The 115,343-nt window shown below is 35.8% G+C and carries 108 protein-coding genes and 1 tRNA gene (2 of these 109 only partly in view); 55 read left to right on the top strand and 54 right to left on the bottom strand.

Going from position 1 to position 115,343, the window contains the following annotated elements:
* A protein-coding gene (locus FNJ88_RS01385; protein WP_143851379.1) for a GNAT family N-acetyltransferase crosses the window boundary here: on the top strand, positions 1-32 show its end. Its footprint begins 523 nt before the window's first position; 32 of the gene's 555 nt are visible here — the last part of the coding sequence; its start codon lies off the left edge, out of view; it ends in the stop codon at positions 30-32.
* Positions 33-213: 181 nt separating this feature from the next.
* On the opposite strand, the gene FNJ88_RS01390 is transcribed toward FNJ88_RS01385, so the two are convergent.
* Positions 214-2,541, bottom strand: a complete 2,328-nt coding sequence (locus FNJ88_RS01390) for an ATP-dependent helicase (protein ID WP_143853848.1) — start codon at positions 2,539-2,541, stop codon at positions 214-216.
* A 306-nt stretch (positions 2,542-2,847) separates the two neighbouring features.
* On the opposite strand from FNJ88_RS01390, the gene FNJ88_RS01395 reads away from it, so the two are divergent.
* On the top strand, positions 2,848-3,291 hold the full coding sequence (locus FNJ88_RS01395) for a ferritin-like domain-containing protein (protein ID WP_143851380.1): 444 nt from the start codon (positions 2,848-2,850) through the stop codon (positions 3,289-3,291).
* 164 nt (positions 3,292-3,455) lie between these two features.
* Here FNJ88_RS01395 and FNJ88_RS01400 read toward each other — a convergent pair whose 3' ends face one another.
* The 3 genes from FNJ88_RS01400 to FNJ88_RS01410 all read right to left on the bottom strand — a co-directional run bounded on the left by FNJ88_RS01400 (position 3,456) and on the right by FNJ88_RS01410 (position 5,922).
* A complete protein-coding gene (locus FNJ88_RS01400) occupies positions 3,456-4,004 on the bottom strand; it encodes an alpha/beta hydrolase (RefSeq protein WP_143851381.1) in 549 nt (182 codons plus the stop codon).
* A gap of 40 nt (positions 4,005-4,044) precedes the next feature.
* The gene (gene rlmF / locus FNJ88_RS01405; protein WP_143851382.1) at positions 4,045-5,022 is read right to left on the bottom strand and encodes a 23S rRNA (adenine(1618)-N(6))-methyltransferase RlmF; all 978 of its coding nucleotides are present in this window, start codon (positions 5,020-5,022) and stop codon (positions 4,045-4,047) included.
* A 135-nt stretch (positions 5,023-5,157) separates the two neighbouring features.
* The gene (locus FNJ88_RS01410) at positions 5,158-5,922 is read right to left on the bottom strand and encodes a hypothetical protein (protein ID WP_228414547.1); all 765 of its coding nucleotides are present in this window, start codon (positions 5,920-5,922) and stop codon (positions 5,158-5,160) included.
* Positions 5,923-6,568: 646 nt separating this feature from the next.
* On the opposite strand from FNJ88_RS01410, the gene FNJ88_RS01415 reads away from it, so the two are divergent.
* Positions 6,569-8,092: a hypothetical protein gene (locus FNJ88_RS01415; protein ID WP_143851383.1), complete on the top strand. Its 1,524-nt coding sequence runs from the start codon at positions 6,569-6,571 to the stop codon at positions 8,090-8,092.
* A gap of 116 nt (positions 8,093-8,208) precedes the next feature.
* On the opposite strand, the gene FNJ88_RS01420 is transcribed toward FNJ88_RS01415, so the two are convergent.
* The 15 genes from FNJ88_RS01420 to tpx all read right to left on the bottom strand — a co-directional run bounded on the left by FNJ88_RS01420 (position 8,209) and on the right by tpx (position 22,583).
* Entirely contained in the window at positions 8,209-8,676 is a 468-nt protein-coding gene (locus tag FNJ88_RS01420; RefSeq protein WP_143851384.1) for a DUF6428 family protein, read from the bottom strand.
* Between the two features lie 48 nt (positions 8,677-8,724).
* Entirely contained in the window at positions 8,725-9,057 is a 333-nt protein-coding gene (locus FNJ88_RS01425; protein WP_143851385.1) for an ArsR/SmtB family transcription factor, read from the bottom strand.
* 143 nt (positions 9,058-9,200) lie between these two features.
* Positions 9,201-9,653, bottom strand: a complete 453-nt coding sequence (locus tag FNJ88_RS01430; RefSeq protein ID WP_143851386.1) for a hypothetical protein — start codon at positions 9,651-9,653, stop codon at positions 9,201-9,203.
* A 177-nt stretch (positions 9,654-9,830) separates the two neighbouring features.
* Complete coding sequence (locus FNJ88_RS01435; protein WP_143851387.1) at positions 9,831-10,355, bottom strand: hypothetical protein; 525 nt, start codon at positions 10,353-10,355, stop codon at positions 9,831-9,833.
* A gap of 55 nt (positions 10,356-10,410) precedes the next feature.
* Positions 10,411-11,250 carry a hypothetical protein gene (locus tag FNJ88_RS01440; RefSeq protein WP_143851388.1) on the bottom strand — a complete coding sequence of 280 codons (840 nt, stop codon included), beginning with the start codon at positions 11,248-11,250 and terminating at the stop codon, positions 10,411-10,413.
* A 283-nt stretch (positions 11,251-11,533) separates the two neighbouring features.
* Complete coding sequence (locus tag FNJ88_RS01445) at positions 11,534-12,430, bottom strand: SPFH domain-containing protein (RefSeq protein WP_143851389.1); 897 nt, start codon at positions 12,428-12,430, stop codon at positions 11,534-11,536.
* 70 nt (positions 12,431-12,500) lie between these two features.
* The gene (dgt, locus tag FNJ88_RS01450; protein ID WP_143851390.1) at positions 12,501-13,856 is read right to left on the bottom strand and encodes a dGTP triphosphohydrolase; all 1,356 of its coding nucleotides are present in this window, start codon (positions 13,854-13,856) and stop codon (positions 12,501-12,503) included.
* 325 nt (positions 13,857-14,181) lie between these two features.
* Positions 14,182-17,040 carry an aminomethyl-transferring glycine dehydrogenase gene (gene gcvP / locus FNJ88_RS01455; RefSeq protein WP_143851391.1) on the bottom strand — a complete coding sequence of 953 codons (2,859 nt, stop codon included), beginning with the start codon at positions 17,038-17,040 and terminating at the stop codon, positions 14,182-14,184.
* 393 nt (positions 17,041-17,433) lie between these two features.
* Positions 17,434-18,084, bottom strand: coding sequence for a J domain-containing protein (locus FNJ88_RS01460; protein ID WP_143851392.1), 651 nt, complete (start codon positions 18,082-18,084; stop codon positions 17,434-17,436).
* Positions 18,085-18,179: 95 nt separating this feature from the next.
* Complete coding sequence (locus FNJ88_RS01465) at positions 18,180-18,620, bottom strand: SRPBCC family protein (protein WP_143851393.1); 441 nt, start codon at positions 18,618-18,620, stop codon at positions 18,180-18,182.
* A 134-nt stretch (positions 18,621-18,754) separates the two neighbouring features.
* Positions 18,755-19,621 (bottom strand): VOC family protein, encoded by an 867-nt coding sequence (locus FNJ88_RS01470; protein WP_143851394.1) that lies wholly within the window; start codon positions 19,619-19,621, stop codon positions 18,755-18,757.
* 47 nt (positions 19,622-19,668) lie between these two features.
* Positions 19,669-20,082 carry an SRPBCC domain-containing protein gene (locus FNJ88_RS01475; protein WP_143851395.1) on the bottom strand — a complete coding sequence of 138 codons (414 nt, stop codon included), beginning with the start codon at positions 20,080-20,082 and terminating at the stop codon, positions 19,669-19,671.
* Positions 20,083-20,148: 66 nt separating this feature from the next.
* On the bottom strand, positions 20,149-20,475 hold the full coding sequence (locus FNJ88_RS01480) for an SRPBCC domain-containing protein (RefSeq protein ID WP_317132175.1): 327 nt from the start codon (positions 20,473-20,475) through the stop codon (positions 20,149-20,151).
* A 304-nt stretch (positions 20,476-20,779) separates the two neighbouring features.
* A complete protein-coding gene (locus tag FNJ88_RS01485) occupies positions 20,780-21,991 on the bottom strand; it encodes a DUF763 domain-containing protein (RefSeq protein ID WP_143851396.1) in 1,212 nt (403 codons plus the stop codon).
* Positions 21,992-22,085: 94 nt separating this feature from the next.
* Entirely contained in the window at positions 22,086-22,583 is a 498-nt protein-coding gene (tpx, locus tag FNJ88_RS01490) for a thiol peroxidase (protein WP_143851397.1), read from the bottom strand.
* 271 nt (positions 22,584-22,854) lie between these two features.
* On the opposite strand from tpx, the gene FNJ88_RS01495 reads away from it, so the two are divergent.
* Positions 22,855-23,559: an adenine nucleotide alpha hydrolase gene (locus FNJ88_RS01495; RefSeq protein ID WP_143851398.1), complete on the top strand. Its 705-nt coding sequence runs from the start codon at positions 22,855-22,857 to the stop codon at positions 23,557-23,559.
* Between the two features lie 554 nt (positions 23,560-24,113).
* Here the strand turns inward: FNJ88_RS01495 and FNJ88_RS01500 are convergent.
* The 5 genes from FNJ88_RS01500 to glgP all read right to left on the bottom strand — a co-directional run bounded on the left by FNJ88_RS01500 (position 24,114) and on the right by glgP (position 29,413).
* Positions 24,114-24,947, bottom strand: coding sequence for an arsenite methyltransferase (locus FNJ88_RS01500; RefSeq protein WP_143851399.1), 834 nt, complete (start codon positions 24,945-24,947; stop codon positions 24,114-24,116).
* Positions 24,948-24,996: 49 nt separating this feature from the next.
* A complete protein-coding gene (locus FNJ88_RS01505; protein WP_143851400.1) occupies positions 24,997-25,326 on the bottom strand; it encodes an ArsR/SmtB family transcription factor in 330 nt (109 codons plus the stop codon).
* A gap of 394 nt (positions 25,327-25,720) precedes the next feature.
* A complete protein-coding gene (locus FNJ88_RS01510; RefSeq protein ID WP_143851401.1) occupies positions 25,721-26,416 on the bottom strand; it encodes a DedA family protein in 696 nt (231 codons plus the stop codon).
* A gap of 64 nt (positions 26,417-26,480) precedes the next feature.
* Positions 26,481-27,593, bottom strand: coding sequence for a peptide chain release factor 2 (prfB, locus tag FNJ88_RS01515; RefSeq protein WP_143851402.1), 1,113 nt, complete (start codon positions 27,591-27,593; stop codon positions 26,481-26,483).
* Between the two features lie 161 nt (positions 27,594-27,754).
* Complete coding sequence (gene glgP / locus FNJ88_RS01520; protein WP_143851403.1) at positions 27,755-29,413, bottom strand: alpha-glucan family phosphorylase; 1,659 nt, start codon at positions 29,411-29,413, stop codon at positions 27,755-27,757.
* Positions 29,414-29,691: 278 nt separating this feature from the next.
* On the opposite strand from glgP, the gene FNJ88_RS01525 reads away from it, so the two are divergent.
* From FNJ88_RS01525 to mtaB, 3 genes are all read left to right on the top strand, one after another.
* Positions 29,692-30,282 carry a DUF1572 family protein gene (locus FNJ88_RS01525; protein ID WP_143851404.1) on the top strand — a complete coding sequence of 197 codons (591 nt, stop codon included), beginning with the start codon at positions 29,692-29,694 and terminating at the stop codon, positions 30,280-30,282.
* A gap of 93 nt (positions 30,283-30,375) precedes the next feature.
* The gene (locus FNJ88_RS01530; protein WP_143851405.1) at positions 30,376-30,954 is read left to right on the top strand and encodes a hypothetical protein; all 579 of its coding nucleotides are present in this window, start codon (positions 30,376-30,378) and stop codon (positions 30,952-30,954) included.
* Positions 30,955-31,082: 128 nt separating this feature from the next.
* Positions 31,083-32,432, top strand: a complete 1,350-nt coding sequence (gene mtaB, locus FNJ88_RS01535; RefSeq protein WP_143851406.1) for a tRNA (N(6)-L-threonylcarbamoyladenosine(37)-C(2))-methylthiotransferase MtaB — start codon at positions 31,083-31,085, stop codon at positions 32,430-32,432.
* Here the strand turns inward: mtaB and FNJ88_RS14255 are convergent.
* The 9 genes from FNJ88_RS14255 to FNJ88_RS01575 form a co-directional block, all read right to left on the bottom strand.
* A complete protein-coding gene (locus tag FNJ88_RS14255; protein ID WP_185145843.1) occupies positions 32,429-32,584 on the bottom strand; it encodes a hypothetical protein in 156 nt (51 codons plus the stop codon). The genes mtaB and FNJ88_RS14255 overlap by 4 nt on opposite strands.
* A gap of 23 nt (positions 32,585-32,607) precedes the next feature.
* The gene (locus FNJ88_RS01540; protein ID WP_143851407.1) at positions 32,608-35,283 is read right to left on the bottom strand and encodes an MGH1-like glycoside hydrolase domain-containing protein; all 2,676 of its coding nucleotides are present in this window, start codon (positions 35,281-35,283) and stop codon (positions 32,608-32,610) included.
* Positions 35,284-35,376: 93 nt separating this feature from the next.
* A complete protein-coding gene (locus tag FNJ88_RS01545; protein ID WP_143851408.1) occupies positions 35,377-36,186 on the bottom strand; it encodes a glucose 1-dehydrogenase in 810 nt (269 codons plus the stop codon).
* A gap of 82 nt (positions 36,187-36,268) precedes the next feature.
* Positions 36,269-36,883: a DUF1684 domain-containing protein gene (locus FNJ88_RS01550; protein ID WP_143851409.1), complete on the bottom strand. Its 615-nt coding sequence runs from the start codon at positions 36,881-36,883 to the stop codon at positions 36,269-36,271.
* Positions 36,884-37,143: 260 nt separating this feature from the next.
* Positions 37,144-37,359 carry a hypothetical protein gene (locus tag FNJ88_RS01555; RefSeq protein ID WP_143851410.1) on the bottom strand — a complete coding sequence of 72 codons (216 nt, stop codon included), beginning with the start codon at positions 37,357-37,359 and terminating at the stop codon, positions 37,144-37,146.
* A gap of 1 nt (position 37,360) precedes the next feature.
* On the bottom strand, positions 37,361-37,750 hold the full coding sequence (locus FNJ88_RS01560) for a hypothetical protein (protein WP_143851411.1): 390 nt from the start codon (positions 37,748-37,750) through the stop codon (positions 37,361-37,363).
* Positions 37,751-37,851: 101 nt separating this feature from the next.
* The gene (mqo, locus tag FNJ88_RS01565; RefSeq protein ID WP_143851412.1) at positions 37,852-39,366 is read right to left on the bottom strand and encodes a malate dehydrogenase (quinone); all 1,515 of its coding nucleotides are present in this window, start codon (positions 39,364-39,366) and stop codon (positions 37,852-37,854) included.
* Positions 39,367-39,606: 240 nt separating this feature from the next.
* Complete coding sequence (gene trhA, locus FNJ88_RS01570) at positions 39,607-40,278, bottom strand: PAQR family membrane homeostasis protein TrhA (RefSeq protein ID WP_143851413.1); 672 nt, start codon at positions 40,276-40,278, stop codon at positions 39,607-39,609.
* Positions 40,279-41,307 (bottom strand): NAD(P)H-dependent glycerol-3-phosphate dehydrogenase, encoded by a 1,029-nt coding sequence (locus FNJ88_RS01575; protein ID WP_143851414.1) that lies wholly within the window; start codon positions 41,305-41,307, stop codon positions 40,279-40,281.
* A gap of 235 nt (positions 41,308-41,542) precedes the next feature.
* On the opposite strand from FNJ88_RS01575, the gene FNJ88_RS01580 reads away from it, so the two are divergent.
* The 4 genes from FNJ88_RS01580 to FNJ88_RS01595 all read left to right on the top strand — a co-directional run bounded on the left by FNJ88_RS01580 (position 41,543) and on the right by FNJ88_RS01595 (position 46,712).
* Complete coding sequence (locus FNJ88_RS01580) at positions 41,543-42,448, top strand: M23 family metallopeptidase (RefSeq protein ID WP_143851415.1); 906 nt, start codon at positions 41,543-41,545, stop codon at positions 42,446-42,448.
* 242 nt (positions 42,449-42,690) lie between these two features.
* Positions 42,691-44,811, top strand: a complete 2,121-nt coding sequence (locus tag FNJ88_RS01585) for a type IA DNA topoisomerase (protein WP_143851416.1) — start codon at positions 42,691-42,693, stop codon at positions 44,809-44,811.
* A gap of 219 nt (positions 44,812-45,030) precedes the next feature.
* Positions 45,031-45,531, top strand: coding sequence for a peptidylprolyl isomerase (locus FNJ88_RS01590; RefSeq protein ID WP_143851417.1), 501 nt, complete (start codon positions 45,031-45,033; stop codon positions 45,529-45,531).
* A gap of 356 nt (positions 45,532-45,887) precedes the next feature.
* A complete protein-coding gene (locus FNJ88_RS01595) occupies positions 45,888-46,712 on the top strand; it encodes an alpha/beta hydrolase (protein WP_143851418.1) in 825 nt (274 codons plus the stop codon).
* Positions 46,713-46,853: 141 nt separating this feature from the next.
* Here FNJ88_RS01595 and FNJ88_RS01600 read toward each other — a convergent pair whose 3' ends face one another.
* Genes FNJ88_RS01600 through FNJ88_RS01615 form a run of 4 tightly spaced genes read right to left on the bottom strand, consistent with a single transcriptional unit; the run spans position 46,854 to position 49,736 of the window.
* On the bottom strand, positions 46,854-47,534 hold the full coding sequence (locus tag FNJ88_RS01600) for a type 1 glutamine amidotransferase domain-containing protein (RefSeq protein WP_143851419.1): 681 nt from the start codon (positions 47,532-47,534) through the stop codon (positions 46,854-46,856).
* 38 nt (positions 47,535-47,572) lie between these two features.
* On the bottom strand, positions 47,573-48,733 hold the full coding sequence (locus tag FNJ88_RS01605; RefSeq protein WP_143851420.1) for an iron-containing alcohol dehydrogenase: 1,161 nt from the start codon (positions 48,731-48,733) through the stop codon (positions 47,573-47,575).
* Between the two features lie 27 nt (positions 48,734-48,760).
* A complete protein-coding gene (locus FNJ88_RS01610) occupies positions 48,761-49,345 on the bottom strand; it encodes a TetR/AcrR family transcriptional regulator (protein ID WP_143851421.1) in 585 nt (194 codons plus the stop codon).
* A complete protein-coding gene (locus FNJ88_RS01615) occupies positions 49,338-49,736 on the bottom strand; it encodes a hypothetical protein (RefSeq protein WP_228414548.1) in 399 nt (132 codons plus the stop codon). The genes FNJ88_RS01610 and FNJ88_RS01615 overlap by 8 nt, the downstream gene beginning before the upstream one ends.
* 196 nt (positions 49,737-49,932) lie before the next feature.
* On the opposite strand from FNJ88_RS01615, the gene FNJ88_RS01620 reads away from it, so the two are divergent.
* Complete coding sequence (locus FNJ88_RS01620) at positions 49,933-52,056, top strand: Tex family protein (protein WP_143851422.1); 2,124 nt, start codon at positions 49,933-49,935, stop codon at positions 52,054-52,056.
* A 262-nt stretch (positions 52,057-52,318) separates the two neighbouring features.
* On the opposite strand, the gene FNJ88_RS01625 is transcribed toward FNJ88_RS01620, so the two are convergent.
* The 11 genes from FNJ88_RS01625 to mce all read right to left on the bottom strand — a co-directional run bounded on the left by FNJ88_RS01625 (position 52,319) and on the right by mce (position 67,157).
* On the bottom strand, positions 52,319-55,507 hold the full coding sequence (locus FNJ88_RS01625; RefSeq protein WP_143851423.1) for an efflux RND transporter permease subunit: 3,189 nt from the start codon (positions 55,505-55,507) through the stop codon (positions 52,319-52,321).
* A gap of 4 nt (positions 55,508-55,511) precedes the next feature.
* Positions 55,512-56,573: an efflux RND transporter periplasmic adaptor subunit gene (locus FNJ88_RS01630; RefSeq protein ID WP_143851424.1), complete on the bottom strand. Its 1,062-nt coding sequence runs from the start codon at positions 56,571-56,573 to the stop codon at positions 55,512-55,514.
* A 60-nt stretch (positions 56,574-56,633) separates the two neighbouring features.
* Positions 56,634-57,980 carry a TolC family protein gene (locus FNJ88_RS01635; protein ID WP_143851425.1) on the bottom strand — a complete coding sequence of 449 codons (1,347 nt, stop codon included), beginning with the start codon at positions 57,978-57,980 and terminating at the stop codon, positions 56,634-56,636.
* A gap of 98 nt (positions 57,981-58,078) precedes the next feature.
* On the bottom strand, positions 58,079-58,681 hold the full coding sequence (locus FNJ88_RS01640; RefSeq protein ID WP_143851426.1) for a TetR/AcrR family transcriptional regulator: 603 nt from the start codon (positions 58,679-58,681) through the stop codon (positions 58,079-58,081).
* A 236-nt stretch (positions 58,682-58,917) separates the two neighbouring features.
* Positions 58,918-60,201: an alginate export family protein gene (locus tag FNJ88_RS01645; RefSeq protein ID WP_143851427.1), complete on the bottom strand. Its 1,284-nt coding sequence runs from the start codon at positions 60,199-60,201 to the stop codon at positions 58,918-58,920.
* A 401-nt stretch (positions 60,202-60,602) separates the two neighbouring features.
* Positions 60,603-61,511, bottom strand: a complete 909-nt coding sequence (locus FNJ88_RS01650; RefSeq protein ID WP_143851428.1) for a hypothetical protein — start codon at positions 61,509-61,511, stop codon at positions 60,603-60,605.
* A 99-nt stretch (positions 61,512-61,610) separates the two neighbouring features.
* Positions 61,611-64,760 carry a DEAD/DEAH box helicase gene (locus FNJ88_RS01655; RefSeq protein WP_143851429.1) on the bottom strand — a complete coding sequence of 1,050 codons (3,150 nt, stop codon included), beginning with the start codon at positions 64,758-64,760 and terminating at the stop codon, positions 61,611-61,613.
* A gap of 528 nt (positions 64,761-65,288) precedes the next feature.
* On the bottom strand, positions 65,289-65,747 hold the full coding sequence (locus FNJ88_RS01660) for a PA2169 family four-helix-bundle protein (protein WP_143851430.1): 459 nt from the start codon (positions 65,745-65,747) through the stop codon (positions 65,289-65,291).
* Between the two features lie 517 nt (positions 65,748-66,264).
* Positions 66,265-66,558, bottom strand: a complete 294-nt coding sequence (locus FNJ88_RS01665; RefSeq protein ID WP_143851431.1) for a GIY-YIG nuclease family protein — start codon at positions 66,556-66,558, stop codon at positions 66,265-66,267.
* Positions 66,559-66,607: 49 nt separating this feature from the next.
* Positions 66,608-66,681, bottom strand: a tRNA-Ile gene (locus tag FNJ88_RS01670).
* 77 nt (positions 66,682-66,758) lie between these two features.
* Positions 66,759-67,157, bottom strand: a complete 399-nt coding sequence (gene mce, locus FNJ88_RS01675) for a methylmalonyl-CoA epimerase (protein WP_143851432.1) — start codon at positions 67,155-67,157, stop codon at positions 66,759-66,761.
* Between the two features lie 300 nt (positions 67,158-67,457).
* Between mce and rbfA the strand changes: the two genes are divergently transcribed.
* From rbfA to FNJ88_RS01710, 7 genes are all read left to right on the top strand, one after another.
* A complete protein-coding gene (rbfA, locus tag FNJ88_RS01680; protein WP_143851433.1) occupies positions 67,458-67,820 on the top strand; it encodes a 30S ribosome-binding factor RbfA in 363 nt (120 codons plus the stop codon).
* Between the two features lie 20 nt (positions 67,821-67,840).
* On the top strand, positions 67,841-69,052 hold the full coding sequence (locus FNJ88_RS01685; protein WP_143851434.1) for an ABC transporter permease: 1,212 nt from the start codon (positions 67,841-67,843) through the stop codon (positions 69,050-69,052).
* A 166-nt stretch (positions 69,053-69,218) separates the two neighbouring features.
* Complete coding sequence (locus FNJ88_RS01690) at positions 69,219-69,956, top strand: shikimate dehydrogenase family protein (protein ID WP_143851435.1); 738 nt, start codon at positions 69,219-69,221, stop codon at positions 69,954-69,956.
* 55 nt (positions 69,957-70,011) lie between these two features.
* The gene (locus FNJ88_RS01695; protein ID WP_143851436.1) at positions 70,012-72,018 is read left to right on the top strand and encodes a DUF349 domain-containing protein; all 2,007 of its coding nucleotides are present in this window, start codon (positions 70,012-70,014) and stop codon (positions 72,016-72,018) included.
* A 10-nt stretch (positions 72,019-72,028) separates the two neighbouring features.
* Complete coding sequence (locus tag FNJ88_RS01700; protein ID WP_143851437.1) at positions 72,029-72,619, top strand: hypothetical protein; 591 nt, start codon at positions 72,029-72,031, stop codon at positions 72,617-72,619.
* Positions 72,620-72,670: 51 nt separating this feature from the next.
* Positions 72,671-73,690 carry a bifunctional diaminohydroxyphosphoribosylaminopyrimidine deaminase/5-amino-6-(5-phosphoribosylamino)uracil reductase RibD gene (gene ribD / locus FNJ88_RS01705; RefSeq protein WP_143851438.1) on the top strand — a complete coding sequence of 340 codons (1,020 nt, stop codon included), beginning with the start codon at positions 72,671-72,673 and terminating at the stop codon, positions 73,688-73,690.
* Positions 73,691-73,695: 5 nt separating this feature from the next.
* Complete coding sequence (locus FNJ88_RS01710) at positions 73,696-74,301, top strand: IMPACT family protein (RefSeq protein WP_143851439.1); 606 nt, start codon at positions 73,696-73,698, stop codon at positions 74,299-74,301.
* Between the two features lie 54 nt (positions 74,302-74,355).
* Here the strand turns inward: FNJ88_RS01710 and FNJ88_RS01715 are convergent, their stop codons facing one another.
* Positions 74,356-75,063 carry a zinc metallopeptidase gene (locus FNJ88_RS01715; protein WP_143851440.1) on the bottom strand — a complete coding sequence of 236 codons (708 nt, stop codon included), beginning with the start codon at positions 75,061-75,063 and terminating at the stop codon, positions 74,356-74,358.
* A gap of 109 nt (positions 75,064-75,172) precedes the next feature.
* Between FNJ88_RS01715 and FNJ88_RS01720 the strand changes: the two genes are divergently transcribed.
* The 26 genes from FNJ88_RS01720 to FNJ88_RS01845 all read left to right on the top strand — a co-directional run bounded on the left by FNJ88_RS01720 (position 75,173) and on the right by FNJ88_RS01845 (position 99,672).
* Positions 75,173-76,312 (top strand): GTP cyclohydrolase, encoded by a 1,140-nt coding sequence (locus FNJ88_RS01720; protein WP_143851441.1) that lies wholly within the window; start codon positions 75,173-75,175, stop codon positions 76,310-76,312.
* A 6-nt stretch (positions 76,313-76,318) separates the two neighbouring features.
* Positions 76,319-76,507 (top strand): hypothetical protein, encoded by a 189-nt coding sequence (locus tag FNJ88_RS01725; RefSeq protein ID WP_143851442.1) that lies wholly within the window; start codon positions 76,319-76,321, stop codon positions 76,505-76,507.
* A gap of 118 nt (positions 76,508-76,625) precedes the next feature.
* Positions 76,626-76,997, top strand: a complete 372-nt coding sequence (locus FNJ88_RS01730; RefSeq protein WP_143853851.1) for an NADH-quinone oxidoreductase subunit A — start codon at positions 76,626-76,628, stop codon at positions 76,995-76,997.
* A gap of 40 nt (positions 76,998-77,037) precedes the next feature.
* Positions 77,038-77,595, top strand: a complete 558-nt coding sequence (locus FNJ88_RS01735) for an NADH-quinone oxidoreductase subunit B (RefSeq protein ID WP_143851443.1) — start codon at positions 77,038-77,040, stop codon at positions 77,593-77,595.
* Positions 77,596-77,600: 5 nt separating this feature from the next.
* Positions 77,601-78,095 (top strand): NADH-quinone oxidoreductase subunit C, encoded by a 495-nt coding sequence (locus FNJ88_RS01740; protein ID WP_143851444.1) that lies wholly within the window; start codon positions 77,601-77,603, stop codon positions 78,093-78,095.
* A 42-nt stretch (positions 78,096-78,137) separates the two neighbouring features.
* The gene (locus FNJ88_RS01745; protein WP_143851445.1) at positions 78,138-79,361 is read left to right on the top strand and encodes an NADH-quinone oxidoreductase subunit D; all 1,224 of its coding nucleotides are present in this window, start codon (positions 78,138-78,140) and stop codon (positions 79,359-79,361) included.
* A gap of 102 nt (positions 79,362-79,463) precedes the next feature.
* The gene (nuoE, locus tag FNJ88_RS01750; RefSeq protein ID WP_143851446.1) at positions 79,464-79,973 is read left to right on the top strand and encodes a complex I 24 kDa subunit family protein; all 510 of its coding nucleotides are present in this window, start codon (positions 79,464-79,466) and stop codon (positions 79,971-79,973) included.
* Between the two features lie 11 nt (positions 79,974-79,984).
* Entirely contained in the window at positions 79,985-81,340 is a 1,356-nt protein-coding gene (nuoF, locus tag FNJ88_RS01755; protein WP_143851447.1) for an NADH-quinone oxidoreductase subunit NuoF, read from the top strand.
* Between the two features lie 87 nt (positions 81,341-81,427).
* Positions 81,428-82,261: a hypothetical protein gene (locus tag FNJ88_RS01760; RefSeq protein WP_143851448.1), complete on the top strand. Its 834-nt coding sequence runs from the start codon at positions 81,428-81,430 to the stop codon at positions 82,259-82,261.
* Positions 82,262-82,301: 40 nt separating this feature from the next.
* Positions 82,302-83,300 carry a 2Fe-2S iron-sulfur cluster-binding protein gene (locus FNJ88_RS01765; protein ID WP_143851449.1) on the top strand — a complete coding sequence of 333 codons (999 nt, stop codon included), beginning with the start codon at positions 82,302-82,304 and terminating at the stop codon, positions 83,298-83,300.
* A gap of 3 nt (positions 83,301-83,303) precedes the next feature.
* On the top strand, positions 83,304-84,365 hold the full coding sequence (nuoH, locus tag FNJ88_RS01770; protein WP_143851450.1) for an NADH-quinone oxidoreductase subunit NuoH: 1,062 nt from the start codon (positions 83,304-83,306) through the stop codon (positions 84,363-84,365).
* Between the two features lie 53 nt (positions 84,366-84,418).
* Positions 84,419-84,967 (top strand): NuoI/complex I 23 kDa subunit family protein, encoded by a 549-nt coding sequence (locus FNJ88_RS01775; RefSeq protein WP_143851451.1) that lies wholly within the window; start codon positions 84,419-84,421, stop codon positions 84,965-84,967.
* 1 nt (position 84,968) lies between these two features.
* Positions 84,969-85,463, top strand: coding sequence for an NADH-quinone oxidoreductase subunit J (locus FNJ88_RS01780; RefSeq protein ID WP_143851452.1), 495 nt, complete (start codon positions 84,969-84,971; stop codon positions 85,461-85,463).
* A 4-nt stretch (positions 85,464-85,467) separates the two neighbouring features.
* Positions 85,468-85,797, top strand: coding sequence for an NADH-quinone oxidoreductase subunit NuoK (gene nuoK / locus FNJ88_RS01785; RefSeq protein ID WP_143851453.1), 330 nt, complete (start codon positions 85,468-85,470; stop codon positions 85,795-85,797).
* Between the two features lie 6 nt (positions 85,798-85,803).
* Positions 85,804-87,699 (top strand): NADH-quinone oxidoreductase subunit L, encoded by a 1,896-nt coding sequence (gene nuoL, locus FNJ88_RS01790; protein WP_143851454.1) that lies wholly within the window; start codon positions 85,804-85,806, stop codon positions 87,697-87,699.
* Between the two features lie 3 nt (positions 87,700-87,702).
* Positions 87,703-89,196 (top strand): NuoM family protein, encoded by a 1,494-nt coding sequence (locus FNJ88_RS01795; protein WP_143851455.1) that lies wholly within the window; start codon positions 87,703-87,705, stop codon positions 89,194-89,196.
* 88 nt (positions 89,197-89,284) lie between these two features.
* Positions 89,285-90,664 (top strand): NADH-quinone oxidoreductase subunit N, encoded by a 1,380-nt coding sequence (locus FNJ88_RS01800; protein WP_143851456.1) that lies wholly within the window; start codon positions 89,285-89,287, stop codon positions 90,662-90,664.
* 133 nt (positions 90,665-90,797) lie between these two features.
* Positions 90,798-91,391, top strand: a complete 594-nt coding sequence (locus FNJ88_RS01805) for a TetR/AcrR family transcriptional regulator (protein ID WP_143851457.1) — start codon at positions 90,798-90,800, stop codon at positions 91,389-91,391.
* Between the two features lie 69 nt (positions 91,392-91,460).
* Positions 91,461-92,708, top strand: coding sequence for a TolC family protein (locus FNJ88_RS01810; protein ID WP_143851458.1), 1,248 nt, complete (start codon positions 91,461-91,463; stop codon positions 92,706-92,708).
* A 742-nt stretch (positions 92,709-93,450) separates the two neighbouring features.
* A complete protein-coding gene (locus FNJ88_RS01815) occupies positions 93,451-94,422 on the top strand; it encodes an HlyD family secretion protein (protein ID WP_143851459.1) in 972 nt (323 codons plus the stop codon).
* A 187-nt stretch (positions 94,423-94,609) separates the two neighbouring features.
* The gene (locus FNJ88_RS01820; RefSeq protein ID WP_143851460.1) at positions 94,610-95,533 is read left to right on the top strand and encodes an ABC transporter ATP-binding protein; all 924 of its coding nucleotides are present in this window, start codon (positions 94,610-94,612) and stop codon (positions 95,531-95,533) included.
* Positions 95,534-95,535: 2 nt separating this feature from the next.
* On the top strand, positions 95,536-96,288 hold the full coding sequence (locus FNJ88_RS01825; protein ID WP_143851461.1) for an ABC transporter ATP-binding protein: 753 nt from the start codon (positions 95,536-95,538) through the stop codon (positions 96,286-96,288).
* A 5-nt stretch (positions 96,289-96,293) separates the two neighbouring features.
* Positions 96,294-97,394, top strand: a complete 1,101-nt coding sequence (locus tag FNJ88_RS01830) for an ABC transporter permease (protein WP_143851462.1) — start codon at positions 96,294-96,296, stop codon at positions 97,392-97,394.
* Between the two features lie 52 nt (positions 97,395-97,446).
* Complete coding sequence (locus tag FNJ88_RS01835; RefSeq protein WP_143851463.1) at positions 97,447-98,571, top strand: ABC-2 transporter permease; 1,125 nt, start codon at positions 97,447-97,449, stop codon at positions 98,569-98,571.
* 232 nt (positions 98,572-98,803) lie between these two features.
* Positions 98,804-99,175: a hypothetical protein gene (locus FNJ88_RS01840; RefSeq protein ID WP_143851464.1), complete on the top strand. Its 372-nt coding sequence runs from the start codon at positions 98,804-98,806 to the stop codon at positions 99,173-99,175.
* Positions 99,172-99,672, top strand: a complete 501-nt coding sequence (locus FNJ88_RS01845; RefSeq protein WP_143851465.1) for a hypothetical protein — start codon at positions 99,172-99,174, stop codon at positions 99,670-99,672. The genes FNJ88_RS01840 and FNJ88_RS01845 overlap by 4 nt, the downstream gene beginning before the upstream one ends.
* A gap of 195 nt (positions 99,673-99,867) precedes the next feature.
* Here the strand turns inward: FNJ88_RS01845 and mazG are convergent, their stop codons facing one another.
* The 4 genes from mazG to ruvX form a co-directional block, all read right to left on the bottom strand.
* Complete coding sequence (mazG, locus tag FNJ88_RS01850) at positions 99,868-100,635, bottom strand: nucleoside triphosphate pyrophosphohydrolase (protein ID WP_143851466.1); 768 nt, start codon at positions 100,633-100,635, stop codon at positions 99,868-99,870.
* Positions 100,636-100,815: 180 nt separating this feature from the next.
* Positions 100,816-101,367 (bottom strand): DUF5606 domain-containing protein, encoded by a 552-nt coding sequence (locus tag FNJ88_RS01855; protein WP_143851467.1) that lies wholly within the window; start codon positions 101,365-101,367, stop codon positions 100,816-100,818.
* 55 nt (positions 101,368-101,422) lie between these two features.
* A complete protein-coding gene (gene def / locus FNJ88_RS01860) occupies positions 101,423-101,995 on the bottom strand; it encodes a peptide deformylase (protein WP_143851468.1) in 573 nt (190 codons plus the stop codon).
* Positions 101,992-102,408: a Holliday junction resolvase RuvX gene (gene ruvX, locus FNJ88_RS01865; protein ID WP_143851469.1), complete on the bottom strand. Its 417-nt coding sequence runs from the start codon at positions 102,406-102,408 to the stop codon at positions 101,992-101,994. The genes def and ruvX overlap by 4 nt, the downstream gene beginning before the upstream one ends.
* 109 nt (positions 102,409-102,517) lie before the next feature.
* Here ruvX and FNJ88_RS01870 point away from each other — a divergent pair, with 109 nt between their 5' ends.
* Complete coding sequence (locus tag FNJ88_RS01870) at positions 102,518-102,994, top strand: SixA phosphatase family protein (RefSeq protein WP_143851470.1); 477 nt, start codon at positions 102,518-102,520, stop codon at positions 102,992-102,994.
* Between the two features lie 129 nt (positions 102,995-103,123).
* On the opposite strand, the gene FNJ88_RS01875 is transcribed toward FNJ88_RS01870, so the two are convergent.
* Positions 103,124-104,674 (bottom strand): serine hydrolase, encoded by a 1,551-nt coding sequence (locus FNJ88_RS01875; protein ID WP_143851471.1) that lies wholly within the window; start codon positions 104,672-104,674, stop codon positions 103,124-103,126.
* A gap of 466 nt (positions 104,675-105,140) precedes the next feature.
* Between FNJ88_RS01875 and FNJ88_RS01880 the strand changes: the two genes are divergently transcribed.
* The 9 genes from FNJ88_RS01880 to FNJ88_RS01920 form a co-directional block, all read left to right on the top strand.
* Positions 105,141-106,208: an ATP-binding protein gene (locus FNJ88_RS01880; RefSeq protein WP_262711460.1), complete on the top strand. Its 1,068-nt coding sequence runs from the start codon at positions 105,141-105,143 to the stop codon at positions 106,206-106,208.
* A 23-nt stretch (positions 106,209-106,231) separates the two neighbouring features.
* Positions 106,232-109,816 (top strand): response regulator, encoded by a 3,585-nt coding sequence (locus tag FNJ88_RS01885; RefSeq protein ID WP_143851473.1) that lies wholly within the window; start codon positions 106,232-106,234, stop codon positions 109,814-109,816.
* A 10-nt stretch (positions 109,817-109,826) separates the two neighbouring features.
* Positions 109,827-110,201: a response regulator gene (locus FNJ88_RS01890; protein WP_143851474.1), complete on the top strand. Its 375-nt coding sequence runs from the start codon at positions 109,827-109,829 to the stop codon at positions 110,199-110,201.
* Between the two features lie 3 nt (positions 110,202-110,204).
* Positions 110,205-111,026, top strand: coding sequence for a CheR family methyltransferase (locus tag FNJ88_RS01895; RefSeq protein WP_228414549.1), 822 nt, complete (start codon positions 110,205-110,207; stop codon positions 111,024-111,026).
* Complete coding sequence (locus FNJ88_RS01900) at positions 111,027-111,593, top strand: chemotaxis protein CheB (RefSeq protein ID WP_143851475.1); 567 nt, start codon at positions 111,027-111,029, stop codon at positions 111,591-111,593.
* Positions 111,590-111,973 (top strand): response regulator, encoded by a 384-nt coding sequence (locus FNJ88_RS01905; protein WP_143851476.1) that lies wholly within the window; start codon positions 111,590-111,592, stop codon positions 111,971-111,973. Before FNJ88_RS01900 ends, FNJ88_RS01905 begins: the two co-directional genes overlap by 4 nt.
* Positions 111,974-112,130: 157 nt before the next feature.
* Positions 112,131-113,489, top strand: coding sequence for an orotidine-5'-phosphate decarboxylase (gene pyrF / locus FNJ88_RS01910; protein ID WP_143851477.1), 1,359 nt, complete (start codon positions 112,131-112,133; stop codon positions 113,487-113,489).
* Between the two features lie 166 nt (positions 113,490-113,655).
* Positions 113,656-114,582, top strand: a complete 927-nt coding sequence (locus FNJ88_RS01915) for an AEC family transporter (RefSeq protein ID WP_143851478.1) — start codon at positions 113,656-113,658, stop codon at positions 114,580-114,582.
* Positions 114,583-114,761: 179 nt separating this feature from the next.
* Positions 114,762-115,343: the 5' portion of a DsbA family protein gene (locus tag FNJ88_RS01920; protein ID WP_143851479.1), read on the top strand. Its footprint extends 123 nt past the window's final position; 582 of the gene's 705 nt are visible here — the first part of the coding sequence; its start codon is at positions 114,762-114,764; the stop codon falls past the right edge of the window.

Below are 115,343 nucleotides of genomic sequence, written 5' to 3' on the forward strand. Positions count from 1 at the left end.
GCGAATGGACATTAAATAAAACGAACCGCTAACATCTGTTTGCCAATGTGGCGGGAAAGTACTTATAAAACATTTCTCCAAAGTTGAGTGGCAGAATTTTTTTTTATCTTTTATGCTCCGAAATCGCCAACTGAAATTCTTACGATCTGGAAACCAGAGCTTAAAACCTTCCCTAATCTACACGCTATTAACCATATACAAATCCGTTACAAACTATATCTTCGTCAACTTCGCGAATTTCAAAATCAAATTCTTTTCACCTTCATGCTGAAATTTTACTTTTGCTTTGATGTTCTGCGGATCGGTACCATCCAAGAAGATCACATCACCCACTCCAAAACGGTCGTGGCGGACTCTGTCGCCAACTTCAATGTCCTGAGAAGAATTTCCACTTGGATTAATGATTCTTGCGGTAGCAACAGGTTTTAAATTTTGGGGAATTGGAAGCGGTTCTTTTCTTTCGATGGTTTTTTTCGCCTCTTTCTTTTTAAAAAATCTGGGTTCAGAATCTGCATCATCAAAAATATTAGACTTTAATCCAGAATGATTTACGAACCTGCTCTCTGTCGCTGGATTTATAAATTCCAGGTATTTCTCATCAACTTCACTTAAAAATCTGGAAGGTTCGGCATCGGTAATTTTACCCCATTGAAAACGGGAAACAGCGTAAGTCAAATAAGCCTCTTTTTCTGCTCTTGTTAAAGCCACATAAAACAGTCTTCTTTCCTCTTCCAACTCTTCTCTTGTGGAAGAACTCATAAAACTTGGGAACAGGTTCTCTTCTAAACCAACGACGTGAACCACAGGAAACTCCAATCCTTTTGAGAGGTGAATAGTCATGAGCGACACTTTATCAGTATCATCATTTTTGTCGGTTTGTGTATCGGCAGATAGCGCAATATTTTCTAAGAAACTTGACAGAGAAGCATCTCCATCATCTAACTGCTGTTGCTCTTCAATAAAGCCCTGCATGGAGTTCATTAGCTCCTGAACATTTTCTACTCTGGAAATTCCTTCTGGAGTCTGGTCATCTTTTAAAAATTTAATCAAACCTGTTCTTTTAGCCACTTCCATAGCCACATTGTAGGCATTTTCTGTTTTCAGCATAACCTGGAACGCTTTGATCATTGACCAGAAATCAGAAAGTTTGGTTAAAATACCATTGTTTAAATTCAAATTTGGCGCATAGAAGCCCAAATTATCTAAAACTTGATTTACAGCAATATTTTGAGAGTCGGCGAAGACGATCAGTTTATTTTGAGTAGTTTCTCCAATCCCACGCGCTGGGTAATTGATCACTCTGGTTAAAGCTTCACCATCATTTTCATTGACCAAAAGTCTTAGATATCCGATAAGATCCTTAACCTCTTTTCTTTGATAAAATGATAAGCCACCAAACACGCGATAAGGAATATTCTTTCTTCTTAACGCGTCCTCAAAAGCTCTGGTTTGGGAATTGGTACGGTATAATATTGCAAAATCAGTAAATTTTTTCTGCGCAGAATTGTGTTGTTCCCAGATATTCGAAGCAACAAAATTGGCCTCATCTGCATCGGAAAGAGAACGATAGACCTTAATCTTCTCCCCTTCTTCATTATCACTAAATACGTTTTTTTTGAACTGCTGAACATTCTTAGAAATCACCACATTTGCTGCGTTTACAATATTTTGAGTCGATCGGTAATTTTGTTCCAAAGAAACAGTAATGGCTTCCGGATAGTCCTTCTTAAAGTTTAATATATTATAAATGTTTGCACCACGGAATGAATAAATGGATTGTGCATCGTCTCCCACGACACAAATATTTTCAAATTTTGATGCTAAAGCTTTAACAATTAAATACTGAGAGTGATTGGTATCCTGGTACTCATCTACCAAAATATAACGGAATCGGTCCTGATACTTTGCTAATACTTGAGGAAATCTGGTAAGTAATTCATTGGTTCTCAACAACAAGTCATCAAAATCCATCGCGCCGTTTCGGTAACAGATATCCACATACTTCTGATAAATCGCACCGATATGTTTCATATTGGTACGTTCATCTGCTTCAATCAATTCTGGATTATTTAAATATGCTTTTACGGTAATGAGATTATTTTTATAAGAAGAAATTCGAGCCTGAACTTTTTTGGGTTTATATAAATCTGAATCTACATTAAGTTCCTTGAGTACTTTCCTTATCACGTTCAGTGAATCTTGAGAATCATAGATGGTAAAGTTAGACGGAAAGCCCAAGTAATCCGCTTCTGAGCGTAGGATTCTGGCAAAAACAGAGTGAAATGTTCCCATCCATAAAGATTTCGCTTCGCTTTGGCCTACCACTTTTGCGATACGTTCTTTCATTTCCTTGGCTGCTTTGTTAGTAAACGTGAGCGCCAGAATATTGAAAGGATCCACCAAGTTGGTAATTAAATGAGCGATACGCATAGTAAGTACCCGCGTTTTTCCTGAACCTGCACCAGCTAGTACCATCAACGGGCCTTGTAATGTGGTTACCGCTTCGTATTGTGCTTCATTTAATCCTTTCAAATAATCCATCAGTAAATAAAATTGTGGTTCAAATTTACGGAAATATAATAGAATTAAAAATGAAGTCAGCATCCATATTGAATATTAAAAAAGGATAATAAATAATATAATCCCCAGTAAATTAAGGTATATAATTTCAATGTGACAATGTTTTTCACTCTTAATAATAACAATAGTCAACTGAAAATAAATCACTTTTTAATTTGAGTTTAACACCATTTTATCATTCAAGTTAAATTGTGTTAAACCTTACTAATTTTATATTATTGGAATGTTTTGTGCATCACTCTAAACACAACATTAAAAATTGACAAAATGGAAAATGAAAAATTAGTAAGCGTATTGAATGATTTATTAACAAAAAATTACGACGCCGAAAAAGGTTATAAAGAAGCAGGAGAAAAAATTGAACACACTTCGTTAAGATCATATTTCGAAAAGCAGGCTGAGAACAGATATTCTTTCGGGCACAAAATAAAGGAGATGATTGTAAAATATGGTGGTACACCAGACAAAGGAACCAGTATCGTTGGTGATCTTCACAGAACATGGATCTCATTAAGAGATGCTTTCGCAAGTGGTGATAAAGCCATTTACGATGAGTGTATCAGAGGTGAAGAATCTTTCTCCAATGAATATGGAGAAGTTCTAGCTGATGACGTTTTACCACCAGATGTAAGAGAAATGGTCACAATGCAGAAAGATTCCGTAGACAAAGCATTGGCCAGTTTAAGAACAATGGAAGGTTTCGCTGCGTAAGCTAAACTTCACATATAAATTAAAAGGTTTCCAAATTTGGAAACCTTTTTTTATATCAACCAAAATTGACGTTTTACAGATTAAAAATGTTTGAAATTAGTTAAGTTAAATTACCGGCTTCTTTATAATTCATCAAATCCGCCAATAGTTTTCTCCGCGATATCCTAGAATTTCAACTTCTCAATTACTAGCAGCTTGCTGATTCTTTTTGCAAACTCTAATTTTTGGTAAAACTCATGACCTTCATCTTTAACGATTTGTCTTTCTATTTTAATGTCTTGAAACCATTGATTATTAGGTTGAGACTCATCATTCTCGCCATAAAACAGCTTAATAACGCCTTCCGGTTTTTCAACCTCATTCCTTAATCGTGTGGAAGAGAGAGCGAAGATTGATTTAGCTTTTAAACCCTTCAGACAAGCTTTCCATGCGACAACACCGCCGATACTGAATGCAAGAACATCAATTTCTCCCTTTTCGAGTTGTCTTAAATTTTCGACAGCTTTTTCAATTCCGCCATTTAAAAATTGCCAATGCAAATGTTCTGCTGTGTATTCCGTTGTATCAAGGTTGGCCAGCTCACAACAATCATAATATTTAATCGTGAATTCATTCTCCAATAATGAACGGTAATATTCTATCCAGAATGATTTTTTTCTTCCCCATAAATCGGAAAGGATGATTAATCTTGGTTTAGTTGTATTGATTACCACTTTTAATTTGAAGAAAATACGAAAACTATTGAAGCATTGTTTATTCGGAGATTGATGGGATTACTTTCCAACGTTTTTCTCTCCATTCTTTCTGTTCTTCTTTTGATAGAAATGACCAAGCTATAATTCTGCTTGACTTGTTACCAGTACCAATAGGAATGGTTTTTACCTGAGAAGCTTCCTCTATGCTCAAAGCTTTATAAATCCCTTTCAAATTAGATTTTTTCGATACTAAAGTAGAAAACCAATACACCTTATCAGAAAATTTCTTGCTTTCAGTAATCATATTATGAATGAAGGTATGCTCTCCGCCTTCACAGATCAATTCGTTACTAATACCGGCAAAATTTAGAACTGGTCGAACTGCTTTCTTTCCAGCCAAATTCTTAATTTTTCGTCTGCTACTCTTTTGGGCCTCTTCAGTAGATGAATGAAAAGGTGGATTACAAATTGAAAGATCTACACTCTTATCATCAATTATCCCCGCGAAAAATGATGACGGATTTTCCTGTAATTTACATTCTACTTTGTTCGTCAGCATAGGATTCTGCATCACAATACTGGCTGCTGATTCAACGGATTTTGGATCGATATCTGAACCAATAAAATTCCAGTCATATTCTGTAACTCCAATAATAGGATAAATACAGTTGGCTCCTACTCCTACGTCCAGACAGGTAATTTGTTCTCCATTTGGGATCACACCAAAGTTGCTCTGCGTTAACAGATCTGCCATATGATGAATATAATCTGCTCTACCCGGAATTGGTGGACATAGGTTTTCAGCTGGAAAATCCCAATTTTTTACACCATAATAATGGTTTAACAAGGCTTTATTCAACAATTTAACTGCAACTGGATTTTCAAAGTCAACAGAATCCTCACCGCTTTTACTTGGCTTAATATGATTTGACAATTCCGGTTCCACCTTGATCAAAGCTTCTAAATCATATCTTTCTCGATTTTTATTTCGAATATGGAGCCTTGTTTTTTCTACTATATTTTTTTCTGTTGACATAATCTTTTCGTTTGGTTACAATAACCTTGTTCTTTAATATCTTACAGTGCAAAGAACGAAAAAAGTATTTATCAATCCTAACGAACTTGCTAAGGTCATTAACTTTAAATTTATCTGACCAGACTAATCAATCTCTTATTTTATCACTAGATCCCCATCTTGAGAAAGAATCACGACTCCATTTTTTTTGACAACGAGTGAGATCTCTGCAACTCCTTTTTCGGCAATAATATTCCTGGAGACTTCATACTCGTAGTTCCCGTTCCTAAAGATAATATCATGATTGCCGCCACTCCCTTCAAATACAAGTTCTCCATTATTTAATATCAAATCAGGTTTAGAGCTTTCATTCTGGCCAATTTTCCAGGAAGTATATCTATATTTTGAGTTGTTTAACTCATCTATTCTGATCAAATAACGCTTGGTGAGAATTTTGTAAACCGGACTTTTAAAATGTCTTAACGACGGAGCAAGGCTTTCTTTATCTTTGGCGATTAATTTTTCTAAAAGCTTCCTTTCAAGATCAGTTTGATGATTAACCGCAAGTATTTGCCCTCCATCACTATCAATCCATAATACTCCTCGATCAAGCATTATTCCGCTCCAACCGACGTCTGACCATTGATCTACTTTTGAGTGCGCAATTCTCTCAATTAGTTCCTGATCAAAAACCTCATTAAATCTTATTTTTAAAGCTTCCCTATTATTAATATTTGGAAGAGGATATTCTCTATTCAAAGGATATTTTACCATAGAAGCTATAATATCTATGTTATTTTCTTTAAATGTATTAATGATTTTTTCAATGTTATTTATCTTGGAAACTGAAAGTTGATCGGATTGTCCGTGTCCCAAATTAAAAACAAAAAGAAGGAAGAATAATAATTTAGATTTCATCATATTAAAATTTTGTAGAAGGTTTGTGTTATTCCTTAACCGTTTCAGAAATACTCAGCCTGCTGTTATTTATACCTTTACATAAAAAGTTATTATATAAATCCGTTTTCACTTATGTTGTAAATTTTAACGCAATCCCGATAGCCATCGGGACGCAAAGATTTAATTACAAAAATGCTGTTTTATAAGGTATTTTGAGTTTTACAAAGGCATTTCATTGAGCAAAGTTCGCAGAGAAGATACAATAATGACGATTTGCGGATATACATTAAATAAATTGATTTATTTATTGGATCGTAATCCATTAAAAAGTCTTTTTAGTTCAAATTATAACTTAAGTTGGAGAATACAACTAAGACTTCTTAAAAAACAATTCGAAGCCAACACCTAGCTGAAAAAATGAAATCTATTACCTCTGTAATTAAATAATACCTGAAATTTAGTTGCTAACCCTCTATTACTACTAATATCAGCAGTATTAGTACATCAGGAAATCCGGTCAGCATAACACCCTCTAATTAACACCTAAGGAAGATTAAATAATAGACTAATAATAACATAATCACCTTATTTAATAGTATTAAACTATCATAATATAAGTAACATTTCAATTTAATAAAAATAAACAGATATTTTTATAGAAAATATAATGAATATTAGCAATGCAATACATATATTTGTACTCCCAAATTTTTATTTAGGAAAATCTATACTTATGAAACATTTAATATTTCTAATTCTAACGATATTAGTCACCTCATTTTCTAGCGCGCAGGTTGGAATAAACACAACGAGTCCAGACACTTCCGCTGCGTTGGATGTTCAGTTTCAAACCGGAAGTCCGAAGGGGATGCTAACACCGCGAATGACAACTTTGCAGAGGACGGCAATAGCCAGTCCTGCAAACGGATTATTGGTCTTTGATACCGATTTAAAATCATTTTATTACAATGAAGGTACATCCCTAGCTCCAGTTTGGGTTAAAATTAACAGTGGTGCAGGAACAAGAACCAATTTTAAAAGGATACAAACAGAAGCAGATCTTATAGCATCGTCTACATTAGTAGGGGGAAATTATCAGTTAAACACCAATACCTTTTATGAGATTAATGGTACAATTACTCTAACAAAATCCATCGATTTAAATAATGCGTATGTTTCTGGATTAGATGCAAATGAGGATATTCTTTCGTTTACGGGAGGTACAGTGTTTAAGGGAACTACAGGAGGAAGTATTAAAAACGTCACTTTAAAGGGTGCTAAAGCTTTTGAAATTACTGGTCCTGGCATCTTATCAAGTTCTTCTCTTTTAGTTCAAAACGCTATAATTTTTGGAATGACTACAAGTGTAGGAAGTATTTCCGGATTAGGTCTGTACTATGGAGGAGTGGTGCAATTTATTGGCAATGCAGATGGAATTACCTATTCAAATATTGGAAATTGTTTGCTAGATAATCAAGCTTGGTTAAGTTCCAACAACGGAACCTTCGAGAAGTTCGCTGGTACCTTTGGATTGATTGAAAAAGGTAGCGGTTTTAGTACAGTTGATGGAGCAGACATTGCGCTAGATGTTAGTACTGCAGGTCTAACCGTTGGTACGGGAACTTTAGAAGGAACTGTATTTTCTGGAATAAGTTCATCTGTTCCTGGTTATATTAAAGGTTATACAACGGGAGATATTTATACAGGATACAATTTCACCAATCAATGGACTGTGAATTCACCTGGTATTCCAAGAGAAAGTGATGGCGTTGCGACAGGCAATTTGTATTATGATAATTCATCTGTGATTACAATAAATACTACTGCTCAAAAATTACCAGTTAGTACTAATTCAATTAGACTCTTTCGTACTGCTGAGGGTACTGGAGTAGATAGCGAAAATCGTCTGGTATATAAGGGAGAAAAAAGAAGAGCGATAAATGTATTAGGTAGTATATCTTTTACAGCTATTGCAGGGAGCAGATATACTTTTTCAATATATAAAAATAATTCTAAAGTAATTGGTAGCGATGTAGTTGCAGATGTATTACAAACTAATGCAAGACAGTCTGTTTCCATAATTGGCACAGTAGACGTTGTAAAAAACGAATATATTGAAATATATGTGCAAAAAAATACTGCTGGAACTGAACAGTTTTTAGTGACTTCATATAATATTATTGTCAATTAATAATTCGGATAGAAAAATATAAAACCTTCAATCATTAATAGCTTAACTTTATTTAAATTATAATAATTAAACTAAAGATTAATATAAATATATTAAACTCATTTAGAATAGCAACTTTAACAACAAGTTTCTACTGAAGAAGTTATTTCATCATTAATTTTTCCTAAAAAATCATCTTTTACTCTACTAGTCGGGATCTCACATTTTTCTCTGGCTAAACAATCAGTTTGTTTGGTAGTCAATAAAAAATGAACTCCCTTGAAATCTAATCCGAACTTACCGATGGTGTCTCCCTGGTATTCCACTTCCACTTCTACGTCACCTATTCCTAAAACCTTTTCTGACAGTTCAATGATTTGTAATAATTTTTCTGGATGCAATCGATGGTCATAATCATCGGCATCCCAGAGTTGGAAATTCACTACTTCTTCATTGCGGATCTTCCCGCCACAATCAATAAAATGTTTGGTGATTTTGCCTACTTCTGTTACGTGGAAGTGATTCGCAACCAATTCACCATTAGGTAGTTCGAAGGCGATCGCCTCCAATTGATACAATTTTCTTTTTACTTTGGATAGTTTCATAATATATTTGTTTATTGCGATTATACGATTAATGTTTATAAATTTTTTTTAGCAGGTTTTATCGTTGACTTCTACATCTTGATTGAGGAAGGTTAGCATTTTTTCTTTCATAGCCGACCAATTTTCGTGATTTATGCAGTAGCACACATTAGTACCTTCCACAGTTCCTTTTATTAAACCCATATTCTTTAACTCTTTTAGATGTTGCGAAATAGTAGGTTGTGCCAATCCAATAATATCGACCAAATCACCGCAATAACAAGAATTAATTTTAAATAGATGTTCTAAGATTACAACCCTTGCTGGATGTCCGAACACTTTTGCATACAAAGCAATTTCTTGCTGTTCGTCTGTGTACTTGCTATCTTTATTAATGTTCATCTCTTAATTATATAATTGCAATAATACGATTAATAATTAAATTACCAAAGCTTATGTAGATTTCTTCTTCGTAAAATTAATTTGATCTTGTAATTCGTTACTAATCATTCATATTAAAAATACAACAAATTGGCTTGTTTAATTTAGGTTTTCCCATTATTAATAAGTGTTAGAAAAGCTTGATAAATCTCTGTCTTGGTAATTTCAACTTCGGAACTGACTTCAACATTGATAATAAATTCCTTATCACCAGCTTTAAAAAGTAATCGATCAGAAATTGGAATATTTAAGTTTTCAGGATCTTTTATTTCCACCATTTCACCGCCATAAAACTCGATGGCTAAAACCTTCTCAAAATCGAACTGAATCTTTCGTTTTTCCATATGATCATCACTAAAATAATCAAAAGTTAAGGTAAAAACTGACCCTGAAAATGCTGTTTTATAATGATCGGTAACAGGTCTATATTTACCATCAAAATTATATCCTGTTTTAAAATCTGAATAATATTGGGTAATAAATGCTTTTGCAGAGAAATTATCTTTTGCCTTTATTTCTGCTGCAATTCTTTGTTGATCTGGTTTCGTACAATCCAAATCCCTTTCTTTTTTCAATCTTGCGGCTGCTTCAATTTTACTTTTATTTTGTGCACTAACTGAGCAGCAAAATATAAATAGGCTAAATAAAATTAGATATTTCACTCGGATTGAGTGTCTTTTTATCACTTCATTTTTCTTCTGATGTAAACTCATCTATTTTTTAGATTTTGTAAGTTAAAAAATTGGTTTTTCTTGATTCCCAAATACATTAGTGCTGTCGCAAAAATCCAGATAAATATTACAATTGGGCATTCTCTCTTTTAAAATAAAGGCTTTTTCTTCTAGGTTACTTTCATTTTCTTCAGAATCCAAAAAGACTTCTTTTAAATTTTTATTATCTAAACTTTCACATAAATCTGAAAGCGTGATTTTAGTTCGGGTGACATTCAAATATTCCAGGTTTTGCATTTGATTAATAAAAGGAATAATCGCTTTTGTAATATTTTCATGTTTTCTCAAAAAGAGAATATTCACATTTTTAAATTTTGTCATGTACTCCACTGCCTGATCTGTAATTAAGGTATTCTTTAAATGAACTTCGACAATTGTGTTTACTCGCAGGGAAAAATAATAAAAAAACTCATCATCGTGATTACTGTCGACAGACCAAATCTGACTCCAATTTTCATGAAGTTGCGAAGGCTTATCAAAATGATAATGCGTTTTCCAGAATTTTTTTTCTTCTTTTGAGAATTTCATAGAAATCTAAAAATTTTAATTCACCATATAAAAGTTACCATTAATCTATAAGAACTTAATAAAGCGGTGATAAATCACTCACGATCGCAAAGTAAACAACTTTGCGATCATCGTATGAACGTAATGCAATGCGATAAGGATAATTTGTTTTATCCCATTTACTCCTTGTTGTTATTCGTCCAGTTTTTTCATCTTTTTCATCTTTTGTAGAAATTAACTTAAAACCTTTATCCAGCAATACTTGATGAGCATTTTTCAATAAAATGGTTTCAACGCCCATCGTTCCAATAAATTCTTTTTTGTCTGAAAATCCTATTGTATATACTCTACTTTCGATATCGTCTTTTTTAACAAAATCAAAAATGTAATCTTCTTGAATAAGGTTTAATCCTTCAAAATCTACATTACTTTTGACGTTGGCTAAATTAGTTCCAGCTAATTTTGAGAGAGCGTCATAATTATAGGTAAGTACTAATTGTTCAATCCAATTTAAAACTCGAATTCCGAAATAGGATGAATGTTGCACATGAATATCCAACCAATCCATACGATCTACAAATCCCTCTTCTTCGTAAATAATTTCTGCACTTTTTAATCGTCCTGATTTATAATATCGGAATCTATTATTGAAATCATTTATTTCATTATTTTTCACACCTTTAAAAATGACACCATCCAGTTTGGTATATAGTTCGCCACTTTTATAGTAATATATTACATCACCAGTTTCCTTTCCCTTCGCGTCAAGATAAATAAATCGAATATATTGCGCATTTTTCTCAGTAGTAAGAGAAAAGTTTTCATCTACAAAATCTTTTTTTTCAGACTGCGCCAGTAGATTGATTTGAAAAGTTAAAAGAAAAACAGCTGTTAAAATATGGTAAATTTTCGTCATTGTATTATTATTTCTTTGAAGGTTATTTAATAAAGGAATTAATAGGTAATCAATAATTTTTCACCATCACTCTTTCGTTATAAAAATAAAACTATTTATTGAGTTAGCACAGAAAAATATTAGTTTCTTCCACAATATAAGTTGATAATCAGTTTCATACCTATTGACGTCCTAATAAACACTGCAAAAAAGCGTACCGCTCACGTCTTTTTACAATCAGTTTTTAGTAACAAAAAAACCGCCTCAGTATTGAGACGGTTTCCTGTAATGATTTTTGTATTTTTTACTTTTGTAGATCTTCCATTTTCTGCGTTGCCGCCATAGAAACCATCAAATCGTTAAGTAAATTGCTAGCGGAACTCGGAGAATTAGGCAATAATACCAAACTGCTCTTATTGCTACTTCCGATAGCCTGTAGTGTATCGTAATGCTGAGTTACTACAATCAAGGCAGATGCTTCCTGCGCATTGATATTAGCATCATTCAACATTTTAACAGATTCTTCCAATCCTTTGGCAATTTCACGTCGTTGATCTGCAATCCCCTGTCCCTGTAATTTTTTAGATTCTGCTTCTGCTTTTGCCACAGCAACAATTCTAATTTTTTGTGCTTCAGATTCATATTCTGCAGCTGTTTTTTCACGTTCTGCGGCATTTATTCTATTCATCGCATGTTTCACCTGTTCATCCGGATCAATATCAGTAACCAATGCTTTAATGATATCGTAACCATAACTTTGCATCGCTTCCTGCAATTCGCTTTTAACCGCGATCGCAACATCATCTTTTCTAACAAAGACATCATCCAGTTTTAACTTCGGCACCTCTGCTCTTACCACATCAAACACATAAGAAGTAATTTGATTTTCAGGATTTTCTAAACGATAAAAAGAATCAGCTACCTGAGCTTCGATTACCTGATACTGAACTGAAACTTTCATTCTTACAAAAACATTATCCAACGTTTTGGTATCAATAATAACATCTAACTGTTGAATTCTCAAGTTCATTCTTTTAGCAACCTGATCAATAAAAGGAATTTTCAAATGCAAACCAGATTGGCGTACTTTATGAAATTTCCCCAAACGCTCTACGATTGCAGCAGTTGCCTGCTTCACCGTAAAAAAGGAAGCAAATAAAACAATTAGTCCTAAGAATATTAAAACCCCTAAATAAGCCATAAAAATATTTTTAAAAATGTGTTATAAAATCGTTTTGATTTTGGATAAAGATAATTAAAATTTGTGTAATTTACATGGTCATTCCAATATCAATTCCTTTGATTTTACGGTATAAATCAGTAGCAAAGTTATCCGTCATTCCAGAAACAAAATCAAGAACACCAAGAACTTTCTGATAATCGGATCCATCCTCATACAAAAATTGATTCGGCAACAGTTTCAAAGCCATTTTATCATAAGATTTTCTTTGAGATTTGTCTGTTAAAATGGGTGGTATAAAATGATTGAGCAATTCGTACATTACATTATAACCCGCATTTTCAATTTCAATAACTGCTTTATGATTATAAATCTTGTTAATTGAAAAACTCTCGATTTCCTGTAGTGATTTATTTTCAGTCTTATAAATATCCAATAAAGCTGTATCTAAATTTCCACTTAAAATATCCGGAAACCGATTCTGATAAATCTGTATAGATTTATTAATTAAGGCGTTGATCACTTTAGCACGGAGATAAGAAATCCGCTCATTCGCATTGGTCAATACCGCCAGTTTATCCTCTACTCTTTTTGTATTTCCATTTTCTGATTTTATCAATTCAAAAAAAAGATTCTCACAATCCGAAGTCGATACTATTCCCAACCGGTGCGCATCTTCCATATCGATAATATTATAGCAAATATCATCTGCCGCTTCTACTAACCACACGAAAGGATGCCGCTTAAAAACCACAGGCTCTTCACTTTCCTGCTTTAGATTTACTGAATTTGCAATATTTAAAAAAGTTTCTTTTTCATTCTGGAAAAAGCCAAATTTCTTTCGATGAAGAATTCCTTTCTTTTTGGCAATCGCTTCGCATGGATACTTGGCAATACTCGCCAGTGTTGAGAACGTCAACTGCGTCCCTCCCTCATCTTTACCAGTTTGCTGATGCGTTAAAACTCTTATTGCATTAGCATTTCCTTCGAAATTTACAAAATCCGCCCATTCTTTGTCGCTAAATTTCGGCTTGAGATCTGCTTGATTTCTTTCAAAATAACTGGCAATAGCATCTTCACCTGAATGTCCAAATGCTGGATTTCCCACATCGTGGCATAAACATCCTGCCGCAATTACATTATGTAAATTGTGCAGGTAAAAACTTTGTGCATTATCATCCAATTCATTTTTAAACTGATTGAAGATAAACTCACCCACCGCATTTCCTAAACTCCTTCCCACCGAAGAAACTTCTAAAGAATGGGTTAAGCGGTTATGCACAAAAACACTTCCCGGCAAGGGGAAAACCTGTGTTTTATTTTGAAGTCTCCGAAAAGCAGCTGAAAAGATGATTCGGTCGAAATCTCGTTGAAAATCGGTGCGCGAGGCCGGGGTTGCAGGATGGTTTCCTGTTCGCTGATGCGTGTAGATGCTGTTTAAAATCATAATACTAACCCAAAAATAAGTCTTAAATTTAAGTAATGGAAATTTTTATTATGAAAGTTCACTATTTGCTAATTGATTTAAAATAAAAAGTGCAGAGTCCACAAAGATTTAAGTACAAAAATGCTGTTTTACCCGCTTTTTTAAATTTCGCAAGGGCATTTCATTTAGTAAAGTTCGAAGAGAAAATACAATAATGCCGATTTGCGGATATACATCAATAAAAATATGATAATGTGTTCTCCGTGATTATTCCTGCATTTTCTGATTAATACAAAAAAAATTCCTGAAGGTGATCTTCAGGAATTCTCTTACTAGGTTTATAAGATTACATATAACTTTCGATTGGTGCGCATGTACACACTAAATTTCGATCTCCGTATGCTTCATCTACCCGTGAAACGGATGCGAAGAATTTGTTGTCACGAACCCACTCCAATGGATAAGCAGCTTTTTCACGGCTGTAGGGTCTGTCCCAATCATCCGCAATTACCACTTGCATGGTATGAGGAGCGTTTTTCAATACATTGTTACTGGTATCATACTTTCCATCAACAATCTCATCAATTTCTCTTTTGATTGAAATTAAGGCTTCTGCAAAACGGTCTAGTTCTGCTTTACTTTCAGATTCAGTAGGCTCAATCATCAAAGTTCCAGCAACTGGGAAACTTACTGTTGGTGCATGATATCCGTAATCCATTAATCGTTTTGCCACATCGGCAACTTCAATTCCGAACGCTTTGAACTGACGGAAATCTACAATACATTCGTGTGCAACTCTTCCCTTTCCATTTGCATAAAGGATCGGGAAATGCTCTCCTAAAACTTCTTTCAAATAGTTGGCATTCAATATTGCGTATTCTGTGGCTTTTTTCAAACCATCAGTTCCCAGCATTTTAATATACGCATAAGAAATATTTAATACTAAAGATGATCCGTAAGGTGCACCTGAGATCGCATCGATGGAATCTTTGCTACCAATTTTGATATTCGGGTTTCCTGGTAAAAACTTAACCAAATGTTCTGCAACGCAGATTGGGCCAACGCCTGGACCACCACCACCATGTGGAATTGCAAAGGTTTTGTGTAAATTCAAGTGACAAACATCAGCTCCAATATTTCCTGGCGATGTATAACCAACTTGAGCATTCATGTTGGCCCCATCCATATAGATCTGGCCACCGTGTGAATGAATCAAATCTGTAATTTCCTTGATGTTATCATCAAAAAAGCCATAAGTAGATGGATAGGTAATCATCACGGCAGCTAGGTTTGCACTATGCTGTTCTGCTTTAGCTTTTAAATCTTCAAAATCGATTTCTCCGCTTTCAATATTTTTGACTACGACTACTTTCATCCCTGCAAGAACTGCAGACGCCGGATTTGTTCCGTGTGCTGACTGAGGAATTAGAGCAATATTTCTATGGCCTTCGCCACGTGATTTGTGGTATTCTCTAATAACCATCAATCCCGCATACTCTCCCTGTGCACCTGAGTTCGGTTGTAAAGAAGTTCCTGAAAAACCCGTGATTTCCGCTAAATCCTTTTCTAATTCTTTAATTAAAATCTGATAACCTCCTGCTTGATCGGTCGGCACAAAAGGATGTACACTTCCCCATTCTGCCCAAGACAAAGGCAACATTTGAGTAGCTGCGTTCAGCTTCATGGTACATGAGCCCAATGAGATCATGGATTGGGTTAAAGAAAGATCTTTCTTCTCCAAACGCTTGATGTATCTCATCAACTCGGTTTCTGTATGATACTTATTAAATACTTCTTCTTTTAATATTTCGTCAGTTCTTAAAAACTCCTTAGGAATTTGACATTCTTCTTTGAAAATAAGTTTAAAACTTTGTTTATCCAAAAAGTCAGCGAAAGCATCAAAAAGTTTCTGAACCTTATCATTAGTAGAAGTTTCATTTAAAGAAACACTAACGATCTCGGGGGTGAAATAGTTAAGATTGATCTTATGATCTTTCATTTTTCTAATCAATCGATCTTTATCATCCTCATGAACTCTAAATTTCACGGTATCGAAAATAGATTCTTCTACGATATCGTAACCCAGACTCTTTAAGCCATCGCGAAGTGCAATCGCCTTAAAGTGAATTTGATCAGCAATAAAATTCAACCCTTTTGGTCCATGATAAACCGCATACATTCCGGCCATCACTGCCAACAATACCTGAGCTGTACAGATATTAGAAGTTGCTTTTTCACGTTTAATATGCTGCTCTCTGGTTTGCAAAGCCATTCTTAGAGCTCTTTTTCCGTAAGCATCTTGGGACACTCCAATAATTCTTCCGGGAATATCTCTTTTGTAATCTTCTTTACAAGCAAAGAATGCAGCGTGAGGCCCACCATAACCCATAGGGATTCCGAAACGTTGTGTTGTTCCCACGGCACAATCTGCGCCCATATCTGCAGGTGACTTCAGCTTTACTAGTGCCATTGGATCACAGGCTACAACAACTTGAAGTTCAAGTTTCTTATAATTCTGAATATCTTCACTGTAATCAACGATAATTCCGTTTTTTCCAGGATATTGTAATAGAACTCCAAAATAAGACTCATCCAATTGGTGAGTTTCATGATTACCTTCAACAATTTCGATCCCTAAACCTTCCGCTTTGGTCTTTAGAACGGCAACCGTTTGTGGAAATACTAACTCTGATATAAAAAACTTCTGAGCACTAGATTTTTTCTGCGTTTTGGTTCTGCTTTCAAAAAACATGTGCATGGCCTCTGCAGCTGCAGTCGATTCGTCTAATAAAGATGCATTTGCTAATTTAAAACCTGTAAGATCACAAACAACGGTCTGAAAATTTAACAATGCCTCTAATCTCCCTTGCGCAATTTCTGCCTGATAAGGAGTATACGCGGTGTACCAAGAAGGATTCTCCAAAATGTTTCTTTGGATCACACTCGGTAAAACAGTGTTATGATATCCGAATCCGATATAATTATCGAACATCAAATTTTTAGCCGCTAAATCTTTGGAGTAAGAAAGCATTTCCTGCTCAGAAAGAGCATCAGAAATATTAAGGTCTTTTGCTAATCGAATCGAGTCAGGAATAGTCTGCCCAATTAATTCATCGATATCTGCAACACCGACTTTGGCTAACATGGCTTGTTGATCGGCTTCATTCAATGAAATGTGGCGATTTACAAATTGTGTAGTATTCATATATTTTTACTAGATTTTTTCTGAAATAAAGGTGCGTAAAAATACAAATTTTTAGACAACATCACAATTGATAAATCTCATTAAATTAGATCCTAAACCAATTTGTCAATAGACCTAAAATAGTAGACCTCATCTTACCTTTCATGTTGGTAATTTTTGAAAAAAAATCATATAAAATATTTGTTATTTTGATTTATTCTAAATTAACATTACATTTGCAGCATGAATAGTCAGATTATTCCTTTTAAAGTATCTCCGCTGATGCACGTAAGAGAAATCAGAGAAGACCTGATTTGTGGCAAAAAGAATTGCTGTAAAAAATTTAAGAAGGGAAAAAGGTGCAAAAAATGTCCAGGCAGATTGAAAATGGCTTAGAGCATTAAAATTTTTTTCTTATTCTAAGCACGCTTTTGTTAGAAATAATAGAGAAAGTGCCAACAATACGATTGTCATTATAATTCTAAAAACCTGTGGTTTTCCAGTAGGATTTGGGACCGAAGGTTTGTGGGGTTTAAATAAATTTTCAGCATCGTTTCTGAACTCCTCACTTTTATTTTCAAATACTTCTGTAATAGTGATTCCCTGAACAACTGTTTTATTCAATAGTGAATTGGTAGCGTGTAATAAAAGTTGAAATTTCCCGTCCTTGAATTCTGTAACTCTGATGATCTTCTCACCATAACCTTTTTCTAAGCCAAACGGCAAAACTTTTACGATATCTGCGTTTTGAGTCTGCCAGGTAATGATCAGTTCTTCACCCTTTTGAAGCCTTACTTTATTAACAGAGAAAGATTTGATAACAGGTGGTAAGGTCGGACGATAGCTCCGCTGTTGATGGCCTAAATTATCATCGTAGATTCTTCGTTTCTCCTTGTCATTAACCATCTCATAAGCTTCCTGAATTTCGCGGAAACGATTTTCAAAAAATTCATCTCCTGGGTTTTTGTCGGGATGGTATTTTAAAGATAATTTACGGTAGGCTTTTTTGATGTCCTCATCCGAAGCATCTTCCGTAACACCAAGAAAATAGTAATAATTCTTCATTCAGTTCAATTCCTTTGCAAATGGAATCATTAAGCTGACAAAAATAATAAAATTTGAATTTTGAAGCGTATCATTTTTAATAGATGTTGTATTTTTTAGCTTTCTGCGATGCTTTTAAGTAATTGAAAACCTTTATTGAAACCCTCGTTCATCGCCTCCTCCTGAATTTGGTCTGTGTGAACAATCGCTCGAAGTTCGGTCTTGTCACCATCTAAAATACGCAAAAAATATTTTTCTTCAGCACCACTCCATTCTTTGACCTTTTTACTTTCGGTATCTTCAATCCCATCTTTTATCAAACCAAGATGGCGGAAAACTATTTCATAAGGTTCATTCATACTTTCAATTGTGGAAACCATCCCATCTCCATTTTCATCAACAAAATATGTTTTGCCACCAATTTTCCAATCTGATCTCATTTTGGAACCTGTTGTAAAAAATTGCGTCCACTGGGGATAAGTATCTTCATTCCACAAAAGATCCCAAATCTCCTGAATATTTGCATTAATGTGTACTTCGTAGTTTAAGGTCTCCATAATAGGTGTTTTAGGTAAAATTTCCAGACGTTTTAATAACGATCAATTGATTGAAGATCGGTATTTTAGTTATAAGTTTTAATGATAATGAGTTTATCTAATTGAAACTTATACAACAAACCTTAAGCCGCAATCTAGGACTGATATGCTCGTTCCAATTCAGAAATTTCAATTTTCTGCATCGTCATCATTGACTGGACTACTTTTTGTGCTTTCTGAGGGTTATCAAAATCGTTCATCAGCTCCAGCAAGCGCTTCGGTACTATTTGCCAGCTAACACCAAATTGATCTTTCAACCAGCCACACATGGACTCTCTTCCACCGTTTGCAATCAAGGCATTCCAAAGATGGTCGGTCTCTTTCTGATTATCGGTCATCACGACAATTGAAATCCCTTCATTAAAATCAAATTGATGTTTGTGCGAATTATCCATACAGAAAAAATGATAACCATCTATAGCAAAATCTGCATGTTGTATGTTTTCAGAAACTTCATCTTGTTTATTTCCTACACCTTCGCCATATTTCAAAGCAGAACCAATTTTTGAATGTGGAAATACAGAAGTATAAAAGTCCATCGCTTTTTGTGCTTTCCCATTGTTCTTATTAATAAACATTAGAGTTGGAATAATTTTTTGTTCAATTGGGCCGTCACCAAGATTGAATTGCCAGGTGACTCCAAATTGATCGCGGATCCACCCATATTTTTTTGACCACGGATATTCGGCTAACTCCATTAAGACGAGACCGCCTTCAGAAAAACTTTCCCAGTATCGCTGTATTTCTTCTTCTGATTCACATAATACCATAAAAGATATGGACGCATTTTTTTCAAATTGAGGACCGGCATTCAGCAACATCATTTTTTGACTGAACAATTCAATATTGATGACTACGCCACTATCAGCACTTATTGATCCTCCGAAAGTCTTGCAATAGAACTTGGCGGCTTTCTCACCATTGCCATTAAACCAAAGACAGGGAAATATATTGTTATTCATGATCTATTTATAAATAAAAAACAGCATTTATAATGCTGCTAGAATTACTAATTTTTTTCGACGTATTTATGAAATCGATCTAGAATAGCGTACCAACCGACGCGCTGCATCTCCCGGGAAAACTGAATCTCGGGTTCAAATATTTCGATAACTTCCGTCGTATTTTCGTCGATTTTGCGAAAGTGAACTTCGATCTTACGACCATCGTCCAATTGACTTTTTACGTATTCCAATTCTTTAATTTCTTCGATTGTACCGGCAATATTATATCCGAAACTTTTATCTTTATACTCTAATCGATAGTCAAATTTACCACCCTCTTGAAAGTCAATTACTGCTTTAGGACAATGCCAATTTGTAGTGGTAAAATTCCACTTCACAATATGTTTCGCATTGTAAAAATAATCCCACACTTTTTGAATGGGTTTTAAAATAGTAATATTAATAGTTATGGGTTCCATATAGATTATTTTCCTTAAAAATACGGAATAAATTTTAAACTAATTTATCCCATAATTATTTTTACATTAATTATTCTCGACATGCTTATGAAAATTATCTAAAATTGCATACCAACCATCGCGTTGCATTTGTCTAGATTCCTGATTTTCAGGATCGAAAGTCTCAATTACTTTAGTTGTACTTTCGTCAATACTTTCAAATACCACTTCTACATTTCTACCATCTTCTAAATGATATTTTATAATTTGCAACGGAATGATCTCGTCATAAGTTCCTTTATAGTCAAATCCAAAAGTACCATCTTTTGCTTCCATTCGGTAGTTAAAATCGCCACCCACCCGGAAATTATTTTCCGCAGAAGGACATACCACGTTTCGTTTGCAAAATTCCATTTCGTTATTTGATCGGGGTCAATAAAAAATTCCCATACTTTTTCAACAGGTTTTAGAATAGTAATATCTATCGTGATCGGTTCCATATTTTTTTATTTAAAAGTAACGAAAAAAAGGATTTCTAACAAATTTTTTAATCAAATGACAGCTAAACCTATTTTGTCAACGCATTTTTAACTGAAAATTCATCTAATCTTTTTTAAAATCTAGTAAAATCGAAAAAGAACCTGCGATAGAATTGGTTGAAGTACGGGCTTTACCGTACAGAATTGAAGCGCATTAATTAAATTTGGTATTTTTTAATTTAAAATAAGGAGAGTTGAATTGTCTGCTGACCTTTGGGTTTTTCTGCGTCTCCAAAGACGGTTTTGCCTCCGTATTTCCAGGAATTTGCGCGTTCTTCTTCTATGACTTCATTAATGTCAAAATTAGGTTCAAAATGCTCTTCGGCTTTTGCCATCATCCGATGTAGTTTTTCGACTGATTTTAACTGATCGGAATTTCCCAGCTTGGATTTTTCAATTCCTTTTTGAAGAATAGAAATTGTTTCATCATAAATTTTTAGGGGAACAGGAAACGGATGTCCGTCTTTTCCGCCGTGTGCAAAGGCAAACCTTGCAGGATCCTGAAATCTCGACGGTGCTCCGTGAATCACTTCACTAACCAATGCCAAGCTTTGCAAAGTTCTGGGACCAACTCCTTTCATTAATAATAATTCTTCGAAATTTTCGGGCGGCGTTTCTCTCGTCATGTAAAGTAAGGCGCCTAGCCGTTTTAAGTCGACATCGGAAGCCTGTATATCGTGATGAGCAGGTAAAATTAAACGGGCAAAATCCGACATGATCTTTTCAGAATTGGTTTGAGAAATATCCAGAATTCCGGAGCGGTTTTCTTTCGCATCTTGGGACGTAAGATTTAGAATTCTCCCTTGATTCATTCCTTCAATTCCAGTATGTGGTTCTTCGATAAAAGATTTTAAATTTTCGGAATGCCAGTGATAGCGCCGTGCGGTTTTATCGTTCACATTCATTCCCTGCTGAATGACAGCCCATTGTCCTTCATCCGTCAGCATGAAATTATGCGTATAGAGTTGGTAACCATCTTGCATCGCGGTATTATCAACTTTTGCAGAGAGTTTACTGGCTCGAACTAATTCCAGTCCATTTAAACCCGTAATTTCCGAAATTTTCAGCAGTTCATTTGGTGTTTGAAGTGATGATTTCCCCTTTCCGCCAGCGATATATATTCCGAGAGCTTTTGAATTGGGGTTAATGGCTCTTTTTAATGCACCCATGACTGAAGTGGTGACACCTGAAGAATGCCAATCCATTCCCATGACTGCACCAAAACACTGAAACCAAAAAGGATCGCTCATTCGCCGGATGACCTCATCTTTGCCGTAATCACTCAGTAGAACCTCTATGACAGACAAGCCGAGTTTAGACATACGCTCATAAAGCCATTGTGGTACATAGCCGTAGTGAAGTGGTAAATCTGCTGAACCGGATCGTTTCATTATTATTTTCTTGGTAATATCTGTTTAGAATGGAGACAAAAAACCTTGTCAAGTTCTACATTCCTGACAAGGTTATCAATATATTTTCAATAAATTATTTTAAAGCATCTAAAGCTTTATCATAATTAGGCTCTTGCGCAATTTCAGGAACCTGTTCGGTGTAAAGTACTTTTCCGTTCTCATCGGTAACAATAACCGCACGACTCAAAAGCCCTTCCATTGGAGAGTCCGAAATCTGTACTCCGTAATCATTTCCAAAAGACCCCCGATAATCGGATAAACTTACTACATTATCTAAACCTTCTGCGGCACAGAAACGGTTTAACGCGAAAGGCAAATCTTTAGAAACATTGATTACTACTGTATTATCTAAATCGGCAGCTTTCTCATTGAATTTTCTTGCTGCGGCCTGACAAACGCCGGTGTCGATACTCGGAAAAATATTGAAAATCTTTTTCTTGCCAGAAAAATCATCATTTGTTTTCTCTTTTAATTCACCATTGATCAGTTTAAAGTTTTTTACTGTACTTCCTACTTCCGGCAAGTTCCCAACGGTATGAACCGGATTGTCATGTAATGTAATATCTGCCATAATTCTAAATTATTTTATTAACTCAAATTTACTGAATCTTTACTCAAATTAGTGAAAATGAAAGTTAAATTAGTCATAATAAATTTTTATACATTGTTAAATTCGTCAGATAAGTTGGTAATATCTTGTAAGAAATTTCAAAGTTTTTGATCTTACGCCGCAAACTATAGCAATTTATAACTGCAATTTACTATTTGTTTATCTTCGTAAAAAATTAAAAATTTCTAATATCGCCAAAGAAAACTAGAAAAAAATTTAATTCAGAACACCAATGAAAAAAGCAGTATTTAACTGGAGTGGCGGAAAAGACTCGGCCTTAGCACTTCAAAAAATAATCCAGGAAAATGAATATGAAGTTATTTCATTACTTACAACCTTTAGTAAAGAGACTCTTAAATCTTCAATGCATAATATTTCATTAGATATATTAACAAAACAAGCAGAAAGCATTGGCATTCCTCTTTACACCGTCTTTTTTGCTAAAGAACTGAATAATTACGATGAGAAGATGAGAGAAGCTGTTGATCATTTTAAACAACAGAATGTCGCTCATTTTATCTTTGGAGACATCCATTTATTTGATGTTAAAACTTATCGGGAAAGCAAACTTAATCCTTTAGGAATTGAAGTATTAGAACCACTTTGGGGCAAAACATCAGAAGAAATCATGGAAGATTTATTACGATCGGGAATTAAGACGAAAATTATCATTACTCAGGCGGACAAATTAGATTCCAGTTTTATCGGTAAAGATTTAGACGCGGATTTAGTTCGACTCTTCCCTTCAGATATCGATATTTGTGGAGAGGAGGGTGAATATCATACTTTGGCTTATGAAGGCGGTCCGTTTAAGAAAAAGGTTGAATTTTTAATTTCAGAAGCCAACAAAATATCTCACGAATTTAAATTGGATGATGGAGAACTTAAGACTTTTGAGTATTGGCAAGCAGAAGTAACCTGTATCCATAATTTATAAATAAACTTCTTGGATTGAGTTAAGATCTGTAATATTTTATTATCCTTTAATTACATTCTTAACGGATGAAAAGCAATTAAACTTTAATACCTAAAAAAACCCAACCTCCTAATGTAAAAATTAATTGATTGGGAATCTAACACTAAAAATTACTTAATTATCTTAAGTAATGCCGGAGCGTCCAGGTATTGAAAATATCTGGCTTGTGCTTCAAAATTTTCATCAAATCCTTATTGTATCTGATGGAGGACCGATTTTGGATTCTACATTTCGTTCATTTTGCATTTCTACAAGATTTTGCGCAGTAAGCCCCTTGATAGCAGAAAAGAAAAAAACTGCAGCGATAAGAGTAAATCTATTGAATTTCATAAATCTAATAATAATTGTTATTCTGCAAACATACAAAAGTTCGACTAGTCTAACAATTATTTATTGAATAAAAATCTTGTTTCCTACTTTATAAGATATGGAAAGGATGAAAATAAAAAAATCAGCTATAAAAGAAGGAACATTCTTTTATAGCTGATATAGTTTTAGGCGTATAAATAGTAATTCTAACAGCAAGTCGGGCCGCAACATTCCTGTTGTTTCTCTGCATAAACAGTAATACTGAAAATGACATTCTTATTCGAGTTATAAATTTCTATTTCAGATTCATTCAGATAGTTTTTCAAAATATCATTTGGAATGATAATCGGTTTTTCTTTTTGAATCGTGATATTTTTAAAACCTGAATTTTTAATAATATTCAAATAATCCTCTTTCTGAATGGCACTTGCTACACACCCAGCATACATTTCTGCCGCATTTTTAATTTTTTCTGGAAGGTCACCAGTCAAAACAATATCTGAAATACTGAAATGACCGCCCATTTTTAGTATACGGTGGACTTCAGCAAAAGCTTTTGGTTTGTCGGGAACCAAGTTCATCACGCAATTACTGACCACGACATCAGCAATATTGCTTGTCGTCGGAATATTTTCGATGTCTCCTAAACGGAATTCTACATTATTATAATTCAATTTATCGGCATTAATTCTAGCCTTGCCAATCATTTCTGGTGTAAAATCAATACCGATCACTTTTCCGGTTTCACCAGTTTCATGTCGGGCAACAAAACAGTCGTTACCGGCTCCGCTTCCTAGATCGACCACGGTATCTCCCGACTTTATCTTTGCAAATTCTGTAGGCAATCCGCAGCCTAATTTTAAATCTGCTTCCATGCTGTATCCTTCTAAATGATCATATTCATCGCTCATTACATTATAAACTTCTGTTGTACAACCTCCACTTCCACAGCAGGATGAGGCATTGGTTTCCTGATTCTGTAAAGCAATTTCACTGTATTTTTGCTTTACCATTTCTTTGATTTCTTCGTTGGTATTCATTGTGATTTTATTTTAGTAGAGGTTAGAAAATAATTGAAGGATGGTGGACTTAACAACATGTGCTTCTTACTGTTAATTTACTCGAAATATCTTTAAAGTAAAATTGAAGTTTTTCAATGACTTTTTCGTCAATACAATAGCAGACAGAATTGCCTTCAATATTTCCTTTAATAATTCCGGCATTTTTCATTTCTTTTAAATGTTGCGAAACGGTTGGTTGTGCTAAAGGAAGTTCTGCTACAATATCGCCACAGATACATTCGTTCACTTTTAACAAATGCTCTAATATTGCAATTCTGGCAGGATGTCCGAGCGCTTTCGCCAGGGTTGCCATTTCATTTTGTGTTGTTGAAAAGTGTTCGGTTTTACTCGCTCCCATATTCTTATTTGTATATTGCAATATTACGATTATTACTTTTAATAACAATATTATTTTTAATGTATGTCTGCAAATCGTCATTATTGTATTTTATCTGCGAAATTTACTCAATGAAATGCCTTTGCGAAATTTAAAAAAGCGGGTAAAACAGCATTTCTTTAATTAAATATTTGCGTCCCGATGGCTATCGGGATTGCATTTAAAGTTTGCAACATAATTGAAAACGGATATCCATTTTAATTTTTCTAAAAAATCATTATAAAAAAAACATTCTTATTTATTCACAAATAAAATTAAGCTCCATGTATTCAAAATCAAGTAACTTTCTTTGAATACCTCAACAAAAAAAAACAGCAATCAAAGAATGCTGTTCTATTTGTATATATGCTATTTTTTATCCGTGTGTATCGATATTCTCATCTACGTTTTCTTTCTTTTTACCAAAGAAAAACTTAATAATAATTGGTACGGTAGTGACCAATACGATGATAATGATGATCATTTCTAAATGCGCTTTCAAATCAATATCAAACTGATTTTTAAATAAAGCATCTAAATAATGACCAGCAAAAATTAGAGAGAATGACCATAAAACAGCTCCAATGATATTGTCAATTAAAAAGCGGGTTTTATCCATTTTCACTATTCCAGCAACTATGGGAGTGAATGTTCTTACTATTGGTAAAAATCTCGCCATAATAACAGCTAAAGCACCATGTTGCTCAAAAAAATCATGGGCTTGGAAAAGGTATTTCTTTTTAAATAGAAAAGAGTCTTCTCTTTTATAAAGAGCTGGACCGGCTTTCACCCCAAACCAATATCCAATTTCATTTCCTATAATTGCAGCGATAGAAACTGCAGTTGCTAAAATGGTAGTATCTAGAAAATCACTTCCCGTGGAACCGAAAGTTTCTTTGATTATTTCTACAGCGTAAATCCCTGAAACAAAAAGCAGACTGTCACCAGGCAGGAAAAATCCTACAAACAGACCTGTTTCTGCGAAGATAATAAATAGGATGAGCCAAAAACCTCCCATCTTTATATAAAATTCAGGATTTAAAAGATCCTTCCAACTTTCGAAATTTTCCATAATCGCAAAGATAATAAAAGACTGCGTCTATCAAGATTAAGTTTTTGTTAAAGTTTACTAAAGTTTACAATAGAAAATCATCATCGGAGACCGCGGTACCATCCGCCATCAGGAATGCTTTTAGAAAAGGAGTTAAATCCCCATTCATCACTCCGTCCACATCAGAAGTTTCATGTCCCGATCGCACATCTTTGATTAACTTGTATGGGTGCATTACATAATTTCTGATCTGACTTCCCCACTCTATTTTCATTTTCCCAGCTTCAATTTCTGTTCTTGCTTTCATTCTTTCCTCCAATTCCATTTCGTATAATCGGGAACGTAACAATTGCATCGCCTTTTCTTTATTTTGAAGTTGTGAACGGGATTCAGAATTTTCAATAATAATACCTGTTGGTGCATGACGCAATCTTACAGCCGTCTCTACCTTATTTACATTCTGTCCACCTGCACCACTGGACCGCATGGTCTCAAAGGAAATATCTGCAGGATTGATGTTAATTTCAATCGTGTCATCTACCAGGGGATAAACATAGACCGACACGAAACTCGTGTGTCGTTTTGCATTAGAATCGAAAGGTGAAATTCTGACTAAACGGTGAACGCCATTTTCTCCTCTCAAATAGCCGAACGCAAATTCTCCATCAATTTCCAAAGTCACCGTTTTCACCCCAGCAACCTCACCATCCTGATAGTTCAATTCCCTAATTTTATATCCTTGATTTTGAGCCCACATGCTGTACATCCTCATCAACATTGCAGCCCAATCACAGCTTTCGGTTCCACCTGCTCCAGCAGTTATCTGCAGGACAGCAGAAAGCTCGTCGCCTTCATTAGAAAGCATGTTTCTGAATTCTAAATCTTCTATTTTCTTTATAAGAACCGGAAAAGAGGTATTAAGTTCCTCTTCTGATTCTGGATCTTCTTTAGCAAAATCCATCAGGACCTGGATATCTTCAAAACGCGAAAAAATTTCTTCGTAATCATTTACCCATTTTTTCTTGGACCGAAGTTGCTTCATAAAAACTTCCGCTTCCTTCGGACTATCCCAAAAATTAGGAGAAACCGTTTTTTCCTCATCATTCGCAATTTCAATTTGCTTTCGGTCGATTTGCAGATATTTATACAACTCGCCAATTCTGGCTTGTACGTCTTTTATTTGGTCGCTATTAATCACGAAATTTTAATTTTAGCAAAAGTAATATTTTTAAAAAGAAAATATTGCAGGTTTTGATATGGCGATCTCCTGCAAACGCATTGCAAAGATTCAGTAGAAGTGATTGTAAAATAAAAATTCTATAAAAAACAATCTCGTCCTGAACTTTTGTTTTAATATGATTATAAATAGATCTCCTTATAATATTCGTCTGCCATTCTATCGGAGTTAAAAACATGTCTTACATCATCCATGGCATTATGCTGTATTTTTCTCCATTCGTCTGGACGATCATAATACATTGGAATAATTTCATTTTCTAAAATTTCATACAATTTATTGAGATCGTAATTATCCTGATCGTAGATGCTCATATTTCCGTAATCTGCTTTTGGGACTACAAAAGAATTTTGACCATGTTTTGCAAATTCCGGAATCCAGCCATCGTCGGTTGACAAGTTGACAGAACCATTCATAGCAGCACTCATTCCAGATGTTCCAGAAGCTTCTCTTGGAACACGCGGATTATTTAACCACAGATCAGATCCTTGTTTCATTGATTTACTCAAAGCCAACTCATAGCCAGTAAGAACCGCCATATTTTTATAATATTTGCTTTCCTCTACCAAAGTATTAAATGTTGATATTGCAGTATAGTCCATTGGGTAAGGTTTTCCTGCCCAAATTATCTGTACTGGATACTTTGGATTATTCAGCAATCTTTCAAATCTTTCTTTGTCATGGAGTAAAAGATCTGCCCTTTTATAGCCTGCAAACCTGCGTGCCCATACAATGGTAAAAATAGCTGGATCGAATAAATTTCCTGTCTGATCTGCTACGATATTAAAAAACCTTTTCTTCAAATGTTTTTTTCTGAAATCGAACAGCATATCATCGTCTTCGTCTTTGGATTGATATAGCGGCTTATCTGCCCAATATTTATACTCCTGTGCATTGGTAATCGCTTTTATCTCACAAATACGCGGATATTTATTCCACATCTCCCGTGAAACGACGCCATGTAAACGAGAAACTCCATTCGCTATTCTTGCCATCCGAAGAGCACAAAGCGAATGATTAAATCGATCGTCTTCTACACCTTCTATCGTTTTCACTTCATCAATTGATAATCCTGAAAAGTAAGACATGTCATGACACATGAAAATATTGTGTTTCTCATTACCAGCTTCTTCCGGTGTATGCGTTGTGAATACTAATTTTTCTTTTACTTTTTGTAAATCTCCACCAAATTTTTTCAATAAATAAAATGCTGCAGGCAATCCATGTGCTTCGTTTAAATGGTAAACTTCCCTTTCAAAATTCAATTCATCTAAAAGTTTTGCGCCCCCTTTCCCAAGTAAAATATACTGTGCAATTTTTGTAGAATCATTGGCATCATATAAGCGGTGGCAGATCGTCTTAGAAATATGATCATTTTCACGAACATCTGTTGACAGGAAAAACATGGGTGCTGTATGAAAAACCTCTGGTGCGAGATAATAAACTTTAACCCAAACGGGAGCGGAATGAATTTCTATCTGAAATTTTAAACCTGTTTCTTCTAAAAAAGAATACATTTTCCGAGTCCAGGTCGGTTGCAAGGTTTGATCATGATTTCGAGCTTGGTCATAATAGCCAAACTTCCATAAAATTCCGATTCCAACTAGATCCTGTTTCAAATTATAGGAACTTCTCATATGGGAACCCGCCAAAAATCCCAAGCCACCAGAATATATTTTCAGCGCCTGATCGATGGCAAATTCCATCGAAAAATAAGCTACTTTCTTTGTATATTCCGGATTGATGCTGTACGGCATCTCATAGTTTTTAAAGTCTCTCATGATCTATTTCAGATTAGGATTGATTTACAAATATATTGATTAAAAGTTTCGTAAAAAATGAATATTAAATAAAATAATGCTAACCTTTTCATTTGAACAATCTCTGCTAAATTCACCTTTTAGTAATCGTAATTTCAAGTGAATAAAATGGAGTTCAATCGTTAAGATGCGATAATAATTTCACATTATCTGTTAATAAAAAACACAACCTAATCGCAAAAATATGAAGCGTTTTTACCTAACTTTGAAAGAGCTATCTACTTTTAAATATAATGATTATGAAAGAGGTATTTATTAAACGATTCAAGTATTACAAAGATCTCGGAGATGAATCTTTTAAACAAGTAACCGAAGAACAACTTTTTTGGCAATTCAATGCTGAGAGTAACTCGATTGCAACGCTTGTAAAACACTTATCTGGAAATATGGAATCTCGATGGACTAATTTTAGGACAGAAGATGGTGAGAAAAGTTGGCGAAATCGTGATGCGGAATTTGAAAATGATCTGGGTTCAAGAGAGAAATTGCTTGCTCGTTGGGAGAAAGGTTGGCTCGTATTATTTGACGCTTTAAATACCATTAATGATGATGACTGGGATGAACCTATATTAATTCGCGGAGAAAAACATTCCGTATTAGATGCAGTTTTAAGACAACTAGCCCATTATCCGTATCACGTAGGCCAAATTGTTTATATCGCAAAAATGCTAAAAAACGAAGATTGGAAAACGCTGTCTATAGCGAAAAACCAATCGGCTAATTTTAATTCCGAGTTTTTAAAGAAACAGCAGGCAGCAGAAATACGCGAAAACTCATCACCAGTCTGTTTTGCCAAGAGTGATGAAATACGAGACGATTATAAAATTTGATTTTCTGACATTAATCATTGTTGATATAAATCATTCTGAATATTTTCAGGATTTTATGACCAATTGCTATATTTACTGTAGAATTTTTCACTGATGAATACTACTAATGACATTCAAAGTCTTGAAAAGGTCTTAGACATAATACGTAAAAAAGAACTTAGTTTCAGCGATGTTTGCGACTTGCTTTTTACTTTTAAATTCGAAGATTTCGATGAGATTTTCGGACTGTCAGAAATAAAAATTCCAGCAGAAACTTCCCGCACAATTCCGATCATTCAAGCAGAATACCTTTCATTTTTAAAAATTTGGGGAGTTAGAAATTATTCTACAATTCGTGATCACTCTAACTGTGATTCTGTAAATAAAATTTTGAAAGGAAGTTTAACAGAAGTGAACTACCGTGAAAATTCAAATTTTATCGAATACGACTTGCGGACTACTCATCGAACTGGTGATCTATTTATTGAAGAAAAAGATGACATTAATTCCCTTGTCAATAATTCAGAAGAGATTTCCATCAGTTTACATAGCTACAGAACTTCTAAAACGGAATTAGAAGGAGTCAGAATTTTTGATACCGAAAATAGAAAAATTGGTTACTTATCAAAAGAAGCAAAATCATGCACTTGGACTCTACCGGAAAATGCTTTCCGTAAGATCGTCAAAGTATAGATCAAAATATTCATTTCTAAATTTAAGTTTGTTAAAAAAGGAAAAATCACTTATATCGGTGGTTTTTTCTTTATTAATGGAAATCAAGTCAGTGGAAAAAATAATTCTTAAATTTGTAATCTGAAATTATGGAAAACCTATCATCAAAAACCGCCGCTTTTCACACCTTGGGTTGTAAGCTTAACTTTGCAGAAACCTCTACAATTGCACGACAACTCACTGATTCGGGCTACCAAAAGGTAAGTTTTGACGAGCATGCAAACGTATATGTAATTAACACATGTTCTGTAACTGAAAATGCAGACCGTGAATGTAAATTTCACGTAAAACGCGCTATGAAAGCCAATCCCGAAGGATTAGTAGTTATTTTAGGTTGTTATGCACAATTGAAACCAGAAGAAATTTCAGCAATAGAAGGGGTTGATTTGGTCTTAGGTGCAAAAGAAAAATTCAACATCTTAAGTTACCTGGAGGATTTGCAAAAATCGGAACAACATGGAATTATTCATTCCTGCGAAATTGACCAAGCCGATTTCTTTATCGGAAGTTATTCGATAGGCGATAGAACACGTGCGTTTTTGAAAGTTCAGGATGGCTGCGATTATAAATGTACCTACTGTACCATTCCTTTGGCAAGAGGGATTTCCCGATCAGACACCATAGAAAGTGTAGTAAGGAATGCGACAGAAATTGCCCAAAAAGGAATCCGGGAAATTGTTTTGACGGGCGTAAACATTGGTGATTATGGTAAAGGCGAATTTGGAAACAAAAAGCATGAACATACCTTCCTGGATCTTATTTCGGAACTAGACCAAGTTGAAGGCATAGAAAGAATTAGAATTTCTTCTATTGAACCCAATTTATTAAAGGATGAGAGCATTGATTTAGTGGCTAAGAGCAAACGATTTGTACCTCATTTTCATATCCCACTTCAAAGCGGAAGTGATGATTTATTAAAGAAAATGAAACGAAGATATCTATCTGGTTTATATGCTGAACGGGTTGCTAAAATCCGTGAAGTGATGCCCGATTCCTGTATTGGTGTGGATGTAATTGTTGGATTTCCAGGCGAAACTGAAGAGAAATTCCTGGAAACTTATCATTTTTTGAATGAATTACCCATTTCGTATTTGCATGTATTCACCTATTCGGAAAGAGAAAATACAGAAGCTGCTGAAATGGAAGGAGTAATTCCCATTCCAGAAAGAAAACGTAGAAATAAAATGCTTCGAATTCTTTCAGAAAAGAAAAAAATGGCTTTTTACCAAACACAATTGGGCAAAACTCTGCCTATTCTTTGGGAACATGAAAACAAAAATGGATTGATGTTTGGCTTCACAGAAAATTATGTTCGTGTACAGAAACCTTTTGATGAAAGCTCAGTTAATGAAATCGAATATTTAAAACTTGACACCATACAAAGCGACGGAACCGTTTCGGTTATCGCCGCTTTTGAAAATTTTCTTGCGAAAGTTTAGTTAGTTATAGGTTGTTCTGCGCCAACTTGTAAACTTTGGAATAAGTCGGGAAAGAAGGTGAGCAGAATAAAATATGAAATTATGGCGATGATCACCGCCGCAATAGCTATAATTACAACTGGTCCTGGTTTGTTTTTTTTACTTGTTTCCATAATAGCTTAAATTTTAATTTCATTTACTTTGCATCAACTTTTGCACCAGTTTCGGGCGGAGTCTCAGTTTGTGCTTTAACCATTTTCATTTCTTTGAATCTTGGTTGTAAGATTTTCGCAATGAGACCGGTCCAACCTGTTTGATGTGATGCTCCCACTCCTCGTCCTGTATCTCCATGAAAGTACTCATAAAATAAGATATAGTCTTTAAAATTTTCATCTTCCTGAAATCTTGGATATTGCCCATTAAAAGGACGTTTCCCATTTTCATCCATTAAAAAAATATTAGCAAGACGGGTACCCAGAAACTCTGCTATCTCAATTAAATTAAGGAAATCTCCGCTTCCTGTAGGACATTCCACTTTAAAATCAGGACTATAGTAAAAGAAAAACCGCTGTAAACTTTCCATAATAAGGAAATTCACAGGAAACCATATTGGACCACGCCAATTGCTATTACCTCCAAACATGTCACTATTACTTTCTGCCGGCATATATTTTACACAATATTCTGTCCCGTCTAATTTTAGATAAAAAGGATTTTCTTCATACTCTTTCGACATAGCACGTACCCCATAATCACTCAGAAACTCTTTTTCATTTAACATTCTTTCTAATAGCTTTTTCAATCGGTGACCTCGCAACAAAGACAACAAGTGTTTCGAATCATCACCTTTCACTTCCCAATGAGAAACAAGTAAAGCTAACTCAGGTTTATTTTTCAAAACCCAATTCATTCGTTCCTTGAAAGCAGGCAGTTTATTAAGCATTTCCTCATCAATTACTTCCACGGCGAACATTGGAATCAAACCAACAATCGTGCGGATCCGTAGAAACATATTTGTTCCATTTTTCAACTGAAGCGCATCATAAAAAAACTCATCTTCTTCATCCCATAAGGCGAAGTCATTTTCTCCCATATTATCTAATGCATAAGCAATATGTAGAAAATGCTCAAAGAATTTTGTTGCCAGATCTTCATATACTTTATTGTAAAGAGCCAGTTCCATTGCTATTCTCATCATATTCAAGGCAAACATCGCCATCCAACTTGTTCCGTCGGCTTGCTCTAAATTTTCTGCATTGGGTAAGGGTTGATTGCGGTCAAAAATTCCAACATTATCCATACCTAAGAAACCGCCTTCAAAAATATTATTTCCGTTCACATCTTTTTTATTCACCCACCAGGTAAAATTCATGAGTAATTTTTGAAAGACCCCTTCCAAAAATTCTAAATCGGGTTTACCTTTGATTACTTCATCTATTTTAAAAACCCGAAAAGCTGCCCACGCATGAACAGGAGGGTTTACATCACTAAAATTCCACTCGTAGGCCGGCAGCTGCCCATTTGGATGCATAAACCATTCTAAAGTCAGCAGTTTAAGTTGTTGTTTTGCAAAATCTGCATCAATCAAAGAGAAACTTAAAGTGTGAAAGGCTAAATCCCATGTTGCAAACCAAGGATACTCCCATTTATCGGGCATCGAAATGATATTAAGAGAGTTAAAATTATCCCACTCCTGATTGCGGATGTTTGCTCGGGATTTTGGTGGAGGAATTTCCCCAGGATCACCTTTTAACCACTTTTCAACATTGTAATGATAGAATTGTTTGCTCCACAACATGCCGGCGAATGCTTGCCTCTGGACTAATTTTTCATCTTCACTGTCAATACCTTTTTGAATATTGGCATAGAACTCATTTGCTTCGTTTTGTCGCGTTTCAAAAATAGTATCAAATTCTTTAAAAGGTTCACTTAAATCCTCATCTGTAAGCCTAAATTCAAAAATTTGTGTAGCATTTGCTGCAATTATTTCATCAATTAAAAATGAGGCTTTAGTTCCCGATCTATCAGGATTTATAGAATTTTTATTTCCATTAACGATAAAGTCGTTAATGCCATCTTTGCAGAATTTTCCATCGTTTGATGATTGATACAAACGCTGCTTATTGGTTTCATTATCACAAAAAAGGATATTTGAAGATTGTTTAGCATACAAATTTTTGATGGTAAGATCCTTATGATTTATGCGAATCTGTTCTAAACCTTCGCCAATTAAGACAGGTTTATAAACATCATACCCCCAACTCCAACTATTTCTAAACCAAATGGTTGGCAAGAGTAATAGTGGCGAATTATTTTCTGATTTGTTGGTTACTGTAATTCTAATTAAAATATCTTCCTGAGTTTCCTTAGCATACTCTACAAAAACATCAAAATATTCGTTCTGGTCAAAAATCCCAGTGTCGATGAGTTCGTATTCAGGGTTCTCTTTGCCAGCCAGTGCATTTTTTTCGATTAAATCTTGATATGGAAAAGCATTCTGTGGATATTTGTACAACATCTTCATATAAGAATGAGTTGGTGTATTATCTAAATAATAATAATATTCCTTCACATCTTCGCCGTGATTTCCTTGTCCATTGGTTAGTCCGAAGAATCTTTCCTTGATTATTTCATCTTTTTTATTCCAAAGACCTAAAGAAAAAACAAGCTGTTGTTTGTCGTCCGAAATACCACAGATCCCTTCTTCACCCCAACGGTAAGTTTTGGCTTCGGCAGTACTATGGCTGGTGTAATTCCACGCATCGCCATTTGCACTATAATCTTCGCGAACTACTCCCCACTCCCGATTGCTAACATAGGGACCCCATCTTTTCCAGGTTACATCGGGAACTCTTTTACTTTCTTCAGACATTTATAGGTAGTATTATTTAAGCAAAAATTTTCAGCGACAAATGAAAACATTACTTTATTATCAATGGTATTGGACGGAGTCTCATAAAAACTTTTACCCTCCAGTTGAAAATGATTCGAATGTAGTCATCCCACCATCTATAAAGATGCTGGCGCCAGTGATATAGTCGGATAGATCACTGGCTAAAAATACGGCAAGGTCTCCAATATCCTGTGGTTGACCGATTCTGTTGTACGGGATTAAAGTTAGCAAAGAATTAAGTTCCTGCGGGGTTTGCCACGCATTTTTATTAATTGAAGTTTGAATTGCACCTGGACAGATTGAATTTACGCGAATTTTATCACCTCCAAACTCTTGTGCTAAGGTCTGCATAAGCATCCGAATTGCTCCCTTACTGGCGGCATAATTAGCATGTGTAGACCAAGGAATAATTTCATGAACAGAAGAAATATGAATAATTTTTCCGCAAGCCACCGATTTTTCGGGAACTATTCCACGACGCAAAAACTCTTTAATTGCTTCCCGTGCACATAAAAACTGACCAGTTAAATTCACCCCTATGACTGCATTCCACTGATCGAGAGTCATTTCTGTAAACTTTGCATCTTTTTGAATTCCCGCATTATTTACCAAAATATCAACCGTTCCAAATTGTGCAATAACCTGCTGAAAAAGCTCCACAACCTCATCTTCTTTTGAAACATCGGCTCGAGCAATTATTCCACTTCCGCCTGCATCAGTAATCACTTTTAAAACGGCCTCAGCTTTTTCTTTGGAACCATCATTTGGAAAATTAATAACTACAATGGCACCTGCAGCTGCCATTGATTGTGCAATTCCAGCTCCGATTCCACTCGAAGAACCAGTAATAACAGCGACTTGATTTTTTAGCGAAACTTCCATTTGATGACTTTGTTTAAAACGAATTTACCAAGAGAAAGTATCGAGCCAAAAATAAAATAACACTTAAATTTTTAAGAATTCTTTAATGATGGTAAACATCTTCGTACATCACCCCTGCTTCTATTCTTATTGGCAACTTATTTTCCTCAGGAACAATCGGACAATTATAGTCGTACGCATTATATGCACAGAAAGGGTGATACGATTGGTTAAAATCTAAAATAATTACATCGTTTTTGGGGATTCGTAAATCCATATACTTACCACCGCCATATGTTTCTTTACTGTTAGTTTCGTCTCGAAATGGAAGAAATAAATAGTCGTTAAATCCTGATTTTTTAGTTAAACTAAGCATTTGATAAAGTGTTAAATCTAATTCCTTCCCCTCTAAAGAAAAGTACGCTTTTCCATACTCTTTATAACTTTTTGTTTTACCCGAAGAAGTAGGAATTTCAAAAGGAACCGCGTTTTCCGTTTTAATAAATTTTGCTGTAACCCGATATTTTAAATCAATCGGAAAGAAAGGATGCTGTTTAAAATTAGTAAAATTACTTCCTCTTAGAGGTGTTTCTTTAGCACTTTTGTAATCAGTGTTAAGTTTTTTCTGGAACTTTTTGATTTCTGAAAGATGATGGTTTGGCGACTGAGAAATACAAGCGGTTAAGATCAGCAGGGTCAAGAATATGAACTTTTTCATTTTTTATAATATTTTTTTCTCATTGTTTCAAAATAATTTTCATCAGAAGAGGTATAAACGGGTAATTCCAAGTAATTTTTATCACGATAAATTCCCAGGTGGATATATCGAATTCCTGGATGCTTTTCCGTTTTTATTTTAAAATTATAAACATCCAAAAAATCTTTAGGAGCATTTACGGAATGCGCAGATACAAATTGATCAATCGTAATTTTACCGTTAAACTCTGCCCATTTCTCACAGCTACTTCTTAAAGAATCCTACGATAGAAACTTGTTTTCTAAACGCTTGGAAAGATTAAAACCTACAGGTTTAGAATAATCCTTCTCGTCACATTTTCGAAATAAGGTCTCTAGAAATTGATGAGCAATTTGTTTTCGTTCGTCGGTTATTATATTTTTGGGAACGGAACTGTATCTTGAATTGCAACTCCCCAACAAAACAGGAATGATCAAAAGAATGTATTTTTTTTTCATCTTAATTTATTTTAACTCTGTATATATCTGTGTTATTCCTTTTAATATTTCGCATCTGGAAGCCCCCTTCCTGTGGAATCTCTTCTACTAGATCAAAACTCGTACATTCTCTAGGCAGACCTGAAAAAACTAAGGTAAACCAATAATCTTTCATCGGTGAAACCTCTGTCCAGTAGGGGAAAAGAGAGATATTTTCATGATGAATTAAGTTACTTTTATGCGCTAAACTTTCATCAACAAGAAAAGTAGATGACCAAATACGAATCAACATGTCTGAATAAGGCGTTCCGGGGAAACAACAGTGAACAATCACTTGCTTCTCCTCTTCAATTTTTGGTTGTAACGCTTCCAAAAGCTCCGGTGAAATTTTGGGTTTTATAATCGTAGTCATTAATGCAAAATACTGCTTTTTAAATTAAAAGCAGTATTAAATTTTATGTTAAAATTAAGTTTTGGTATTCTTAAAGTACGAGCCTTAGCAAAAAAGTCATCTTATTCCAGCTCGTATTCGAGTTCTAATATTTCTTTGCTATAATCACGAACTTTATTAATTAATTCAGGATTGTCTCCTAATTTCTGTCCGTACGACGGAATCATTTCTAATAATTTGTCATTCCATTCATTTTTAACTTTTTCGGGAAAACATTTTTCAAGAATTTGAAGCATTGCGTAAGCTGCAGTTGAGGCACCAGGGGACGCACCTAATAATGAGGCGATCGTTCCATTCTTATTAACTACAACTTCTGTCCCGAATTCCAATTTGCCCCCTTGCTGATCATCTTTCTTAATGATCTGAACACGTTGACCAGCGATTTTCAGTTCCCAATCTTCCTCTTTCGCGTCTTTTACAAATTCACGTAGATGTTGCATACGCTGATCTTTTGTCATGGCAACTTGTTGTATCAAATATTTGGTTAAAGGCAGATTGTGCCACCAAGCACCAAATAATGATCTAATATTCTTAAAGTTGACGCTTTCGGGGAGGTCCAGATAACTTCCTTCTTTCAAAAACTTTGTAGAAAAACCTGCAAATGGTCCAAAAAGCAAAGCTTTTTTACCGTCAATAATTCTTAAATCCAAATGAGGAACGCTCATAGGCGGTGCATCTACGGTTGCCTGTGTATAAACTTTGGTTTGATGTTTAGCAATTAATTCTGGATTGTGAGAAACCAGCCATTCACCAGAAACTGGGAAACCACCATAACCCTCACTCTCTGGAATATCTGAACTATCCAATAATGGTAAAGCATAACCACCAGCTCCAATAAAAACAAAATCTGCAGTAACTTCGTGTGAGCGATGTTTCATTCTGTCTTTTACTTTCATCCACCACTTTCCATTATCCATAGGATCAATATCTTTCACCGCATGATATAGAAAGACTTCAACATTCGAATCTTCTGCCAAAAACCTACCCATTTTTCGAGTTAAAGTTCCAAAATTAACATCGGTTCCCAAATCCATTTTGGTAGCGGCCATAACCTCATTCTCTTTTCTTTTGCTCATGATAAGTGGAATCCATTCACGAAGTCTGTCGTGATCTGTGGTGAATTTCATCCCTTTAAAGAGTTTGGATTGGGTCATTTTCTCATGGCGTTTCCTAAGAAATTCAGAATCATCTTCCCCAAAAACTAAACTCATGTGCGGACAGGAATTTATAAAATCTTTGGGACTGTCTATATAATTTTTGGATATAAGGTAAGACCAAAATTGTTTCGAAATCTCAAACTGTTCAGCAATTTTCTCCGCTTTTGTTATTTCTATAGTACCATCTTCTTTTTGTGGAGTGTAATTCAATTCACAAAAAGCAGAATGCCCTGTACCAGCATTGTTCCAGGCAGCAGAACTTTCTCGAGCAAAACGCCCGAGCCTCTCGAAAATTGCTATTTTTAAGGTGGGGTCTAATTCATGAAGCATCGTCCCGAGCGTGGCGCTCATAATACCGCCACCGATTAAAACAACATCATAATGTGATTTGGGTGGGTTTCTATTTGAATTGATAGGCATAAAATATTTTTTACTTAATATTAATTTGAACTAATTATGGTGATAAAGAATAAAACACGAGAATAAGCGCTGATCTAAACCCAGATATCTTTACAGCAAAAAAATCGCCAAAAGCGAAATTAATTCTGTTCTGATCAATTTAAATATAAAAAACAGAAAAAAATTACTGCATAACATGACGCGGAAAGCACTCCATTTCAAAAACCTAATTGGTATTCTTACCCGATGAATTATTCAAAATCATGAAATCGATGAAACCGGAATTACATAAAAGTAAACAGAAACAAAGTGACAAAAAGTACCTGCCAAAACGAATATATGAAAGATGGCGTGATTAAATTTAAGTTTGTTAATACTGTATAATATTGCGCCAACGGTGTATGCAACTCCACCCGAAATTAACCATATTAAGCCATCGTAGTTTAGACTTATCATTAAACTTTTAAAACTGAAAATAATTAGCCAACCCATGACTACATAGAGAAGGGTGGACAATATATTGAATCTACCCGTAAAGAAAATTTTAAAAATTATTCCCAGAAAGGCAATACCCCAAACGATTGAAAAGATAACATACCCTTCTGTTCCGTTTAATGAAACTAAAACAAAAGGCGTGTAACTTCCGGCAATTAACACATAAATTGCGGCATGGTCGAAAATATTGAGTCGATATCTAATTTTTGGAGTCTTTGAGAAATGATATAAAGTTGATGCTAAATAAAGAACGATCATACTAACCCCGAAAATCGGAAAACTGATCATTGCCCATACATTTTCTAAAGCAACTGCTTTAAAAATCAAAAAAATTAAGGCGACCACACTCATCACCAAACCTACGAAATGTGACCACACATTTAGTTTTTCTTCCAGATCAGAATAGGTGTGAACAAGATAGGTTTTCTCCGTTTTCATTTAATTGAGCTGGGTTGTTAATTTTTTAAATTCTGCTTCAGCACTTTTCTCTTCATACAGAATTGCGTAAATCGCATCTATTATAGGCGTATTAAGTTTTTTATCTTTTGATGTATGGTACACTGAATTTGCGGCATAATATCCTTCCGCAATCATATTCATAGACTGAATTGCCGATTTTACCGTATAACCTTTACCTATAAGATTTCCTAAATTTCTATTTCGAGAGAACAGAGAGTATGCGGTAACCAATAAATCACCTAGATAGGAACTTTCATTCACATCTCTCGGGACTTCGTAGACTGCTTCTAAAAAAATCTCCATTTCCCTGACGGCATTCGATACAAAAACCGCTGTAAAATTATCGCCATATCCCAAACCGCTGGAAATACCAGCTCCGACTGCATAGATATTTTTAAGGATTGCACTGTATTCATTTCCTAAAATATCTTTACTACAATGGACATTGATAAAATCCGAGGCAAATAAAGAACGTAATTTATTGGCAACTTCGTCCTCTGCTACCGCAATAGTAAGATAAGACAACCGCTCCATGGCGACTTCTTCTGCATGACAAGGTCCCGCGATTACCGCTTGATTTCGGAAACCTATTTTAAATTCATCACGAAGGTAATGGGCAACTACATCATTGGCTTTCGGAACAATTCCTTTTATAGCAGAAACAAAAATCTTATCGTCATAATTGCAGGTCATTTTATCCATCGCATCGGATAAATAGATAGAAGGTGTTGCGAGAACAATGACATCACACGCAGAGACCAGTTCATTAATATCGGTAGTAACTTTCAAACGATCTAGATCAAAAGAAACAGAAGTAAGATAAGTTGGATTATGACCACGTAATTCGATGGCACCTTTCACAAATTCATTGCGAACACACCAGTGTACCACTTTACAATTCTCAACCAACATTTTAACGATTGCAGTAGCAAAACTACCACTCCCCACTACTCCAACGGGAATTTCATGCTGGGGATCTTTCTTAGCTGGACCTTTCTTTTTTGTCATAATTAAAAACTTACATGGTTTTCTACAAGTTAACAGCCTTGCAGAAATTTATCCCACAAATATATTAAAGCTTTAGGAATAGTCATCATAAACATATCCCAAAATTAGGCTTTAAATAACTATAAAAAGAAGATATTAATCATGATTTCCACAAAATATTTACAATATAAATACGTTATTATTTTATTTTATACATTTGCGCTCTTATTTTTTGAATATCACTACTCTAGATTATATGAAGAATTTTTTAAGCAGTAAAAAGAATATCAATCTATTATTAGGAGTTCTAGTAATGATGATTTTCGGACAAGCTTTAGTTATTGGTAAATTGTATGCGGACAAAGATGATAAATCCTACCAAGTCAATATAGTTCCCATAAAAACTGAAAAAGACAGTGTTGATTATCTGGCAATGAAGAATAATCTGGCTTTGGTTGATCATACTGTAAGAGAACTCAACTCTTTTCTCGCAGCAAAAAACTTATCTGATAGCAAAATCCAAATGCTTGTTCAAGACAGCATTTCGAACGATGTTTATTTATCAAAGCAAACCAACCGGTACAGTCAGTACTTAATGGATCTGCAGACAAAATTGTTACATGTGCCCTTAGGTGTCCCAACAGATGGTTATATTTCTTCTAATTTTGGCAAAAGAACAAATCCAATTCCGCTTCGAACAGTAGTGCTTGCTTCAATAAAACCCTTAAAAGCTGCATCTCAATTTATCGAAGAAAAAGACAGTTTGGGAAATGTCGTGAAAAGAATAGCTATAAATAATTCGCAGACGCCACTTGCTGCTCAGAATAATGCCCCCGCAGAAAAGAATCAGGTTCAATTTCATAAGGGCTTAGACATTGCAGTCGCTCACGGATCCGCAGTTAGAAGTGCAGCAGCGGGGAAAGTTATTTTTGCCGGAGTTAAAGGAGGATACGGCAATTGTGTTATTATATCACATGGAAATGGTTTAGATACTTTGTACGGCCATCTTTCAGCTTTATTAGTAAAAACCAATGATATGGTAAATGTAAATGACGTGATCGCAAAATCAGGAAATACTGGGCGATCCACAGGACCTCATCTTCACTATGAAGTTCATAAAAACAATACGCCTGTTAATCCAAAATTATTTTTGAATTTGTAAAGAACACTTTTTAAATACAAACGCTTCTGAAAAACCAGGAGCGTTTTTCTTTCTGCGTAAGAAACAAGAAACCAATTTTCATGAAAGTCCTGTATATAAAGACAAACTACATTTAAATTGGTTTGAAATTACCAGCCACTAACTTTCCGGATTCTTTGAATTTCGCTCGTTGAACAAATTCTTACGTCTTATGTTATAAAATTTACTGAAATTTGCGTTCGCCCAAAAAATGAAGTTGACTTATGAAATTATGTATTGCTGAAAAGCCTAGTGTTGCCCGAGATATTGCCAAAGTATTAGGTGCAGACATGCCCAAGCAAGGTTATTTTGAAGGTAATGGCTATTGGGTAACCTGGACGTTCGGACATCTTTGCACGCTCAAAGAACCGCACGATTACAGTCCGCATCTTAAATCCTGGAATCTCATATTTCTTCCCATTATTCCCGATCCGTTTGGGATTAAATTAATAGAAAACCCTGGTGTTGAACGGCAATTTAAAATCATTGAGAAATTGGTTGCAGACTGCGAAGAAGTGATTAATTGTGGTGATGCTGGGCAAGAAGGAGAAGTGATACAGCGCTGGGTTTTGCACAAAGCAAAATGTAAAAAACCAATGAAACGGCTTTGGATTTCGTCATTGACGGAAGAAGCCATCAAAGAAGGATTTGCTAAATTAAAACCAGCAGAAGATTATAATAACCTTTATCAAGCTGGAAATGCACGTGCAATTGGCGATTGGCTTTTAGGAATTAACGCCACCCGATTATTTACCCGAAAATTCGGCGGAAACAAAAGCGTACTTTCGGTTGGTCGGGTTCAAACGCCTACTCTAGCGATGATCGTTCAGCGACAAAAAGAAATTGATGCTTTCAACACCGAGGAATATTGGGAACTGAAAACCAAATACCGCGATGTACTTTTCACTGCGGCGATCGACCGTTTAAAAACGAAAGAGAAAGCAGAGAAAGGTTTAGAATATCTAAAGCAAAATCTCTTCGAAATTGTCTCTTTTGAAATTAAAGAAGGCAAAGAGAAAAATCCACGGTTGTTTGATTTGACCGCTTTACAAGTGGAGGCCAATAAAAAATTTGGTTTTTCAGCAGACAACACACTCAAATATATTCAAAGTTTATACGAAAAGAAACATACGACGTATCCACGTGTTGATACCACTTACCTTTCCGAGAGTTTGCATCCCAAAATTCCTGGTATTCTTCAGTCGATGAATTTTTACCGAGAATTGACGGCGCCACTTTTATCGCAGCCGATTCCAAAATCAAAAACGGTTTTTGATGACACTAAAGTCACGGATCACCATGCCATTATTCCGACCGAAATTTCTCCCACTTCCAATTTAAGCAGAGAAGAGAAATTGATCTATGATCTGGTGGCGAAAAGATTTATCGCAGTTTTCTATCCCGAATGTAAAATTTCAAATACTTTGGTGGAAGGTCAAGTTGGAACGATTCCTTTTAAAACTTCAGGGCGACAAATTCTTGAATTAGGTTGGCGAGAAGTTTACGTGAAAGATAAAAAAGACGACACGGACGATAAAAAGGAAAAAGACGAAGAGCAGACGATTCCCGAATTTAAAGCGGGTGAAAAAGGTCCACATAAACCCTTAATTCATCAGGGAAAAACCAGTCCGCCAAAAGCTTATACCGAAGCGACTTTGCTTCGGGCCATGGAAACTGCCGGGAAACAGGTTGATGATGAAGAACTGCGTGAGATGATGAAAAACAATGGGATCGGAAGACCTTCTACCCGAGCCAATATTATCGAAACGCTTTTCCGAAGAAAATATATCGAGCGAAAAAAGAAAAATATCTTTGCGACTTCTACTGGTGTAGAACTGATTGACACTATTCAAGATGAGTTATTGAAAAGCCCAGAATTAACGGGTGAATGGGAATTAAAATTAAGAAAAATTGAGCGTGGTGAATACGAAGCCACTCAGTTTAAAGAGGAACTGATTACGATGGTGACTAATTTAACCCGAACAGTCATTAACGAGAAAGCAAAAGTGATTTCGTTTCAGGAAGAAGTAAAGCTAAAAGAAAAGAAAGAGCCAACTCCAAGGAAAATTACCACGATTATTTGGGAAGAAGAAGGTTGCCCAAAATGTAAAGAAAGCAAACTAATGAAAGGAAAAACTGCCATCGGTTGCTCCAATTATAAAGGATGTGGTCTCAAAGTTCCTTTTGTTTTGTTCGGAAAAAAAATGACTGAAAAACAGATTCACGATATTATTAACAAAGGAAAATCGAGCAAACTGAAAGGATTCACAGAACATCCGGAAAGTATAACTGAAGGCGTTTTACGTTTGACCGAAAATTTCAGTATTGAATTGAAAGCGGATTAGATTTTTCACGCAATGACGGAAAGGTTTTACGCAAAAATCGCAGCTACTTTTTCTGCAATACTTCAAAAAATTTTCGTGAATTTGTGGTAAGTAATTATTTATAAAACTCAGTTTATTTGAATTTATTACCTTTGCCTCAAATAGGATTAACCTAAAAGTTACCCATTAAAACAGACAATTTTAATAAAAGGATTTAAAATCTTTGATAACATTTATCTCATGACAATAGACAAAAATCACGTAGTAGCATTACATTACACGTTAAACGCCATTGAAGAAAATGGTGAAAAAACTTTCATTGAAAAAACAGATTTAGAAAACCCGTTCACTTTTTTATACGGCGTGGGAATGATGTTGCCGAAATTTGAAGAAAACATTGCAGGAATGACTGCAGGCGATAAAAAATCGTTCACCATCAGGCCGGAAGAAGGATATGGCGAAAAAATGGAAAACGCAACAACTCAATTACCAGTAGAAATGTTTGCTGACTCAGGTATGCCACCAATCGGTGCGATGTTACCTTTACAAGACGCACAGGGAAATCATGTAAGCGGTATCGTTTTGGAGGTTTCTGATGAAGCAGTAACGGTAGATCTTAACCACCCGATGGCTGGGAAAAAGTTGCATTTTGATATTGAAGTTGCATCAACAAGGCCTGCAACCGAAGAAGAATTAGCTCACGGTCACGCTCATGGAGTGGACGGAAATGAAGCACATTAATTAGAATTTTTTTCTTTATATAAAAGCTGCGATAATTTCGCAGCTTTTTTTGTTTCTAAAAAAGCAGGCTAAAACGAACCGCTAGAATTAAATGGTAAGAAAGTGGTGATAACACCGTAAAAGGTAAGAATTTGATTTTAAAAGACGCTGCCAATAAAGTATTTGCTGTTTTTGAAACGATGTAACCTTTATTAAAACTTAAACTTAAGTTGTACTTATATAAAACCTTGGACTTAGCAATTCAAGGTTTTTTGTGCTTTCGAAGCATGGGAGTAGTAGTACTATTTATTAAATGGAAGTGCTATTATTTCTTTAAATTTTGAAACCAAATCCATCTAAAACTCGTATTTTTAAATATGCGAAAAATAATTTATCTTATGCTTGGATCTTTACTCGTGATGAGCTGTCAGTCTAGAAAATACAAAGATGTCATCTATGGACAATCGTCGAACAAAGAAGATTTGAAACTCAATATTTTCGTGCCCAATAATTCTGACCATAAAAAATTTCCGGTTTTAATTTTCGTGCATGGTGGAAACTGGAATAGTGGCAATAAAGATCAGTACGGTTTTTTCGGGAGAAACTTTGCAAAGAAAGACGTCATCACCGTTATTCTGGAATATACTTTAAGTCCAACGGCGAATATCGACCAAATGACGACCAAAATTGCTACCGCAATCATGTGGGTTCAAAAAAACATCAATACATATCACGGTGATGCAAGTCAAATTTTTGTGACTGGGCATTCTGCGGGTGGACAATTGGTAGCGTCTGCGGTATTAAATCCGAAATTCGAGGTTGCTGAAAACTCTATTTCAGGTATTATTTTAAATGATGCCGCTGGAATTGATATGAAAGATTATTTAGAGAAATATCCACCCACAACAGAAGATGATTATTTAGCGACGTGGAGCAACGATCCTAAGAACTGGTATCAAGCGTCTCCTATTTATTTTTTAAATGAAAAGTCACCGCCGTTTTTAATTTATGTGGGTTCAAAAACCTATCCTTCCATTACGACTGCAAATGAACATTTTCTTACGGAATTAAATAAATTTCAACCTGAAGTAAAACCGATTATCCTAAATAAAAAACACATTCCGATGATCTTGCAATACTTTTTCCCGTGGAATAAACGCTCCGCAGAAATGGTGGCTTTCATGAAAAAGAATAAGAAATAAGCGTGAATTTTCGGTGAATAATAATTCAATCTGTTATTGAAAAATTCTACTCCAATAAGGAAAACTTGATTTTTCTAAACAAATGTTCCAAAGTGAAAACTCACTTTGGAACATTTTAATTAGTAGTCGAAACGAATCGATTTATTTTTGAAGTTTAGCTAGTAACATTTCAGCTACTTTTTCGGAGGAAGCTGGATTTTGACCCGTGATCAATAAACCATCTTCTAAAGCGTAAGGTTCAAAATCGCCTGCTTTGCTGTAGATTCCGCCATTTTCCTTTAACATATCTTCCACTAGGAATGGAACAACGTCAGTCAGTTTTACCAAAGCTTCTTCGGTATTGGTAAATCCTGTTACTTTTTTACCTTTTACCAAAGGTTCTCCATTCGTACTTTTCACATGTTTCAAAGCTGCCGGAGCATGACAAACAAAAGAAACAGGTTTATTGGTATAGTAAAAACTTTCGATCAACTTCGCAGAATCTACGCTTTCTGCCAAATCCCATAACGGTCCGTGACCACCAGGATAAAATACGGCGTCGTAGTCATCTGAAGAAACCTCAGCAAGTTTATGCGTTTTACTTAATTTTTCCTGTAAAGCTGCATCAGCTTTAAATCTGATGGTTGATTCCGTTTGATTTTCCGGTTTGTCGCTTGTAGGATCAATCGGTGGTTGACCACCTTCTGGCGAAGCTAAAGTCACCTCAACTCCCTTATCAACTAAGTAGTAATAAGGACTTGCAAATTCTTCGATCCAAAATCCGGTTTTCTCGCCGGTATTTCCCAATTCTGAGTGGGAAGTAAGAACAAATAATATTTTCATTATATCTATTTTAATTGTTAATTCTTAATTTTTAATTACTAGTAGCTCATTTCAATGATTTTCTGAGCGTCAGAAGGTTTCAAAGATTTGTGCTCTCCAAGTCCTTCCCAACCTCTTTCAGTAAAACGTTTTGCAACAGCACTTCCGGTTTCTGAATAGTCTTTGGTGTACTCTGATAATTTAATATCGATTCCTAAAGATTTGAAGAACTCATCTGTTTTGTCAATTCCAGCATGCGCTTTTTCTTCTAAAGTTCCATCGGTAATATTCCAAACACGTTCTGCATATTGTGCTAATTTTTCTTTCTTGGTTTCGAAATTATAACGGTAATGATTTCCGGCTAAAATTGCTAACGTTCTCGCGTGATCAATTCCGTACATCGCTGTTAATTCGTGTCCCATCGAGTGAATTGCCCAATCTCCCGGAACTCCTTGCTGGATTAATCCGTTCAAAGCCATCGTACAACTCCACATAAAGTTAGACGCCGCTTCATAATCTGAAGGATCTTTCATAATAGCCGGAGCCACTTCAACTAAAGTCTGCATAATACTTTCTGCAAAACGATCCTGTAATTTCGCACCAATTGGATAGGTCATATATTGTTCCATCACGTGGGTGAAAGCATCTGCGATTCCATTTGCCAATTGACGTTGAGGAATAGATTTAATCACTTCCGGATCCAAAACGGAGAATTGTGGAAACATTCCCGGTCCACCAAAACCTAATTTTTCTTTGGTTTCTGCTCTCGTAATTACGGAACCTGAATTCATTTCTGACCCAGTTGCAGGAAGTGTTAAAACCGTTGCAAAAGGCATTGCTTCTGTCACTGGTTTTTTATTGGTTAATAAATCCCACGGCGTTTCACCTTCGTATAAAGCTGCTGCTGATAAAAATTTAGTTCCATCGATTACAGAACCACCACCAACTGCTAAAAGATAAGTGATATCTTCCGCTTTAATCACCTTTAAAGCGTCCAATAAAACATTGTATTCTGGGTTGGCTGGAATTCCACCAAATTCTACAACTTCGTAGTCAGAAAGAGCATTTTTCACTTGTTCGTAAATTCCATTTTTCATAATACTTCCACCGCCGTAAAGCATCAGTATTTTTGAATTTGCGGGGATTTCTGTTGGAAGATTTTCTATTTGACCTTTACCAAATAATATTTTTGTTGGATTTCTATATTTAAAATTGTTCATATTTTTTATTTTAGTATTAATTATAACTTAAGGTCGGGTGCGTATCGCATCCCACACTGCTTGAAAAATTTCTTCTTTTGCTTCTTCACTTAAAGTGTAAATAGCTCTTTCCTGCATTCCTAATAAAAAAGACAGCGGATAAATTGTAAAAGCATATAACACGTAGTCTGAAAGCGGTTTTATAATCCTCTCTTTTTTTCCTTTTCCCCACAAATTGAGTAAAGGCTGTAAATGTTTCAACCCTTCTACTCTAATGTCCTCCTCAATCATTGGACTGTTGTCGCATTGCGATAAAAAGTTTGCTTCTTTGATATGTGATAATTTATAATTGGCAATGTTAGACCAGATCAATTCAAAACCTTTTTTCACCGATAGATTTTCGGTATAACCTTTGAAAGCACAACTGCTAAAAGATTCCTTAACCTCCAAATACAACTTGTTAACAAGATCCTGTTTGTTTTCAAAATAGAGATAAATCGTAGCTGGAGCAACGCCTGCCAATTTCGCAATTTTAGACATCGGTGCATTGTGAAAACCGTGATTATTCACCAAAGTTAATGTCGCATTTAAAAGCGCAGTTCTTTTGTCTACTATCTTTTCTTTTTTAATCATGATTCCATTTTGCAAGTGAAGTAAATTTGAACGATTTCCAGGAAAGCCAAATCAAAAGAAATTGAATTACCAATCTCACATATGCTACCGTATGGCTTCCGATAACGGGTTGATCTTTTAAAGCATCTGCAATATGAAGTGGCAAGAAAATAACCATCAAAATAAAAATACCTAACATTCCGTACTTGGTATATTTATGATTTAAAAACAAAGTGATAACTCCCAAAAGTAACTCCACCATTCCTGACCCATAAACGATTGCCAACGGAAACGGTAAAAAGGACGGAACAATGGGAACATAAAATTCGGGGTTAAATAAATGATAAACACCTGCAACCATCATTAAAAATGCTAAAAGGATACTCACGATCACCCAAACTATTACTTTCATTTTACTTGTCTTTTATTCTATGTAACAAAGATAATAAAAAAAAGAATGAACGTTCATTTATTTTATCTATTGTCTTATTTTATCTTTTTCAATATCAATTAGATTTCGAAAATTCATTCAGAAACTTTTTAATTTCAGGAAAACAATCTTTCATTTGCTCTTAAACTTACTATTTTAGCACCTCTAAAAATGACGCATGAATTCCATTGATTATATTAAAAAATCTCTTCAATTATCTGACAACAGTATTAAAGCGACCCTTAAACTTTTGGCTGAAGACTGCACCATTCCATTTATATCAAGATACCGAAAAGATGCTACCGGAAATTTAGATGAAGTTCAGATCGAGGGAATTTCAAAACTCAACAAACAGTTTGAGGAAATCATCAAACGGAAAGAAACTATTTTAAAATCAATTGAAGAACAGAATGCTTTAACGCAAGAATTAAAACAAAGAATTGAACAAAGTTTTGATCTTCAGGAATTGGAAGATTTGTATTTACCTTTCAAAAAACGGAGAAAAACCAGAGCGGATTCGGCGAAAGAAAAAGGTTTAGAACCATTAGCGAGGATGATTATGAGTCAAAATGCGAACGACCTTCAGCATTTAGCATCAAGATATTTGAACGATCAAGTGGCTACGGAAGAGGACGCGCTGCAAGGTGCGAGAGATATTATGGCAGAATGGATCAATGAGAATATGTATGTCCGTAAAAATCTGCGTCGCTTGTTTCAACGGAAAGCGGTTATTGCTTCAAAAGTTGTGAAAACGAAAAAAGAGGATGAAGCAGCTCAGAAATTTTCACAATATTTTGAGTGGGAAGAAAGTCTGAACAGAATTCCGTCACATCGATTACTGGCCATGTTGCGAGCTGAAACTGAAGGTTTTGTAAAAACGAAAATAGAAATTGATAAAGAGGAAGCGCTTGATTTTATAGAAAACTCTATTATTAAATCGAATAATGAATGCGCAGATCAAATTTCATTAGCCATAAAAGATTGTTATAAAAGATTGCTGGAGCCCGCAATTTCAAACGAAGCTTTGCAGGAAGCCAAAGAAAAAGCCGACCATAAAGCAATCGAAATATTTGCTGAAAATTTGCGGCAACTTCTACTCGCTCCACCTTTAGGAGAAAAGCGGATTTTATCTATCGATCCAGGTTTTAAAAGCGGGTGTAAAGTCGTTTGTTTAGATGAGAAAGGAGATTTACTGCACAACGAAACCATTTATCCGCACGCTCCACAAAATGATGCGGGAATGGCAATGAAGAAAATCCGCTCCATGGTAAATGCTTATAATATTGAAGCGATTTCGATTGGAAATGGAACGGCGAGTCGGGAAACAGAATTCTTTATTAAGAAAATTGCTTTCGATAAACCGCCATTGGTTTTCATCGTTTCAGAAGCTGGAGCTTCAGTTTATTCTGCAAGTAAAATTGCGAGAGATGAATTTCCGAGTTATGATGTGACGGTTCGAGGTGCAATTTCGATTGGTAGAAGATTATCCGATCCATTAGCAGAACTCGTTAAAATTGATGCAAAGTCAATTGGTGTCGGACAATACCAACACGATGTGGACCAAACACAACTTAAAAATGAACTGGATTCTACCGTGATGAAATGTGTGAATTCGGTCGGAATTAATCTGAATACGGCGAGTAAATCCTTGTTAAGTTATGTTTCTGGAATTGGCGAAAAGATGGCAGAAAACATCGTGAATTATCGCGCAGAAAATGGCGCTTTTGAAGACCGAAAACAGTTGAAGAAAGTTCCGAGATTGGGCGAAAAAGCGTATCAACAGGCGGCTGCTTTTATCAGAATAACTCACGGTAAAAATCCTTTAGATAATTCGGCAGTTCATCCGGAAGCATATTCGATTGTAGAAAAAATGGCGAAAGATTTAGGCGTTAAAACGAACGACCTCATCGCCAATAAAGAATTGATAAAATCCGGCAGTCCTGAAAATTATATCACCGAAACAATTGGTATTTTAGGAATTAAAGATATTTTGAAAGAACTTGAAAAACCCGGATTGGATCCGAGAAAAGCAGCGAAGGTATTTGAATTTGATCCTACCGTAAAATCTATTAAAAACCTGAAACCCGGCATGATCCTTCCCGGAATTGTCAATAACATTACCGCATTCGGATGTTTCGTTGATGTTGGAATTAAAGAAAGTGGATTAGTTCATATTTCTCAACTCAAAGAAGGTTTCGTATCTGATGTGAATGAAGTCGTAAAACTACATCAACATGTTCAGGTGAAAGTGACGGAAGTGGATGAGGCCAGAAAAAGAATTCAGTTGAGTATGATTTTGTAAGTTTTGCTCGCAATTAAACAAAGATTTTGACGCAACGACTCAACGTTTAAAAAACTCTATATAAATTACAGGCGCAAAGGCGTTCCACCTAGCAAAGGGATTTTTCTAAAATGTTCTGCAAAATTTGCTGAGAATTCTGTTGAGTATGATTTTGTAAGAAAATCCAAGAGCGCTTATGAACGGTGTTATCCAATAATACTCCAATAAAAAAGCCGTTTCAATCACTGAAACGGCTTTCATAACCAAATTAACTAATATATAATTAAAGCTGATGTTTCGGAGTAAATCCGTCGTCGCTTAATTCTTTGTGTTCATAATCGGCTTTCATTTCGCCTTCGTAATCTACTTTCTCGTCTTTACCCATTCTTCTCAACATAGAATCGAAAAGGGAATATACTACAGGAACGATGATCAAGGTAAGGAATAATGATGAGGTTAAACCACCGATCACTACCCAAGCCAGACCGTTGTTCATTTCGGCTCCTGCACCTTTTGCCAAAGCAATTGGTAGCATCCCGAAGATCATCGCGATCGTGGTCATCAAAATCGGACGAAGTCTCGCGTGATTTGCCTGGATCAATGCATCATGAGTATTGGCTCCAGCTGCTTTTCGCATATTGGCGAAATCGACGATCATAATCGCATTCTTCGCCACCAAACCGATCAACATGATCATCCCCAACATCGTAAAGATATTGATGGAATTATTGGTTAACGCTAAAATCACCATTACTCCGATCAAAGCCAAAGGAATGGAGAACAAGACCACAAACGGATAAACGAAGCTATCATACAGTGATACCATTACCAGATAAACCAATACAATAGCCGCTAATAAAGCGATCCCTAAAGTACCGAAACCTTCGGTCTGGTTTTCCATATCACCACTCCAGATATAATTAACACCGGCTGGTTTTGTTTTCTCGTTATTCATGAACTGGTCCGCCCATTCATTAGCAACATCTCCCGCCGGGCGACCTACTACTTTTGAAAGTACTTTTACAGAAGGTGATTTGTCTCTACGTTGAAGCAAACTCGGTCCTGAACTCATGTCTACATTGGCAAACTGGGTTAATCTGATTTGCTCTCCATTATTGTTCGTAAACATTAAGTTTCTTACATCATCAATGGACTTTCTGTTATTGTCTGCAAAACGGATGTTGATATCATATTCATATTCACCTGCCCGGAATTTTCCGTCGGTATTACCGTTAAACGCCGTTTGCATCGATTGTCCAACACTTGAAAGGTTAAGACCTAAAGTTGCCATTTTATCACGGTCAATATTCACACGGACTTCCGGACTTCCTGTATCAGTTGACAATTCTGCATCTACTGCTCCTGGAACTTTTTTCAGTAATTCTAAGATCCTGTTGGCTTCTTTGTTTGCAGTTTCGTTATCTGCAGCCGTTACGACCATCTCGATCGGGGCATTATCTGCTCCCATTAATCCGATCGGGGCGGTTTTAAATTCAACACCGGTAAACTTTTCTTCAAGATCTCTCTTGAATTTTGCTGCCAAGATATCGGTGCTTTGTGCACGTTCTGATTTATCAACTAAGTTTACCTGAACTTCTGCCTGATAAACCGTAGCCTGCGAAGCTCCAAATCCTGAAGATTGCTGACCTACCGTGGTAATTAAATCGACCACATCTTTATTATCTCTTAAATATTTTTCAACATTTAAAGTTACCTGATTGGTTTTTTCAATGGTAGCATCTTTAGGCAATTCTATTTGTACTAAGAATTGTCCACGGTCCATTTTCGGGAAGAATTCTCCACCGATGAAACCGAATCCAACCAACATAAAGGAAGAGATTAAAATAAGGAAGGTGATGACAACCGTCATAATTCTTCGTAAGCCGGTTTTCAAACACCATTCGAGAATTCCTGTAATAAAATGGGTGAATTTATCGAGTTGTCCTTCAAACCAAAGAATGAATTTTTCAAAAGGATTTTTACCCGTAAGATGTACTACTTTCCCGAATCTGGAAGACAACCACGGAATAATGGTAAACGAAGCCAACAATGAGAACAAAGTCGCCATTACCACCGTAACACAGAACTGCGCTAAAATATCTGACACCAACCCGGAACTCATCGCGATTGGTAAGAAAACCACCACAATAACCAAAGTAATGGCGGTTACGGTAAATCCAATTTCTGAGGCACCGTCGTAAGCTGCACGAATTCTGCTTTTACCCATTTCCATGTGTCGGTAAACGTTTTCCAGAACCACAATGGCATCATCCACCAAAATACCAACCACGAGGGAAAGTCCTAATAAACTCATTAAGTTTAAGGTATAACCCATTAAATACATTCCGATAAAAGTCGCGATCAACGATAACGGAATAGAAACCATGACGATGAATGCGTTTCTAATGTTATGAAGGAAAAGCAACATTACGATGGCCACCAAGATAACCGCAATCACCAAATCGAAGATCACATGGTCTGCTGCTGCTAAGGTAAAATCTGTACTGTCATCAACAATTTTCACTTTAACGCCTTGCACGGCATAATTTTTCACCACTTCTGCTATTGTTTTCTGAACATTTTCAGAAACGGCAACAGCATTGGCATCCGACTGCTTTTTCACTTGCATCAAAATCGTAGGATTCTGATTAAATCGTGCAATTTTTTCTACATCCTGTTGCGTATCAAAAACGCTGGCAACATCTGAAAGTCTAACCTGAGCTCCATTTTTACTGGTAATAATCAGATTGCTCATTTCTTCGATCGACTTATATTTCCCTGATAATCTAATCGTCGATTTTGAGGTTCTCGATTTTAAACTTCCTGTTGGAAAATCTAAATTGGAAGAAAGGATGGCTTGCTGCACTTCTCCAATAGAGATATTGTAGCCCTGTAATTTTTTCTCATCAATATTAACCTGAATCTCGCGCTCCTGTCCACCAACAAGGTCAACTTGCGCAACACCACTCACACGGGAGAAAATAGGTTCAATTTTTTTATCTAAAAGATCATAAAGTTCTCTGTTATTCAACTTGTCACTGGAAAGACTCATGGTCATAATCGGTAGATCATCCAGCGAGAATTTATTTAATGACGGTGCGTCGATATCATCCGGAAGTTGTGATAAAATAGCATTTACTTTTCTTTGTGCATCATTCAGAGCGTAATTAACATCCGCTCCTGTATTCAGCTGTACCATAATTACGGACAGACTTTCATAAGAAGATGATTCTACTTTTTTTACGTTTTCCAAAGATCCTACGGCATCTTCAATTTTACGGGTAACCGAAGTTTCCACCTCACTTGGCGACGCTCCTGGATATACCGTAGAGATGGTTACCATATTGGTTTCAAATTTCGGGATAAGCTCGTACCCCATCATAGAGTAGCTGAGTAAACCACCTAAAGTAAGTATCGTAAATAAAACGATCACCAACGATGGTCTTTTGATTGATATTTCTGCTAATTTCATTTTTCTACTTTACAATATTTATTTTCGATCCGTTCTCCAGGTTGATCTGTCCACTGGTGATCACCTGTTCTCCTCCATTCAGACCGCTGATGATCTGTACTTTGTTGCCGTACACTTTTCCGGTTTTTACGTTGATCATTTTAGCCGTTCCGTTTTGAACGATGAACAACTGACCTGAACTTACACCATTCACAAAAGCTTCTGCAGGAACGGTTAACATATTTTGATTTTCAGCCCCGTAATTGGTTTTGAATAATGCTGTTCCGTACATTCCGGCTTTTAAACTTCCGTTGTTTGCCACTTCAATTTCTACAGGAAAGTTCAAAGACGCGTCACTTTTCGGAGCGATAAACGTAATTTTTCCAGCGAACGATTCATCAGGTAAAACATTTACTGTAATTGGAACCGTCTGACCCATTTGAATTCTTCCGATCTGACTTTCATCCACCAAAACAGATAATTTTAAACTGTTGATATTGACGATCTCGAATAAAGGCGTTCCTGGTGCAACGACCATTCCCGGCTCCACCATTTTTTTATTAATAATTCCGCTAATTCCTGCTCTTACGCTGGTATCATTAACTCTCACGCTTTGTGCACGGACTGCAGACTGCATGTTTTTCAGTTGTAATCTGGAATTATCTAACTGCTGTTTGGTCACTCCACCCGTTTTATAAGCATTTTCATAACGCTGATTATCGATGATCGCGTTTTGTAAATTGTTCTGTGCCTGGCTTAGATCAACTTCGATTGCATCTCTTTTGATGGTTGCTAATACCTGACCTGCTCCAACTCTGGAACCTTCTCTTACCAATACATTCACGATACGACCGGAGATCTCCGACGATTGATTCGTTTCCTGTTTCGGAATAAAAGTTCCGTTTGCCGAATAATCGGTATTGATATTTTCTCTCGCGGCAGTCACCACATTCACATTGATCTTATCCACCTGCTTTGCAACTTCTGCTACTTCTTTCTTTTGATTTGCTTTGTTACTGGCAATCTTATACGCTCCCAAACCAATGAGTACCGCAGCTACGATGATATATATTATAGTTTTTTTCATGAGTAAATATTTAATTTTTTAATGTCAAAAGGAAACTTTCAACATAATTTTATGTTCAGTTTATTTTAAATACGTTTTAAGTTCACCTTTAGATTTATAGAATTCGATCTCTGCAATTTTATAATCCAAAATGGCATTGGTATAATTATTTTTAGCTTCGACCAAAGCATTTTCAGCTTCCAACAGATCGGTAAGCGTTGCTAAACCGTACTGGTAATTGCTTTTGGTATTGGCAGCCACCGTTTCGGCAAGACTTACATTCGCTTTCTGACTGTCTAAAGCTGCAAGGCTGTTTTCAATTTGGGATTTGGCATTTTGGTAGGACAGATCCAAACCAAGTTTGGTATCTTTCATATCGACTTCCAGTTTATCCAGTTCGATCTGCGCCATGGCCACTCTTGCTTTGGTTGCAAAACCATTAAAAATAGGGATATTCACGCCTAAAGTAATCGCGGAATAATCTGACCAATATACCCCACTTTTTTTCCCGTGGGTTAAAGGAAATTTATCTCCCAACGCCTGATAACTATAATTTGCATTCAAATTAACGGTTGGATAATAAGCCGCTTCCACCGCCTGTTTGTTATACTGTAAGAGTTCTTTTTGTTTGTTTAAAATCTGAACTTCAGTTCGGTCATCGGTTCCAACCACGTCTGCCAACAAATGAGGCGTAACTTCCATATCAGTTGCTTCCAGTTGAATTTGAGTTTCAATAGGCATTCCCATGTAAAACTTCAACGCATTTTCTGCCTGGTTAATTCCATTTTGTTGCTGTTTGATCACCGTGCTGATATTGGTCAAATTAACATTGGTTCGGTCCAAATCTACTTTCTTTGCCAAACCATTATCAAATAAACTCTTGATCACATTTCTGGCTTTTTCATTGCTCGCAAAACTGCTTTCTAAAGTTTCCTTTTTCTGTTTAATGGTAAAAACCTGAAAATAGGCATTTGAAACTCTTTCGATAATTTGCTCTTCTGTCAGCTGTTCGTTCAGCTGATAAAATTCTTTGGTTGATTTTGCTGCTTTCAGTCCAATAAAAACTTTCTGATCAAAGATCGCCTGCGACAGTTGCAAACCCGCTCCGGCATTCCATTTCTGCCCGAAAGAAATAAGCTGAATATTACTAGGCCCACCACTGAAGGCACCAACATCTAAGGCCGATTTCTGCAAAAGCGGATTGTAGGTAAGGTTTGCCACCCCCGAAATATGAGGCAAAGCGTTCGATTTTGCTTCCATGATTTGGTAGTCGGCATTCCGGACATCCAGTTTTGCTTTTAGTGCTTCGGCTTTATTTTGAAGCGCATACGTTATGGCATCTTTCAGCGTGACGGTCTGTTGCGCTTTCAGTACGGAAACTGAGATAGCAAAGAGGCCGACGAAAGCCATTTTTCTCCAATTGGTCATTTTATATTGTTGTTATTTATTACAGTTGATGTTAAAACTTACTTCTTTAGAAATGAATTTTCACGCATTTACAAGGAACGATTTTGCGAAATTCACTATTATTTTTGATGAACGTTTTTCAGTACTTCTTTACCTTTTTCAGTGGTAATGGCATTCATATAAAGCATCAGAGTTTCCTGCATAAAATGTTCTCTTTCAATGACCGCCGTATCAAAAAAGGGCGAACTGTCATAAGACATTACAAGCTGAAAGAAAATTTTAGAATAAATTTCTGCATCGAAATCGTCGCGGTAAAATCCCTGTTGTCTTCCTTTTTTAATATTATGAACCAGCACTTCTGAAAACTTTGAAGAAAAATTCAACATATGTTTTTGGAAAATCGCAGGATAATATTTTAATAATTGACGAATCAGAATATTATTATTAGCGTGAGAAACCTTATCGATCTCTTCGTCTCTGCAAATCATTCTTTCAATCGCGTTTTCTACGTTGTCATCAAGATACTGAAGTCGGTCGATCACTACTTCCAGTCTATGTTTCAGCACTTCTTCGAGTAATTCCTCTTTATTCTTATACTTTTGATAAAGGGTTTTCTTTGAAATTCCAAACTCTTTTGCAATCTCATCCATCGTCACGGTTTTGGCGCCGTTTTCAATAAACAGGTTTGCTGCTTTGCTTAAAAAAATTGTTTTTTCGTCCATATTTCGGGTGCAAAGATACAAAAGAAAACTAAAAAACAAAATTAGTTTCCAAGTTTTTTATCTCAATGCAACCGATAGATGATATTAATAACAGGATCTAAAAACCTCGCTGTATATTTTTTTTAAACAGTTCAAGTTTCAACTTTCATAACAATTTGGACACAAAAAAAGCGGCTAAATGCCGCTTTAGATATAGTAAAGACTTTTGATCTAATAAAGAAAACTCTTAAAGAATATTACTTCACTTTAAACCGCGTCGCAAAGTTAAGTCCGATCCAGGTCCAGCTTTGCATCGAAGTGGGATCTGCCACGTTTTTGAGACGTTTCATACCATCTGCAGCAAACATTTGAGAATGTCCTAGTTGCATGGAGAAAATACTAGCCACTTTATAAGTGAACACCAGATCACCTTCGGTTCCTAAATACCGAGAATATTCTTTATTATTTGCAACATCATCTCCCAATTTTGCATTGCTGGCAAAACCATGAATATTAAAAGCCAAGGCTGCTTTTGGATTAAACTTCCAGGTCAACTTCAAGTAAAAGTCCTTCAACCCCACACTGTTAAAATGATTTCCGACGAAAAAATAATCCATAAAACCATTGAACTTATGATTTGTACCGTACATTGGGCTGAAGGAACTATTTTTAGACGGATCTGCGTTATAATCTGTTCCGGAAAGCCATTCGGTACCCAAAACAAAATTGACATTTGGGTTCAAAATAAAATCAACATTGGCTGAAAACTGATACGCATTTTTGCTTTGAGCCAACGTATTTTTACCCGTCTGCCAGTAAGCCGATCCAAAAAAGCCTACATTTCCGTAATATTTTTTCGCGTTCATTCCGACGGTCAGTACGCCGTAATGTGCACCGTCGATATTCTGAACTACATTATTTAATCCAATAACGGAAAGACTTGCTTTCGGCCACAGGTACTGATAGTGAAGAATCTGCATTGATTTTGTCCTTTCACCACCGTCCATAATACTGTAGAATTCACGATCCGGTAGATCATTGGCATCGTTGTCATCATTATTATAGGTGACTACAGCTTCCAGTTTAGACTGTGGATTGAAACGGAAAATTCCTTTGGCTGCATCAAAACTTCGACCTTGCATTTGCCAGTCTAAAGCACCTATCAATCTTTCATCATCGTAAGAAAGAATTTGTCGGCCCACCTTTAAACCCGTATTCTTCGTGAACTGATATTTTGCCCAGGCTTCATTAATATTAAAACTTCCGCTGCGTTGATTCGTAGACGACACTTCTCCCCAAACCCGTGCATCCTGCAGCGACATATACAGCTCCAGATCCTGCCAGTAATAATCCACTCCCAACTGCGCTCTGGAAAACACATTGGTTTCGGCTTTTTTGTGGTTTGGGATTAGTGTTTTTTGACCATTGTCGAGTTCAGCACGCGTCCGGAAATCAAGGTTGATCTTCAAACTGTCAACCTGAGCCTGTACAGAGAATGTGAACAACACCACTGTACCGAAGGCAAGAATATGTTTTTTCATAACGATGAGTTGATGGTATTAAAATCTTATTTTTAAATTAAGACAAATTTATCCTGATTTGTTAGAGCGAATTTAAAGATAAGCAGGTGAACTATTTAATCGTTAGCAAGGAAAATCTAAATTCCTGCTAAAAATCATTTCCTCTGATGTAGAAATTCAGGTATTAACCGAAAACACATGGTGGATTTTACTATAGAAAAAATACAAACCAGACCGTGAAGATCTAGAATTCAATGGCTTAAAAATAATGTATCATCTTTCTGCAAAATAGGTATATCCGTATTCTCATTTTAAAGGAGGTGTACCGTACACGAAATAACACAGTCGGTAATGTGATTACTGACTGTTGATTCTTTTTCTAAAAGATAATCGATCTAAAGCAGTTTTTCTCATTTTAAAAATTATCCTCTTAATAACTGTTCAAGCTGACGAACGATATCTCTTGGATGCGCACCTTCCTGCAAAGAATCGGCTGCAATTTTAAAAGCCAGGATCTCAGGTCCCAGTTCTTTTCCTTTTTGCTGAATCATTTGGATGAGTTCATTCATTTCAATTTGATAGCCCAACATCATGAAAGAAGAGAGCATTTTTTCGGCAATTTCGGTATCGGTTTCACCGAAGGCTTTTCCGGCGATAACGGGTAAAAGAAATTCCCCTTCTACAAAAACCTCATCTCCATCCGGGAAATCCTGCACAAACTGCGGGAAATTAAATCTTGTTTTGGCACTGGAAAGAATAAAATCTTCGATGAGATCCAGTTCTTCATCAGAGAGATGACTGAAGGCATCTTCATCCTCTTCGTCTTCATCTTCATCGTAAAGATCATCATCATACGAATCTTCCTCCTCTTCAAAATCATCGCCGTCTTCTTCGGAAAAAAGATCATCGTCCTCATATTCGTCTTCGTCTTCAGCATCGTCCTGCTTCGGATCGACTTTTGTGGTGGACTGGATCTTCTTCATCTCCTGCTGGACCAGGTTGTAAAACTCGTCGAAACGGAATTCATATTTCTGGTCGAGTTCGTTGAGTTCTTCTTCCACCTCTTCCAAAAGTTCAGCATCTTCTTCAAAGATCTCCTCTTCCGTAGCGACGTCACGCAGCCAGATCTTGTCCCGTTGCAGCATACTGAATACCCGATAAATTACCGCTTCTGCCTGTTTGCGATCTTCATCTTCAATGAGAATATCAAAAGCAGAAAGGTTTTCGAGGTAGAAGTTTTTGTGGATCATGGTGGTAGGTTTGGTGGTTGAAATTGAAGGTGTAAATTTAAGTAAAAAGCCTTTAAAAGTTCTGTTAAAAACATTTTTCATAAAGGGAAATTACTTAAAATTCGCGCTTCAGTCAATTGAAGAAGTATTTTGGGTTGAAGTTAAGTCTTACAAAAAAATGTAACTTTATTAGTGCAATAACTAACCTACATTTAGTTTCGCGCTTTCTTGCCAAAGGAAATGTGGTAAATTTTTCTCAAGCTTCCATTTTATAGACATTGGTTTTGACCCCGAATATTCAACGAAATTTACCGGCCCTACAAATACATAACCTTTTGTAAATCCATCTGCATCACTTTTTGATTCGCGGACAAAGAGTAAAATAGTTTTTTTTCTTTCCAATTGTTTGATGTACGATTTGCCTTTTTCAGAGGTTGCAGCTGTTTGATTTTGCGACTGCCAATGAAACAAAGAATCATTTATAGCATAATCATCATACATTGTAGTTGGTGAAAAATCTTCTTCAGACTTTTTTAAATTCACAAATAATGCTTCGCAGTTAAGAGATTTATTTTCTGCAACTCCTTCTCGACTTGAACTTTTCTTTTTTAGAGTACTTAAACGTAGTGCTACTAAAATTTGATCTCTTGTATATCTAGAATGCAGTTTTAGCGGGAATGCAAATGAAAAATCTTCAAGTGGAAATTCTTCATAATTAATTTGATCAATTTTTATTGAAAGAAAATCCCTCACTTCTTTAACCATCGATCTATTTTCTCCGATTTTTCTTAATCCTTCTTCCAATGTTAAATCATTTGATGCCGTTTGGTAAAAGTCATAAAAAAGCATGGTACCCATCAAGGTATTATTCTCTGTCTTTGGTAACTTTTTTAATTCAAAATTTTGATTTGCCAACTCTAAAATAAAATTAAAATAGGATAACGATTCTGTTGCAATCATTTTTTTTGAAAGCATCGATTTATAACTTGCATAATTATCCTTGTTGAATGGAATACGCAAAGCTTCTTCTAAGAGCTCATTGAATGTATAATTTTTATAGATCTGTTGGAATTTTAAATTATAGATTTTCAAAAAATTACTTAGAGTTAAATCCAGATCAGTATGATTATGAAAATTTTGAATCTTTAATACCAATTGTCTTTTTTTAACCGATGTCGCCTTTCTAATATTTTCTATAATAAAATCCTTGGCTTTTTTCTCTAGTACTATTGAGCAACCTAAAGGTAAATGCGGAAAATCCTGTTCAATTTCTTTTAGAACTGTTGTATTTGTCTTTCCAATTAAAGCGCGGAATTTACTTTCGAAATCATATTCATCTCTAGCCTGACCTACAAAATCTAATACGGTAAGAACATCTTTTCCATCTGCTAATCTTAACCCTCTTCCGAGTTGTTGCAAAAAAATAGTTAAACTTTCTGTAGGTCTTAGAAATAATACGGTATCGATTTGTGGTATATCAATACCTTCATTAAAAATATCTACTACAAACAAATAGTTTATTTTTTTTGTGGAAAATTGATAAATAATTTCCTCACGTTTAGATGAATTTTCGGAAACTAAATATTCAGCTGCTAATCCTACTTCTTCAAATTTACGTTTCATGAATTTCGCGTGCTCGATACTAATACAAAAACCAACAGCAGAAACTAACTTAAAATCTTTTGTATAATTATTTAAATTCTTAATAATATCACCAACTCTAATATCATTTTGAGTAAAAATTTTAGTCAGTTCCTCCGAATCATATTTTCCGTTGGTCCATTTAACCCGTGAATAATCGATCGAATCGGAAATTCCAAAATATTGGAAAGGACAAAGAAGTTTATTATTGAGTGCATCAGGAAGACGAATTTCTGCGGCAATTCTATCATTAAAGTCTGGCAAAATACTTTTACCATCCATCCTTTCTGGAGTCGCAGTAAGACCTAAAAGAATAGTTGGTTTAAAATAATTGAGAATTTTTTGATAGGTTGAAGCTTGACCATGATGTGCTTCATCAAGAATTATATAATCAAAATAATTTGTGGTGCAAAAAGTTTCAAATTTTAATTTACTTAAAGTCTGAACAGTTGCAAAGACTGAATTTTTTGACGTAGGATAATATCCGCTTCCATACAGTTCACCGAAATTTTGATCTTTAAGTACATTTCTGAATGTATGAAGAGATTGTTTTAGGATTTCAATTCGATGGGCAATAAACAGAAATTTAGTATTCGGATTTTCACGTAAATAATTTTTAAAATCAAAAGCAGCAATCATTGTCTTTCCAGTTCCTGTTGCTGCGACAATCAGATTTTTAAATGAATGATGAACCGTTCTTTCAACCTTTAACTTTTCTAAAATTTCTGACTGATAATGATAAGGTTTCAAATCAAAAAATCTCACGATTTCTAAAGTTGCCTTCCCTAGTTTATTATTTTGAAGTGCATTATCTAAAAGCTCTAACTTAGACTCATCATACAACTCAAACTCTGCATTGTTCCAATACGATTCAAATGTTTTTTGAAATTTGTCAATAATATGTGGAATTTCTTTGGTCGTTACTTTTACATTCCATTCTAATCCATCTGTTAAGGCTGATCTGGAAAAATTTGAGGACCCAATATAACCTGTATGAAAGCCTGAATTTCTAAAAAACAAATAAGCTTTTGCATGTAAACGTTCATTGGAGTTGTTGTAAGAAACTTTTATTTCAGTATTGGGAAGTTTAGATAATTCATGAATTGCCTTTGCATCTGTGGCGCCCATATAGGTAGTTGTAATTACGCGTAATTTCCCACCTCTTTTTGTAAATTCTTCAAACGCATCGCGCAAAATAACTATTGCCTTCCATTTAATAAAAGAGACCAATAAATCTATTCTATCAGAAGATCGAATTTCCTTTTTTAATTCTCCATCCAATGATAAACCTACATTTCCGCCGGTGAATAATTCACTTTGAGTCAATCGTGTTAGTGGCATTATCTCTTTTAAATGAAGCTTGACATCAGTATAATCAGAATTCAATTTTTCAAGAACACCTTCTAGAATTAAACCATCTGCATGTACTAAATCTTCCTTAAATTCATAACTTGAAATCTCTTGTGTAAGATATTTCAGAATTTTGTTTGTAATTTCAATTTGTTTTGAAACCAATAAATCTTTTTTTTCAGACTTAATTAAGTTCAGTGCTTTTTTGATCGCTTTCCCTAAATGCATCGTAAGAAAATGAACTGCTTCATTCGTATCTAGTTTTTTTTGATCAGCAATGTAAAATTCATTTCTATCAATTACGTCAAGACGCTTTTTAAGAGCGTCTGTTATCAGACTTTCATATATCCCTAAATTCATAGTATCTTTTTATCCCGTTTTATCATATCTGAATCCTAAAGAAAATAAAAATTTAGGAAAATTATTCTCCATTTTAAGTGATTCTGTATTCAAAGCTTTAGAAAAGCCCGTCACTACATTTCATTATTTTAGTTAAGGATCATAAATATATAAAACATTCTTCATTGTGCAATATAATGAACAAGATTACATCCTGAATGTAGGACTTCACATTATAAAAAGGCCCTATAGATGAATCAACCACAAATTGATTTTAACAACGAGAATTATTTAATGAAGAGATAAGAAAAAAAAACTACCTCAAGGTAAGTGCTTCTAAGGTTTACAAAAGAACTACAACTATTAAGAAAGAATCTATAATTGAATAAATTCAGATTCAATTTTATCAATCACTTTTTGTGGAATGTTTTGTTTTTCTGAAAATGATCTAAATAATTGAGTTGCCGAAAGTACATTATCAATAGTGGCATTGGGATTTTTCACCGCAACTTGCGCAGTGAATAATCCGGATGTTAACCGTAAAAAAAATCACTCTGTCTCATTATTTTCCTCCAGGCTTTCGAATTTTCTATAGGAGGCTTTTAGTTCATGAAGTTGATCCTGAACAACCTTGCTGCTTTCCGGACAAAGATCACCACTATCCAGCGCTTTTTCAAAAGCTTTGATCGCGGCACCCTCACCAAAAAGAACATTCTCCAGGGTTACTTCGCCTTTATCGAAAGACAATGAATTTTTTACATCGATCCAGGTTCTGTGCAAACCTCCTGCAACCGTTGCAGTATCATTTGGATCTCCGCCTTTTTCCGTAATAAGAGTGGAAAGTTCTGTTCGAAACCTGTTAGACTGAATCACCCCGTGATCATACTCGTCCCGAAGTTTAGGATAAGAGGAAATCATCTTGGCATCCACATTCTTAAATCCTTCTAAGCGGTCGTTGGTGATCTGTAGCAGATTGTTCAGAACGTCTACTGTTTTATTATTTTCCATGTCAGAGTATTTTGGGGTTAATATCTTTTCGAAGTACAATTTAAAGACCGTTACAGATATCTTTCAAAGTTTATCAGGTGCAAAGAAATAATAATGGATATCCGTTTTCAATGATGTTGTAAATTTTAAACGCAATCCCGATAGTCATCGGGACGCAAAGATTTAGTTACAAAAATGCTGCTTTACACGCGTTTTTTGAGTTTCGCAACGGTATTTCATTTAGCAAAGTCCGCAGAGAAAATACAATAAATGACGATTTGCGGATATACATGAAATAATATTAATCTTCCGAAGATTAAAAACTTAAATAGTTTAAAGATAGAAAGAAATGCAATGCGGTGTTTTTAAAATAGGAGGCTTAGAAAGATATTTCTGAGAAAAGTTTGTTGTACCTATATTGTACATAAGAGAAATTTGAACCCATCAAAAAAAAGCACCTACATCACTGTAAGTGCTTCTATTCCAATATTGTGGCCCTCCCGATAGCTATCGGGACTGGCTCGAATAAAACGACAACTTATATTACATGGAATTTCTCCAACAAACGAACAGTAATTTCTGGGTATTGTTTCAAATTTTCAATATATTTTCTACTTTTCATTTTTTTAATATGATGTTCAATTTTACGGGCTTGCGTTCGATTTTCACAATGTATTAAGTGATATATTTCCCAGTCAGAATGTTTTTGAGTGTAAGAGTTTTTAAAAAAATGAGCGTTGTGTTGCACCAACCGTTGTTCCATATCCTCAGTTTCTCCAATATAAAAACTTTTGGAGGAATTCAAAATTAATATGTAAACAAAATGGTTCATTACTAAAAAAAGCACCTACATCGCTGTAAGTGCTTATTTACCAATTTAGTGGCCCCACCTGGGCTCGAACCAGGGACTTGCTGATTATGAGTCAGCTACTCTAACCAGCTGAGTTATAGGGCCTAACTTAATTTCCGAAGAAATAACAGTCTCAATTGGGTTTGCAAAAATAGCGTTTTTTCTAAAAAAACAAAATTTTTTTAAGGTTTTTCCTGACAAAGTTCAATTAAAATCCCATTGGTGGATTTAGGATGCAGGAAAACAATGAGTTTATTGTCGGCGCCGTCTTTCGGTTCTTCGGAAATAAAAATAAATCCTGCTGCTTTTAATCTTTCGATCTCGGTGTAAATATTTTCGACACCGAAAGCGATGTGGTGAATTCCTTCGCCACGTTTGTCGAGAAATTGGGCGATGGGACTATCAGGATTGGTCGCTTCTAGAAGTTCTATTTTACTTTCTCCCAATTCATAAAAAGAAGTGGTTACTCCTTCCCTTTCCACGGCTTCCTGTTTGTAGTTTTCTTTGCCTAATAGTTTAGCGAATAAATCGTCTGAGTTGGTTAAGGATTTTACGGCGATACCGAGGTGTTCTATTTTCATGGTGTTAGGTTGTGGGTTGTAGGTTGTGGGTTGTAGGTTATAGGTATTAGTTGATAGTTGGTAGTTGGTAGTTGATAAAAACTTAACTTAATTCATAATTTCTATCTGTAACAAAATTTAATTTTAGATCGGGTTTGCGTGAGGGCGGAGGGCATTGTTGGAGCTCTTTTTCTGCGGCTGGATAACGTTGGCGAAAAAAAGCGACTGCCCGCAGACCGACCTTTTTTGGCGTTGGCCATGTTGGTGCTGTAAAAAAAGGGCACGCCCAAATAATTCAAACAAAAGTAGTAAATTTGCGCCATGAACGAAAGCAACAGACAAAGAAAAGTCGCCCAAATTATACAGGAAGATTTTGCTGAATTTTTCCGCAAACAGGCTTCGGAAAGCAAACAGACCTTTTTGATCAGTGTATCTGATGTTAAAGTAACTGCTGATTTAAGTATCGCAAAGATTTATTTAAGTATTTTCCCTCCCGAATTTCGCAAGTCAATCATGAAAGAAATTGTGGAAAACAAAGCTGCATACAGAAACTTTATGGGGCAAAAAATGGGGAAACAGGTTCGGATCATTCCAGAACTTAATTTCTATTTGGATACCACTTTGGACGATGTAGAAAAAATCGAGAAAGAATTAAGAGGCGAAGGCGACAACCCGATTCTTTAATCTACTAAAGGGCTATTTTTTTGAAAAACACTGCATTTTATATCGCAACACGTTACCTTTTGGCCAAAAAAGGAAGTACAGCGGTCACTTTTATCACCTGGCTCGCAGCTTTGGCAATGTTAGTGGCAGTAGCAGCAATGTTTATTATAATTTCTGTTTTTTCTGGGCTGGAAGATCTTAATCAGGATTTGATTGCCAATCTTCATGCGGACCTTACCGTAAAAAGCAAAGAAGGAAAACAACTTCCCGACATTGATAAAGCGACTAAAATTCTTTCTGCCAATGAGGAAATCGCTCATTTTTCTAAAGTAATTGAAGAGAAAGCCTACATCAGTTTCCGTGAGAACGGTGATATTGCCAATTTGCGAGGTGTAGATTCTGCTTATATCTTCGTGAACCCAATTCATAAAAATATTTTCTACGGTACCTATCCAAGTTTTAAATTTTCCAACGAAGTTTTGATGGAAAACAAACTGAATAACCGACTTACGATTCCCGTAGGTGAAGGTGCAGACTATGCAACGATCTTGATGCCAAAACCGGGCAAAGGAATGATCAGTAAGGAAGATGATATTTTTACCAAGCGCGATATTTATGTTTCTGGTGTATTCCCCGGAAATGATCAGCTCGATAACACCATCATTTCACCTCTCGAATTGGTACAAGAACTTCTTAACCTGCCGAAAAATGCAGCCTATGAAATCGTGATCAAGCTAAGAAATGCGGACCACGCAGACGAAGTGAAAGCAGATCTAGTGAAAAACCTAGGATCTAAATATGATATTAAAACCAAAAAAGAAGAAAATGCTGCTTTTTGGAAAATGATTAATACTGAGAAATTGTTCATTTACTTAATTTTTGCCCTTGTGATTTTCATTACTACTTTTAATCTGGCAGGTGCAATTATTATTCTTCAGTTGGACAAAAAAGAACAGGCAAAATCGCTTATTTCTTTGGGAATGAATTTAAAATCCTTACGAAACATCTATTTTTACACGGGTATCTTAATCGTTTTCTTCGGTATTATTTGTGGGTTGATTTTGGGAACCGTTATTTGTTATTTGCAAATTAATACTGGATTTATCAAAGCTGGATCCAATACAGATTTACCTTTTCCGGTCCGTGTAAACTTTATTAACTACATCATCGTAGCAGCAACAGCCGGAATCTTCGGTGTAACAGTTGCCCGATTATTCTCAAAGGTTAACAAAAGACATTTTAAGACCAATTAAATTAACCAGTTAGATGGTCAATTTTCACTTATCAGCATATTAATTTGATTTTTCCGAAGCAGATGATCACTAACACCTGGTTGATTTTTTTCTGCAAAATAAATGATCTGTCTATAAAGATCCCGATAAATGATCATCATCAGTCTTTTTTTTATAATTTTGAAAGATGGAGCAACAATACCAATTCGGATTAATCGGAAAAAATATTTCCTATTCCTTTTCTAAGAAGTTTTTTACGAATAAGTTTCAAAAGTTAATATTACCAAATTACAAGTATGATATCTTTGATATTGCCAGTATAGAAGAAGTTCAATCCATCTTTGCAAACCCAAACCTTCAGGGAATTAATGTGACGATTCCATATAAAGAACAAATTATTCCCTACCTTGACCGACTGAGTGATGAGGCAGAAAAAATTGGTGCAGTGAACACTGTTGTAATTAAAGACGGGATTAAAACAGGATATAATACGGATGCTTTTGGCTTTGAGAAAACCTTGCTCCTTCATAAAAAAGACCAACATCGATCTGCTCTTATTTTAGGAAATGGTGGTGTTGCAAAAGCAGTTCAGTACATCTTGAAAAAGCACAGTATTTCTTACCAATCGGTCACAAGAGCTGGAGATTTGAATTTTGAGACCATTACTGAAAATATCGTTCATGACCATCTTCTCATCATTCAATGTACGCCTGTTGGCACTTTCCCCAATGTAGAAAATTGTTTGCAATTTCCTTTCGCAGGACTCTCAGACAAGCATTTAGTGATTGATTTGATCTACAATCCAAACTACACTGCGTTTATCAAAAAAGCTGCTGAAAATGGTGCAAAAACAGTGAACGGCTATTATATGCTTGAACAACAAGCAGAAAAAGCATGGGAAATTTGGGACGTTCGAAAAAAATAAGCTAATTTAGTGCACGGTTTTACTACAAAACTGAATATTTAATAAAAAGACTGCTATGATTACAGAAGATAAACTGTCTGAGAACCCTGAAAAAGAAACTTTGAATCAAACAACTGGTGTTGAAGCGAATATAGATACCGAAGTTCAGGCCGAAGTTGATGAAACTAAAACCTCGGAAGTTCTTCCGGCTGAAGACCAACAAAAATCTTCACCTAATGAAGAAGTTCTTAGCCAAGATGAAGCTGAAAAATCAATCGATCCCCTTCCAGATGAAGCGGAACAATCAAAAGCAGCATCAAATCAAATTGTACGAGAAGACGAAAAAGTTTTAAATAGTGATTCTAGTTCTGAAAATGGAGATCGTCACTCAAAAGAAGAAGAAGAAGGTGAAGATTTATCAAATCTATCGCTTACAGAAATTCTGACCAAGATGGAAGCTATTATCAATAAAGAGGATGCGGGCGTTCATTTCAGAGCATTTAATCATTTGAAAGAGCAAGCTAATCATCTGATACACGAAGCAACAGAGAATTCAAAAAAAGAGTTTGTCGCTGAAGGAAACCCTGTTGAGTTATTCCAAAATCATCATCCTGCACAAGCTCGTCTTTCTGGGATTTTGAATATCTATCGTGAGAAAAATGATGCTTATCACCAGAAACAAGATGAGCAACAACATAAAAACCTTGCCCACCGTCAAAATATAATAGACAATCTAAAAAATTTATATACCAATACCGAAGCAGGAACCAACCTTTTCAAAGCCATTCGCGAAATAAAGGAAGACTGGAAAAATGCTGGTCAGGTTGCAAAATCAGAATTCAAGTTACTAAACAACAACTACTTCCATCATCTTAATCAGTTCTATCAAATGCTTGATATGAATAAGGAATACATGGAGCAGGAATTCGCTCATAATTTAGAAAAGAGATTGCACATTATCGAAAGAGCAAAAGAACTGGAGAAAGAACCTTCCGTTCAAAAAGCGCTGAACGAACTGCAATATTTACATAAACTATGGAAAGAAGAAGCAGAGCCCGTATCCGAAGAATTCCGTGAAAAAACATGGGATGAGTTCAAAGAACTTTCCAATAAAATTCATGACCGAAAATCTGAACTTACAGAGCAAATTGAAAAAGAGCAAGGTGCGAATCTTATTCGGAAAAATGAAATCATTGAAGAGATCAAAAAAATGGCAACTTCTGCAAAGGAAGTGAATCATAATTATTGGCAAAATGCGATTAAAAAAGTAGAAGAATTACGCTCAGAATTTTTGAAATTAGGTAATGTTCCCAGAAAAGTATCCAATCAAAACTGGAATGATTTTAAAGAGCATTTGCGAAATTTCAATGTGAAGAAAAACGAATTTTACAAAGGTTTAAAAACTTCCCAGCAGACCAATCTTGATGAGAAATTAAAATTGATCCAATCTGCAAAAGACAACTCTCTCTCTGAAGATTGGGAAACTACAGTGCCACTATTCAAAAAGCTGCAGGACGACTGGAAAAAAATAGGCCATGTTCCTCGAAGTATGACCAATAAAGTATGGGACGATTTCCGCGAAGCGTGCAATATCTTTTTTAACAATTATAGAGAAAAGAACAACGCCGTAAATGATAACTGGAAGGAGAATTTTAAAAATAAAAAACAGCTTCTGGAAGATTTAAAAGCGATCGGAGAAGAAGAAGGAAGTATCGAGAAAATTGAACAGATAAAAACGAACTGGAATAATATCGGAAAAGTACCGAGAGAGAAAATCACCATTAATACTGAATTTAATAAGACGTTACGTGATAAACTAAAACTCAATAAAATTAATGAGTATGATCTTAAAGAAGAAGGTCTATCTGAAAATCAATTGACCGATAAAGCAAGAAAAATAAAAAATCAGATTGCAGATTTGGAAGCCGAAATTGTCAAAATGGAAAACAACCTTGGTTTCTTTAGCAACTCTTCTCGTGAGAATCCTTTACTAAAAGATACTTACCAGAAAATAGATGATAAGAAATCACAACTCGAAAGCATGAAAAGCACGTTACATAATATCCTTGTAGGAGAGCATTAATAGATTGAGTATGATAAAAAGAATATTAGTAATAGCACTTCTTTGCACTTTGTCTTTCTTTAAAGCTCAAAATTACGTCAAAGATCTACTTTCAATCCCAGGTCCAATTGAATTAGACGGAACAGAATACCATTTGTCATGGAGCAAGCAGATGTCAAAAACACTTTTCAGACAACAATACTTACCTATTGATGAGCGTATAGAAGATTTTAACCAACTGCTTGATCTTTCCTATTTCACCAAAGAAATTGACATGGAACTCGCTGTTCGACAAAAGGTTGATGGAATCCAGCAAAGAGAAAAGTCAGACAAATATGCAAAAGTAAATGTAATCGAAAGTCCAGATGGGAAAGAATATATTGTAGATTATTATATCTCGGAAAGTCCACAAAAAGGAGATTCATTTATAGAATATAATGTCTATCGCTTTAAAAGTTCAGACACTGGGAACGGAAAGAATTTTTTAATCCTGTCTTATGCAAAAAGAATGTATGGCGATCTAAAATCGTCTGCAAAATCTCTAGCTAAACAACGGGACCATATTCTAACTACCATGATCGAATACAAGGTTCCGGAAATAAGTATTAGCAATCAACAATAATTTTTATAGAAAACAAACACCCGGCATTTAGCTGGGTGTTTTTTAATGATTATGAATCACGAATTTTATATAAGACGATGTATAGAGCTGGCAAAAAAAGCTTTAGGTAACACGTATCCCAATCCTGTGGTCGGATCTGTAATTGTGCATGAGGGAAAAATCATCGGCGAAGGTTACCACGAAAAAGCCGGAGCACCACATGCCGAAATTAATGCCATCAATTCTGTTAAATCAGCTGAATTGTTGAAGGATGCTACGATTTATGTTTCATTAGAACCTTGTTCACATTACGGAAAAACACCGCCTTGCGCCAATAAAATTATAGAATTGGGGTTTAAAAAAGTAGTTATAGGAACATTAGACTCTCATGAAAAAGTAAACGGCCAAGGAAAGAAATTACTAAAAAATGCAGGTATCGAGGTGATATCTGATATTCTAGAAAAAGAATGTCAGGATTCAAATAAAAGATTTTTCACTTATCACCAAAAAAAAAGACCTTATCTTATTTTGAAATGGGCGCAATCAGCGGATGGGTTTTTAGACCGGGATTTTAAGCCTACCCAAATCGGAAATCCTTTAACAAAACAATTTGTTCATTTATTGAGAAGTCAGGAACATGCTATTTTAGTCGGAACTACAACTGCACTAATTGATAACCCAAGTTTAACAACACGAGAAATTGTGGGAAGAAATCCAGTGCGAATTTTAATTGATTTTGATTTAAAAGTACCTCAAAACTTTAACTTGTATAATAATGAAGCAAGAACAATTATTTTCAATATCTATAAGGATGGGACTGAATCAAATATCACCTTCATCAAAATAACTAAAGAGAATTTCCTGGATCAGTTAATGATGAATTTATATAAACAACAGATTCAATCTGTCATCATTGAAGGAGGTTGCAATACCCTTCAACAATTCATCGATCAAAATCTTTGGGATGAAGCAATCGTGATTAAAAATGAAACACTATTCCTAAGAAACGGTACAAAAGCTCCGGAATTTGAGAACGAATTAGTTGAGGTCAAGAAATTTCGCGACAATAGTATCCAATTTTATAAAAATTAAAAGCGGTGAATTATTCCTACAATACCCTATTGTCTACCGTGGAAAATATCCTGATTAAGGAAAAAGGCAGCAAATTCATTGGTTTTGCTTTTCCAGTGAATAACGAACTGGAAGTAAAGGAATCCTTAAATAAAGTAAGAGAATCACACCCAAAGGCCACCCATCACTGTTATGCTTTTCGACTTGGAATAACGGGTGAAAATTATCGCGCAAATGATGACGGAGAACCATCTGGAAGTGCAGGATTACCTATGTACAACCAACTACTAGCTCATAATGTAACCAACATTTTGGTTATTGCGGTAAGATATTATGGAGGTACGAAACTAGGCGTTTCAGGTTTGGTAAAAGCATATAAAGAAACTGCGAAGCTTACCCTGGAAAACGGTGTAATCACTACCCAAGAACTGGAATCTGAACTTGAAATAACATTTACCTTTAACCAACAAAATGTAATTTTCACTTTGTTGAATAAATTCGCTGCAAAAATCAGCAGTTTTGAAACGGCAGAAAACTGCACAATCACCGCTACACTTAAAACATGCGAAAAAGAAAACATCTCAGAACAACTGTCTGAGATGCAAATAATTTCATTTAAGTTTTTATCATAAAGTTTGCAAACTTAATCGCAATTTTCTTCTCTACTTTAATACATTTTCTTGTTCTTAATCTCTTCTACCCATTAACAAAGATGCCCAGTAAAGCAATTGTGCTAATGATCCTAAAGCAGCTACCACATAAGTTCTAGCAGCCCATGTCAAAGAATCTTTTACTCCAACATACTCTTCTGCAGTTACCGTACCCGTCGTTTTCAACCATTTCATCGCACGATTACTTGCGTCATATTCGACTGGTAATGTGATAAAAGCAAATAAAGTGGTGACTGCGAATAAAGCAACACCAATCGCCAGAACGGTCGTATTTCCATTAGGATTTTCAATAGTACGCGTTGCTCCCATCAAAATAATACCAGCTATTAATACAAATTGCATTAGTCTGGAACTGATGTTAACCATAGGCACTAACTTTGAACGAAGTTGTAACATCGAATACCCTACTGCATGCTGTACAGCATGGCCACACTCGTGAGCTGCTACTGCAGCGGCTGCAGCATTTCTTTGCATATAAACACCTTCTGATAAATTAACAGTCTTATCTGCAGGATTATAATGGTCGGTTAATTGACCAGGAACGGAAATTACTTTAACATCATTAATATTGTTATCTCGCAACATTTTCTCAGCAACCTCTTTACCAGACATTCCATTGCGTAAATGAACTTGTGAGTAGTGCGCAAACTTCGATTTTAAACGAGAAGATACCAACCAACTCACCAGCATTGAAATTCCAATAATTACATAATATCCGTACATTCTTTCTACTTTTTTATATTTTAATAATCGACTATTTACTAATAAAAAACGTGCCAAAGTTTTTAGTTATAAATGAATGAATTACCTTTGTTTTCTCAAATTATACCAAATGTCTGCCATTTCTATTATTGAAGTAAAAAACGAAAAGGATTTAATAAAATTCATCAAATTTCCGATGGAACTTTACAAAACTAATGAAAATTATGTTCCGCCCTTAATCAATGATGAAAAAAATATTTGGAACCCCAAAGAAAATGCCGCTTTAGACTTTTCGGAGTTCAAAACATATCTGGCTTTTCAAAATGAAAAAGTGGTTGGTAGAATTGCGGTAATGATTAATTACAAGGAAGTTAAAGAATTAGGAATTAATAAAGTACGATTCGGATGGCTCGATTTTATTGATGATATCTCTGTCTCAAAAGCACTTATTGATAAAGCTAAAGATTTTGCTCTCGAAAAAGAAATGACCATGATCGAAGGTCCGATGGGTTTTACCAACTTAGATAAGGCAGGCCTGCTCACAATGGGTTTTGATAAAATAGCCACCATGATAGGACTGTATAATTACTCTTACTATTCCGAGCATTTGGAAAAGTTAGGATTGGTAAAAGAAAAAGAATGGGTGGAATTTGAATTGGATTTCCCCGAAGTTTTATCAGAAAAGGTACAGAAATTTAGCAGTTTAATTGCAGAGAAATATAAGCTGCGGGTTTTAGAATTTAAAAATAAAAAGGAAATTCTTCCTTATGTGCGTCCTATGTTTAAGTTATTGGATGAAACCTATAAAACGCTATCAACTTACACCCCAATTTCAGAAGAGCAGATTCTTACCTACAAAGAGAAATATTTTAATTTTATAGATAAAGATTATATCGTTTGTATTGTCGATGAACATGATGAATTGATCTCTTTTGCGATTACAATGCCTTCTTATTCTAAAGCTTTACAGAAAGCAAATGGAAAATTATTTCCATTTGGATGGTACCATTTCTTACAGGCTGGAAAAAAGAATTTGCGGGCCAATTTTTATCTAATAGGTATTCATCCTGATTATCAAAGAAGAGGCGTTACTTCTATCATTTTTAAAGAAATCTGGAAAAATTTTAGTAAAAAAGGGGTAAAAATTCTAGAAACAAATCCAGAGTTAGAAGAAAACAAAAGCGTACAAGTTCTTTGGCAAGATTATAATCCGGTTAATCACAAGCGACGAAGAACCTACGCTTTGGATCTTACATCTCAAAAAAAATGAAGAATTATGAAAAAACAGTTGTACATCTACATGGGAATGATTCTAGCATTCTTCGCCTATAATCAGTTTTTTCGAGTAGAAGATGAGCAGACCAATGCGATCATTAACATTTTATTTGCGAGCTTTCTTTTTCTGTACATTGGGTATATTGCCTATTTAGTTTTAAAAAGATTGAAAGACACCAGTAAAAAATAGCTATTTTTAACAATTCTAAATTAAGAAATAGAATTTTTTGAATAATATTTGAGTGAAGGAAATTTCACTTTTACATCTTAATTCATTAAATTTGCAAGATCAAGAAAATTACGTTTACATGAATGTTCCCGAAAATTACATCCCGATAATCATTCAAATAGCAGTTGCTGCAGGTTTCGTTTTACTCTCTATTTTAGGGACTCATTTTTTAGGACCTCGTCAAAAGGCGACTTCTATCAAGAAAAATGAAAGTTTTGAATGTGGAGTTGAAGTGGAAGGTAATGCGAGAAATCCATTCTCCGTAAAATATTTTCTTACCGCGATTCTGTTTGTATTATTCGATATAGAAATTGTATTTTTCTATCCTTACGCGGTGAATATTCGCGAATTTGGAGTAGAAGGGTTTTTCGCAGTTCTAATGTTCATTGCAGTATTTTTCATTGCATTTGTTTACGTTTGGAAACGAGGAGCTTTGGACTGGGATAAATAGTTTTACAAACTGAACTTTTATTAATTTAAAGAAAAACAAAATGTCAGATAATAAACCGGTAATCAAAATGGATGCGCAAGCTCCAGATGGCTTTGAAGGTGAAGGTTTCTTCGCCACTCAGCTAAGCAGTGTTATTGGAATGGCTAGAAAATTTTCACTCTGGCCATTACCCTTCGCAACATCATGTTGTGGAATTGAGTTTATGGCGACCCTAAATCCAACTTTCGATGCTTCTCGATTTGGAATGGAGAAAAACTCTTTCTCACCAAGGCAGGCAGATATGTTAATGGTTTGTGGAACCATATCTAAAAAATTAGGTCCTATTCTGAAACAAGTTTACACGCAGATGGCAGAACCAAAATGGGTGATTGCTGTCGGAGCTTGTGCTTCCAGTGGTGGTATTTTCGATAGCTATTCTGTTTTACAGGGAATCGATAAAATAATTCCGGTCGATGTATACGTTCCAGGATGCCCTCCCAGACCAGAACAGATTATAGAAGGTGTGATGCAGGTACAGGCATTGTGCGAAAGCGAAAGCATCCGCAGAAGAGATATGCCAGAATATCAACAATTATTAGCTTCTTACGATATAAATTAATGGAGATGACGAACAATTTTGTATTAGAAGCGATTACGAGAGAATTCCCGGATTCTGTCCTTTCACATGCGACTCCTTATGATTTTTTAACTTTAGAAATTAAGAAAGCAGATCTTAAGAAAGTAATTCATCACTTGAGAGATTCGAGTCTTCAGATCAATTTTTTAACCGATATCTGTGGTATTCATTATCCTGATACTCCGGAAAAAGAATTAGGAGTTATTTACCATTTACATAATATGAGGACGAATTTTAGAATTCGTTTGAAAGTGTTTATGCCAAAAGACAATGCAGAAGTAGATTCCATGACAGATCTTTATGCTGGCGCTAACTGGATGGAACGTGAGACCTTTGATTTTTACGGAATTAAATTTAAAGGGCATCCAGATTTACGCGTTATTCTGAATATGGAAGATATTGGATATCATCCAATGCTTAAAGAATATCGCCTGGAAGATGGTACCAGAATGGATAAAGATGATAAAATGTTCGGAAGATAATTGGTTTAAAGATTTTTCTTTACACCTAAAGTCAAACAACTTATGAAAGACAACGCACTCTCAAATATACTGAACCAGTACGATTCCAAAGAACAGATTGATGGACAGTTATACACCTTAAATTTAGGTCCTACCCATCCTGCAACACATGGGATTTTTCAGAATGTACTGACGATGGATGGCGAAAGAATTTTGCACGCAGAACAAACTGTAGGCTATATTCACCGTGCCTTTGAAAAAATTTCTGAACGTAGAAATTTAACTCAGATTACGACCCTTACGGACCGTATGAACTACTGCTCAGCGCCAATCAATAATTTAGGCTGGCACATGACCGTAGAAAAATTAATTGGTTGCGAAGTACCTAAGCGTGTTGATTACATGCGCGTAATTATTATGGAACTGGCAAGAATTACAGACCACTTAATTTGTAACGGTGTTACTGCAATGGATGCCGGAGCGATTACAGGATTAACTTACCTGTTCCAGGAAAGAGAGAAGGTATATGAAATGTACGAAGAAGTATGTGGAGCAAGACTTACCACTAACATGGGAAGAATTGGAGGATTTGAAAGAGATTTCAGTCCTAAATTTCATGAATTTCTACAGACTTGGTTAAAAAAATTCCCGAAGATCTTTGGTGAATTTTGTGCCTTGAATGAAAGAAACAGAATTTTTATGGACAGAACCATAGGTGCTGGTCCAATTTCTGCCGAAAGAGCTTTAAGCTATGGGTTCACCGGACCTAATCTAAGAGCTACTGGTGTAGATTATGATGTACGTGTTGCAAATCCCTACTCTTCTTATCAGGATTTTGATTTTATTATTCCGGTAGGAACTTCAGGAGATACTTATGATCGATTTATGGTTCGTCAACAAGAGGTTTGGGAAAGTTTGAAAATTATAGAACAAGCTTATAAAAATTTACCCGAAGGACTTTTCCACGCAGATGTTCCCGATTTTTATCTTCCTGAGAAAGCAGATGTTTATACGAAAATGGAAGCATTGATCTATCACTTTAAGATTGTCATGGGAGAAACCGATGTTCCAAAAGGTGAAGTGTACCATAGTGTAGAAGGAGGAAATGGTGAATTAGGTTTTTATTTAGTGAGTGATGGTGGCAGAAGTCCATATAGACTGCATTTCCGTAGACCATGCTTTATCTATTACCAAGCATATCCCGAAATGATTCAGGGAGCAATGATTTCAGATGCAATCTTAACGCTTTGCAGCATGAATGTAATTGCAGGTGAACTTGATGCATAATTTAGAAGACGAACTGGATTATCCATTCATCCGGATAGGTATTAAAAATATTTAAAGTTTTAGAATTTAAAATCTAGAATTTAAAATTTAAAATAAAAAAACGTGAGCGAAACGATTGCTTTTAAACCTGAAACATTAGCTCAGGTCGATAAAATTACCGCGAGGTATCCACAGGAAAGAAAAAAATCAGCACTTATTCCGGTGTTGCATTTAGCGCAGAAAGAATTCGGAGGTTGGTTACAGGTTCCGGTAATGGATTATGTTGCTGAACTACTGGAGATTAAGCCAATTGAGGTTTATGAAGTGGCTACGTTTTACAGCATGTTCAATATGAAGCCAGTCGGAAAATATGTTTTAGAAGTCTGCCAAACCGGACCGTGCATGCTCAACGGCAGTGATGATATTATCCAGCATATCAAAGAAACGCTAAACATCAATGTGGGTGAGAATACCGATGACGGTATGTTTACTTTAAAAACGGTAGAATGCCTTGGAGCTTGTGGTTATGCACCAATGATGCAGTTGGGGAAATTTTATCATGAACATTTAACGAAAGAAAAAGTAGATGAAATCCTTCAGCTTTGCAGAGAGGGACAAATTGCTTTAGATTAATTATAAGAATAATGAGTAAAAAACTTTTACTTAAAGACGCCCATATAGAAGGAATCAGAACATTCGAAGTATATCGCAAACAAGGTGGTTACGTGTCTGTTGAAAAAGCCCTCAAAATGACGCCTGAAGAAATCGTGGAAGAAGTAAAAACTTCTGGATTGAGAGGTCGTGGTGGAGCGGGATTTCCGACCGGATTAAAATGGAGCTTCGTGGCGAAACCGGAAGGAGTACCCAGATATCTGGTCGTTAATGCTGATGAATCCGAACCAGGAACCTTCAAAGACCGCTATTTGATGGAATTTATTCCACATCTTTTGATTGAAGGAATGATTGTATCTTCTTTCGCTCTTGGTGCTAACACTGCATACATCTATATTCGCGGTGAGTATGCCTGGATACCTGATATTTTGGAAAAAGCCATCGATGAAGCGAAAGCTGCAGGCTTTTTAGGAAAAAATATTTTAGGAACCGGTTTCGATTTAGAAATTTACGTGCACCGCGGTGCTGGAGCTTATATTTGTGGTGAAGAAACCGCGCTACTGGAATCTCTGGAAGGAAAAAGAGGAAACCCTCGCTTAAAACCACCATTCCCTGCAGTGAAAGGACTTTGGGAATGTCCAACCGTTGTGAATAATGTAGAAACCATCGCAGCAGTTGTACCGGTTATTAACTTAACTGGCGCAGAATATGCGAAAATCGGTGTTGGCCGGTCTACAGGGACAAAATTAATTTCTGCTTGTGGGAACATCAACAAACCGGGAGTTTACGAGATCGACATGACCATCACCGTAGAAGAATTTATTTATTCAGATGAATATTGCGGTGGTATCCCGAACGGTAAAAAATTGAAAGCCTGTATTCCGGGTGGAAGTTCTGTACCGATCGTACCAGCTAATCTGTTGTTGAGAACCATTAATGGTGAACCAAGATACATGAACTATGAATCCCTTGCGGATGGTGGTTTTGCCACAGGAACGATGATGGGTTCAGGTGGATTTATTGTATTAGATGAGGATCAGTCCGTCGTAAAACATACCATGACTTTATCTCATTTTTACGCGCACGAGAGTTGCGGACAATGTACCCCTTGTCGTGAAGGAACACCATGGATGTTTAAGATTTTGAAAAAAATATACAGTGGACAGGGAACTATGGCAGATATCGATCTGCTTTGGGATGTTCAGAGAAAAATCGAAGGAAATACGATCTGTCCATTAGGTGATGCGGCTGCGTGGCCGGTTGCTGCTGCGATCCGTCATTTCCGTGACGAATTCGAATGGTATATCAACAATCCGGAAGCAACACGAAGTAATTATGGTTTAGCACATTATGCTGACCCTATTCCTGTGCCTGCAAAAACAGAATAGAAAAAAAGTCACGAAGTGACTGTTTAATATAAACAGGATGAAATCCTGCGGGAATTAATGAAAATAGGATAATATCCTGGGAGGTAGATGAAAAAGATAAGCATTTTATTAACATTTTTGATCGGAGTTGGTTTTGCGCTCGCGCAGGAAGGAAAATCGAAAACAGAACCTTTAACCAAAAAAGGTCAGATGTTGATTTTTTGGGGTTGGAACCGGGCGATGTTCAGTAATTCCGATATTCATTTTAAAGGAGAAGGATATGATTTTGTTCTGCATAAAGTAGTTGCTCACGACCGACCGTCTGATTTTTCGTACCACAATTACTTTCAGCCCGACCGAATTACAATCCCGCAGACCAACCAAAGATTTGCGTATTTTGTACAAGATAATATGGCATTCGTAGTCGGGGTTGATCATATGAAATATGTAATGGATCAGGATCAGACCGTGAAATTTTCTGGTAAAATCACTAATCCGGTGTATGGATCAATGATGCAGAACGGACAGATTGATTTATCTGATGCAGAATTTTTGACTTTTGAACATACAGATGGATTAAACTATATTAACTTTGGTTTAGAAAATTATAAGAATATTTATAATAAAGATAATTTTGATATTGTTTGGAGTTATGGTGCCGGTTTAGGACCCATGTTTCCGAAAAGCAATGTGAAATTATTTGGTAACGAAAGAAGTGACCGGTTTCATGTAGCTGGTTTTGGAGTAGACGGTAGAACGAGTTTGAATTTTGTTTTTTGGAAACATATCGTTGCCAGAATCGAAGCCAAAGGCGGATACATCAATATGTTCGATGTTAAAACGACCTTAAACAACAAACCTGACAAAGCATTGCAGGATTTTGTTTTCGGCCAGTTTAATTTTGGCGTTGGATATACCTTTAATACCAGAAAAAATAATTAAAAGCCAAATGCTTAAGGCGTGAAGCTTAAAGCGATATGATATGAGCGAAGAAATAAAAAAATTTAAGATAACGATCGACGGACAGACTACTGAAGTTCTACCGGGAACTTCTATTTTGGAAGCCGCAAGACAAATTGGTGGTAAATCTGTTCCGCCTGCAATGTGTTATTATAAACCGCTTGAAAATAGCGGTGGAAGATGTAGAACGTGTTTGGTAGAAGTTACCAAAGGTTCTGATGCAGATTCCCGACCGATGCCAAAATTAGTGGCAAGCTGCAGAACCAGCGTGATGGATGGTATGGAAGTAAAAAACCTGCAGTCCGAAAAAACACAGGAAGCCAGACATGCAGTGACTGAATTCCTGTTAATTAATCACCCACTGGACTGCCCTATCTGTGATCAGGCAGGAGAATGTCATTTACAGGATTTAAGTTATGAACATGGGGTTGAGAATACGAGAACAGAATTTGAAAGACGAACGTTTGAGCCCGAAGATATCGGTCCAAATATTAAATTAAATATGAACCGGTGCATCTTGTGTGCACGATGCGTTTTGGTTGCGAATCAGTTAACCGAAAATCGGGAACACGGTATTTTATTCCGGGGAGAACATGCGGAAATCTCTACCAACTTAAATAAGGCTTTAGAAAGTGACTTCATCGGAAACGTTATTGATGTTTGTCCGGTAGGGGCTTTAACAGACAGAACGGCGAGATTCGCCAGCAGAGTTTGGTTTACAAAACCTATGAACGGTACATGTGAATGTTCAAAATGTGCAGGGAAAGCAGTTGTTTGGATGAAAGGTGATGAAGTAATTCGTGTAACAGCAAGAAAAGACCAGTACGACGAAGTTCAGGATTGGATCTGCGACGATTGTAGATTCCACAAAAAAGATTTAAAACTTTGGAATATCGAAGGTCCGCGACATATCGACCGACACTCCGTGATTTCATTGAATCACTACGAAAAACCTAAAAACATGATTAGTCTTTTGGATAATCCAGATGCAAAAGAATTAAGCGATAAAGACGAGAAATAAGATATGGATTTAATTACTTTTAAAATAATATTGGTTGTCAGCCTTTTTGCTTTATCATTAGGTGTTGCAGCATATTCTACTTGGGGTGAAAGAAAAGTTGCCGCGCTTCTTCAGGACAGAATTGGTCCAAACAGAGCGGGTCCTTTTGGGATTTTGCAGCCTTTAGCCGATGGGGGTAAACTTTTTTTCAAAGAAGGTTTTGTTCCGCAGGGTGCAGATAAATTTCTGTTCTATATCGGTCCAGCATTGACCATGTTTATTTCCCTAATTACGGGCGCTGTTATTCCATGGGGAAAAACATTAAATATTGGAGGTAATTCTTTTGATATACAAGTAGCCAATATCGACGTTGGTGTTCTGTATCTGATAGGAATGGTTTCCATCGGAGTTTATGGAATGATGATCGGTGGTTGGGCTTCAAATAATAAATATTCTTTGATTGGTGCGATTAGAGCTTCATCACAGATGATCTCTTACGAATTGGCAATGGGTCTTTCTCTTCTTTCCATTATTTTAATGTCAGGAAGTTTGGATTTACACGTCATCACTTCCACTCAGGGAACCGGAAAAATCTGGGGATTCATTCCAGCAGATGGTATGAACTGGAATATCTTTTATCAACCTTTAGCATTTATCATATTCTTTGTCGCTGCCATGGCAGAAACAAACCGTCACCCTTTTGATTTACCCGAATGTGAATCTGAATTGGTAAATGGATATATGACAGAATATTCTTCGATGAACTTCGGACAGTATATGTTTGGTGAATATGTGAACATGTTCATCTCAAATGCCTTAATTGTTACCTTATTTTTCGGAGGCTTCAACTATCCGGGAATCAGTTGGGTTTCGGATAATTGGGGTGAGAATATCGCGGGGATCCTTAGTATTGTTGCGATGTTAGGAAAAACAGTCATTGGGATTTTAATCTTTATGTGGATTCGGTGGACGATTCCTAGATTCAGATATGACCAGTTAATGCATTTAGGCTGGAAAAAATTAATTCCATTAGCATTAGTGAATTTAATAATTACTGCAGCAGTAATCGTTTTCTTCGCAAATTAATAAAAAAAGAAGTTTTAATGCAACGCTGAAAAGTGGCGCTAAAACCCATCAATATGAAACTTACAAACAGATCAAAAGTAGTCTCGAACAAAGAGATGACTTTTATGGAAAAACTATACCTTCCTGAAATTTTCAAGGGAATGGCTATCACTTTAAAGCACGCAATCGCGGGACCAAAGGGTAAAGTGTATTCTTACCCAGAAGTGGAAAAACCGCGTGCGAAAGTTTGGCGAGGACTTCATGTTTTAAAATTAGATGAAGAAGGACGTGAGCGATGTACGTCGTGTGGATTGTGTGCAGTTGCTTGTCCTGCAGAAGCGATCACTATGACTTCAGGTGAAAGAACTAAAGAGCAAAAGCATCTTTACCGTGAAGAGAAATACGCAGAAGTTTATGAAATCAACATGCTTCGTTGTATTTTCTGCGGAATGTGCGAGGAAGCTTGCCCGAAATCAGCTATTTATATGACTGACCGTTTGGTGGATGTAGAAACCAACCGAGGAAGTTTCATTTACGGTAAAGATAAGTTGGTAGAAAAAATCAACGCAAGAATTGACATCACACAAAGGCAAACTGAATTACAAAAAAAAGCGGTAAAATAGTATGGAACAAATCATATTTTTCTTTGTAGCAGCTTTGGCATTGATCAGCGGATTCTATTTTGTTTTTGCAAAAAACGCGATGTATGCAATTCTGTCTCTAATTATAACCTTCTTCTCGATAGCTGCGCTCTATATTTTATTAAATGCTCAATTCTTGGGAATTGTTCAGATCATTGTATACGCGGGAGCGATTATGGTTTTATTCCTTTACATCTTAATGATGTTGAATTTGAATAAAGAAGACGAGAGCAAAAAGCATAATCTACCCAAATTCATCGGTGTTTTTTCAGCCGGTTTACTATTGGTAGGTATTCTGGGTGCATTTAAAGGTTTAAATCAAAAAACCTACGCAGTTGATATAGATAGTTCTGTTGGTTTAACAAAAAATCTTGGTAAATTATTATTTAACGAATATGTTTTACCTTTTGAGTTGGCTTCTATCCTGATCCTTGCAGGAATTGTAGGAGCGGTTTTAATTGGTAAAAAAGATTTATAGTATTATGGGAGAAGCAAATTCATTTATACAGGCAGTTCCACTGGAATATTTTATTATTCTGAGTTCTGTTTTGTTTTGCATGGGCGTTTTAGGTGTATTAATTCGCAAAAATGCTATTATTATTTTAGGATGTGTCGAGTTGATGCTGAATTCTGTAAACCTTCTACTGGCTGCCTTTTCTTCTTATAAAGGTGACGGGAACGGACAGATCCTGGTGTTTTTCATCATGGTCGTTGCGGCGGCAGAAGTTGCGGTAGGATTAGCAATTATCGCCATGCTGTACCGAAATACAAAATCGGTAGATATCAGTATTTTTAATAAATTAAGAGGATAATAAAGGATGGAAAATTTAGTTTACGCAATTATACTTTTACCTCTTGCGGGATTTCTGATCAACGGATTATTGGGAAAAAGACTTCCAAAGATGGTGGTCGGAACTTTGGCAACAGTCGTAGTTTTTGCCTCATTTATTATCGCTGTAAGTTTATTCTTAAAGTTTGATACAGAATCGCAACCAGTTGTTGTAAGAGCTTTTGAATGGTTTAGAGTTAATGGGATTCAAATTAATTTCGGTTTTCAGATCGATCAGCTTTCGCTGATGATGGTTATGATTATCACAGGAATTGGTTCTCTAATTCACCTTTACTCCATTGGATACATGAGTGAAGACAAAGGGTTTTACAGATTTTTCTCTTACCTGAATTTATTTATTTTCATGATGCTGTTATTAGTAATGGGAAGTAACTACCTTATTCTTTTCATTGGATGGGAAGGGGTTGGATTATGTTCTTATTTGCTTATTGGCTTCTGGTATAAAAATAAAGAATACGGTGCCGCTGCAAGAAAAGCGTTTATCATGAACCGTATTGGTGACTTGGGAATGATCATCGGGATCGTAATGATTGCTTCTCAGACCAATGCTATCGATTATCTTTCTGTTGCTCAAAATTCAGGAAAATTTGAATTAGATTCAACAATCATTATATTCATAACCTCCAGTTTATTTATTGGAGCTGTAGGGAAATCTGCACAGATTCCATTATTTACCTGGCTTCCGGATGCGATGGCAGGACCAACTCCTGTTTCTGCTTTAATTCACGCCGCAACAATGGTAACGGCCGGAGTTTACTTGGTTGTTCGTTCAAACTTCTTATTCTCATTGGCACCAACAACTTTAGAAGGAATATTATTCATAGGACTTTTAACTGCTTTAGTTGCGGCCTTTATTGGTCTACGCCAAAATGATATCAAAAAAGTACTCGCCTACTCTACTGTTTCTCAATTAGGATTTATGTTTGTAGCACTTGGTGTTGGAGCCTACACTACGGCAATGTTCCACTTGATGACGCACGCTTTCTTCAAAGCTTTATTATTCTTAGGCTCAGGTTCAGTAATCCACGCAATGAGCGGAGAACAGGATATGAGACTGATGGGAGGTTTAAAGAAGAAAATTCCGATTACCCATATTACTTTCTTGATTGGAACCTTGGCGATTTCAGGATTTCCATTCCTTTCCGGAATGATTTCCAAAGATGAGATCCTAGCAAATGTTTATGGGAAAAACCCGTTGATCTGGGTGGTATTGTTTGCAATTTCAGCCATGACTGCATTTTATATGTTTAGAGCGTACTATTTAACTTTCCATGGGGAATTCCGCGGAACGAAAGAACAGGAAAATCATCTTCACGAAAGTCCTTTAAATATGACTTTACCATTGATCGTTTTAGCAGTACTTTCTGTTATCGGAGGATTTATTAATCTCCCACATTTTATCGGTCACGGTAATTACGCACAATTAGCAGACTGGTTGAAAACCATTTACGTTTACGATGTTGAGTTGGCTGAAGTTCCTTTTGTCACCGAAATGATTTTACTCGGCTTAACGGTTTTAATGTTTTTTGTAGTTTGGTTCCTCGTTAAAAGGATCTACGTTGATAAGAAAAAAATGGCATTGCCAGAAGAACAATATACAGGTTGGGAAAAACTTTCTAACAGAAAATTATACATCGATGAATTGAACAATGCAACATTTGTAAAATTTATTGAAGGTCTTGGCGTAGGTGGAAACATGTTCGACAAGGGCGTTCTTAAGAGATTTACGGATTTCATCGGTACCGGAGCTGAAGATTCCGGAAGAGCAGCCAAACGCCTACAAAACGGAAATGTAGAGAATTATGTTCTCATCATGTCCCTGGCCATTGGAATTATTTTATTTGTTAACTTTATATTACAATAGTAAATGTCGTATCTATTATTAACATTACTACTATTACCTCTTGTAGGTTCAGGATTGGTGTTCGCGTGGAAAAATCCCGCAAGTAAATATCTAGCATTGGGAATTGCATTTGCACAAATGTTTTTGACCTTTTATATGCTGTCGAATTTCGATTTCAAACCTACCGTAGACGGAGTTTTGCAGTACGAGATCAATTATCCTTGGTCTAATTACATCAAGAGCAATCTTCATTTCGGGATCGATGGAATGAGCATGTTGATGTTGTTACTCACCAACATTTTAACACCACTGATCATTCTTTCATCTTTTAATGAAAAACCAGGCTACCGAAATACCTTCTATGGTCTAATTTTGTTGATGCAGTTCGGATTAGTTGGAGTTTTCACTTCTTTAGATGGTTTACTATTTTATATCTTCTGGGAAGTTACACTAATTCCAATATGGTTGATCGCTGGAATCTGGGGACAGGAAAACAAAAAAGTTCAATTTACGACTCGATTCTTTGTGTACACGTTCGTTGGATCATTGTTCATGTTGATCGGATTAATTTATGTATATACCCACTCCGCTTCTTTTGCACTAACGGATTTATATAATGCTGATTTAAATGAATTACAACAAACGGTCATATTCTGGTTTATCTTCTTTGCTTTTGCAGTGAAGTTACCCATATTCCCTTTTCATTCCTGGCAGGCAGATACATATACTTATTCGCCGACACAAGGATCCATGCTACTTTCGGGAATTATGTTGAAAATGGCTATTTTCGGTTTACTTAGATGGTTATTACCAATTACACCCGCTCCAATTTTAGGAATATCAGGACAGATCGTTTTGGTTCTTGCAATTATTGGAGTTGTTCATGGTGCTTTAATTGCCATTATTCAAAATGACTCAAAGCGTTTAATCGCGTATTCTTCCTTATCACACGTTGGTTTAATGACCGCTGGGATTATGGCTTCTGCGATTCTAACGACAAAAGGAATTTTGATGATTGAAGGTGGCGAAGGTGCTTTAGTTCAAGCATTTGCTCACGGTATCAACGTTGTTGGTTTATTTTACTGCGCTGATATTCTATACAAGAGATTCAAAACAAGAGATATTCGACAAATGGGTGGTTTAGCCAGGGTCGCCCCGAAATTTGCAATTCTGTTTCTGGTGATTTTATTAGGATCGATCGCATTACCATTAACCAATGGTTTTGTAGGTGAATTTATTTTGATAAAATCAATTTTCGATTATAGCATTATAGCTGCAGTAATAGCGGGTACAACTATGATTTTCTCTTCTGTTTACCTCTTTAGATTTTACGGAAAAGCGATGTTTGGAGAAGGTGATGAAAGAATTTTGGAAACTGCCGGTGATTTAACCGGAGTTGAATTTGCAGTTTTAGCCAGTCTTACCGTTTTTGTTATTTTATTGGGGATCTTCCCTCAACCGATAATCGAAATGGTTAATACTCCTTTGAAGTTCATTTTCACTTCAATGATGAATTAAGCATAAATAAATAATTAAGAAATAAAGAGATCGAGACCAACGGTGAAAATCTGAAATCTCAAATCTATAAATCTCAAATCTATACTCAATGAGCGTTTTAATAATTATATTCCTTACTGCAGTTGCTGCACTATTTGCAGGAGTTTTCGAACAGGGGAAATTCTCAAGATATATCGGAATCTTAGGATTACTGATCGCACTTTACGTCAGTTATTTACCGGAATTTTCCTTCTTCACCCAATATCAGCATATGTTTGAATTTGGGGCAAACGCCGCCTTGTTCACTAAAATAACAATCGTTATTACGATCCTTTTATTTTTCATCGCAGGGTTCGCATTCAGTAATCATCGTTCCCACCAGTCGGAATTATACGCTTTAATGTTATTTTCTCTTTGTGGTGGCGTCATCTTATTCAGTTTTCAAAACTTAGTGACTTTATTTTTAGGAATCGAGATCCTTTCTATTCCACTATACGTTCTAGCAGGAAGTAATAAAACCGATTTGCGCTCCAACGAAGCTTCAATCAAATATTTTTTAATGGGAGCTTTTGCAACAGGATTTCTTTTATTCGGAGTAGCCTTAATTTATGGAAGCAGCGGAAGTTTTGATCTTTATAAAATTCACGAATTTGCTGTAACCAACCCAAAAAACCTGATGTTTATTTTAGGTGCAGTTCTAATGTTGGTGGCACTGGCATTTAAAGTTTCACTCGCGCCTTTCCATATGTGGAGTCCTGATGTTTATCAAGGTTCGCCATCCCTCATTACCGCATTTATGATGTCGGTGGTGAAGATATCTGCCTTCTTTGCTTTCTTTAAGTTAATGACGATCGGCTTTTTGGGTATTACCGGAGAATGGATCAATATTATCGGTGTTTTAATTATCATTACTTTATTCCTGGCGAATGTTATGGGATTAGCCCAAACCAATGCAAAAAGGATGTTGGCCTACTCTTCCGTGTCACATGTTGGTTACCTCACTTTGATTTTCTACGGAATGAACAGTCTGTCAAGTTACAATCTGGCATTCTATCTATTTGCGTATTCACTTGCTACCGTGGGCGTCATGATGTGTTTGATCTGGGTTGAAAAACTGAAAAGAGAAACGTCATACAATGCATTCCGGGGTTTAGCACACACAGAACCGATTTTGGCTGTAACTGCGACCGTATCATTGCTATCAATGGCTGGTATTCCTTTAACAGCAGGATTCATGGGGAAATTTGCCATATTTGCACAGGCCATTGAATCAACACCGTTTTTAGTTTTAGTTGCAGTTTTAGGTTCCGCAATATCAATTGCCTATTATCTTCGTTTAATTATGGCGATGTTCTTTCCGAAAGAAAGCAGCTTCAAAACTTCGGAGAAAGTTTCATTAACTTATAATATCGTAGCAGTATTTATTATCTTCGCTTTAGTAGCTATGGGTGTTTTCCCGGATTTATTTGCGAAGCAGTTTGGATTGTAAAAAGATATTTTTAAAATAATTAAAGCGCACTTCATCTGATTTGCGTTTTTTTTATTTTTAAATTTTAATCATTTGATTAATTCATTTGTTTAAATCAAAAAATTAACAGTAACTTTACTAAAGAAATTAAAAAATGAAAACTGAAGAATTTTCTACGGAAGACAAAATATTAGTTGCAGCTTCCAAGGTATTTACTGAAAAAGGATTTTCAGGAACCAGAACCCGTGACATCGCTGACGAAGCCGGAATCAACCTGGCATTGCTCAATTACTATTTCCGCACCAAAGAGAAATTATTCGAACAGGTGATGAAAGTAAAGATCGTTTTACTTTTCGGTCAGATCATTCCCATTATCACAAATGAAAAAACCTCCTTAGATGAAAAACTGGATTTAACGAGTACAAAATATTTCGACATTTTATCCAAAAACCCGAATCTTCCGATTTTTGTATTAAGTGAAATCCAAAAGAAAACCTCGGATGTGAAATCAATACTTCCCTTCGAAAAAGTATTGAAAAATTCTTTTTTAATGCAACAAATTAGGGCACGAAAACCCGATATCAACCCTTTTCACTTCCTGTTGAACTTTCTAAGCATGACCGTTTTTCCTTTCGTAGGAAAACCGATCCTCACCAGTTTCGATCTGATGAATGAAGATGAATTTCAACAATTCATAGAAGAGCGTAAAACGATGGTTCCCATATGGATGAAGATGATATTAAAATAAATAACAGCTTCCAGTTCTAATTATTATCATCCAATTCTAACATGATGTCTAATATCTAAATCATCTGTAGTGAAACATATAAAATACCTTTTCCTCCTTCTCTTCTTTTCCGGCAATGCGCAAACGTTGACCTTAGAAGAATGTTACGGTTTGGCAAAGCAGAATTATCCACTCCTCAAAAGATATGATCTGATCGCCAAAACCAAGGAATACACGATTCAGAATGCTGCGAAAGGATGGCTGCCGCAGATCCAAATTGTGGGGCAGGCAAGCTATCAGAACGAGGTCATCGAGCTCCCACTCCAACTGCCTAATATGACCATCGAGCCGGTGAGTAAAGATCAGTACAAAGTATATGCAGATGTTCAACAAAATATTTACGATGGCGGAATGATCGCCAATCAGAAAAAAATGGCCACTATCAATTCTGAAATTGAACTGCAGAAAACCGAAGTCGAGACCGATCTACTGGAAATACGAATCAACCAGATCTATTTCGGAATTCTACAAACTGATGAACAGCTTCAACAGCTGGGACTTACTAGATCTGACTTATCAAGCGGACTGAAAAAAGCCAAAGCACAATTGGAAAACGGGGTTATCTTTAGAAGTAATGTTGATGTTCTAAAAGCACAATTAGTAAATCTGGAGCAGAAAGAAATGGAACTACAGTCCACTAAAAAAAGTCTGCTACAAATGCTTTCTCTTTTTATTCATAAAACTTTAGATGAAAATATCACGCTCAAAAGACCGGAGAAAATTCTAATTCAGGATGAAAATAAACGGGCAGAACTCAAACTCTTTGAGTTACAAAAACTCAGCTTAGAACAGCAGAAGTCAAACATCAACTCCAAAAATCTTCCAAAATTAGGAGCTTTTTTCCAGGGTGGCTATGGAAAACCGGGCTTCAATATGTTGAAAAATCAATTCGATATTTTCTATATGGCCGGTTTGCGTTTGAACATCCCTATCTCCGGATTTTACACGAAGAAAAATGATCTGGCTTTGGTAGAAACGCAACAGCAGGAAATAGACGTACAAAAACAAAACTTCCTTTTCAATCAGCAATTTCAAACCATACAGAACAACAACGACCTGGATAAAATCCAACAACTTATTAATAAGGACAACGAACTCATCGAATTACGGGAAAGCATTAAAAATGCCTCTTTAGCCCAACTGGAAAACGGCGTCATTACGACGAATGATTATCTGCGGGAAGTCAATGAACTCGATCGCACAAAAAATCAGCAGATCCTGCACGAGATACAATATCTGTTAACACAGTACAATCTCAAGGCGCAACTGAATCAATAGACAATAGACAATAGACAATAGACAACTTAAATTTTACGGTTTAGAAAAGCAAAATATTAAATGCATTTATCAGTTTTAAAAATTCCGAAGGAATGAGATTATTTTAATATAAAAGGAACGCTCAGTATCAACTCCGAAGGCGTGACATTAAACGAAGAAGAACTTAATATTCAGTTGAAAGTTCAAAAATAAAAAACAACGTAAGATCATTCCATTTAGATAAAATTCCGAAGGAATGAAATTATTTTAATATAAAAGGAACGCTCAGTATCAACGCCGAAGGCGTGACATTAAACGAAGAAGAACTTAATATTCAGTTGAAAGTTCAAAAATAAAAAACAACGTAAGATTATTGCATTTAGGTAAAATTCCGAAGGAATGAGATTATTCTAATATAAAAGAAAAGCTCAGTATCAACGCCGAAGGCGTGACATTAAACGAAGAAGAACTTAATATTCAGTTGAAAGTTCAAAAATAAAAAACAACGTAAGATTATTGCATTTAGGTAAAATTCCAAAGGAATGAGATTATTCTAATATAAAAGAAAAGCTCAGTCTCAACGCCGAAGGCGTGACATTAAACGAAGAAGAACTTAATATTCAGTTGAAAGTTCTAAAATAAAAAACAACGTGAGATCATTCCATTTAGATAAAATTCTGAAGGAATGAGATTATTTTAATATAAAAGCTCAGTATCAACGCCGTAGCGTGGCATTATGAAAACAAAAAAAAACGATCCTAACATGAAAAAATATATCTTCTTACTCGCAACATTCGTATCGTTTTCCTGTAACAACGCAGCGGATTCCTACGATGCTTCCGGAACTTTCGAGACAGACGAAATCTTGGTTACTGCAAAAGCGAACGGAACCATCCTGAACCTGAATGTGGAAGAAGGTCAGCAGTTGGCACTTAACGAAAAAGTAGGTGAAATCGATCCGAAAAATATAGAACTCCAAAAAGAGCAGGTGATTGCAAGCATGAACGCCATCAATCAAAAAACCACTTCTGCGCTACCTCAAATCCAGGTTTTACAAACCCAAATTTCAGGTCAGAATGCCAATGTTTCCATTTTGCAGGAACAGCTTCAAAATGCCGTTCGGGAAAGAAACAGAACCGCTAATTTGGTAGCGAAAGATGCGGCAACAAAAAAGCAACTTGACGATGCAAATGGTCAGATTAAAGTCATCCAAAAACAAATCACGGCAGCCCAAAGCCAACTGAACATTTTGCAACAACAAATTTCAACTGCCAAAGAAAATGTTTCAATTCAAAACCGCGCAATATTAAGTGAAAGAGAACCAACTCAGAAAAAAGTGGATCAAATAGATGAGCAGTTGAAAAATAACACGATTGAAAGTCCAATCTCCGGAATAGTACTGACGAAATATTTAAATCAGGGGGAATTCGCTACCATTGGAAAACCGATTTTCAAAATAGCAAATTTAGAGGTAATGACCTTAAAATCATTCGTAACCGGCGATCAGTTGCCTCAGATAAAAATAGGCCAACAAGTAAAAATCCTCATCGATGCGGGAGATAGAAAAACGAAAGAACTTCCGGGAACAATTTACTGGATCAGTTCAAAAGCCGAATTTACGCCGAAAACCATTCAAACCAAAAATGAAAGAGCCAACCTTGTTTATGCTGTAAAAATCCATGTTAAAAACGACGGCTTTCTCAAAATCGGAATGTACGGAGATATAAAATTTTAGTTCAACCTCGATCACGGTAAAAGAAAAATACTTTTAAAAATTAAAAATTCTCATTAAAGTGCACAATTTAACCTAAAGAAAAACTTTTTTCTATCCTCAGTTCCAACTTTAAATAGAAAAGCTTTTGTGACTTTTGTAATTATAAATACAAGACTAAAACCTGGCAACTATAGCCTGAAACCTGCTTATGAAATCAATCATCGTCAACAATCTCACCAAAACCTACGGCAAGAAAAACGACAAAGTTCTTGCGGTTGACGACGTGAGTTTCGATGTAGATCACGGTGAAATCTTTGGTTTGATTGGTCCCGATGGTGCTGGAAAAACTTCCATTTTCAGGATGCTTACAACTGTTCTTCTGCCCGACTCAGGTGCGGCATCGATAGAAGGATTGAATATAGTAAAAGACTATAAAGAAATCCGGACGATTCTGGGTTACATGCCCGGACGGTTTTCGCTTTACCAGGATTTAACCATTGAGGAAAATCTGGAGTTTTTCGCCAGCGTTTTTAATACGACGATTGCAGAAAATTATGATTTGATTAAAGACATTTATGTTCAAATTGAACCTTTTAAAAATAGAAGAGCAGGAAAATTGTCTGGTGGAATGAAACAGAAACTCGCTTTATGCTGCGCTTTAATCCATAAACCGAAAGTCTTATTTCTGGACGAACCTACAACGGGAGTGGATCCGGTTTCACGCAAAGAGTTCTGGGAAATGCTGCAACGTTTAAAAAAACAGGAAATCACCATCGTTGTTGCAACACCATATATGGATGAAGCTGCATTATGTGACAGAATTGGCTTAATGCAAAACGGTAAAATATTGTCTATTGACACTCCAGAAAACATCAGCAATTCATATCCCGATTATATTTTTGAAGTAAAAGCAGGAAGAACTTCTGCAGTTTTAAAAGCTTTAGGAGAATTTGACCACAAGAAAAATGTATATGCTTACGGTGAATTTGTGCATTTAACTCTCGATAAAAATGATAACATCAACCCCTCAAGAATTGAAGAATATCTACGAAAAGAAGGATTCGAAAACATCGAAATCAATCCGATAAAAGCCAGCATCGAAGATAGTTTTATCCGCTTATTAGCTCAGTAATAATGAAAACAGAACCTCAAGATATCGCCATTAAAGCAGAAAATATTACCAAAGTTTTTGGTGATTTCACTGCGGTGGATTACATCACTTTTGAGGTGAAAAAAGGAGAGATCTTTGGTTTCCTCGGGGCTAACGGTGCGGGAAAAACCACAGCTATGAGAATGTTCAGCGGACTTTCAATTCCGACTTCCGGCACTGCGACTGTCGCTGGATTCGATGTTTATAAAGAAACGGAGAAGATCAAAAAAAACATTGGTTACATGAGTCAAAAATTTTCTTTATACGGCAATTTAACCGTAAAAGAAAATCTAAATTTCTTCGGTGGGATCTACGGAATTCCTCGAAAAGAATTGAAAACAAAAGGCGAAGCATTGATTAAAGAACTCGGTTTAGAAAAGGAGAAAAACAAACTGGTTTCAGAACTTCCTTTAGGTTGGAAACAGAAACTGGCGTTTTCAGTCGCCATTTTTCACAATCCGCAGATCGTCTTTTTAGATGAACCCACCGGCGGAGTTGATCCCGTCACGCGTCGACAGTTTTGGAATATGATCTATGAAGCTTCTGATCGTGGAATTACCATTTTTGTCACCACGCATTATATGGATGAAGCCGAATATTGCGACCGGGTTTCGATCATGGTAGATGGAAAAATTGCAGCGTTGGACACACCCGCAAATCTGAAAAAACAATTCAGTGCCGAAAATATGGATGATGTTTTTTATGAACTGGCGAGAGGCGCGAAAAGAGTTGACTAAAATAAATGAAACAGTTAATCACTTTTGTAAAAAAAGAATTCTGGCACGTTTTGCGTGACAAAAGAACGTTGTTGGTCCTTTTCGGAATGCCGGTTATACAGGTTCTTTTATTCGGTTTCGCTTTAAGTACAGAAGTGAAAAACACTAAAATTGGCGTGCTCGATCAGGATAAAACCCAAAATTCCATCGAGTTGGTTTCTAAAGTAGCTGCCAATCAATATTTCGAGATCAATAAAGATTTGAAATCCATTAATGAAGCTGAAAACGCTTTCAAAGGTGGAAAAATAAAAATGATTCTGGTCATTCCTCAAAAGTTTTCTGAGAACCTGATCGAAGGAAAAAAAGCCCAATTGCAGTTGATTACCGACGGAACCGACCTAAATATGGCGAACCAGATCTATAATTTCATGTCCAATATTATCATGGATTTTTACGGCCAGCAAACACTGCAAAAGATTTCCGGTGTACAACCCGAGATCCGAATGCTGTACAATCCACAACTCAAAGGAGCACCGAATTTTGTTCCCGGCGTTATGGCTTTAATTCTTTTGATTATTTGCGTTTTGATGACTGCCATAGCGATCGTGCGCGAAAAAGAAATGGGCACCATGGAAGTATTGCTGGTATCGCCTATGAAACCTTACATTATCATTTTAGCCAAGGCAATTCCCTACTTCATTTTGTCGATGATCATTTTAATCTCCATTCTTATCTTAAGCGTTTCGGTCCTCAATTTACCCATTAAAGGAAACGTTTTTTTACTTTTCGGCGTCAGCATCATCTTCATCATCACCAATCTGCTATTAGGAATCGTTATTTCAATTGTAACGGAAAGTCAACAAACCGCAATGCTCATCGCGCTCGTGGGAACAATGTTACCAACTTTGATGTTGAGCGGTTTTATGTTTCCGGTGGAAAATATGCCGGTGCCTTTACAAATAATCGGAAATGCAATTCCCGCAAAATGGTATTATGAAATTGTTAAAAATATAATGATCAAAGGAACCGGTTTAGAAGTCATTTGGAAACACGTTTTAGTTCTTGTCGGCATGATGATGGTATTGTTTGTCATCGCAGTGAAAAAATTTAAAATCCGATTAGAATAGAGAGGAGATGACAGACCGCTTCGCTGATAGATAAAAGTTAATAGACAAAAATATGTTCAGAACACTTTCCATATTAATCAAAAAAGAATTCCTGCAGATCTTCAGGAACAAGTCGATATTAGCTATCATTTTCGTTATGCCAGTGATCCAGTTGGTGATTCTTCCTTTAGCTGCCAATTATGAAATAAAAGATATTAAGATTGCTGTAGTTGACCATGACAAATCGACGGAATCCCGTGAACTGATCCGTAAAATTACGGCTTCCGGATATTTCAAAATCATGGATTACGGCGAGAACTATAACGATGCTTACCTTGAAGTTGAAAAAGATAAAATTGATCTGATCCTCGAAATCCCCAATAACTTTGAAAAAGATCTCGTGCGCGAAAACAATGAAAAAGTACTCATCGCTATCAACGCCATCAACGGAACAAAAGCCGGACTTTCCGCCAGTTATTTAGGTCAGATCTTACAGAATTACAATCAACAGGTTCAGTTAGAAATGAATCCCGAACTGGAAAGTGCAAAGAAAATTTCCGGTTTAGAAATCATACCGAACTTCTGGTTCAATGAAAACTACAATTACCGCCTTTCTTTGGTGCCCGGAATTTTAGCATTTCTCGTCACCTTGATTGGAGGTTATTTAACCGCGTTAAATATCGTTGAAGAAAAAGAAATTGGAACCATCGAACAGATCAATGTATCGCCCATTAAGAAAAGAGATTTCATTCTGGGTAAACTCATTCCGTTCTGGATCTTATCCATGGTCGCTTTTACTATTGGACTTTTAGTGACGATATTTGTTTATAAAATCCAGATGCAGGGAAGTTTTCTCTTACTCTATGCCTTTATTTCGGTGTATCTGATCGCGATTCTGGGAATGGGACTTTTGGCCTCCGTGTACAGTGATACACAGCAACAGTCTATGTTTATGGTATTTTTCTTTATGATGATCTTCATTCTCATGAGCGGACTTTTTACCCCGACCCAAAGCATGACCGATTGGGCAAAATATATTGCATACTTAAACCCTGTCACTTACGGTGTAGATGGCGTTCGGTTAATTATGTTGAAAGACAGTAGTTTTATGGATTTACTCCCCCACTTTGGGTTTATCACTTTGCTGGGGATCGTGGTAATTACCTGGGCAGTCTTGCGTTATCAAAAAACAAGTTAGAAGTTAGAAGTTAGAAGTTAGAAGGTAGAAAATTATACCATTAGGGTGTAAGAACGAATTTAAAAGATTCATTAAGGATGAATAAAACAGCGTAAAAAACTCCTTTAGATCTTTTTCTTTAATGACTTTACATTCTTAGGCTCAAAGTGAAAACCGCAGATCTTATAATCGATTACTGATGCAAATCATAACAAAACGAATTATATATCCTTACCTTTAAATATTTAGAATTATGAAAACCAGATTACTTTTTGCAGCCCTCCTACTCTTTGGATTGGTGACTGTTTTTGTCAGCAGTTCTGTCCTCTTCGACTGGTTCGGAATGCGCGAAAAAGAAGGAAATTATGTCGCTGGTATTGTTTGGGCGAACTTTGTTTGTGGACTTCTTTACTTAGTTTCCGCGTACGGAATATGGAAAGGAAACAAATGGGCAATTATTCCATTGATGATCTCTGTAATCATTTTGATTCTGGCTTATATCGGTTTATTTATTCATATAAATAATGGTGGTTTATATGAAACAAAGACCGTGGGAGCCATGGCTTTTCGGCTAGGAGTAACAACGACCCTATTATTAATTACAACAAAATATTTTAAAAAATGAAAAAGATTATTTTATCAGCCCTATTGGGTTTAGCAATCGTAGTTTCTTGTGAGAAAAAACAGGAAATCGTTACCGATCAAAACAACGATATAGCATCAACTGAACAAAATGTGACGGACGATCATGCAAATCATGATGATCACGAAAAATCTGAAGATCACGACGAATCGGTAAAACTGGAATTAAACAATGGTGAAAAATGGCCTGTAAATGCAGAAATGAAACCTTACGTCGCCGAAACTGAAACTCAGCTTAATACCTACAAACCGGCAGACGGTGATTATAAAATGTTAGCGACCACCTTGGAGAATACCAATGAAAATCTTGTAAAAAGCTGTACCATGACAGGAACGCCGCATGACAATCTTCACGCCTGGTTAGCGCCTCACATGAAAGAAATTGAAAAGCTTAAAAATGCAGAAAACAGAGAAGAGGCAAATCATATTGTCGGCGAACTCAAAGAATCGATGGAGAAATATCACCAGCATTTCAATTAAATCAGAACTTCGTCATAGAACGGAACTTTACAGCCAAAATGGACTCTCTGATTTCTATTTTATTAATGGAATCGTCGAATTACTTTCGTGATTCGAACGCAGCTCTTTTTCATGCAACGTAATGCAAGAGAAAATCGGAAATGGAAAGCGGAAAAAGCTGTCCAAATAAATTTAAACCTTCAGAATTCTGGAGGTTTATTCACTTTTCTTGGCCTCTTCCCAAAGTTCATCCATTTCTTCTAAACTCAAATCAGCTAAATTTAAATTTTTGTCTATAGCCAAATTTTCCATTTTCTGGAATCTGCTGATGAATTTATTATTGGTTCTTTCTAAAGCGGTATCGGGATTAATCCCCGAAATTCTCGCATAATTGATCAATGAGAAAAAGACATCTCCTAATTCCTGTTCCTTTTTATCCATATTAGTTTCGGCGTGAAATTCTGCCAATTCCTCATCTACTTTTTTCCATGCATCTTCGGCATTAGCAAATTCAAAACCAATTCCTTTTACTTTATCCTGAATGCGATAGGCTTTTATTAAACTCGGCGTTCCTTTCGTAACCCCCGAAAGTACCGATTTGTTGCCTTCTTTCAACTTCAGTTTTTCCCAGTTTTGTTTTACTTCTTCTTCATCTTTAACCTCAACATCGCCATAAATATGGGGATGACGGAAAATTAATTTTTCATTTAAAGAATTGATGACATCCGCAATATCGAAACTTCCTTTTTCGGATCCAATTTTTGCATAGAAAACCAGATGCAGTAAAACATCGCCCAACTCTTTTTTGATCTCCGGTAAATCCTCTTCGAGCAAAGCATCCGAAAGTTCGTAAACTTCTTCCAAAGTCAAATGGCGAAGTGATTGTAGCGTTTGCTTCTGATCCCACGGACATTTTTCCCGCAGATCATTCATGATATCGAGTAACCGGTTGAAAGCTTCGAGTTGTTCCTGTCTTGAGTTCATAGGTTGATGTTAGATATTAGATTCCAGATGTAAATTTAGTTTAAATAAAAAAACCTTGTCAAGATTTTGCAATTTGACAAGGTGATCATTATGTTTGTTTTAATAAAATTTTTAAAAACTTGAGAATTCCCGAATATTAGGACCCGTTTAACCAAGTAAATTTTAAAATACTAGAGGAATTTATCCCATTTTTCTATGCGTACTTTTCGGCGCAGATTTAGCAGACGAAGTAGATGCTTTTGCTTTTGGAGTCTTTGCTTTTTCAGTTTTGGGAGCTGCTTTTTTTGCCTCTTTTTTATCAGCAATTACGGGCTCTTCTTCCTTCGCAATTTCAGCTTTCACAAAACTATCTGGTGTAATATATCCGGCTTTGTGAAGGATATTATACCATTGTGCTAGTTTTTTAATATCAGAAACATAAACTCTTTCTTTATCATAATCCGGTAAAGATTTAGTCATCAATTCACGTAAATCATCTTCTGAAGCTTTGTGAGAGATTGTTTCTTTGTAATCTTCATTTTTTGCCAAATTTTCAAAAACATCAAACAAAGGAACTTCACTATCAGATGTAAACATCGCGATATTATCGAGCAAACTTACTTGTGAAGAATTAGAAATACTGGCTTTCTTTTTCGTCAACACGTCTTCAACGATAAAACCATTTTTCAACTGCGAAATCAATTTGTAAAGCCCAGGTTTCCCGGAAATTGAAATTATTTTTTCTAACTGCATTTTTTTGTTATTTGTTTGAATTTAATTTATTTTTTATGTCCCACTTTTAAGGAATCTATTTGGGAAATCTCATTTTGTAATTCACAGAAACTTCTCCCTGAGAAATTTTCATTAATTTGCCTTTGACTAATTTTTTCTTTAAAGAACTCAGATGGTCGGTGAACAAGATACCCTCAATATGATCATATTCATGCTGAATAACCCGCGCTCTCATATCTGAGAAGGTGTCAGTATGTTTAACGAAATTTTCATCATAATATTCGATAAGAATCGTCTCTTTTCTTTTCACATCCTCGCGCACATCTGGGATAGAAAGACAACCTTCGTTGAATTTCCATTCTTCTCCACTTTCTTCTAAGATTTTTGCATTGATAAAAACCTTTTTAAAATGTTTAAGTTCATCTGCAATATCCTCATAATCCTCATCTTCTGCCAATGGAGATAAATCCACCACAAAAAGCCGAATATCTATGCCAATCTGCGGTGCCGCCAAACCAATGCCATTTGCACTGTGCATGGTCTCAAACATATTATCAACCAATTGCTTCAACTCAGTATAATCTTTGTTGATTTCATGGCAATGTTTTCTTAAAACAGCATCTCCAAATGCTCTAATCGGTAATATCATCTTTGTTTCTGCTCTAAATAGTTTTGCAAAATTAATGTTGCACTCACTTTATCAATCAAACCTTTCTCTTGTCTTTTCTTTTTGTTCTTCCCACTTTGCGATATAAAGAAAGAAGCCATTTTTGAGGTAAAGCGTTCATCAAAACGCGCAACCGCAATATCGGGAAAATCAATTTTAAATTGGTCTATAAACGTCAAAATATTCGTTTCTATCTCATTAAGATTCCCTTTTAAATCAGTTGGAAGTCCAATAACGATTGTTTCAACGTTATTATCCTCAACATATTTTTTTAAAAATATAAAAATATCTTTGGTGGGAACAGTTTCCAAACCACTCGCAATGATCTGCATTTCGTCGGTAGCAGCCAAACCGCACCGAGCTTTACCGTAATCAATTGCTAAAATTTGTGCCATCGTCTGCAAATTTAATAAAATTTTGTTGAAATGATTTTGTACAGGTTTATCTTTTTTAGGTCTGCATATCAAAATAATTTATAATTTTATTGTTTTAAATAATCTCAGCATGAAAACTTTAATTCTTGTAAGACACGCAAAAAGTGATTGGCCCGAAAATACGGATGATTTCGACCGACCTTTGGCGGAAAAAGGCTTTAATGATGCTGAAAAAATGGCTCACTTTCTCAAAGATAAAAATATACAGATCGATAAATTTCTTTCGAGTCCCGCATTACGGGCTCTTACCACATGTGAAATCTTCAATAAAGAATACGGTATTGAAATCGAAACACTACAAAAACTCTATAATGCATCGGAAAACAATTTTGAATCACTCGTGGTAGAAATTGATGATGACCTGTATTCTGTGGCGATGTTCTCGCATAACAACGGCATTTCTAATTTTGCTAACAGCATGTCGGAAGATGTTTTTATGTTTCCAACTTGTGGTGTGGCCGGTTTTCAAGTAGATTGTAATTCATGGTCTGAATTTCATGGCGCTACAAAAAAGCTGATTTTCTTTTATGAGCCGAAGAAGATTTAGATGATCTTATTTTTACAAAATATGGAATGACAGTTTTATACATAGATCTTCCACATCAGAATAAGAAATTACCACAAAAAAACCTCATCAAAATTAATCGGTGAGGTTTTTCATTTTTGTTGAATTAGATTATTTCATTCTTTGTAAATCCAAATCTTCAAAATCAAAACTGAAATCTGTCACGTCAGAAATTGGTTTTAATTTCATTCCTGTAGCTTTTCTATTTTCATCTAACTGAAAATTTACAAATGCATCTGCATCGTAACTTCTATCGTCCCATTTAGCAATCATAACATTGGACGAATAAGGCAGCAACTCTCCTTTCAACCTCGGCGAATTCTTACAGAAAATACGAAAAGTTTTGCCATCAGAGGAAATTACGACCTCACCAAACCATGGATCTTTATAAGTCCCTACAATCTGATCATTTTTGATTTGATTATTTTTATCTTTTTTAAATGCTTCTGATTTTGCGAAAATTTCTTTTTTATCTTTATCATAATCAGCATTCACTTTATCCATTCTATCACCATATAATTTTACCCAATCTTTTTGTGGCATTCCTAAATACGACTCCTTAATTGTATTTGTGATCGCGCTGAACGCAGCACCACTCTGTTGGTTTGTCAATACGACTATTCCTAATTTTAAATCCGGGATTAAAGTAAACTGTGTTACTGTACCGATCAATCCACCGGTATGATATACCTGTTTGTGCCCTTTCACATCCGTTAGAAACCAACCTAAACCATAGCCACCAAAGTTGGAGTCATATGGGTTTTTCAATGCAACCGGCGTTGAAATCTGCAAATTCCATAATTGCTGAATTTGCTTATCTGAAACGAGTTTTTTTCCCTCTTTGGTCGTAAATCCATTGATTAAAAACGCTGCCCAAGTATTCATATCTTTGATATTGCTGATGATTCCACCTGCAGCATTGGCGGTCTCATTCCAGTCATGTGGAACTGCAATTGCTTTTCCATTAACCGGAGCATGAGCGTCGATAATATTCTGAACATTCGCTGCTTTTGCTCTGCTATAACTTCCGAAACTTGAAGTCATTCCAACAGGTTTTAGGATTCTCTGCTCAATAAATTCTGCCCAAGAAAGACCAGAAACTCTATGAATAACTTCTCCCGCTACAATGAACATTATATTGTTATAATCCAAAGTTGTACGGAAAGGATTCTCAGGTTTCAAATATCTTACGTTGTGGATAATATCATTCACCGTCATAGTCCCGCCTTCAGGAAAAAACATTAAGTCACCCTGCCCTAAACCTAAACCCGCACGGTGAGTTAGTAAATCTTTGATGGTAATTTCTTTAGAAACATAAGCATCATTCATTTGAAATTCTGGAATATATTTAGAAACTTTATCATCAAGATTAAGTTTTCCTTCATCTGCTAACATTGCTAAAGCAGTGGCCGTAAAACCTTTGGAATTAGAAGCAATCCCTACTAATGTTTCATCAGTCATTTTCTGATTAGTGGTCAGTGATCTTACCCCAAAACCTTTTGAATAAACAATTTTTCCATCTTTAATAACTCCAACTGACATTCCTGGAACATCAAAAGTTTTTAAAGTATTCTGAATGAGTTCATCGAGTTTTTTTTCCTCCACTTGAGAAAAAGAGAAAAACGAAATAAGAATAAATAATAAAGTGAATTTTGTTTTCATTGAAATTTTGATTTATACGAAGATAGAAAATTTTAGAAGTAAATCATAATTGTAGATAGATACCAGTTGTTCATCCTCCAACAGGAATAAATGGACTCTTAATAAAAGAGTTAGTAAAAATTAAAATCTCACTTCAATTTAAATTCATGTCAGTCGTTACCAAATACTGCCTGCAGCTTGTAGTTTAACAGCTTTTCTCTTAATTGCAACATATTAAGATCGTTAGAGAAATATTTAGTAAGTCCCAAATTGGTAAAAATAATACCTTACAGTATGTTACAAGAATTTATATTTTTCAAAATATTTACGTAATGATTTAAGATAATCATATTATGATAAATAAAAGTTTTTAATTGAAGTTGTAAAATATTAAATACCTTATCTTTACGCTCCTTTTAAGTTAAATTAAATTCAGTTTTATAAAATGATCTTGATTGTAGATGATTCCCCAGAAAATATAGTATCCTTGAAAAAGGTACTTGAGAAAAATGATTTTGAGGTAGATACGGCTTCTTCAGGAGAAGAGGCTTTGAAAAAGATCTTAAAAAAATCATACGTTCTGATCATCCTGGATGTTCAGATGCCGGGCATGGATGGGTTTGAAGTTGCAGACGCCATTTCGGGTTACAGCAAAGCAAAAGAAACCGCGATTATTTTTCTTTCTGCCGCCAGTGCGAACGTAAACTTGATTACCAAAGGCTATTCTTCTGGTGGACTGGACTACATCAGCAAGCCAGTTGATATGAATATTCTTCTTTTAAAAGTAAAAACATTCTATCGCATCTATGAACAAAGTAGAGCATTAAACGAAATGCAGAAAGCATTGAGAGCTGAAATAGAATTCCGGAAAGAAGCTGAAAGAAAAAAAGATGAATTTATTAGTATTGCCAGCCATGAACTGAAAACTCCTATGACCAGCATCAAAGGATATATTCAATTACTGGAACGAAGTCTTGATAAAAATGATAAAGAAACAATAAGAACCCGGCTTCATAAAGTACAAAATCAAGTTGAAAAATTAAATTTATTAATTGCCGACCTTCTAGATATTTCTAAAATAGAAAGTGGAAAATTAAAGTTTAATAAAAAAGATTTTAATTTTGATGAATTGGTTGAGCATATCTTGGAGACCATGCAACAGTCGAACGCACAAGTTAAAATGATTAAAAAAGGACTTGTTGGAGCGTCTATTTTTGGTGATGAAATGCGTATCGAGCAGGTCATTATTAATTTTATAACCAATGCAATAAAGTACGCTCCAGATGGAGAAGAAATTCACATTACCTCGGAGATGCGGGACCACGAAATCTATTTTTCGGTTAGGGATTTCGGGATCGGTATGTCTGCAGAACATCAGCAAAAGGTTTTTGAGAAGTTTTATCGTATTGAAGAAACTTCAGAACGTTTTCAAGGATTGGGGATTGGTTTATATATTTGTCAGGAAATCATTGATCGTCACAGCGGAAAAATAGGGGTAAAAAGCGTATCAGGAGAAGGATCGGAATTCTATTTTCAGATACCCCATAAATCTTAAAAAGAAGGAAAAACACTAATATCATGACTTTTAATAAAAATCTACTATACGGACTGGGAATATCGCTTGTCCTTTTATTTATAAGTTCTTTTGCATCCTATTTCAGTATTAAAAAACTGATTGATAACTCTCAGATGGTACGCAGCAGCAACGTAATTATTAAAGATCTAGACAACCTTTTTTCTCTAATGAAGGATGCTGAAACTGGCCAAAGAGGATATCTTTTAACGGGTGATCGGGCGTTTTTGGAGCCTTATACTAAGGCGAAGGAAAAAATTTCCAGTGGAATCGATGCATTATCTCCGAAATTTGAAAATACCGCAGTCCAAAGCAAAAATTTTGACAAATTAAAAACTAATATTGAAGCACGTCTTGAGATATTAGAAAAAAATTTAAATGAAAGAAACAAGAGAAATATTGTAACGACGGATCAGCTTTTAGAGGGTAAGAAGTATATGGATGATATTCGCAGTACGGTTACCGTTATGCAGCTAGAAGAAAAAAATATTTTGGCGGACCGCACGGAAAGCATGGACAAATTGGCCTCCTACGCTCCTTTTCTAATTATTCTCTCATCGTTACTGGCAATCATTATCACTCTTGTGTTTTTTCGTAAAGTTTCGCAGGACTATAACGAAAAGAATCTGCTAACTACAGAATTACAACAGAAGAATAAAGACATACAAAACAGACTGCTAGCCATTGAAATGGTGGCAGAGCAGATATCGGGAGGTGATTACAATATCCTTTTAGACCAAAATGGAAAAGACAGCTTGGGAAGTTTGGCAGATCCTCTCAATCAAATGGCAGAATCTCTTCAAAGCTCATTTAATTTATTAGAAGAAAAAGAGTGGCTGAGTTCCTCTATTGCTAAGTTAAATGATCTTACGATGGGAGAAAAAACCGTTGAGAGCTTAGCAGCAGACCTTCTTAACAATATCGTTGAAGTTACCAAAAGTAGTGTGGCAGCAATTTATTTGCAGCAAGAGGATAATCAACTGCACTTGGCAGCAAGTTATGCGATGGTGAATCTAGGAACCAATAAAACACTAAAAATAGGCGAAGGTATTGCAGGAGAGGCTTTCCGGGCATCAAGACAAATATTGGTTGAAAATATCTCGGACACTGATATTACAATTAGCTATGCAACAGGAAACACCAAGCCTCAGAATATCTTAGCAATTCCTGTTACAAGAAATGGCATTCCATTGGGCGTCATAGAATTAGGAGGAACACACAACTATTCGCCACGACAACTAAAATTCCTTCAATCGATTTCTGGCAATATAGGTCTTGCATTCTATGACGTACAAAGTCGTGTTAAAATGCAACATCTTCTAGAAGAGACACAGGCGCAATCTGAAGAGCTTCAAAGTCAGCATACCGAGCTTGAAAACATTAATGCTGAACTGGAAGCCCAATCACAAAAATTACTTGCATCAGAAGAAGAATTGCGGGTACAGCAGGAAGAATTACTTCAAAGCAATCAAGAGCTGGAAGAAAGAACCAGTTTACTGGAAGAAAAAAATGCTTTAATTGAAGAACATAATATCGACATTCAGCAGAAATCACTCGAATTAGAACAGAGTACCAAGTATAAATCTGAATTTTTAGCAAATATGTCTCATGAGTTACGTACTCCTTTAAATTCGATTTTACTGCTATCCAAATTAATGACGGACAGTGAGGATCTGGACGAGCAGTATGTAGAATACGCAGAAGTAATGCAAAGCTCTGGTTTAGGCTTATTAACACTTATTGACGAAATTTTGGATCTATCCAAGATCGAATCAGGTAAAATGACTTTAGAAGTAAATGAGGTTCCATTGGAAGAGATTACCGCAGACATGAGGATGATGTTTAATCCAATGGCAAAGGAAAAAAACCTTGCTTTAAATATAGAAATTGAAGATCAAACATCCAAAATACTAAGTACGGATAAACTACGTTTGGAGCAAGTCCTTAAAAACCTTCTTTCCAACGCCATCAAATTTACTTCCGAAGGAAGTGTCACCCTGAAAGTATCAAATGATACTGCAAAAGAAAATATACTGTTCCGAGTAACTGACACCGGAATTGGAATTGCAAAAGACAAGCTGAGTATGGTGTTCGAAGCATTCCAGCAGGCAGACGGATCAACTCAGAGAAAATATGGCGGTACTGGATTGGGCTTATCCATCAGTCGCGAATTAGCTCGTTTGCTCGGTGGATCAATAGAATTAACAAGTACCGAAGGAGTGGGCAGCGAGTTCACATTGAGTATTCCAATTATTTATAGCAAGGAAACTCCAGCGGAACCTATTGAGAAACAAATAAAAAAACCAGTATATCCAATAGTAGAATTGGAAAAACAGCCAGAACGGTATATTTCTGATCGTATTCCACAACCTATTGAAGATGACCGTGATCAAATTATAGCAGGTGACAGGGTGATTTTGATCATTGAAGATGATACTGCTTTTGCAAAAATACTTTTGGATTTTTCCAGAACTAAAAATTACAAGGTCATTGTCGCGGTGCGAGGTGATGTAGGAATAGAAATGGCACAACATTTTAAACCAGTCGCTATATTGCTGGATATTCAGCTTCCGATCATGGACGGGTGGCAAGTAATGGAAGCGTTAAAATCAAATCCAGAAACAAAGCCTATCCCTGTACACATTATGTCGTCCATGAAATTTAAACAAGAGAGTTTGCTGAGAGGGGCCGTCGATTTTATTAATAAACCTTTTGCGCTGGAACAAATGAAGGAAGTTTTCATAAAACTTGAAAACGCACTGAACCGTTCACCAAAAAAAGTCTTGATCGTTGAAGAAAATAAGCAGCATGCAAAAGCATTAAGTTACTTTCTAAGCGCCAACAATATTACTACTAACATTGTAAACAACGTATCAGAAAGTATTGATTCCCTTCAGAAGCAAGAAATAGACTGTGTGATTCTTGACATGGGGATGCCTGATAAAAATGCATATGATACGTTAGAGACCATCAAACAAAACAAAGGATTAGAGAAGTTGCCTATTATTGTATTTACAGGAAAAAGTCTTTCTCAGGGCGAGGAGAGCAGAATAAAAAAATATGCAGATTCTATTGTTGTGAAAACAGCCTATTCTTATCAACGTATCTTAGATGAAGCGGGCTTATTCCTCCATCTAGTGGAAGAGAAGCAAAAGAAACAGCAGGATAAGACTTCAAATTTTGGAAATCTAGGGGAATTAAGGAATATTTTGAAAGATAAAACAGTACTCATTGCTGATGATGATGTACGTAATATCTTTTCCCTGACGAAAGCGCTTGAAATTCAAGGCATGAACATTCTTCCTGCAATGGATGGTAAAGAAGCGCTACAAATTCTGAAAGAAAATGATAAAATAGATATTGTGCTAATGGATATGATGATGCCGGAAATGGATGGTTATGAAACCATTAGGGAAATAAGAGCTATTCACCAATTTAAGAATTTGCCTGTATTAGCAGTCACTTCAAAAGCAATGATGGGTGACCGGGAGAAATGTATAGCCGTTGGAGCGTCAGATTACATCTCAAAGCCGGTAGATATCGATCAGCTTGTTTCCTTACTAAGAGTCTGGTTATACGACAAAATATAAAATTCAGTTTATGAAAAACGTAAAGGAAATTCTGATCATCGATGATGACAATAGAAACATATTCGCGTTAAGTGCTGTTTTGAACGCAAAGAATTATCAGTGTATTTCGGCCATGAGCGCTAGTGCAGGACTGAAAATACTATCTTCTAATGAAAATATCGGAGTGGTGTTGATGGATATGATGATGCCCGAGATGGACGGTTATGAGGCAATCAGAAAGATCAAAAGTGACCATCTACTGAAAGATATTCCAGTTATAGCAATCACCGCGCAGGCCATGACGGGTGACCGGGAAAAATGCATAGATGCCGGGGCGTTCGGTTACATATCAAAACCAGTAGATGTAGATAAATTGCTCCAATTACTTAACCAATTAATTGACTAAAAAGTGAATTCAATAGAGAATAGCGATGAATATATTGAAACCCTACTTGCAGATGTGTTGGAAGTTTATGGTTATGATTTTACAGGATATTCTCGTGCTTCCTTAAAGCGCAGGATTTTGAGACTCTATGAATTAGATCATTTTATTAGTTTTGCAGAATTTAGATATAGAATTAGGAGTGATTCAGGTTATTTTAAACGGTTTTTGGAGCAGATCACCATTAACGTAACTGAAATGTTCAGAGATCCAGAATTTTATAAAACATTGAGAAGTGAAATTCTCCCACGTCTCGGCACCTATCCCTTCATTCGTATTTGGATTGCAGGATGCAGCACGGGTGAAGAGGCTTATTCCGTCGCTATTTTTTTAAAAGAACTCAACTTATTACACAAGTCACTGATTTATGCTACCGATATTAACGGTGCTGTACTAGAAAACGCAACTCAGGCAATGATTCCGTTGAGTAAATTAAAATCCTATACAGAGAATTATATTTCGGCTGGCGGTAGCGAACAGTTTTCTGATTACTATGCGGCCAATTATTCACTTGGGAAACTCAATGATGATTTAAAAAGAAATATTATTTTTTCGACCCACAATCTGGTTTCAGACAATTCTTTTAACGAATTTCAGCTGATTCTCTGTCGAAACGTCCTTATTTATTTTGACAGGCAACTTCAGACAAAAGTTTTTGAATTATTTGATAACAGTTTGGAAAAATTCGGATATCTAGCCTTAGGAACGAAGGAAACTTTGGATTTCTCAACGGTCTCTAAGAATTTCGAAAGACATCCTATGGGTAAAATATGGCGTAAAATTCAATAAATGACACACTGTGAAGCATTAATTATAGGCGGATCTGCTGGTAGTCTGGATGTACTTCTAAAAGTACTGCCAAACCTCAGTGCAAGTATTGCATTTCCTATTGTTATTGTACTTCACCGGAAGCCTGGGAAGGAAAATCTTTTAACCTATTTGTTAAGTTCCAAAACCAAGTTGTGTGTAAAAGATATCGAAGAAAAAGAAACGCTGAAGCCTTCTGTCATCTACATTGCTCCGCCAAATTACCATTTACTCATCGAAAAAGATAAAACGCTTTCGTTTGATTCTTCTGAAAAAGTAAATTTTTCCCGCCCTTCTATTGATGTAACTTTCGAGAGTGCTGCAGATGTATATGCAGAAAATCTCGTATGTTTGTTGTTATCTGGAGCTAATAGTGACGGAACGAAAGGATTACAAAAAGTACATAGAAATGGAGGTACTACAATAATTCAAAATCCAGCCTCTGCAATTGTTGGTTTTATGCCTGAATATGCAATGGAGCATGTAGCAATTGACCTAGTCTTAGAGCCAGAAAAAATGGCAACTTATATAAATCAATTAGTAAAATGACAGATAATCCCTCTTTAAAAGGTAACAAAAAAGTGTTTATTTTTGATGACAACCTGGATATTCTTGAGTTGTGTACAGAAATCTTAAACGATATTGGATGTGAAGTAAAAACATCCCCCACCACCAATAGCATTGAGCAACAGGTATCTGAATTTTCACCTGATCTTATCTTGATGGATAATTGGCTACCGGATATGAGTGGAATTGAAGCTACACAACTGATTAAAGCCAATGACACATTAAAGGAAATTCCTGTAATATATTTTTCTGCTAACAGCAATATTAGCGAACTGGCGAAGGAGGCACTTGCTGATGATTTTCTTGCTAAACCATTCGATATCGACGAGTTTGAAGAAATGGTAAAGAAATATATCAGCTGATTACACATTAGCTGATCTAGAGAAATTTCATTTTAATTACTTTCTGCAACAAATTGCTCGCGCATGATGATCCTAATTTTTTTTGTGGCGTTTTTACCTTTCAGCTTTACTCGAAATTTCCTTAAAAATCTTAACTTTGTCTTAAAGTAAAAAGTAAATGGAAAGTAAGAAAGAATTTTTTCTAGAGTGTTACAAACTCGGCATTATCAAATTCGGCCGGTTTACCCTGAAAAGTGGTATTGAAAGCCCATTTTATGTGGATTTAAGACCACTTGCGTCTGATCCCAAAATTTTAAAACATCTTGCCAATTATCTATTGGATATGCTTCCACTGGATAATTTTGATTTGATCTGTGGTGTACCTTACGCCGCACTTCCGATGGCAACTGCAATGTCTTTGGAAAGCTACCTTCCTTTGATCATCAAGAGGAAAGAAGCGAAACAGTACGGAACAAAAAAAATGCTTGAAGGGATCTTTACAAAAGGGCAAAATTGTCTCTTGGTAGAAGACGTAATTACTTCAGGAACTTCTTTGCTTGAAACGATTCCAGAAATTGAGAATGAAGGAATATCCGTTTCCGATATCGTGGTTGTTCTGGACCGGCAACAAGGTGGAAAACAACTGTTGGAGAACAAAGGTTATCGAGTTCATACGCTTTTTACAATTTCAGAAGTATGTAAGATATTGCAAGATGAAGGTCATTTAATTGATGAAGAAGTAACTAGAATTAACGATTTCCTTGCTGGCAATGTTGTTAAATTTGAAGAAGAAAAAAGACTTTCTTACGAACAGAAATTAGAAGTTTGTGAACATTCTGTAGCGCAAAAATTATTGGACATCGCCATCGAGAAAAAATCAAATCTAATTGTTTCCGCAGACGTTACTTCTACTCAAGAATTATTGGCTCTTGCAGAAAAAGTGGGACCTCACATTGTAGCGCTAAAAACCCATATTGATATTTTACTTGATTTTGATGCAGACGAAACAATTTTACCATTAAAAGAATTAGCAACTAAATATAATTTCCTGCTAATGGAAGATCGAAAGTTTGCTGATATTGGAAATACTCAAGAATTACAGTTTTCTTACGGAACTTATAAAATCTCACAATGGGCAGATTTAGTGACTGCTCAAGTGATCGCAGGTTATGAATCCCTTGACTGTTTTAGAAATGTAGGAGTTGTTGCTATCTTGGGAATGTCATCAAAAGGTACATTAACCGACTCTAACTATCGGGAAGAAGCTACAAAAATAGCCCAAGCGCACCCGAATGTTTTTGGAGGAGTAGCGCAAAATAAAATCCCAAATGAACTGCTGTTATTTACGCCTGGCATCAATTTAGCCGATTCTGGTGACGGAAAAGGTCAGCAATACAATACTCCGGATCACGCATTTAAACAATTGGAAACAGATTTTATAATTGTAGGAAGAGGAGTTTACAAATCTGACGATGCCGAAAAATCTGCTTTAAGTTATAAAATTGCAGGCTGGAATGCTTACGAAGCAAGTTTGTAAAAGAAATCCAAATCATAAAAAAATGAACTCTCGCCATTAAGCAGATTTTGCAGATATATAGTTTTTATATACTGTAATGTCTGCTTAATCTGCGGGAGTTTTTAAAATTATTCCATTATTATTCTGTCTATTCAAAGTCAAAGAAATTATTCAATAAAATTAAAATTTGTCCAATATAATTTTACTTTTTCTCTGCCTATTTCTGGGGTTTCTCCTCAAGAAAACTAAACTGTTCCCAGAAAATGGACATGTCGCGCTGAATTCTTTCGTGATTAACATTTCACTTTCGGCCTTATCGCTGTATTACATTCCAAAAATCAATTTAAATTTCCAGGTGATATTTCCGGTTATGGTTCCGTGGTTGAATATTATTTTAGCCGTTCTTTTTTTTAGCTTTCTAGGCAAGAAATTGAATTGGTCAAAAACGCTTATTGGAGCTTTAATTATGGGTGCCGGTTTCGGTAACACTTCTTTTGTAGGGATCCCGGTCATTCAATCTTTATATGGTGAAAGTGGCTTGAAAACAGTGATGCTAGTGGATCAACCAGGTTCTTTTGTAGCACTTTCTACTTTGGGAATTACTATTGCCAGCTTTTATTCAGGCGAGAAAACAGGTGTCGCTCAAATCATCAGGAAAATCATAAAATTCCCACCCTTTATTGCATTTGCTATTGCCGTCATTTTAAATATTATTAATATAACGATTCCAGTCCAGATTGATGAAGTTTTTGCAAAATTAGGAGCCACTACTGTTCCACTGGCATTGGTTTCTGTAGGAAGTCAACTCAAATGGCATAAATTAGATCACGATGCAAAACCTCTGTTATACGGTCTTTTGTTTAAACTGATTTTATTTCCAGCAATTATTTTTATCTTGTATTTTATGCTTTTAAACCAACGCGGAGAAATGATTGAAATAGCTTTTTTTGAATCTGCAATGGGACCAATGGTCACGGCTACGATTATCGCTGCGGCACATCGCCTGGAACCCAAACTTTGTAATTTAATGATTGGTGTTGGAATTCCATTATCGTTCATCACTTTAACATTTTGGTATTTGCTACTGAAATACTCTGGATTATTAGTAATGTAATAAATTTTCTTTTAACATTTCACCCTACTCTTTTATCAGCTATCTATTTTCAGCTTTAAAGTTTTCTGATAACTTTTTTACCGGATTTTACAGCTTATTCATTGTATCTCTTCTTATCATATATCGTGAGTAATGGATTTTAAGATTTGTATCTTTGTTATTATCAAAAAGAAAAATTTATGAAAGTAGATATTTGGAGTGACATTCGTTGTCCGTTCTGTTACGTTGGAAAAAAGAATTTTGAAAAAGCATTGGACCAGTTTCCGGATAAAGATAAAATTGAAGTAACATGGCATAGTTTTCAACTCGAACCAGAATTGAAAACGCAACCTGAGAAAGACCCGCTAGAACACTTTTCAGAGAAAAAGGGAATCCCCATTTCTCAGGCCAAAGAAATGTATGAACATGTTTATAAAGCTGGTAAAGAGGCAGGGATTGCGTTTAATTTTGAGCATCAGAAAGTCGCCAATTCCTACAGAGCACATCTTTTATTACAATTGGCTGCGACGAAAAACGTAGCAAATGAAACAGAAGAAGCGCTATTTATAGCTCAACTTATTGACGGTAAAAATATTGACGACGAAGCAACTTTAATTGAAATTGGCAAATCAGTTTCATTAGACGAGGACGAAATTAAAGACGCTTTAAAATCAGATGACTTCGGAATGGACGTAACCCGTGATATGATGATGGCTAATCAAATGGGAGTAAGTGGTGTTCCGTTTTTTGTAATTAATGATAAATATGGAGTTTCTGGTGCA

The sequence above is a fragment of the Chryseobacterium sp. SNU WT5 genome, assembly GCF_007362475.1.
Lineage (GTDB): Bacteria > Bacteroidota > Bacteroidia > Flavobacteriales > Weeksellaceae > Kaistella.

Bases quoted from the DNA above. Each gene is read 5' to 3' on its own strand.
- ruvX (WP_143851469.1), bottom strand. From the start codon at position 102,408: ATGGCACAAATTTTAGCAATTGATTACGGTAAAGCTCGGTGCGGTTTG.
- FNJ88_RS01715 (WP_143851440.1), bottom strand. From the start codon at position 75,063: ATGTACGGATATTATGTAATTATTGGAATTTCAATGCTGGTGAGTTGG.
- FNJ88_RS01760 (WP_143851448.1), top strand. From the start codon at position 81,428: ATGAAAAAGATAAGCATTTTATTAACATTTTTGATCGGAGTTGGTTTT.
- FNJ88_RS01825 (WP_143851461.1), top strand. From the start codon at position 95,536: ATGAAAACAGAACCTCAAGATATCGCCATTAAAGCAGAAAATATTACC.
- FNJ88_RS01845 (WP_143851465.1), top strand. From the start codon at position 99,172: ATGAAAAAGATTATTTTATCAGCCCTATTGGGTTTAGCAATCGTAGTT.
- FNJ88_RS01480 (WP_317132175.1), bottom strand. From the start codon at position 20,475: ATGGAATTTTGCAAACGAAACGTGGTATGTCCTTCTGCGGAAAATAAT.
- nuoK (WP_143851453.1), top strand. From the start codon at position 85,468: ATGGGAGAAGCAAATTCATTTATACAGGCAGTTCCACTGGAATATTTT.
- FNJ88_RS01625 (WP_143851423.1), bottom strand. From the start codon at position 55,507: ATGAAATTAGCAGAAATATCAATCAAAAGACCATCGTTGGTGATCGTT.
- FNJ88_RS01905 (WP_143851476.1), top strand. From the start codon at position 111,590: ATGACAGATAATCCCTCTTTAAAAGGTAACAAAAAAGTGTTTATTTTT.
- FNJ88_RS01415 (WP_143851383.1), top strand. From the start codon at position 6,569: ATGAATATTAGCAATGCAATACATATATTTGTACTCCCAAATTTTTAT.
- FNJ88_RS01875 (WP_143851471.1), bottom strand. From the start codon at position 104,674: ATGAAAACAAAATTCACTTTATTATTTATTCTTATTTCGTTTTTCTCT.
- gcvP (WP_143851391.1), bottom strand. From the start codon at position 17,040: ATGAATACTACACAATTTGTAAATCGCCACATTTCATTGAATGAAGCC.
- FNJ88_RS01465 (WP_143851393.1), bottom strand. From the start codon at position 18,620: ATGGAGACCTTAAACTACGAAGTACACATTAATGCAAATATTCAGGAG.
- FNJ88_RS01605 (WP_143851420.1), bottom strand. From the start codon at position 48,733: ATGAACAATTTTAAATATAGAAATCCAACAAAAATATTATTTGGTAAA.
- FNJ88_RS01550 (WP_143851409.1), bottom strand. From the start codon at position 36,883: ATGAAAAAGTTCATATTCTTGACCCTGCTGATCTTAACCGCTTGTATT.
- FNJ88_RS01735 (WP_143851443.1), top strand. From the start codon at position 77,038: ATGTCAGATAATAAACCGGTAATCAAAATGGATGCGCAAGCTCCAGAT.
- FNJ88_RS01395 (WP_143851380.1), top strand. From the start codon at position 2,848: ATGGAAAATGAAAAATTAGTAAGCGTATTGAATGATTTATTAACAAAA.
- mazG (WP_143851466.1), bottom strand. From the start codon at position 100,635: ATGAACTCAAGACAGGAACAACTCGAAGCTTTCAACCGGTTACTCGAT.
- rbfA (WP_143851433.1), top strand. From the start codon at position 67,458: ATGAACGAAAGCAACAGACAAAGAAAAGTCGCCCAAATTATACAGGAA.
- FNJ88_RS01485 (WP_143851396.1), bottom strand. From the start codon at position 21,991: ATGAAACGATCCGGTTCAGCAGATTTACCACTTCACTACGGCTATGTA.
- FNJ88_RS01815 (WP_143851459.1), top strand. From the start codon at position 93,451: ATGAAAAAATATATCTTCTTACTCGCAACATTCGTATCGTTTTCCTGT.
- FNJ88_RS01445 (WP_143851389.1), bottom strand. From the start codon at position 12,430: ATGGCTTATTTAGGGGTTTTAATATTCTTAGGACTAATTGTTTTATTT.
- mce (WP_143851432.1), bottom strand. From the start codon at position 67,157: ATGAAAATAGAACACCTCGGTATCGCCGTAAAATCCTTAACCAACTCA.
- FNJ88_RS01500 (WP_143851399.1), bottom strand. From the start codon at position 24,947: ATGAATACCAACGAAGAAATCAAAGAAATGGTAAAGCAAAAATACAGT.
- FNJ88_RS01695 (WP_143851436.1), top strand. From the start codon at position 70,012: ATGATTACAGAAGATAAACTGTCTGAGAACCCTGAAAAAGAAACTTTG.
- tpx (WP_143851397.1), bottom strand. From the start codon at position 22,583: ATGGCAGATATTACATTACATGACAATCCGGTTCATACCGTTGGGAAC.
- FNJ88_RS01720 (WP_143851441.1), top strand. From the start codon at position 75,173: ATGTCTGCCATTTCTATTATTGAAGTAAAAAACGAAAAGGATTTAATA.
- FNJ88_RS01635 (WP_143851425.1), bottom strand. From the start codon at position 57,980: ATGACCAATTGGAGAAAAATGGCTTTCGTCGGCCTCTTTGCTATCTCA.
- FNJ88_RS01800 (WP_143851456.1), top strand. From the start codon at position 89,285: ATGAGCGTTTTAATAATTATATTCCTTACTGCAGTTGCTGCACTATTT.
- dgt (WP_143851390.1), bottom strand. From the start codon at position 13,856: ATGATTTTAAACAGCATCTACACGCATCAGCGAACAGGAAACCATCCT.
- FNJ88_RS01745 (WP_143851445.1), top strand. From the start codon at position 78,138: ATGAAAGACAACGCACTCTCAAATATACTGAACCAGTACGATTCCAAA.
- FNJ88_RS01840 (WP_143851464.1), top strand. From the start codon at position 98,804: ATGAAAACCAGATTACTTTTTGCAGCCCTCCTACTCTTTGGATTGGTG.
- FNJ88_RS01575 (WP_143851414.1), bottom strand. From the start codon at position 41,307: ATGACAAAAAAGAAAGGTCCAGCTAAGAAAGATCCCCAGCATGAAATT.
- FNJ88_RS01615 (WP_228414548.1), bottom strand. From the start codon at position 49,736: ATGAAAGTAATAGTTTGGGTGATCGTGAGTATCCTTTTAGCATTTTTA.
- FNJ88_RS01410 (WP_228414547.1), bottom strand. From the start codon at position 5,922: ATGATGAAATCTAAATTATTATTCTTCCTTCTTTTTGTTTTTAATTTG.
- FNJ88_RS01900 (WP_143851475.1), top strand. From the start codon at position 111,027: ATGACACACTGTGAAGCATTAATTATAGGCGGATCTGCTGGTAGTCTG.
- FNJ88_RS01740 (WP_143851444.1), top strand. From the start codon at position 77,601: ATGACGAACAATTTTGTATTAGAAGCGATTACGAGAGAATTCCCGGAT.
- FNJ88_RS01630 (WP_143851424.1), bottom strand. From the start codon at position 56,573: ATGAAAAAAACTATAATATATATCATCGTAGCTGCGGTACTCATTGGT.
- FNJ88_RS01780 (WP_143851452.1), top strand. From the start codon at position 84,969: ATGGAACAAATCATATTTTTCTTTGTAGCAGCTTTGGCATTGATCAGC.
- FNJ88_RS01650 (WP_143851428.1), bottom strand. From the start codon at position 61,511: ATGAAAAATGTTTTTAACAGAACTTTTAAAGGCTTTTTACTTAAATTT.
- FNJ88_RS01470 (WP_143851394.1), bottom strand. From the start codon at position 19,621: ATGAATAACAATATATTTCCCTGTCTTTGGTTTAATGGCAATGGTGAG.
- FNJ88_RS01600 (WP_143851419.1), bottom strand. From the start codon at position 47,534: ATGAAAATATTATTTGTTCTTACTTCCCACTCAGAATTGGGAAATACC.
- FNJ88_RS01420 (WP_143851384.1), bottom strand. From the start codon at position 8,676: ATGAAACTATCCAAAGTAAAAAGAAAATTGTATCAATTGGAGGCGATC.
- nuoH (WP_143851450.1), top strand. From the start codon at position 83,304: ATGGATTTAATTACTTTTAAAATAATATTGGTTGTCAGCCTTTTTGCT.
- FNJ88_RS01390 (WP_143853848.1), bottom strand. From the start codon at position 2,541: ATGGATTATTTGAAAGGATTAAATGAAGCACAATACGAAGCGGTAACC.
- rlmF (WP_143851382.1), bottom strand. From the start codon at position 5,022: ATGTCAACAGAAAAAAATATAGTAGAAAAAACAAGGCTCCATATTCGA.
- glgP (WP_143851403.1), bottom strand. From the start codon at position 29,413: ATGAGAGACTTTAAAAACTATGAGATGCCGTACAGCATCAATCCGGAA.
- FNJ88_RS01870 (WP_143851470.1), top strand. From the start codon at position 102,518: ATGAAAACTTTAATTCTTGTAAGACACGCAAAAAGTGATTGGCCCGAA.
- FNJ88_RS01545 (WP_143851408.1), bottom strand. From the start codon at position 36,186: ATGGAAGTTTCGCTAAAAAATCAAGTCGCTGTTATTACTGGTTCTTCG.
- def (WP_143851468.1), bottom strand. From the start codon at position 101,995: ATGATATTACCGATTAGAGCATTTGGAGATGCTGTTTTAAGAAAACAT.
- pyrF (WP_143851477.1), top strand. From the start codon at position 112,131: ATGGAAAGTAAGAAAGAATTTTTTCTAGAGTGTTACAAACTCGGCATT.
- FNJ88_RS01640 (WP_143851426.1), bottom strand. From the start codon at position 58,681: ATGGACGAAAAAACAATTTTTTTAAGCAAAGCAGCAAACCTGTTTATT.
- FNJ88_RS01655 (WP_143851429.1), bottom strand. From the start codon at position 64,760: ATGAATTTAGGGATATATGAAAGTCTGATAACAGACGCTCTTAAAAAG.
- FNJ88_RS01460 (WP_143851392.1), bottom strand. From the start codon at position 18,084: ATGAAGAATTATTACTATTTTCTTGGTGTTACGGAAGATGCTTCGGAT.
- FNJ88_RS01690 (WP_143851435.1), top strand. From the start codon at position 69,219: ATGGAGCAACAATACCAATTCGGATTAATCGGAAAAAATATTTCCTAT.
- FNJ88_RS01805 (WP_143851457.1), top strand. From the start codon at position 90,798: ATGAAAACTGAAGAATTTTCTACGGAAGACAAAATATTAGTTGCAGCT.
- FNJ88_RS01855 (WP_143851467.1), bottom strand. From the start codon at position 101,367: ATGCAGTTAGAAAAAATAATTTCAATTTCCGGGAAACCTGGGCTTTAC.
- FNJ88_RS01775 (WP_143851451.1), top strand. From the start codon at position 84,419: ATGAAACTTACAAACAGATCAAAAGTAGTCTCGAACAAAGAGATGACT.
- FNJ88_RS01765 (WP_143851449.1), top strand. From the start codon at position 82,302: ATGAGCGAAGAAATAAAAAAATTTAAGATAACGATCGACGGACAGACT.
- FNJ88_RS01580 (WP_143851415.1), top strand. From the start codon at position 41,543: ATGAAGAATTTTTTAAGCAGTAAAAAGAATATCAATCTATTATTAGGA.
- FNJ88_RS01835 (WP_143851463.1), top strand. From the start codon at position 97,447: ATGTTCAGAACACTTTCCATATTAATCAAAAAAGAATTCCTGCAGATC.
- FNJ88_RS01620 (WP_143851422.1), top strand. From the start codon at position 49,933: ATGAATTCCATTGATTATATTAAAAAATCTCTTCAATTATCTGACAAC.
- FNJ88_RS01665 (WP_143851431.1), bottom strand. From the start codon at position 66,558: ATGAACCATTTTGTTTACATATTAATTTTGAATTCCTCCAAAAGTTTT.
- FNJ88_RS01435 (WP_143851387.1), bottom strand. From the start codon at position 10,355: ATGAAATTCTCAAAAGAAGAAAAAAAATTCTGGAAAACGCATTATCAT.
- nuoL (WP_143851454.1), top strand. From the start codon at position 85,804: ATGGAAAATTTAGTTTACGCAATTATACTTTTACCTCTTGCGGGATTT.
- nuoF (WP_143851447.1), top strand. From the start codon at position 79,985: ATGAGTAAAAAACTTTTACTTAAAGACGCCCATATAGAAGGAATCAGA.
- FNJ88_RS01660 (WP_143851430.1), bottom strand. From the start codon at position 65,747: ATGGAAAATAATAAAACAGTAGACGTTCTGAACAATCTGCTACAGATC.
- FNJ88_RS01830 (WP_143851462.1), top strand. From the start codon at position 96,294: ATGAAACAGTTAATCACTTTTGTAAAAAAAGAATTCTGGCACGTTTTG.
- FNJ88_RS01820 (WP_143851460.1), top strand. From the start codon at position 94,610: ATGAAATCAATCATCGTCAACAATCTCACCAAAACCTACGGCAAGAAA.
- FNJ88_RS01795 (WP_143851455.1), top strand. From the start codon at position 87,703: ATGTCGTATCTATTATTAACATTACTACTATTACCTCTTGTAGGTTCA.
- FNJ88_RS01555 (WP_143851410.1), bottom strand. From the start codon at position 37,359: ATGAAAAAAAAATACATTCTTTTGATCATTCCTGTTTTGTTGGGGAGT.
- FNJ88_RS01505 (WP_143851400.1), bottom strand. From the start codon at position 25,326: ATGGGAGCGAGTAAAACCGAACACTTTTCAACAACACAAAATGAAATG.
- FNJ88_RS01725 (WP_143851442.1), top strand. From the start codon at position 76,319: ATGAAAAAACAGTTGTACATCTACATGGGAATGATTCTAGCATTCTTC.
- FNJ88_RS01885 (WP_143851473.1), top strand. From the start codon at position 106,232: ATGACTTTTAATAAAAATCTACTATACGGACTGGGAATATCGCTTGTC.
- trhA (WP_143851413.1), bottom strand. From the start codon at position 40,278: ATGAAAACGGAGAAAACCTATCTTGTTCACACCTATTCTGATCTGGAA.
- FNJ88_RS01560 (WP_143851411.1), bottom strand. From the start codon at position 37,750: ATGACTACGATTATAAAACCCAAAATTTCACCGGAGCTTTTGGAAGCG.
- FNJ88_RS01525 (WP_143851404.1), top strand. From the start codon at position 29,692: ATGAAAGAGGTATTTATTAAACGATTCAAGTATTACAAAGATCTCGGA.
- FNJ88_RS01610 (WP_143851421.1), bottom strand. From the start codon at position 49,345: ATGATTAAAAAAGAAAAGATAGTAGACAAAAGAACTGCGCTTTTAAAT.
- FNJ88_RS01495 (WP_143851398.1), top strand. From the start codon at position 22,855: ATGAAAAAAGCAGTATTTAACTGGAGTGGCGGAAAAGACTCGGCCTTA.
- ribD (WP_143851438.1), top strand. From the start codon at position 72,671: ATGAATCACGAATTTTATATAAGACGATGTATAGAGCTGGCAAAAAAA.
- FNJ88_RS14255 (WP_185145843.1), bottom strand. From the start codon at position 32,584: ATGGAAACAAGTAAAAAAAACAAACCAGGACCAGTTGTAATTATAGCT.
- FNJ88_RS01530 (WP_143851405.1), top strand. From the start codon at position 30,376: ATGAATACTACTAATGACATTCAAAGTCTTGAAAAGGTCTTAGACATA.
- FNJ88_RS01645 (WP_143851427.1), bottom strand. From the start codon at position 60,201: ATGAAAAAACATATTCTTGCCTTCGGTACAGTGGTGTTGTTCACATTC.
- FNJ88_RS01425 (WP_143851385.1), bottom strand. From the start codon at position 9,057: ATGAACATTAATAAAGATAGCAAGTACACAGACGAACAGCAAGAAATT.
- FNJ88_RS01595 (WP_143851418.1), top strand. From the start codon at position 45,888: ATGCGAAAAATAATTTATCTTATGCTTGGATCTTTACTCGTGATGAGC.
- FNJ88_RS01890 (WP_143851474.1), top strand. From the start codon at position 109,827: ATGAAAAACGTAAAGGAAATTCTGATCATCGATGATGACAATAGAAAC.
- FNJ88_RS01475 (WP_143851395.1), bottom strand. From the start codon at position 20,082: ATGGAACCCATAACTATTAATATTACTATTTTAAAACCCATTCAAAAA.
- mqo (WP_143851412.1), bottom strand. From the start codon at position 39,366: ATGCCTATCAATTCAAATAGAAACCCACCCAAATCACATTATGATGTT.
- FNJ88_RS01700 (WP_143851437.1), top strand. From the start codon at position 72,029: ATGATAAAAAGAATATTAGTAATAGCACTTCTTTGCACTTTGTCTTTC.
- FNJ88_RS01585 (WP_143851416.1), top strand. From the start codon at position 42,691: ATGAAATTATGTATTGCTGAAAAGCCTAGTGTTGCCCGAGATATTGCC.
- FNJ88_RS01730 (WP_143853851.1), top strand. From the start codon at position 76,626: ATGAATGTTCCCGAAAATTACATCCCGATAATCATTCAAATAGCAGTT.
- FNJ88_RS01540 (WP_143851407.1), bottom strand. From the start codon at position 35,283: ATGTCTGAAGAAAGTAAAAGAGTTCCCGATGTAACCTGGAAAAGATGG.
- mtaB (WP_143851406.1), top strand. From the start codon at position 31,083: ATGGAAAACCTATCATCAAAAACCGCCGCTTTTCACACCTTGGGTTGT.
- FNJ88_RS01440 (WP_143851388.1), bottom strand. From the start codon at position 11,250: ATGACGAAAATTTACCATATTTTAACAGCTGTTTTTCTTTTAACTTTT.
- FNJ88_RS01590 (WP_143851417.1), top strand. From the start codon at position 45,031: ATGACAATAGACAAAAATCACGTAGTAGCATTACATTACACGTTAAAC.
- FNJ88_RS01510 (WP_143851401.1), bottom strand. From the start codon at position 26,416: ATGGAAAATTTCGAAAGTTGGAAGGATCTTTTAAATCCTGAATTTTAT.